Annotated in this window: 90 protein-coding genes and 2 pseudogenes (1 of these 92 running past the window's edge); 38 read left to right on the forward strand and 54 right to left on the reverse strand. The window is 58.0% G+C overall.

Annotated elements, in window-relative coordinates:
- From AC07VY_RS18245 to AC07VY_RS18265, 5 genes and pseudogenes are all read left to right on the forward strand, one after another.
- A pseudogene (locus AC07VY_RS18245) lies at window positions 1–251 on the forward strand (type II secretion system protein); the annotation flags it as partial.
- Window positions 252–716: 465 nt separating this feature from the next.
- Entirely contained in the window at window positions 717–3,341 is a 2,625-nt protein-coding gene (locus AC07VY_RS18250; RefSeq protein WP_495098688.1) for an RHS repeat domain-containing protein, read from the forward strand.
- A gap of 253 nt (window positions 3,342–3,594) precedes the next feature.
- The gene (locus AC07VY_RS18255) at window positions 3,595–8,418 is read left to right on the forward strand and encodes an Ig-like domain repeat protein (RefSeq protein ID WP_495098689.1); all 4,824 of its coding nucleotides are present in this window, start codon (window positions 3,595–3,597) and stop codon (window positions 8,416–8,418) included.
- Between the two features lie 2 nt (window positions 8,419–8,420).
- Window positions 8,421–8,690, forward strand: coding sequence for a hypothetical protein (locus AC07VY_RS18260; RefSeq protein WP_495098690.1), 270 nt, complete (start codon window positions 8,421–8,423; stop codon window positions 8,688–8,690).
- A gap of 66 nt (window positions 8,691–8,756) precedes the next feature.
- Window positions 8,757–8,882 (forward strand): hypothetical protein, encoded by a 126-nt coding sequence (locus AC07VY_RS18265; protein ID WP_495098691.1) that lies wholly within the window; start codon window positions 8,757–8,759, stop codon window positions 8,880–8,882.
- Between the two features lie 74 nt (window positions 8,883–8,956).
- Here the strand turns inward: AC07VY_RS18265 and AC07VY_RS18270 are convergent, their stop codons facing one another.
- From AC07VY_RS18270 to AC07VY_RS18285, 4 genes are all read right to left on the reverse strand, one after another.
- Window positions 8,957–9,133, reverse strand: coding sequence for a hypothetical protein (locus tag AC07VY_RS18270; protein ID WP_495098692.1), 177 nt, complete (start codon window positions 9,131–9,133; stop codon window positions 8,957–8,959).
- Between the two features lie 398 nt (window positions 9,134–9,531).
- A complete protein-coding gene (locus AC07VY_RS18275) occupies window positions 9,532–10,035 on the reverse strand; it encodes a 3-hydroxyacyl-ACP dehydratase FabZ family protein (protein ID WP_495098693.1) in 504 nt (167 codons plus the stop codon).
- The gene (locus AC07VY_RS18280) at window positions 10,032–11,294 is read right to left on the reverse strand and encodes a beta-ketoacyl-[acyl-carrier-protein] synthase family protein (protein ID WP_495098694.1); all 1,263 of its coding nucleotides are present in this window, start codon (window positions 11,292–11,294) and stop codon (window positions 10,032–10,034) included. The genes AC07VY_RS18275 and AC07VY_RS18280 overlap by 4 nt, the downstream gene beginning before the upstream one ends.
- Window positions 11,295–11,304: 10 nt before the next feature.
- Window positions 11,305–11,565 (reverse strand): acyl carrier protein, encoded by a 261-nt coding sequence (locus tag AC07VY_RS18285; protein ID WP_495098695.1) that lies wholly within the window; start codon window positions 11,563–11,565, stop codon window positions 11,305–11,307.
- A 263-nt stretch (window positions 11,566–11,828) separates the two neighbouring features.
- Between AC07VY_RS18285 and AC07VY_RS18290 the strand changes: the two genes are divergently transcribed.
- From AC07VY_RS18290 to AC07VY_RS18305, 4 genes are all read left to right on the forward strand, one after another.
- The gene (locus AC07VY_RS18290; RefSeq protein WP_495098696.1) at window positions 11,829–13,082 is read left to right on the forward strand and encodes a beta-ketoacyl-[acyl-carrier-protein] synthase family protein; all 1,254 of its coding nucleotides are present in this window, start codon (window positions 11,829–11,831) and stop codon (window positions 13,080–13,082) included.
- 13 nt (window positions 13,083–13,095) lie between these two features.
- Window positions 13,096–13,863, forward strand: coding sequence for a lysophospholipid acyltransferase family protein (locus tag AC07VY_RS18295; RefSeq protein WP_495119499.1), 768 nt, complete (start codon window positions 13,096–13,098; stop codon window positions 13,861–13,863).
- Window positions 13,864–13,866: 3 nt separating this feature from the next.
- On the forward strand, window positions 13,867–14,637 hold the full coding sequence (locus AC07VY_RS18300; protein ID WP_495098698.1) for a glycosyltransferase family 2 protein: 771 nt from the start codon (window positions 13,867–13,869) through the stop codon (window positions 14,635–14,637).
- 87 nt (window positions 14,638–14,724) lie between these two features.
- On the forward strand, window positions 14,725–15,531 hold the full coding sequence (locus tag AC07VY_RS18305; RefSeq protein ID WP_495098699.1) for a class I SAM-dependent methyltransferase: 807 nt from the start codon (window positions 14,725–14,727) through the stop codon (window positions 15,529–15,531).
- Here AC07VY_RS18305 and AC07VY_RS18310 read toward each other — a convergent pair.
- From AC07VY_RS18310 to AC07VY_RS18375, 14 genes are all read right to left on the reverse strand, one after another.
- Window positions 15,504–16,694, reverse strand: coding sequence for a 1-acyl-sn-glycerol-3-phosphate acyltransferase (locus AC07VY_RS18310; protein WP_495098700.1), 1,191 nt, complete (start codon window positions 16,692–16,694; stop codon window positions 15,504–15,506). The two genes, AC07VY_RS18305 and AC07VY_RS18310, sit on opposite strands and share 28 nt — an antisense overlap.
- Window positions 16,695–16,707: 13 nt before the next feature.
- Window positions 16,708–17,427 carry a 3-oxoacyl-ACP reductase FabG gene (fabG, locus tag AC07VY_RS18315; protein ID WP_495098701.1) on the reverse strand — a complete coding sequence of 240 codons (720 nt, stop codon included), beginning with the start codon at window positions 17,425–17,427 and terminating at the stop codon, window positions 16,708–16,710.
- A complete protein-coding gene (locus AC07VY_RS18320; protein WP_495098702.1) occupies window positions 17,424–18,248 on the reverse strand; it encodes a beta-ketoacyl synthase chain length factor in 825 nt (274 codons plus the stop codon). The genes fabG and AC07VY_RS18320 overlap by 4 nt, the downstream gene beginning before the upstream one ends.
- A 109-nt stretch (window positions 18,249–18,357) precedes the next feature.
- Entirely contained in the window at window positions 18,358–20,715 is a 2,358-nt protein-coding gene (locus tag AC07VY_RS18325; RefSeq protein ID WP_495098703.1) for an MMPL family transporter, read from the reverse strand.
- The gene (locus tag AC07VY_RS18330) at window positions 20,712–21,644 is read right to left on the reverse strand and encodes a lysophospholipid acyltransferase family protein (RefSeq protein WP_495098704.1); all 933 of its coding nucleotides are present in this window, start codon (window positions 21,642–21,644) and stop codon (window positions 20,712–20,714) included. Before AC07VY_RS18330 ends, AC07VY_RS18325 begins: the two co-directional genes overlap by 4 nt.
- Window positions 21,641–21,940 (reverse strand): 3-hydroxyacyl-ACP dehydratase FabZ family protein, encoded by a 300-nt coding sequence (locus tag AC07VY_RS18335; RefSeq protein ID WP_495098705.1) that lies wholly within the window; start codon window positions 21,938–21,940, stop codon window positions 21,641–21,643. The genes AC07VY_RS18330 and AC07VY_RS18335 overlap by 4 nt, the downstream gene beginning before the upstream one ends.
- A gap of 1 nt (window position 21,941) precedes the next feature.
- On the reverse strand, window positions 21,942–23,300 hold the full coding sequence (locus tag AC07VY_RS18340) for an AMP-binding protein (protein WP_495098706.1): 1,359 nt from the start codon (window positions 23,298–23,300) through the stop codon (window positions 21,942–21,944).
- Complete coding sequence (locus AC07VY_RS18345) at window positions 23,297–23,761, reverse strand: hotdog family protein (protein ID WP_495098707.1); 465 nt, start codon at window positions 23,759–23,761, stop codon at window positions 23,297–23,299. The genes AC07VY_RS18340 and AC07VY_RS18345 overlap by 4 nt, the downstream gene beginning before the upstream one ends.
- Complete coding sequence (locus tag AC07VY_RS18350; protein WP_495098708.1) at window positions 23,758–24,558, reverse strand: beta-ketoacyl synthase chain length factor; 801 nt, start codon at window positions 24,556–24,558, stop codon at window positions 23,758–23,760. The genes AC07VY_RS18345 and AC07VY_RS18350 overlap by 4 nt, the downstream gene beginning before the upstream one ends.
- Window positions 24,555–25,748, reverse strand: a complete 1,194-nt coding sequence (locus tag AC07VY_RS18355; RefSeq protein ID WP_495098709.1) for a beta-ketoacyl-[acyl-carrier-protein] synthase family protein — start codon at window positions 25,746–25,748, stop codon at window positions 24,555–24,557. The genes AC07VY_RS18350 and AC07VY_RS18355 overlap by 4 nt, the downstream gene beginning before the upstream one ends.
- Window positions 25,749–25,868: 120 nt before the next feature.
- Window positions 25,869–26,543, reverse strand: a complete 675-nt coding sequence (locus tag AC07VY_RS18360) for a polysaccharide deacetylase family protein (protein WP_495098710.1) — start codon at window positions 26,541–26,543, stop codon at window positions 25,869–25,871.
- A 175-nt stretch (window positions 26,544–26,718) separates the two neighbouring features.
- Window positions 26,719–27,306, reverse strand: a complete 588-nt coding sequence (locus tag AC07VY_RS18365) for a LolA-related protein (RefSeq protein WP_495098711.1) — start codon at window positions 27,304–27,306, stop codon at window positions 26,719–26,721.
- A 1-nt stretch (window position 27,307) separates the two neighbouring features.
- Complete coding sequence (locus AC07VY_RS18370) at window positions 27,308–27,952, reverse strand: COG4648 family protein (protein ID WP_495098712.1); 645 nt, start codon at window positions 27,950–27,952, stop codon at window positions 27,308–27,310.
- Window positions 27,949–28,236, reverse strand: a complete 288-nt coding sequence (locus AC07VY_RS18375; protein WP_495098713.1) for a phosphopantetheine-binding protein — start codon at window positions 28,234–28,236, stop codon at window positions 27,949–27,951. The genes AC07VY_RS18370 and AC07VY_RS18375 overlap by 4 nt, the downstream gene beginning before the upstream one ends.
- Window positions 28,237–28,554: 318 nt before the next feature.
- Here AC07VY_RS18375 and AC07VY_RS18380 point away from each other — a divergent pair, with 318 nt between their 5' ends.
- The 10 genes from AC07VY_RS18380 to AC07VY_RS18425 all read left to right on the forward strand — a co-directional run bounded on the left by AC07VY_RS18380 (window position 28,555) and on the right by AC07VY_RS18425 (window position 36,866).
- Window positions 28,555–29,094: a phosphatase PAP2 family protein gene (locus AC07VY_RS18380; protein ID WP_495119500.1), complete on the forward strand. Its 540-nt coding sequence runs from the start codon at window positions 28,555–28,557 to the stop codon at window positions 29,092–29,094.
- A gap of 104 nt (window positions 29,095–29,198) precedes the next feature.
- Complete coding sequence (locus tag AC07VY_RS18385; RefSeq protein WP_495098715.1) at window positions 29,199–29,471, forward strand: acyl carrier protein; 273 nt, start codon at window positions 29,199–29,201, stop codon at window positions 29,469–29,471.
- A complete protein-coding gene (locus tag AC07VY_RS18390; RefSeq protein WP_495098716.1) occupies window positions 29,468–30,535 on the forward strand; it encodes a beta-ketoacyl synthase N-terminal-like domain-containing protein in 1,068 nt (355 codons plus the stop codon). Before AC07VY_RS18385 ends, AC07VY_RS18390 begins: the two co-directional genes overlap by 4 nt.
- Window positions 30,532–31,101 (forward strand): hypothetical protein, encoded by a 570-nt coding sequence (locus AC07VY_RS18395; RefSeq protein ID WP_495098717.1) that lies wholly within the window; start codon window positions 30,532–30,534, stop codon window positions 31,099–31,101. Before AC07VY_RS18390 ends, AC07VY_RS18395 begins: the two co-directional genes overlap by 4 nt.
- A gap of 95 nt (window positions 31,102–31,196) precedes the next feature.
- Complete coding sequence (locus AC07VY_RS18400; protein ID WP_495098718.1) at window positions 31,197–32,186, forward strand: dialkylresorcinol condensing enzyme; 990 nt, start codon at window positions 31,197–31,199, stop codon at window positions 32,184–32,186.
- The gene (locus AC07VY_RS18405; protein WP_495098719.1) at window positions 32,176–33,309 is read left to right on the forward strand and encodes a beta-ketoacyl-ACP synthase III; all 1,134 of its coding nucleotides are present in this window, start codon (window positions 32,176–32,178) and stop codon (window positions 33,307–33,309) included. Before AC07VY_RS18400 ends, AC07VY_RS18405 begins: the two co-directional genes overlap by 11 nt.
- Window positions 33,309–33,704: a DarG family dialkylresorcinol biosynthesis protein gene (locus tag AC07VY_RS18410; RefSeq protein WP_495098720.1), complete on the forward strand. Its 396-nt coding sequence runs from the start codon at window positions 33,309–33,311 to the stop codon at window positions 33,702–33,704. The genes AC07VY_RS18405 and AC07VY_RS18410 overlap by 1 nt, the downstream gene beginning before the upstream one ends.
- Window positions 33,701–34,702 carry a BtrH-related acyltransferase DarH gene (gene darH / locus AC07VY_RS18415; RefSeq protein ID WP_495098721.1) on the forward strand — a complete coding sequence of 334 codons (1,002 nt, stop codon included), beginning with the start codon at window positions 33,701–33,703 and terminating at the stop codon, window positions 34,700–34,702. Before AC07VY_RS18410 ends, darH begins: the two co-directional genes overlap by 4 nt.
- The gene (locus tag AC07VY_RS18420; protein ID WP_495098722.1) at window positions 34,702–35,622 is read left to right on the forward strand and encodes an ABC transporter ATP-binding protein; all 921 of its coding nucleotides are present in this window, start codon (window positions 34,702–34,704) and stop codon (window positions 35,620–35,622) included. The genes darH and AC07VY_RS18420 overlap by 1 nt, the downstream gene beginning before the upstream one ends.
- Window positions 35,623–35,708: 86 nt before the next feature.
- A complete protein-coding gene (locus AC07VY_RS18425; RefSeq protein WP_495098723.1) occupies window positions 35,709–36,866 on the forward strand; it encodes an ABC transporter permease in 1,158 nt (385 codons plus the stop codon).
- Between the two features lie 136 nt (window positions 36,867–37,002).
- Here AC07VY_RS18425 and AC07VY_RS18430 read toward each other — a convergent pair whose 3' ends face one another.
- From AC07VY_RS18430 to AC07VY_RS18445, 4 genes are read right to left on the reverse strand one after another with little or no spacing between them, the layout of a single operon-like run.
- Window positions 37,003–37,932, reverse strand: coding sequence for an ABC transporter permease (locus AC07VY_RS18430; protein WP_495098724.1), 930 nt, complete (start codon window positions 37,930–37,932; stop codon window positions 37,003–37,005).
- Window positions 37,933–37,988: 56 nt separating this feature from the next.
- The gene (locus AC07VY_RS18435) at window positions 37,989–39,500 is read right to left on the reverse strand and encodes a sugar ABC transporter ATP-binding protein (protein ID WP_495098725.1); all 1,512 of its coding nucleotides are present in this window, start codon (window positions 39,498–39,500) and stop codon (window positions 37,989–37,991) included.
- On the reverse strand, window positions 39,497–40,480 hold the full coding sequence (locus AC07VY_RS18440; protein WP_495098726.1) for an ABC transporter permease: 984 nt from the start codon (window positions 40,478–40,480) through the stop codon (window positions 39,497–39,499). Before AC07VY_RS18440 ends, AC07VY_RS18435 begins: the two co-directional genes overlap by 4 nt.
- Window positions 40,450–41,526, reverse strand: a complete 1,077-nt coding sequence (locus tag AC07VY_RS18445) for a sugar ABC transporter substrate-binding protein (RefSeq protein ID WP_495098727.1) — start codon at window positions 41,524–41,526, stop codon at window positions 40,450–40,452. Before AC07VY_RS18445 ends, AC07VY_RS18440 begins: the two co-directional genes overlap by 31 nt.
- 250 nt (window positions 41,527–41,776) lie before the next feature.
- On the opposite strand from AC07VY_RS18445, the gene AC07VY_RS18450 reads away from it, so the two are divergent.
- The 7 genes from AC07VY_RS18450 to tlpB all read left to right on the forward strand — a co-directional run bounded on the left by AC07VY_RS18450 (window position 41,777) and on the right by tlpB (window position 57,004).
- Window positions 41,777–48,001, forward strand: a complete 6,225-nt coding sequence (locus AC07VY_RS18450) for an AAA family ATPase (RefSeq protein ID WP_495098728.1) — start codon at window positions 41,777–41,779, stop codon at window positions 47,999–48,001.
- Window positions 47,998–48,747 carry a substrate-binding periplasmic protein gene (locus AC07VY_RS18455; RefSeq protein WP_495098729.1) on the forward strand — a complete coding sequence of 250 codons (750 nt, stop codon included), beginning with the start codon at window positions 47,998–48,000 and terminating at the stop codon, window positions 48,745–48,747. The genes AC07VY_RS18450 and AC07VY_RS18455 overlap by 4 nt, the downstream gene beginning before the upstream one ends.
- A gap of 6 nt (window positions 48,748–48,753) precedes the next feature.
- Window positions 48,754–51,312 carry a PAS domain-containing hybrid sensor histidine kinase/response regulator gene (locus AC07VY_RS18460; RefSeq protein ID WP_495098730.1) on the forward strand — a complete coding sequence of 853 codons (2,559 nt, stop codon included), beginning with the start codon at window positions 48,754–48,756 and terminating at the stop codon, window positions 51,310–51,312.
- Window positions 51,313–51,385: 73 nt separating this feature from the next.
- Entirely contained in the window at window positions 51,386–52,585 is a 1,200-nt protein-coding gene (locus tag AC07VY_RS18465; RefSeq protein ID WP_495098731.1) for an ATP-binding protein, read from the forward strand.
- Window positions 52,582–53,028 (forward strand): response regulator, encoded by a 447-nt coding sequence (locus AC07VY_RS18470; protein ID WP_495098732.1) that lies wholly within the window; start codon window positions 52,582–52,584, stop codon window positions 53,026–53,028. The genes AC07VY_RS18465 and AC07VY_RS18470 overlap by 4 nt, the downstream gene beginning before the upstream one ends.
- Window positions 53,029–53,032: 4 nt before the next feature.
- On the forward strand, window positions 53,033–54,841 hold the full coding sequence (locus tag AC07VY_RS18475) for a two-component system response regulator (RefSeq protein ID WP_495098733.1): 1,809 nt from the start codon (window positions 53,033–53,035) through the stop codon (window positions 54,839–54,841).
- A gap of 186 nt (window positions 54,842–55,027) precedes the next feature.
- Entirely contained in the window at window positions 55,028–57,004 is a 1,977-nt protein-coding gene (tlpB, locus tag AC07VY_RS18480; protein ID WP_495098734.1) for a transporter-like protein TlpB, read from the forward strand.
- Window positions 57,005–57,053: 49 nt separating this feature from the next.
- On the opposite strand, the gene rsmI is transcribed toward tlpB, so the two are convergent.
- Entirely contained in the window at window positions 57,054–57,968 is a 915-nt protein-coding gene (gene rsmI, locus AC07VY_RS18485; RefSeq protein WP_495098735.1) for a 16S rRNA (cytidine(1402)-2'-O)-methyltransferase, read from the reverse strand.
- Between rsmI and AC07VY_RS18490 the strand changes: the two genes are divergently transcribed.
- On the forward strand, window positions 57,968–58,369 hold the full coding sequence (locus AC07VY_RS18490; protein ID WP_495098736.1) for a YraN family protein: 402 nt from the start codon (window positions 57,968–57,970) through the stop codon (window positions 58,367–58,369). The genes rsmI and AC07VY_RS18490 overlap by 1 nt on opposite strands.
- A 395-nt stretch (window positions 58,370–58,764) precedes the next feature.
- On the opposite strand, the gene AC07VY_RS18495 is transcribed toward AC07VY_RS18490, so the two are convergent.
- The 6 genes from AC07VY_RS18495 to AC07VY_RS18520 all read right to left on the reverse strand — a co-directional run bounded on the left by AC07VY_RS18495 (window position 58,765) and on the right by AC07VY_RS18520 (window position 66,348).
- Complete coding sequence (locus tag AC07VY_RS18495) at window positions 58,765–59,766, reverse strand: GSU2403 family nucleotidyltransferase fold protein (protein WP_495098737.1); 1,002 nt, start codon at window positions 59,764–59,766, stop codon at window positions 58,765–58,767.
- Window positions 59,767–60,049: 283 nt separating this feature from the next.
- Window positions 60,050–61,330, reverse strand: a complete 1,281-nt coding sequence (locus AC07VY_RS18500) for a TniQ family protein (RefSeq protein ID WP_495098738.1) — start codon at window positions 61,328–61,330, stop codon at window positions 60,050–60,052.
- Window positions 61,331–61,340: 10 nt separating this feature from the next.
- The gene (locus AC07VY_RS18505) at window positions 61,341–62,585 is read right to left on the reverse strand and encodes an ATP-binding protein (protein ID WP_495098739.1); all 1,245 of its coding nucleotides are present in this window, start codon (window positions 62,583–62,585) and stop codon (window positions 61,341–61,343) included.
- Window positions 62,582–64,783, reverse strand: a complete 2,202-nt coding sequence (locus AC07VY_RS18510; protein ID WP_495111325.1) for a TnsB C-terminal domain-containing protein — start codon at window positions 64,781–64,783, stop codon at window positions 62,582–62,584. The genes AC07VY_RS18505 and AC07VY_RS18510 overlap by 4 nt, the downstream gene beginning before the upstream one ends.
- Before the next feature lie 31 nt (window positions 64,784–64,814).
- Window positions 64,815–65,714: a PDDEXK family nuclease gene (locus AC07VY_RS18515; RefSeq protein WP_495098741.1), complete on the reverse strand. Its 900-nt coding sequence runs from the start codon at window positions 65,712–65,714 to the stop codon at window positions 64,815–64,817.
- A gap of 286 nt (window positions 65,715–66,000) precedes the next feature.
- The gene (locus AC07VY_RS18520) at window positions 66,001–66,348 is read right to left on the reverse strand and encodes a hypothetical protein (protein WP_495098742.1); all 348 of its coding nucleotides are present in this window, start codon (window positions 66,346–66,348) and stop codon (window positions 66,001–66,003) included.
- Window positions 66,349–66,972: 624 nt separating this feature from the next.
- Here AC07VY_RS18520 and AC07VY_RS18525 point away from each other — a divergent pair.
- The gene (locus AC07VY_RS18525; protein ID WP_495098743.1) at window positions 66,973–67,500 is read left to right on the forward strand and encodes a winged helix DNA-binding protein; all 528 of its coding nucleotides are present in this window, start codon (window positions 66,973–66,975) and stop codon (window positions 67,498–67,500) included.
- A gap of 168 nt (window positions 67,501–67,668) precedes the next feature.
- Here the strand turns inward: AC07VY_RS18525 and AC07VY_RS18530 are convergent, their stop codons facing one another.
- The 6 genes from AC07VY_RS18530 to AC07VY_RS18555 all read right to left on the reverse strand — a co-directional run bounded on the left by AC07VY_RS18530 (window position 67,669) and on the right by AC07VY_RS18555 (window position 73,319).
- Complete coding sequence (locus AC07VY_RS18530) at window positions 67,669–68,505, reverse strand: IS3 family transposase (protein ID WP_495098744.1); 837 nt, start codon at window positions 68,503–68,505, stop codon at window positions 67,669–67,671.
- 78 nt (window positions 68,506–68,583) lie between these two features.
- A complete protein-coding gene (locus tag AC07VY_RS18535) occupies window positions 68,584–68,949 on the reverse strand; it encodes an H-NS histone family protein (protein WP_495098745.1) in 366 nt (121 codons plus the stop codon).
- A gap of 388 nt (window positions 68,950–69,337) precedes the next feature.
- The gene (locus AC07VY_RS18540; RefSeq protein ID WP_495098746.1) at window positions 69,338–70,852 is read right to left on the reverse strand and encodes an SAVED domain-containing protein; all 1,515 of its coding nucleotides are present in this window, start codon (window positions 70,850–70,852) and stop codon (window positions 69,338–69,340) included.
- Window positions 70,853–70,901: 49 nt separating this feature from the next.
- Complete coding sequence (locus AC07VY_RS18545; RefSeq protein ID WP_495098747.1) at window positions 70,902–71,834, reverse strand: AAA family ATPase; 933 nt, start codon at window positions 71,832–71,834, stop codon at window positions 70,902–70,904.
- Window position 71,835: 1 nt separating this feature from the next.
- Entirely contained in the window at window positions 71,836–72,348 is a 513-nt protein-coding gene (locus AC07VY_RS18550; protein ID WP_495098748.1) for an HORMA-1 domain-containing protein, read from the reverse strand.
- Window positions 72,349–72,353: 5 nt separating this feature from the next.
- A complete protein-coding gene (locus AC07VY_RS18555) occupies window positions 72,354–73,319 on the reverse strand; it encodes a CBASS oligonucleotide cyclase (protein ID WP_495098749.1) in 966 nt (321 codons plus the stop codon).
- Between the two features lie 110 nt (window positions 73,320–73,429).
- Here AC07VY_RS18555 and AC07VY_RS18560 point away from each other — a divergent pair, with 110 nt between their 5' ends.
- Window positions 73,430–74,344, forward strand: a complete 915-nt coding sequence (locus AC07VY_RS18560; RefSeq protein WP_495098750.1) for a helix-turn-helix transcriptional regulator — start codon at window positions 73,430–73,432, stop codon at window positions 74,342–74,344.
- Between the two features lie 41 nt (window positions 74,345–74,385).
- On the opposite strand, the gene AC07VY_RS18565 is transcribed toward AC07VY_RS18560, so the two are convergent.
- From AC07VY_RS18565 to AC07VY_RS18605, 9 genes are all read right to left on the reverse strand, one after another.
- Window positions 74,386–75,483, reverse strand: a complete 1,098-nt coding sequence (locus AC07VY_RS18565) for a hypothetical protein (protein WP_495098751.1) — start codon at window positions 75,481–75,483, stop codon at window positions 74,386–74,388.
- Complete coding sequence (locus tag AC07VY_RS18570; RefSeq protein WP_495098752.1) at window positions 75,480–80,948, reverse strand: hypothetical protein; 5,469 nt, start codon at window positions 80,946–80,948, stop codon at window positions 75,480–75,482. The genes AC07VY_RS18565 and AC07VY_RS18570 overlap by 4 nt, the downstream gene beginning before the upstream one ends.
- Window positions 80,949–82,210: 1,262 nt before the next feature.
- Window positions 82,211–83,059, reverse strand: coding sequence for a hypothetical protein (locus tag AC07VY_RS18575; RefSeq protein ID WP_495098753.1), 849 nt, complete (start codon window positions 83,057–83,059; stop codon window positions 82,211–82,213).
- Window positions 83,060–83,115: 56 nt separating this feature from the next.
- Complete coding sequence (locus tag AC07VY_RS18580) at window positions 83,116–83,841, reverse strand: putative type VI secretion system effector (protein ID WP_495098754.1); 726 nt, start codon at window positions 83,839–83,841, stop codon at window positions 83,116–83,118.
- A complete protein-coding gene (locus tag AC07VY_RS18585; RefSeq protein ID WP_495098755.1) occupies window positions 83,838–86,660 on the reverse strand; it encodes a T6SS effector BTH_I2691 family protein in 2,823 nt (940 codons plus the stop codon). Before AC07VY_RS18585 ends, AC07VY_RS18580 begins: the two co-directional genes overlap by 4 nt.
- Window positions 86,661–86,716: 56 nt before the next feature.
- Entirely contained in the window at window positions 86,717–87,721 is a 1,005-nt protein-coding gene (locus tag AC07VY_RS18590; protein ID WP_495098756.1) for a hypothetical protein, read from the reverse strand.
- Between the two features lie 14 nt (window positions 87,722–87,735).
- A complete protein-coding gene (locus tag AC07VY_RS18595) occupies window positions 87,736–88,347 on the reverse strand; it encodes a DUF2345 domain-containing protein (protein WP_495098757.1) in 612 nt (203 codons plus the stop codon).
- A 611-nt stretch (window positions 88,348–88,958) separates the two neighbouring features.
- Window positions 88,959–90,257: a hypothetical protein gene (locus AC07VY_RS18600; protein WP_495098758.1), complete on the reverse strand. Its 1,299-nt coding sequence runs from the start codon at window positions 90,255–90,257 to the stop codon at window positions 88,959–88,961.
- A 203-nt stretch (window positions 90,258–90,460) separates the two neighbouring features.
- Window positions 90,461–90,997 (reverse strand): HEPN domain-containing protein, encoded by a 537-nt coding sequence (locus AC07VY_RS18605; protein ID WP_495098759.1) that lies wholly within the window; start codon window positions 90,995–90,997, stop codon window positions 90,461–90,463.
- Between the two features lie 88 nt (window positions 90,998–91,085).
- On the opposite strand from AC07VY_RS18605, the gene AC07VY_RS18610 reads away from it, so the two are divergent.
- The 5 genes and pseudogenes from AC07VY_RS18610 (at window position 91,086) to AC07VY_RS18630 (ending at window position 100,824) form a co-directional block, all read left to right on the forward strand.
- On the forward strand, window positions 91,086–92,618 hold the full coding sequence (locus AC07VY_RS18610) for a TIGR02677 family protein (RefSeq protein WP_495098760.1): 1,533 nt from the start codon (window positions 91,086–91,088) through the stop codon (window positions 92,616–92,618).
- The gene (locus AC07VY_RS18615; protein ID WP_495098761.1) at window positions 92,615–93,895 is read left to right on the forward strand and encodes a TIGR02678 family protein; all 1,281 of its coding nucleotides are present in this window, start codon (window positions 92,615–92,617) and stop codon (window positions 93,893–93,895) included. The genes AC07VY_RS18610 and AC07VY_RS18615 overlap by 4 nt, the downstream gene beginning before the upstream one ends.
- Entirely contained in the window at window positions 93,892–98,082 is a 4,191-nt protein-coding gene (locus AC07VY_RS18620) for a TIGR02680 family protein (protein WP_495098762.1), read from the forward strand. Before AC07VY_RS18615 ends, AC07VY_RS18620 begins: the two co-directional genes overlap by 4 nt.
- Window positions 98,079–99,446 carry a TIGR02679 family protein gene (locus AC07VY_RS18625; RefSeq protein WP_495098763.1) on the forward strand — a complete coding sequence of 456 codons (1,368 nt, stop codon included), beginning with the start codon at window positions 98,079–98,081 and terminating at the stop codon, window positions 99,444–99,446. The genes AC07VY_RS18620 and AC07VY_RS18625 overlap by 4 nt, the downstream gene beginning before the upstream one ends.
- Window positions 99,447–99,640: 194 nt before the next feature.
- A pseudogene (locus AC07VY_RS18630) lies at window positions 99,641–100,824 on the forward strand (IS3 family transposase).
- Window positions 100,825–101,145: 321 nt separating this feature from the next.
- Here AC07VY_RS18630 and AC07VY_RS18635 read toward each other — a convergent pair.
- Together AC07VY_RS18635 and AC07VY_RS18640 are read right to left on the reverse strand one after the other, a co-directional pair.
- Window positions 101,146–101,730 carry a scabin-related ADP-ribosyltransferase gene (locus tag AC07VY_RS18635; protein WP_495098764.1) on the reverse strand — a complete coding sequence of 195 codons (585 nt, stop codon included), beginning with the start codon at window positions 101,728–101,730 and terminating at the stop codon, window positions 101,146–101,148.
- A 242-nt stretch (window positions 101,731–101,972) separates the two neighbouring features.
- Window positions 101,973–102,263 (reverse strand): helix-turn-helix domain-containing protein, encoded by a 291-nt coding sequence (locus AC07VY_RS18640; protein WP_495098765.1) that lies wholly within the window; start codon window positions 102,261–102,263, stop codon window positions 101,973–101,975.
- An 87-nt stretch (window positions 102,264–102,350) separates the two neighbouring features.
- Here AC07VY_RS18640 and AC07VY_RS18645 point away from each other — a divergent pair, with 87 nt between their 5' ends.
- The 4 genes from AC07VY_RS18645 (at window position 102,351) to AC07VY_RS18660 (ending at window position 104,712) form a co-directional block, all read left to right on the forward strand.
- A complete protein-coding gene (locus tag AC07VY_RS18645) occupies window positions 102,351–102,653 on the forward strand; it encodes a hypothetical protein (RefSeq protein WP_495098766.1) in 303 nt (100 codons plus the stop codon).
- Window positions 102,654–102,707: 54 nt separating this feature from the next.
- Window positions 102,708–103,067: a hypothetical protein gene (locus AC07VY_RS18650; protein WP_495098767.1), complete on the forward strand. Its 360-nt coding sequence runs from the start codon at window positions 102,708–102,710 to the stop codon at window positions 103,065–103,067.
- A gap of 8 nt (window positions 103,068–103,075) precedes the next feature.
- Window positions 103,076–103,636, forward strand: a complete 561-nt coding sequence (locus AC07VY_RS18655; RefSeq protein WP_495098768.1) for a hypothetical protein — start codon at window positions 103,076–103,078, stop codon at window positions 103,634–103,636.
- A 197-nt stretch (window positions 103,637–103,833) separates the two neighbouring features.
- Window positions 103,834–104,712, forward strand: coding sequence for a hypothetical protein (locus tag AC07VY_RS18660; protein WP_495098769.1), 879 nt, complete (start codon window positions 103,834–103,836; stop codon window positions 104,710–104,712).
- Window positions 104,713–104,782: 70 nt separating this feature from the next.
- On the opposite strand, the gene AC07VY_RS18665 is transcribed toward AC07VY_RS18660, so the two are convergent.
- The 8 genes from AC07VY_RS18665 to AC07VY_RS18700 form a co-directional block, all read right to left on the reverse strand.
- Window positions 104,783–105,346, reverse strand: a complete 564-nt coding sequence (locus AC07VY_RS18665) for an antitoxin Xre/MbcA/ParS toxin-binding domain-containing protein (protein WP_495098770.1) — start codon at window positions 105,344–105,346, stop codon at window positions 104,783–104,785.
- A 226-nt stretch (window positions 105,347–105,572) separates the two neighbouring features.
- Window positions 105,573–105,821, reverse strand: coding sequence for a hypothetical protein (locus AC07VY_RS18670; protein ID WP_495098771.1), 249 nt, complete (start codon window positions 105,819–105,821; stop codon window positions 105,573–105,575).
- A gap of 536 nt (window positions 105,822–106,357) precedes the next feature.
- Window positions 106,358–107,197, reverse strand: a complete 840-nt coding sequence (locus AC07VY_RS18675) for an SDR family NAD(P)-dependent oxidoreductase (protein ID WP_495098772.1) — start codon at window positions 107,195–107,197, stop codon at window positions 106,358–106,360.
- Between the two features lie 88 nt (window positions 107,198–107,285).
- On the reverse strand, window positions 107,286–107,909 hold the full coding sequence (locus AC07VY_RS18680) for a hypothetical protein (RefSeq protein WP_495098773.1): 624 nt from the start codon (window positions 107,907–107,909) through the stop codon (window positions 107,286–107,288).
- Window positions 107,910–107,990: 81 nt separating this feature from the next.
- A complete protein-coding gene (locus AC07VY_RS18685) occupies window positions 107,991–109,472 on the reverse strand; it encodes a TolC family protein (protein WP_495098774.1) in 1,482 nt (493 codons plus the stop codon).
- 109 nt (window positions 109,473–109,581) lie between these two features.
- Window positions 109,582–110,949 (reverse strand): HlyD family type I secretion periplasmic adaptor subunit, encoded by a 1,368-nt coding sequence (locus tag AC07VY_RS18690; protein ID WP_495098775.1) that lies wholly within the window; start codon window positions 110,947–110,949, stop codon window positions 109,582–109,584.
- On the reverse strand, window positions 110,946–113,204 hold the full coding sequence (locus AC07VY_RS18695; protein ID WP_495098777.1) for a type I secretion system permease/ATPase: 2,259 nt from the start codon (window positions 113,202–113,204) through the stop codon (window positions 110,946–110,948). The genes AC07VY_RS18690 and AC07VY_RS18695 overlap by 4 nt, the downstream gene beginning before the upstream one ends.
- Window positions 113,205–113,339: 135 nt before the next feature.
- Window positions 113,340–115,343: the end of a calcium-binding protein gene (locus tag AC07VY_RS18700; RefSeq protein ID WP_495098776.1), read on the reverse strand. The gene runs 2,595 nt beyond the window's last position; 2,004 of the gene's 4,599 nt are visible here — the last part of the coding sequence; its start codon lies off the right edge, out of view; its stop codon occupies window positions 113,340–113,342.

Genomic DNA, 115,343 nt, shown 5'->3' on the forward strand with positions numbered 1-115,343 from the left:
CGGGCGGCGTGCGGGCGTATCCGGCGACGCTACAGGACCTCTTGGAGGATCGGCGCTTTGCGACGATACGGAGGCACCTGCGGGTGGTTTATGCAAACCCCTTTACGGGAAAAGTGGATTGGGAGTTGGTGCTGGCGGCGGATGGGCGGGTGCGTGGGGTGCGGGCCGTGGTACCGGTGGACATCCCGGCAGAGAGGGGCAGTATGACGAAGACCTTTGTGTACGTGCCTACCCAAAAATCCTCAATATGAATGAAGACCCTTCTCCTTGATAAAAATGAATGCATCAAAATGTTACATTTGTAAATAAAAGAACCATGGAAATTAAGAGGAAATTTGCAGAGCGTTCAAAGAGTTGAGCTGAGCGATGCTGTTATGGCGGTGCGCAGTGGATGGCGTGCTTTGAACGAGGAGAGACTCGAACACTACTCTGGGACTCACCAGGGCTACGCTTTTCTCAGCCGCGTGCGGCATGCACTCAAGGTTTTTGCGTATTGAGTAATGCGGGACTGATGGCGACAAACGCACGAGCGGAGGAATAAGTGTTATTCGTTATTTCCTTCAACCAAATTCCGATAATCGTATATGAAGCGGAAAAAGATCGGATGTCTTTTGTATGTGCAATGAACATTTAAAAAATTGAATCTAGCTCAAGTTTTTTAACTTATCTGAGTAATTTATTTCTAAAGTAATTTTTGATTTGTATAGGTAAATCTAATGAAAATAGACAAAAAATATTGGCGACCTGCTATCAAGAATGTGTTGCCCAGTTTTTTTGGAGCGGGGTTGTTGGTTTTGTTGACGCCATTGGTGAATGCGCGTACAGCAGGCGGGACTGTTGAGCCAATAATTCGGTGGGTTCCGGATATGAATAGTTTTATTTGTTCTGTTCCCTATGTGGAGGGGACGTTGGCATATTGTGTGCCTCCAGGAATTCTAACTAAATCATACAAATCTCCGCAGGAGGCATTAAGTGCTGTACTTGGCAATCTCCAAATTCATTCCGGTTATGGTGTAAATCCATTTGGCTTGGTCCCCTTGGCTTCGGAAGGATACTTGAATGGGACTGCAAGATATCAGGCGCTGAATATGATGGTGACAAAGGAGGGGGCAGATTTCCTTTCATATGAGGCAGGAGTTCCTACTTTCGTAAATGGTTCTAGCTCCGGACTCACATTCAGTGGAATAGGTATTGATGCCACTGCTATTTGTCCGATCGGTTCATCCATGGCAACAACTTGGAACGGAACCACTGAGACGAGTCGTTGTACTATTAATATTGGATTTCAAGATCCTGCACCAAACTCTTGTCCAGATACACCGAAGCCTGTTTATGCAACGTCTGGATTGAAGCGTCAGGACGAGGTTGATTATCGTGGTCCAAATCTATTAAACCATACGAGAACTTACCGCAGCGACTACGGCGATTTCAATCAATCCGTTCAGCGTGGTGTTCTTGAAGATATATCCGTGGGTAACGTAAAAACATCTTGCTATTGGGGCGCCTATCAACCATATGGCAGTGTTTATGACTACGCTTGCTTTTCCTATATTTCGGGCGGTACTGGGGAGGTGCATTTAATACAGAGCAATGGCGATGTAAAAACGTTTACGGTTCAGAATGGAGGGTATGTGCCAAGTGATGGGAATATTAATGAAAAGCTCAGTTTCAGTACTGTAAATGGTGTGGCGACTTGGTATCTGCGTACTGCAGAAAACATGCTAGAAACCTATGGCAATAATGGTCAATTGTTGAGTCGAGAAGGCGCGGATGGAGGCAAATTAACCTATGGCTATGTTGATATTTCTCCGCCTGCAGATGGTCTGACGCCTTTGAATCGGATTCTTAGTATTAAGGATGCATTTGGTCATGGGTTGACTTATTCGTATGATTCGAATGGGGCCCTAAAATCATTGATTGACCCAGCTGGCGGGGAAATTAAATACAACTATGATGAACCCAGTGCAAACTGTGTATCCGACACTTCTGGTTCATGCAAGCGATTAACTTCGGTTCAATATCAGGATGGAGTTTTACGTCGTTATTACTACAATGAATTGGATCACGTGGCAGTTGATCCTGAGACAGAAAATAACGCGACGATAAAGCACAAAGGTTTCTTGACGGGTATCGTCGATGAACGTGGTGTGCGGCTGTCAGATTACTACTATGACAGTAATGGGGGCGTATGGCGTAGTGGATGGGGTGGATTTAATTACACACTTAAGTATGACTCCCTCTTTCAAACCACGGTAACGGATCCGGTGGGAAATTCTCGCGTCATTAAATTCGTGAGTCTGCTGCATTCCAAATATAAAACCGGGCAGAGTCAACCCGCTGGGTCCGGTTGCAGCGCGTCAACCAGTGCCGCAAGCTACGATACCCAAGGTAATACGGTCTCCGAAGATGATTTCAACGGCACCAGAACATGCCGCGCCTTCGACTTGAGCCGCAATCTGGAAACATCGCGGGTGGAAGGTTTGTCTACCGCAGCAACCTGTACGTCGGTCACCAAAGCCAATGTGCAACTTCAAACTGGTGCTCGAAAAATCAGCAGCACATGGCATCCAGATTGGCGGTTACAGATTGTGATTGCCGAGCCTGGCAAGTTGACAACCCGCATCTACAACGGTCAGCCGGATCCCTTCAACGGCAACGCAGTAGCCAGTTGTGCGCCAAACGCTGCTGTATTGGCAGATGGCACGCCGATCGCCGTCCTGTGTAAACAGGTCGAACAGGCCACCACCGACACCGATGGCCACCTGGGTACCAGTGCGGTGCTGCAATCCAGTGTCGCCAACCGAGTTCACAACTGGACCTACAACGCCACCGGCCAAGTCCTCACCGCCACCGACCCGCTGAACCATACTAGTACATACGCTTACTACAGCGACACCACCGCAGACCACACCCTGGGTGACCTGCAGACCGTCACCAACGCACTGGGCCAGGTGACCACCTTTAACCAATACAACCCGCACGGCCAACTGCTGCAAAGCACGGATCCCAATGGCGTCGTGACCCTCAACAGCTACGACCTGCGCCAGCGCCTGCTCACTACCAGCGTGGACGGGAAGAGCACCAGCTACAGCTACGACGCGGCGGGCCAGCTTACGCGCATCACCCAGCCTGATGCTAGTTGGATCGGATATGAATACGACGCAGCGCACCGTCAGACCGCGGTACTGGACAACCTGGGTAACCGCATCGAGTACACCCTGGACAATGTCGGCAATCGTACGAATGAAGTCGTCAAGGACCCCTCTGGCACCCTGAGCCGCCAGCTCACCCGCAGCTTCGACGCCCTGAAGCGTGTGCAACAAGTCACCGGTAGGGAGTAAGCGCGTGCACAACAATTACAACTTTGATAGCTACCACCGCCTACACACTCGATGCGATGGGTCATCGGATTGTCAAACCGGGCAAGGATTTAAGCGGGATTTTTTTGCGCGATGCGAGCAGCGTATACAACGTCCTCAATTGACGGTAAAGGGTGACCAGAATACGGCCATCAACCCCCATGAGAATGTTGCGGGGGGCGCCGCAACTCAGCCGGTACGTGGTGTGCTTCGGCGCCTCGTTCCCAGCACGAGCATGTCTGACTTTTGGTTGAGGTTGATTCGGATCTGGGCCATTCTGGTTCTGTCGTGCTTTGGTGTGCAGGCGGCAATGGCGTTAACCACCACAACGACTAAGCTGAGTTCCAGCGTGCAGCCTAGCGCCCTCGGGCAGAAGACCACGCTCACGGCCACTGTGACGGGGACCTCGCCCACGGGCCGCGTCGGTTTCTACGACGGTACGACGGCGCTGGGCGTAGGGACCGTCAGCAACGGCGTGGCTACGTTGACTCGGAGTTTTGCGACTGCAGGCTCGCACAATTTGAAGGCCACCTATGTAGGCGACGCCGCCAACTCCTCCAGCAGCGGAGTTTTGACCCAGACGGTCAACACAAGTGCCACGACCACGGTCGTGACCTCGTCGGTCAACCCGGCTACCGTCGGCCAGAGCACGACGCTCACGGCCACCGTTACCGGCTCAAGCCCAAGTGGCACCGTCACCTTCAAGGACGGCACCACCAACCTAGGCACCGCCATACTTGCATCTGGTGTGGCCACGCTGAACATCAGCTTCGCCGCTACCGGTGCGCACAGCATCACCGCGGTGTACGTGGGTGATGCCAATAACCTCACCAGCACCTCGGTCGTATTGAGCGAGACGGTCAATGCGACATCGACGTCGACCACAACAACCCTGTCTGCGAACCCGACCACTGTTGTGATTGGTCAGAACGTCACGTTGACGGCCGCGATCAGCCCTGCAGCTGGCACCGGAACGGTAACTTTTAAGGATGGCACGACCACTCTGGGCACGGGAACGCTCAGTTCGGGCGTGGCCACGCTGATAACCACCTTCAGCACCACTGGCACGCACAGCCTGACGGCGATCTATGCGGGCGACGCGACGCATGCTGGTAGTACGTCGACTGCATTGAGCGAGACGGTTAGCGCGCGTACCACCACGGCTACGATCCTAACTTCCTCTCTCAACCCCGCTGACGTCGGGAAGAACACCACGCTCACGGCCACTGTGAGCGGGACCGCGCCCACGGGTCGCGTCGGTTTTTACGACGGTACGACGGCGCTGGGCGTAGGGACTGTCAGCAACGGCGTGGCCACGCTGACCCGGAGTTTTGCGACTGCAGGCTCGCACAGTTTGAAGGCCACCTATGTCGGAGACACCTCCAATACCTCCAGTAGTGGTGTCTTGGCCCAGACAGTCAACGCAGGTGCCACGAGCACGGTCGTGACCTCGTCGGTCAACCCGGCCACCATCGGCCAAGCCACAATTCTCAAGGCTGTGGTGACTGGTGCGAGCCCCACTGGAACGGTCGCCTTCCACGATGGCACTACGACGCTGGGTGTCGGCACGGTTTCGGCCGGCGTTGCCACTTTGTCCACCAGCTTCTCCAGCAGGGGCGCGCACGCCCTCACAGCCGTTTACGGCGGGGACACCAACAACGTCACCAGTACATCGGCCGTATTGAGCGAGACGGTCAACGCAGGGGCCACCGCGACCACTTTGGCGTTGGCGGCCAGCCCCATGACTGCGGCCCTGAACCAGGGGGTTGCCCTGACCGCAACAATCAGTCCGGCTGCGGCGTCTGGAACGATCACCTTCATGGATGGCGCGACCGCGCTGGGAACTGGCGTCCTCAATTCGGGCGTGGCCACCTTCAATGTCGGCTTCAAGGTCGCCGGCGCGCATACTCTCACCGCAGTGTATGAGGGCAATGCCACTTATTCCATTAGCACGTCCGGTGCCGTGACCGAAACGGTCAATGCCGGAGCTTCCACTACCGCATTGACCTCGTCAATCAGCTCGGTCAACGTCGGCCAGAGCACTACGCTCAGGGCGACCGTCACTGGTTTGAATCCGACCGGCACGGTGACTTTCAAGGACGGAGCGGCGACCCTGGGTACAGTCACGCTCAGCGCGGGCGTGGCTACCTTGCCGATCAGCTTCTCCGCCGCTGGGACACACAGTCTCACCGCCGTCTACTCAGGTGATGTAAGCAACCTCACCAGCACATCGGTCGCATTGAGCGAGACGGTCATTTCGACGTTGACGGCAACCACCTCGACATTGACGCTCAGCGCATCGAGCGTCAATGTGGGCAACAGCGTCACTCTAACCGCCTTAGTACGTCCGGCCGCTGCAACTGGAACGGTCACTTTCATGGATGGTGCGGCCACGTTGGGCACTGGCACACTGACCTCGGGTGTGGCCACATTGTCAAAGAGCTTCACGACAGCAGCCTCTCATAGTCTGACGGCTGTCTACGCCGGTGACACTACGTATGCTATTAGCACCTCGGCGGTCTTGAACCAGACGGTCAACAAAGGCAGCAGCACCGCGGCGTTGACCTCCGGGGTCAATCCGAGCACCGTGGGTCAAAGCAGCATTTTGACAGCTACGGTCACGCCATCGGCAGTAACCGGCATGGTGACCTTCAAGGACGGCGCCACCACCTTGGGCACGGGCACGATCGCATCTGGTGTGGCCGTGTATATGGCCAGTTTTAGCGTAACCGGAGCGCACAGTCTGACGGCGGTGTACGCAGGTGACACCAACTACCTGGCCAGTACCTCGGCGGTGCTGAGCCAAACCGTGAGCGGCACAGCCACCGCAGCAGCACTCCCGGCCCCTCCGAGTTCTCCGGTGCCGGTACTGGGCTACGAGTACGATGCCCAAGGCAACCCCACCAAGACCATCCAGGCACCAGGTGTCAGCGGCTTTGGCTTCACAACCCAGAGCGGCTATGACCCTCTGAGTCGCCCTGTGAGCACCACTGATGCGAAAAACGGCGTCACCCAGTTCGCCTACAACGGCCGAGATGGTCGGACCCAAGTCACCGATCCGCGTAACCTGGTCACCCAGACTCCACGTAATGGTCTGGGCGACGTCACCGCATTGGTTAGCCCAGATACAGGCACGGCCACGCAGACCTATGATGCTGTTGGTAACCTCCAAACCCGAACCGATAGCCGGGGCGTGTTGTCCACTTATAGCTACGACGCGCTGAACCGACCAACGTCCATTGTCTATTCGCTGTCAGGTCAGACCAGCCGAACCGAAACCTGGACTTACGACCAAACCGGCGCGGGCTTCAGCAACGGGATAGGACGGCTTACTTCGACAATCCATCCTGCAGGTGCAACTCAGTACACCTACGATGCTCAGGGCCGGGTGCTCAGCGATACCCAGAAAGTCAATGCTGCGACCGGTGCCAATACCGCCCAGATCAGTGCCGCCGCCACCTATGGCTACGACGTGGCAGGTAACCTCGTTAGCATCATTTACCCTTCGGGGCGAGTGCTCAGTATCACCTACAGTGGAGGTAAACCCAGTGCGCTGGGCCTGGCCAAGGACAGCGCGACCACCGCCACTCCGCTAGTCGGCCAGATCCAGTTCAGCCCCTTCGGTGGGCCACTGAGCTGGCAATGGCAGTTGGCTAGCGGCGTGCAAACCTTCAACCGTGTCTACGACACGGCCGGTCGGTTGGTGCGTTACCAGCTCGGCGGCTTTATGCGTGACCTCAGCTATGACGCGGCGGGACGTATTACCGCCTATACCCACTACGAGATCGCTACCGGCACTGCCACAGCCGCAGCCAGTGCGCTGGACCAAAGCTTTGCCTACGACGAACTCGGCCGCGTGACCAGCGTAACCGCAGCTACATCTAGTTGGAGCATGGGCTATGACGCCAACGGCAATCGCACCAGCGTCGCGCTGAACAGTACGGCTAGTGTCTATACCACGAGTGCCACCAGCAACCGGCTAGCCAGCATCACCAACCCAGCGCGCAACTTTGGCTACGACCCTGTAGGCAACACTACCAGCGATACCACCGGCTACACGAGCACCTACGACCTGGCAGGACGGATAGCCACCCTGACCAAGGGTGGTGCTACGACAACCTACAGCTACGACGGCTTGGGCCGTCGGGTGCGCAAGTTCATCAGCGCGGGCGCGGGAGCAGGAGCGGCCAGCACAGTGCTCTTTGTGTACGACCAGGCAGGGCAACTGCTGGGCGAGTACAACAGCGCGGGTGCGGCGCTACGTGAATATGTGTGGCTGGGCAGCACGCCGGTGGCGATGTTCACACCGGACGCGGTGATGACCAATCCCCCGCTGGTGTACTTCATCCACACAGACCACCTGAATACGCCTCGGGTGGTGGTGGACAAGAACAACGCTCTGCGCTGGAGGTGGTTGGCCGAGCCGTTCGGGACGACGGTACCGGAGGCGAATCCGCAGAACCTAGGTACATTCACGCAGAATCTGCGCTTCCCCGGCCAATACTTCGATCAAGAGAGTGGCCTTTTCTACAATATGGCGCGCTCATACGATCCGAGCACGGGCCGATACACGCAGAGCGATCCTATTGGGCTCAATGGGGGCATAAATACGTACCAGTATGTAGGGGGTAATCCGTTGTCATACGTCGATCCGATGGGGTTGACGCAAGCGGATATCAACAACGCATTCAACGCTGCAAGAAACATAATGCCTCCGGGGTCCAAATTTCCCTCAGCTGTTAAAACTTGGAGTCAGCAGGGCAAAGGTGGAAAGCACAGCTTTTGGGACAAAGACATATATGTCGACTCAAAGTATCTCGATTGCCTTGATGATGGCGAGGCAGGCGCGCTTTTGAGCACAATCCTTCATGAGCTTACGCACTTCAATCAGACGTGGTATGAGTTTGGAATCGACAATGTGCGTGAACGCGTCACGGGCGGTAACTCATCGAGAGCGCAAGACAACGCAGACACCCTGCTTTGGAACAATAGTGCTCTTTTGGCTCAGTATTTGAAAAATCGTCATGTCGGGCAAAGCACTTGCGAATGCAGGAAGTGACCATGCCAAACATCCGAGTGGCCAAAGCCATCTTTTATGTGTTCGCAATTACCTTTCATCTGGTCTTGTTGTTCACCAATGTGGGTAACTACGTGCATGGTGGGACATTGGCCGAACTGTTGGTGTTGCAGGCCGCAGCGGTACTGATCGTGGCGGCAGCCATCAAGCTATTGCCAAAGATTCAACTCATAGAAAAAATCTTTGTAGCGCTGTGCGCTGTGGTGCCGACCATTTCCATAGTCTGGGCCTTGATCTCGGCACTTGGAAGGTAAAAGCCACCCGCCACCCCATAGCCGCTAAAGCTGTGGGGTTCCGGGTGGCTTCTTCTTTTAGCCGCTGTGCTGCTGGGTTACGTCGCCTTCTTGCCGCGCCCTGCGGTGGAGCCCTTGGGCTTGTCCTTCGTGTCGTCTGGCGTGATGAATCCGATAGGCCGTTTCGGCGGTGCAGGTGGCTCAGGCCGTTGATTGGTTCACTGCCGGCTGACTTCAGCATGGTCGATCCAGATGCATCTGAGTTTGATTTGTGGTGTTCAGCTGCGCTAGCCGATCTGGTTGAAAAATTGCCCGCTCTGCACGGTAGTGGAAGTGTGGGCCATTTTTGCGCCAATCTTGGTGCGATCGTTGATCGATTTGCGCAAGGAAATCGCAAGCGCTTGTGTGAATCGATTGGGCTGCAGTGTTGCTGCTGATGCCAGTTTGACCAGCTGGGGGCACATGTGCCAATGTCAAACTGACAGTCCTTGCCCGCCTGGAAAGGTGCCCCAGCTTAGTTTCGGAAGAACTCGGGGTGGTCATCGAATTACTGGCGGTGTGGTCATTCTGAAATTGGCGCAAACACACTAGCGGCACAGTTATGCTTCTCAGTGCGGCACAGATATGCTTCCAGCGACACTGTGTAGCGTGGGCTATCGCCGCGTTGCGTCGTCCTATTTTTGACTACGCAGCGCGCGATCAGAATTCAGGGTGCCTTCAAGCGATGGAGGCCTATTCATGGGACATTGAATTCTTGGAATTAACGCTGCTACCAGCGGGGCAATCACCACACCACCGATGCTAATGTCCGTATGGTGTCGGTCAGTCTCTAGTACAGCATCTCAACAGCACGCTCTAACACTCAGGTGGACCAGCCTATGGAGGCCGAGAGCTGCATCTTGTCGGCGTAGACCATCAGGGTTTCCAGTTGAGCCACTTCGATACCCTGGACCAAGGCCTGAGCCACGATCTGCACTGCATCAGCACCGATCTGTCGGCAGGAGATCTCGAAGGTGACGTCCTGTTCTGGTAGCACCGGACGTTTGAAGGCACAGCGCCGCACCGATGCCAATACGCCGATGCGTTCGCTGGGCAATGACTGCACGTAAGGATCTGCGCTCAGTAATCCAGCACCCGCAAGTTGGGTTACGGATTCAATCAGCATGACTCCGGGTACCAGAGGATAGCCGGGAAAATGTCCCTGGATCATCGCGTTGTCCAGTGACCAGTTGGCGATTGCCGTGTAGACGCGTGGGCCCCGTGCGATCAACTGCTTGCATGCGAATATGGGGCCGCGATGGGGAAGCAGTTTTTCAATCGCCCTATGGTCCAGGGTGAATGGAAACTCGGGAATGGGTTGCGTCATGGTGCGGTAAACCGACGTGCCACCAGGGATACATTGCTGCCGCCGAAGGCAAAGGAATTAGACATCACCGCTTCGACGTGGCAGTCGTGGCGGGCCCGAAGCGGGATGTAGTCCAGATCACATTGCGGATCGGGGTTGTCGAGGTACGCAGTGGGTGGCAGGGAGCCACTGTTCAGTGCCTCGATGCTCAGTGCCAGCTCCAGGGCACCGGCCGCGCCGATAAGATGCCCGTGCATGGATTTGGTCGAACTTACTGCCACCTGCCGAGCGGCACTGCCAAAGGCTTTGTGGATGGATTGGGTTTCAATGACGTCACCGGCGACGGTTGCGGTGCCATGGGCATTGACATACTGAATTTGTTCCGGGGCCAGGCCGGCTTCCTGCAGTGCTTGCTGCATGGCGTGGACTTGGCCATCGATGCTGGGCGCTGTCAGGTGCTGTGCGTCGCTGCTGCAGCCGTAGCCGGCCAACTCTGCGAGTACTTGGGCTCCGCGCTCGGTACTGCGGGAGGCGCTTTCGAGGACCAGGGCTGCAGCGCCTTCGCCAATGGCAAAGCCGTTTCGATCCTTGGCAAACGGGCGGCAGCTGCGAGAGGGGTCGTTGGCGTCAGGCTTGGCCATGACGCGCAACGCGTTCCAGCCCACCATGGCGCCAGGATTGAGCATGGCTTCGGTGCCGACCACCACCGCTGCGTCCAGATAGCCATGGCGAATGGCCCGATAGGCCTCGCCGATGGCGATAGCCGAGGATGCGCAGGCTACCGAATAGGTGTTGCTGGGGCCGTGCAGTCCGTAACGCATGGAAATGGCTGCAGCGGCGGCATTGGCCATGATCCGTGGCACCGTGAGCGGATGCATGACGGTGGGGTCTTTGTGTTTCAGGCTGGGGTCGGACAGCGTCTTATAAAAACGTGCATACAGGCTGTCACTGGTTTGCGAACCGCCAAAGCCGATGCCGACGAAGACGCCAATGCGTCGCGAATCGGTCGGCGGATAGGCAAACCCGGCCTCTCTGATGGCCTGTGCGGTGGCTACGAGCGCAAATTGGGTGGCACGGTCGAGTCCCTGATCGGCTTGTTCCAGCAGGGTTTCCGGGGAGACGCTGGCCTGCGCCACAACGATGTGGGGGAGCCTGGCGGCGATATCTACGGGGCAGGCTCCAATGCCGCTACGTGCATCCAATGCGGCGGCAAATGCACTGGCCTTGTCGGCACCTAGAGGGCAAATGATGCCGGAGCCAGTGACAACTACTTTATTCACTGCGCGTTGATTAGTTTTTGGTAGCCTGGAGCTTGCTGTGTTCCTGGACCATGGTGTTGATGGCCGCAACCATTTCGGCAAAGGTCATGGGCAGAAAGACCATGGGGTCCGGAATCTGGAAACCGTATTTGTCTTCGACTTCAAACAGCATTTCGACCAAACCCAGGGAGTCCAGTTCGAGATCGGCAACTTTCAATATCGGATCTTCAAATTTCTTGGGATCAACACCCGCCGTCTCCACTAAATAATTCTTGATTTGATCAAATAACATGCTGGCTACTAGTGTGACATTGTGGTGATGAATTGTATCGGAGCCGGGCTCAGCGAAGGGAGGCCTGAAAACCGGGCCGCTGCATCGATCCGCTCGCGCGCCCAGCCGTCGTCGGATGATTTTCCTGGATTATTCCGACGGTTTCAGGAATTTCACGTGCTTTAGAATCAAACGCTTCTGCACACCGCTGTGTGCGGCCCAGGTGATTTGTTGAGGAGGATCACACTGGAAACAATAACCAACTGATTTCACTCGCAGCATTCATGAGCAAGGGGCCTGGTCGTAGAGTTGCTGTCACAGGCGTCGGAATGGTGAGTCCCTTTGGTGGAGACACCGATGACTTCTTCGCCAGTATGTTGCGCGGCGATTCCTCTATCCGTCTTTACGAGCATCCCACCTCGCCATCCCGGTTGGTGCAGCCTGCGGTGACCTGCGCCCAGTTTGACGCTAAAGCGTCGATTGGCCATTTGATTGCCCATGTGGCTGATCGCTATAGCCAGTTGGGTGTGGCGGCGGCGTTTTCTGCCTGGGATGACGCCGGTTTGGCGCGCGAAGGGGCAGGCTCTGACGAATACGGTGTGTCTTGGGGCACAGGCACAGGTGGCATGCTGACGTACGAGAAGGGCTACGGAGACATGTACCTGCGTGGCAAGCAGCGGGTCTCCCCCTTGTCGGTGCCCATGGCGATGAACAATGCGGCCGCCTCTCATATCGCCATGGCTTTGGGCTTGGGCGGTGCCTGCCTCACCTATTCAGTGGCCTGCGCTTCTTCAACCGTTTCCATTGGCGAGGCGTTTCGGCGCATTCAACGCGGTGAATCATCCCTGATCGTCGCCGGTGGCTCCGAGTCGCCGCTGGCCTTTACTATCATGCGCGCCTGGGAGGCCATGCGCGTGGTGGCAACAGGTGATGAACAAACCGCGTACCGTGCCTGCCGCCCCTTTCAAAAAGGGCGCAAGGGCCTGGTGCTGGGCGAGGGGGCTGCCGCGCTGGTGCTCGAAGACTGGGAGCATGCGCAGCAGCGTGGCGCCCGCATCTACTGCGAGCTGGCAGGGTTTGGGCAAAGTTGTGACCATACACACCTGGTGCGCCCCGATGCCCAGGGGCAAGCCAGGGCCATCGGGGCGGCGCTGCGTGAAGCTGAACTCATACCGTCACAAGTCGGCTATGTGAATGCCCATGGCACGGCCACCGTGGAAGGCGATCCGGTTGAAATCAATGCACTCCGGCAGGTCTTCGGTGCCCATGCAGAGCAGTTGGCGGTGAGTGCCACCAAGTCGATGCATGGACACTCGCTGGGTGCGGTCGGTGCGATCGAAGCCCTGATCACCGTGCTGGCACTGGCCCGGCAGGCGATTCCGCCCACCGCGCATCTGGAGCAGGTTGCCGAGGACTGCCTGGGGGTTCGCCATGTGATGGGCGGCGCCCTGCTGGATGTACCGCTGCAGGCGGCCATCAGCAACGCCTTTGCATTTGGGGGCAGCAACGCCGTTCTGGCATTTCGTGCGGTCGGTTGATGATGTTTAACGCTTGTTGGATACTGCTTTTTTGATGCTGTTTTTTCGCCATCTGTATGCTGCTGCTCGCCTGCGTTTCGCACTTGCGATACTGGGTGTGGGGTGTTTGACCTGGACCGCTCTGGCTTTGCCCTTGAGCCTGGTCTTGCCAAGCCGTTGGGGCATGTGGGCGGGGCGCCGCATGGCCACACTTGGGTTTCGGGCCTACCTTTGGCTGTTGGAAGTCATTGATCTGGCGCATTTCGACATTGTTGCGCTGGACGCCTTACGCGGCGCCGGTCCTTTGATCCTGGCTGTCAATCACCCGGGCCTGCTGGATGCGCTGATGGTGTTGTCCCGGCTGCCGAATGTGACCTGTATTCTCAAGGCCTCGCTGATGCGCAATCCCTTGTGGGGGGCTGGTGCCCGTCTGGCGGGATACATTCGCAACGACCTGTTTCTCGGCTCGGTCAATCTGGCGGTGGACGAATTGCACCACGGCAGTCAATTGCTGTTGTTTCCCGAAGGGACGCGCAGTGATCCAATGCCGCTGGGAGAGTTTCATATCGGTGCGGCCTATGTGTCCTATCGCTCCGGTATTCCGATTCAGACCATCATCATCGAGCAGGACAGCCGGTTTTTGGGCAAGGGCTGGCCATGGTTGAAGCGACCCGACATGCCGATGCACTTTCGCATCCGTTTGGGCCGGCGCTTTGATCCACCAAGCAATCCCAAGGCATTTACGGTGACCCTGCATGACTATTTTCGCAGTGAAATCACGCCTCTCTCCGGAGGAGCCTGATCGATGCACACCGAGCGCATATTGCCGTCCACCAGCCACCTGGTGCTGATCCCCAGCTACAACTCCGGCGCCCGGGTCTACGAGACTGTGGCGCAGGCCCGCGCGCACTGGAATCCGGTGTGGGTGGTGGTCGACGGCAGTACCGATGGCACCGCCGTCGTCCTGCTGGAAATGGCCGACCTGGACGACGGCCTGCGGGTCTTTGTGCTGCCGCAAAACCAGGGCAAAGGGGCGGCTGTGTTGCATGGGCTGGAACAGGCTGCGCAACAGGGTTTCACCCATGCCTTATGCATGGACTCCGACGGGCAGCACCCGGCGAATCTCATCGAAGCCTTCATGCATTGCTCCCAGGCGACACCCGCGGCCATGGTGTTAGGTGTGCCGGTATTCGATGCTAGTGCGCCGGCGTTGCGCGTCCAGGGGCGCAAGATATCCAACTGGTGGGCAAATTTGGAAACCTTGTGGGCGGGCATTGGCGACTCGTTGTACGGCTTTCGTGTTTATCCGGTGGATCCGTTGCGCGCCGTGATGCGGGGCCAGCGTTGGATGCGCCGTTTTGATTTTGATCCCGAGGCCGCCGTGCGCTTGTGCTGGCGCGGTGTGGTGCCGGTCAATCTGCCCGCGCCGGTGAAGTATTTGCAGGCGCATGAGGGAGGGGTTTCCCATTTCAACTACCGTCGCGACAACCTGCTGCTGACCTGGATGCATATCCGTTTGATGGTCGGGTTCGTGCTGCGCCTGCCGGCGCTGATCATCAGAAAACTGAGTGCTTGAATCGGCCAGAATCTGCAGAGGCATATGTCCATAACAGTCTTGGCCCATCTTCTTCGCGAACGAATTTCCTGGCGTAAGCCGCCCAGGGTGCCGGAACCTGACTTGGTCATGGAAAGCGTGGCGCAGACTTCGTCTTTTGCCCAGGCCGGCGAACAAGACGGGGCATTGGCGTTTCTCTATTTGTACAACGCCTTGCAGATTAGCGCGGTCCTGCAGCCGGGCGATCGGGTGCTGGATCTGGCGTGCGGCCCGGCCCAGCAACTGATGCAGATTGCACGCCTGAATCCTGACGCGCGCTTTGTCGGCCTGGACGCGTCGCCCACCATGCTGCAGTGTGCGCAGAGCGCACTGGCGAGCGCAGGTGTCAGCAATGTCGAACTGGTGCACGGCGACATGGTCCGCCTGACCAAGCTGGAAGATGCCAGCATGGACTGCGTGATTTGCACCATGTCCCTGCACCATTTGCCAGACCAGGCGGCGCTGCACGCCACGGTGCTTGAGATTCGCCGCGTGTTGAAGCCGCAAGGGCGCTTCTACTTGACGGACTTTGGGCGACTCAAGCTGATCCGCACCCAGCGCTTCTTTGCCGATGACCTGCGGCAGTCGGTGCAATTCACCGAGGACTACTTCAACTCCCTACGGGCCGCATTCAGTGTGGAAGAGTTGTCGGCTGCCGTGGCACCGTTGGGTTCGGACGTGAAACGCCATGTGACGGTGCTGGCGCCGTTCATGGTGGTGTTCAAAAGCGCATTCCAACGCCCGATAGATGCGCAGACGCTGCAACGTGCCAAGGAGACGTTTGCCAAGCTGTCGGCTGTGCAGCAGGACAATTTTCGTAGCCTGGTCACATGGTTCCAGCGCAGCGGCTACGCCTTACCCTGCGACCTTGAATAGGAGTGGGAGGCAGCGGCGCCTAGCGCGTTGAACACCGGTTGTGCATACAGCTGCAAGAGCGCTTCGCGTGCTGCAGTGCTCGGCAATCCCATGTTGGTCAACTCCGTCACCTGGCTGGCAATCAGGTCCATGAATGTTTGCGCGTAGGGGGTGTCCAGGTCCCAGTTGCCCCGGGTCAGCAGGGAATGGGCGATCTGGTTGCTGCCCCAGACGCGATAAATGTTCCAGATTTGTGCATCGATCCGGTCCGTGACTTCCTGTACTATATCGGCGCCAGGGGCGTCGTCCAGGCGGATTTCTTCGCCAAACGCCAGGTGGACGTGGCCCTTGTCTGCGACCAGGCTGTCACGGATTTGCGCCACATCTTCGCCTGCGGACTTGTTGTACTCACCGCATGTGCGTCGCAGCAGTGTTTCGCGCACCTTCTGGATGGCACACGGCTCGAATTCGTAGGAGGCGGCAACCGGCACGATGTGTAGTTTTTCGAAATCCGTGTAGGTCCGTGCGCCGGCCAGGCCCAGCATCTTGATGATGGCAGGGTCGGTGTGGTCGTTGCCGTCCTTGGTGCGTCCGGGGCTTTGCGACAACCAGATCGAATAACGCTGTTCATCGATTTGCCGAGCCAGGTAGGTCGCCACCTGCCGGGCGTTGGCATAAACATCACGGCGTGCGCCATTGCGCTTGATGACCACACCATTGAGCAGCAGCATCAGCTCGGAAACACCGGGTGTGGTCATCAGATTGTCGCCAACGCAGACCTTGCAGGTGCCACGTCCGCTGGCCAATAGGTTCAGCGAGACCAGCGCGGCATCCATGACGATACAGCGGTGGTTGGAGATGAACAGAAACTTGCGATCGATCGGGAGCCGGTCCAACCCAGAAATACTCAGGCCTTGCGAGGTTTCGCGCAGGATGCGCTGCAGCATCGGATTGACATAGGCGAACTGGAAGTCCTCTGTGCCGCGGAAGGCATTGGTCTGCTCGATGACGGCCTGTCGGGAAAGACCAGGAAAACACCAGCGCAAGATGGTGTTGGCAAGCGGGCTTGCAAAAAAACGTTCTCGGCTGTCCGCAAATTCGACGGGACTGTCCACTGTGCGCTGGGTTGTTGCGTTCAGGTTCATGGCGCTCAGGTTTGCAGCGTTCAGGTGACGGGCGTGCATCCTGTGGGGTAGGTTAAACCATACCGCCGTTGACCGAGATGATCTGGCCGGTGATGTAGGCCGCACTGTCCGAGGCAAGAAACCGCACCAGTGCCGCAACTTCTTCCGGTTTGCCCGCACGCTTCATCGGCACCAGGTTGGCAATGGCGGTGCTGTCAAAGACGTCTTTGGTCATGTCCGAGCTGATGATGCCGGGGGCGATGGCATTGACCGTGATGCCGCGTGTGGCCAACTCCAGCGCGAGTGACTTGCTCGCTGCGTGCAGCGCGCCTTTGGCGGCGGCGTAGTTGGTCTGGCCACGGTTGCCGGTGATGCCGGCAATCGAAGAAACACTGATGATGCGGCCCCAGCGGCTGCGGATCATGGGCATCGACAGCGGCTGCGTGACATTGAAAAATCCGTGCAGCGAAACGTCGATCACGCTGTGCCACTGCTGGCGCTGCATGCCGGGAAATACAGCGTCATCGTGGATGCCCGCGTTGTTCACCAGCACCTGGATCGGTCCGTCCTCCAGCAGGGCTTCCAGTGAGGCCTGGGTGGCGCTGCCATCGGTCACGTCAAACTGAATGGCCTGCGCCGAGCTGCCATCGCTTCGCAGTTCGTCGCACAGGCTTTGGGCGCTGGCGAGGTTGCGGTTGGCATGGACGATCACATGCAGGCCATCGGCCGCGAGGCTGCGGCAGATCGCCGCTCCGATGGCGCCACTGCCACCGGTGACCAGGGCGCGCTTCATGGATGTTGACTCCGCGTAGCGGGGTTGATGTCGCAGACCTCGACGCCGAGTCGCAGCGTGTCCAGGTATTCCAGCACCACCGATCCGTTGCGAGCCTGCGCCAGCAGGGCCAGCAAGGGCAGGCTGCGTGCAGCCGGAATGCTCAGACGCAGCTGCTCCAGGTCGTCTTCGGGCATGCGCGTCGCGGTGGTATCGCCAAGTGTCAGCTTCAGTAGTGCGCGGGCGGCCGGCGTCTGGCGGGGGTTGAGAACCAGGGCCACACCCATGGCAGCGGGGATCGGCCGCAGACGCTGCAGGGGTTCGGGATACGCCGTGTCGTAGGCCAGCAGCAGGCAAGGTTTGCCACTGCTGATGGCCTGGGTGGCGGCTTCCAGCAGGCCGGCGGCGAAGGTGGCATCAAAGGCGCTCAGGCTGGTGCTGGGCTCCATGCTGCCGGTGGCGATGCCCCAGTAGCCGGACGCTGCGTTGTGCACCGAATTGTGGAAGCGGGTCGGGGACAGGGCGCGGTCGGGGGAGGCTAGGGTTTCCAGGATGGCATGGGCGTTGTCGCAGTCGGCTTCCGTCGAGGAAAACACCGTGGCCAGTTGGGCAAGATCAGCTCCGGCATGGTTTGCCGCCGCCAATCCGATCGCCATGGACAGCTTGATGGGCGTGCCGACCCGCCGGCGTTCGGCGGGAGGCAGCTTTTCTACCGCGGGTAATGCCGTAGGCGCCGCGACATAGGCTTGTCGTCCGGTCAACACGTCGCAGGCTTGTTCCCAGCTCGTCAGGCCAGGCCCGAGAAGTCCGACACCGTCGAGGTGGATGTTGTGCGTGGTCATGCTGGATCAATCGCGCTTTGCATCTGTGGTCTTCTCTCCGTCTACCGTGGTTAGCCAATGATTGTAGGTGTTGGCACCTGCAATCAATCCGAGAAGGAGGCGTGTGGTCTCAGGGTGTGTGCTGCGCATCCACGCGTTCCCGCGTCAGAATGGCGGCAAAGACCAGGGCCAGAAAAGCGCCCGGCGCCACGGTGCTGCCGATGGCTGCGAGTACCGGTACCTTGGACAGGCCCAGCAAACCAAAACTACCCACCGACGTCAGGTTGGCGACGAGCAGGGCGACTTGTGTTTGCTGCCGATAGGAGGCGCTGCCGGTCTGTGCGCCGCGGTCGAAGAACAGGGCGTAATTGGAGCCGACGGCAACCACCAGCAGCAAGCCAACCAGATGCAGGATGGTGAGTTGGGTGCCTTGTAGCAGCAGGACCGCGGTGACGCACACCACGGCACAAGCCAGCGGAGCGGCCACCCGCAGTGTGCGAACCCAGGAGCGCAGCGAAGCCATCAGCAGCGCGAGGATGAAGAGGCAGCCCAGGCCCGCCAGCCACAGGGCCTCGTGGCGATAGCCATCAAACAGGCTGCTGGACTCTTCCAGCATGTCGATTACGACGGCGTCGTTCAACCCCTTGGCGCGTAGCGCAGCATGCACCTGGTCCAGCGGGATGTTGTCCGTCAATGGGCCTTCGTCCATGGGTCGCACGGGCATCAACACCAGGTAGTCCGACGCGCGCGGCACCAGCATCGAGTCCACCATCAGTGCCGCCGAGGTGCCATCCAGATCCACGCGCTGCAAGGGCGGGTGTTGCTTTGCGGTTTGCAGGTCGGCCAGGAACGCGCCCAGACGCTCGGCCCGTACCGGCAAGCCTTGCAGCGCTTGCTGCAACCGGGTCTGTGCCTGTGCCTCGTCGGGTAGTGCGGCTTGCCTGGCACGCTGCATGGCCAGGCTGGGCAGTACCGTGGCGGGGGAGTTGAAGCCGGCGATCACCTGCTCTTTCGCCAGGCCTTGCAGCACGGCGCCAGCCGTTTCGGCCTGTTGCAGCGCGGTTTCCTGGTTCTTGGCTACAAGCGCCATGATGTAGCGTGTATTGGTTCCGCCCAGGTCGCCTCGCAGTTGTTCGTCCGCCCGCTGTTCGGACTTTGGCAGCGGATTGAGGCCGGAGAGTTGGCGATTCCAGATGCTGCCGTGGTGCAGCAGCACGGCGCTGGTGGCTGCCAGTGCCAACACGGCCACCGGCCAGCGCAGCGCGGCGGCGCGCCCGATGGCGTGATCGAGCCTGGCGGCAAGCTGGCTGAGGTCGCGCAAGGCCAATTGCTGTGGTGTCAGCACCGGCAGCACATAACGCGTGACCAGCACGGCGGCCACCAGGCCGCTGATGGAATACAGGCCCAGCTGGGCCAGGCCGGGGAAGCTGGAGCTCAGCAGGGCGGCAAAACCGGCGATCGAGGTCAGCACGCCAAGCCAGATGGTGCGCCAGAAACTGCCCGAGATCTGGCTGCTGCCGCGTTGCAGGAAGAAGTAGATCGCGTAGTCCACTGCTTCGCCGATCAGGGTGGTGCCGAAGCCCAGCGTCAGGCCGTGCACCTGGCCAAAGCCCAGGCTCACCGCGGCAATGCCGACCGCCACCCCGGACAGCACGGGCAGCAGGCTCAATACCAGCAGCATTGGTGAGCGGTACACCGCCAGCAGCAGGCAAACCACCAGCACAAAACTGGCGGTGGCCAGGCGCCCGACTTCTTCTTCAATGGTGTTGCGCGAGGCCGCCGATGACACACCGGCACCGCTCATCACCAGGCGGGCGTCCGCACTGCGTCCAGGCAGCGTGCCGAACAGGCTGCGGGCCGTGCTCACCGCCTGGGATTGCGCTTCGGTGTCGGACCCGGCGGCCTGGGTAAAGGCCAGCAGCAAGGCGCGTTTTCCGTCGCGCGAGGCCCAGGCGCCGTCGATGTTCTGTGGTTGGCTGAGGCCGGAAAACTGCTCCAGCAGTTGCAGGGTTTCACCCGTGGGGTCGCGTGCGAACAGGCGCTTGATGGTCATCCCCGCATCGCCGGACAACGCGTCGATGGAGCTGCTGATCGCTGCGTGCAGGCCGTCGGCTTCGAAGCGTGCGGGCGTGACGGCCGGGCTGAGCAGATAGCGGTTGTCGAAGAAGTAGGCGCGGTCATTCTCCTGGGTTTCTTCTTGCCCGTTTTGCACAGCGACAAACAGGCCGGTCTGTTGCAGCTCCTTGGCAAGGGCGCGTGACAGGCGGGCGCGTTCAGCGGCATTCCCACCCTCGATGCCCATCATGATCAGCCGCGCCACCGCGCCATGGCGCAATTGGTCGATCAAGAGTTGCTGGCGCGCGTTGGGCGTGCGGGGCATGAATGCCGATAGATCCGCCACGAAGTGGGTTTGCACGATCACTAGCAGGCAGGCCAGCATTCCGGCCAGCCAGAGAAAGAGCGGCAGCACATGCTGCTTGTTTTTCATGGTGCTGGCTCCCAGAATTCGAAGAAATTGAACCAGTTGTAGGGCGTTGCTTTGCAGTGCCGCTCCAGCGCCGCGGCGTATTTTTGCAAACTGTCGCGGACCGCCTCATCGCGCTGCTTGCGTGTGACGTTGGCAAAGTCGGCCAGTGGCTCGAAGTGCACCTCATAACGATTTCTGCCGCAGTACAGTCCGGTCATGAAGTAGACCGGGCGTCCCAGCATGGCCGCCATGCGAAAGGGGCCGGTCGGGAAGCGTGCCGGTGCTCCCAAGAATGGCAGTGTGAGGTATTGGTCCGGGCCGGTCGCACGGTCGGCCAGGACGCCGACCAGGGCACCGGTTTCCAGCTTGTGGTGGATGGTCAGCATGGAGTCGATTTGGCCCAGCGCGATGATGCCGGTGATCGCATCTGGATTGATAGCCGCCAGCGCGCGATTGAGCTGCCGGGCATTTTCTGGGTACATCGCAACGCAGGAGTCGAGATGGTTGCTGCGGCTATGGGTCAGCAAGACTTCGAAGCTGCCCATATGCGCGCCGAACAGCAGCATGCCGTGGTCCTTGCCCCTGCCCTGGTGGTCGATGATCGGCTCTGCACCAAACACCTGGATGTCAAACAGATTGACTTGGCCGTTGAGCAGGTAGAACCGGTCATGGATGGTGCTTGCAAACGCCAGGATGTGTCGGTACAGATCGACCCATGTAGCGGGGCGCTGCAGGGCTCGAGCGAGGTAGCTGCGTGAAGCCTTACGGGCGGTTGGTGCGGCCAGCAGAAAGTACAGGGCAATGCCATAGATTACGACGCGCGAGAGACGGCGTCCAAAAATCAAGGAAATGCGACTCATCAGCTGGAGCAGGAAAAAGCTGCCGCGTTCCTTGCGCTGCATCCATGCCGGCTTGTCGTCAAGCTGTTTGGAAGTGCTTGGTTCGCTCATGCGGCGGCACTTTGGGGTAAGGGAAAGCGGCCGCTGGCAATCTTGCGAGCTGCGCTGCGGATTTCGAAGCGCACTGCGGAGACGCCGACTTCAAAGTCGAGTTCGAGTACATCCGCGGGGGTGGCAGGGCTATGGAATTTGGCTTCGGCCAGTGCCTGGACGTAATAACCAAGTTGGGCTTCAATTGCTGTTTGCGCCCAATCCAGCAGCAGCACGCCGGGCACGATCGGGCGTCCCGGAAAATGGCCCGGGAACGCCGGGTGGTCCGCGGCAAATGGCAGGGGTACGACGGGCATCTCAGGTTTTCGTGGCAAGGTGTTTGGCACGCAGTTCGGTCAGGGTCGATGCGGTAAGTTTTCCATTGGCGTCGCGCGACAGGGTCGCAAGAAAGACCAGGGGCCGAGGTAGAAATACCGGGTCCACATGCTGGCGCAAGCTGGCCATGATGGTTGTGCTTGTCAGCGAGGGGGCCACGACAAAGGCGATCAGCCGCGGTGTTTCGTCGGCCGATGCGCTTTCGTGCATGCAGAAAACGCCGTCCTCCACGCCGGGCAGACTGAGCAGGAGCTGGTTGAGAAACGCCAGAGAATTGCGTTTGCCGACGATGTTGATCATGTCCGAGTTGCGACCCAGCAGGCGGAAGCGGTGTGGACTCAGCAGCTCCACCACATCGTTGAGTGTTTGTGGTGCGTCGAAGTGTTCGGCATGGGCGCAGGTCTGGTCTTGCCCCTGATCCTGTCGCAGCGTAATGCCGGAATAGGTTTCCCATTCGGTTCCCTGGGTCGGACGCCGGGTCGCCAGCGCACCGGTTTCGGTGGAGCCGTAGATTTCCACCATGGGCGCGTTCAATTGGGCTTCGACCTCCTTGGCCAGTTCCAGTGACAGCGGTGCCGTGGCCGACAGCACGGCGCTGACGCGTGGCAATGGGATCTGCGCGTCCATCAGCTTGCGCAAGTGAAAGGGAGTGGAAACCAGCAGGCGTGGCTCGGGCAGTTCGGCCAGAGCGCTGGCTACGTCGGCTGGAAAGAATGGTTGCCGCGCGCTGAACTGACCACCTCCAAAGATGGGCAGCAGCACCGTCGCTTCTAGTCCAAACATGTGCTGGGGCGACACGGTGCCTAGCACCGAGCAGGGGCCGCCGGCGGTCTCCCACATGCGCTCGGCCTCGGCAATGGCGCACTTGTGCATGCGCCAGAAGGTCAAGGTATGGGCCTGCGGCTTGCCGGTCGAACCCGAGGTGAAGATGCGGGCGATCTGCTGGGTACGCGGTATCAGTGGCATTTCCAGGGGGGCGTCGTATGCCGACGTGGCCGCCTGCGGAACCACCACATTGGGCATCTGCGCCAACACCGGTGTGACCTGCTCGTCTAGGCAGATGGCGTCGGGGAAGTCGGAGTACAGCGTAGCCATGTTTTCGGGGGCCGTGGAGTTCTGCAGCAGGCTCACCACGCCGCGGCTGATGGCTGCAAACAGGGCGACCGAGAACCAGTAGCGGTCCTTGCACAGGTTGAACGCATGTCCGGTCTGCGGCAGTTGCGCAGCCAGGGCCAGGACGTCACGCAGGAACTCGGCCTGGCTGACCGGGCGCTGGTTGCGGTAGGCGATGGTGCGGGTGGCCAGTGATTCGGGTAGGGGTAGTAGGGGCAGCGTATTCATGGCAGGGGAGCAAGGGGATTCTGGTGGGCTGCCGGGGGCTTGAGCATCACGCCAGCACGGCCACGCAGCAGCAGGCGGTCACCGCAGAGGATGCTGAAGTCGTACAGCAGGCTCACCTCGTTTCCCGATATGCGGCTGGCCTGGACCGTGAGCTCAGGGCCCGCATCGTCCAGCCTGGGTGCCCACCATTCCACGTTGCGCACACTGGTGAGGTAGCCGACTTCCGGGAGTTGGTCCACCGGAGCCAACAGGGCGCCATGCACCGCCATGGCCTGCGCCGCATATTCGATGCCGGCGCTGATGGGCAGTCCGTGCGCATTGCGCAGCGGGTTGCCGGGTGCCACGTGGCTGTGAGCGCAACACTGGATCTCGGAGTCGTTCCAGTGTCTGACCGCTTCCAGCAGGCACATGCTGCCCTGGTGTGGAATGTGATGCTGAATCCAGGTCCGGTCGATCTTCATGGTTGCAGCGTGACGGCAAGGTTGAGCCCCTGCAGGTATTCGATCATCAGATTTTGCGGTTGCTGCATGGCCAGGGCCGACAACAGCGGCAGTGCCCGCGCGGCGGGCACGTTGCGGCGCATGGCTTCGAGGTCCGGGGTGGGCATGGGCATGGTGTGGGCGGCTTCCTGGGTCAGCGACAGCGTCAGGCTGCACTGGGTGGTGGCGCTACGTTTCGGTGTCAGTAGCAGGGCCATGCCGAAAGGGTGTGCGACACCGCTCAGAGCATGCAGGGGTTGCGGATAGGGCGTGTCGAACGCCACCAGCAGACAGGGCTGGGCGTTGCTTCGGATCTGGCTGGCGGTTTCCAGCAGCGCGGCACCAAAGCCGGCATCATGCGCGCTCAGGCTGGTGGAGGGCTGCCGGCTGCCGGTGGCAATGCTCCAGTACCCGGCTGCCGCGTTGTGCACCGAATTGTGAAAGCGGGTGGGCGAAATGGCCCGGTCACTTGATGCCAGGGCTTCGAGGATCTGGTGGCAGTTGTCGCAATCGCCGGCACTCGATACGAACACCGAGCTCAAATGCTGCAGATCGATCGGCGACTGCAGGGCCGCGTCATAAGCAACCGCCATGGCCAGCTTGACTGTGATGCCCAGGCGACGGCGTTCCGCCGCCGGCAGGGAGTCGATGCTGGGCAGCTGCAAGGGCCTCGCCTGGTAGGTTTGCGGTGCGGCGAGCACGGCACGGGCGTGTGTCCATCCATCAAGCCCAGGTGCATATAAACCAACGCCGTCAACAAAAACCTGCAGGGCTGTCATGCCCTTTTCCTGGAGAACAGCAGACTGCAATTACTGCCGCCAAAGCCAAAGGAGTTGCTCAGCGCGTGGGTAATTGCCAGTTCCTGGTTCGCCAAAAGGTAATTGCAATGCAGGCGTGGATCGAGGGTACTGGTGCCGGTGCCACCAGGCAAAAAGTTATGGCGCAGTGCCATCGTACAGATCACGGCCTCCACGCCGCCGGCGGCTCCCAGGGTATGACCGGTATGGCCCTTGGTGGAGCTGCATGGGGTGGTCGTGCCGAACACCGCGGTCACGCCCAAATCTTCGGCGGCGTCGTTGCTGGGTGTAGCGGTGCCATGTAGGTTGATATAACCAATCTCCTGCGGCTGCAGGCCAGCCATGTCTAAGGCGGCCTGCATGGCCAGGCGCGCACCGAGTCCCTCGGGGTGGGGTGACGACATGTGGTGCGCGTCGCTGGATTCGCCGACTCCACTGAGCAGGATGTCGTCCGCCTGGGCCTGGTCGGCACGCTCGAGCAAGATGAAGGCGGCGCCTTCGCCAATCGAGATGCCGTTGCGCTCGGCGTCAAAGGGCATGCAGGGGCGGCTGGATATCAGCTGCAACGAATTGAAGCCATAGAGGGTTGTCAGGCACAGGGAATCGACGCCACCTACCACCGCTGCATCGATCAGGCCGCAGCCGATCATGCGTTGGGCAATGCCAAATACCTTGGCACTCGACGAGCAGGCGGTAGAGACCACGTAGGCAGGGCCCTGAATATCGGTGTAGTGGCGCACGAAATCCGCCACGGAAAACATGTTGTGGGTATGCCGGTAACTGTGGCTGACGGGCAGGGCGCCGCTGACAGGGTCGCGCTGGCGATAGGCCTGCTCCGAACTCAGAATGCCCGAAGTGCTGCTGCCCAGGAACACACCGATGCGTTTTCGGCCGTAGCGTTCGGCAGCGGCTTGCACACTCTGCATGAAATCGTCCTGCTCCAGGGCGAGCTGGGCCAGGCGGTTGTTGCGGCAGTCGAAGTCCTGCATGTCGGCGCGCATGGCCACCGCATCCAGGCCGTCGACCTCGCCCACACAGGTGGGCAGGTTCACCGTTTCCCAGGAGCGCGCCTGCAGGCCACTGCGCTGTGCGCGCAACGCACTCAGGGTGTCGGCAATGCCGCGCCCCAATGCGGTGGTGGTCGTGAATGTTTTTACTAATAATGGCTGCACGGCAAATTCACATGATGGAACGCTGAAATTTTACTTGACCAGGGCAGGTGTTCGGTCCGCAAGGCGCTGCCAAACGGGGCGCCTGCGCTCAGTGGCAGCCCACATCCAGAAGTTTCAGTTTCAGGGCTGCTTACAGGCTTGGGCCAGCGTGACAGGCGATAGTCCGCGCGCCCGGATGGCCTCCAGCAACCTGGGTAGCACGCTCACGATCAGGGGCTCGCCCGCAGGCGTGCGTGCGGCATTGCCGTCGTGCAGCAGCAAGATATCGCCGGCGGCGAGTTGGTGGGTCAGTCGCTGCAATACTTTGTCAGGATCTCGCTCCCGTGTATCGAAACCACGGCGCGTCCAACTGGCTAGCTGTAGGCCCAAGCCATGCAGTACCGGGTCCAGAAAGGGGTTGCGCAGGCCGGCGACTGCGCGATAGAAGCGCGGAGTTTGGCCGGTGATGCGCTGCAGGATGTGTTGACCGTCCAGAATTTCGCGGCGCCAGCCTGTGGGGCCTGAAAGCGACAGGAGTGTCGGGTGGCGTGCCCCGTGGTTTTCAATGCGGTGCCCGGCAGCCAGCATGGTTCGGCACAGTTCTGGATGCGCAGCGGCGCGCTCGCCAATGCAGAAAAACGTAGCGTGGACGCCGTGCCGCGCCAGGATGGATAGGACCTGCGGGGTCACCTGGGGATCGGGGCCGTCATCGATGGTGATGGCCACTTCGGCCCGCTGCACCGCGGCGTTGGGGAGACGCACCAGGTTGGCACCCAGGCAGGTGCTGCGTGGCCACAGGCCGGCAGCGGTCAACATCAGTTGACTCAGTAAGATGGTGGCTGCAGCCCAACGCCATTCCTGTGGGTGGATTACCAGTAGCAACAATGCTGCGCCATGCAGCGCTAGCTGGATCAGTAGAAACGGCCCGGGGCGCCAGGTGCGTGGCCTCGTGGGGTCGGTCTGCGCTGGCCTTGTGCTGTTCAAGGTGCGATCACTTATTGGAGATCGTCATTTCGAGGCGGTCACCATCGACCTGGTCAAAGGCGATGGCCTTGATGTTCGCGTCGGCACCGCCAATACGGACTTGGCGCACGACCTTGCCTACTGATTTTTGCACCGGCGTCAGTGTCAGCTGCCATTTGTCTTGCGTGCCGGTGAAGTCGACGGTGTAGTTCTTTTCAAGGGCGGTCTGGTCGCCGCTGAGCGTGCCCCGGATGCTCTCGACCAAAGCGGCAACTTCCGGGTGCTCTTGCAGACGCAGGTTGAGGGGGCGCTTTTCATACATGGTGACGGTCAGCTTGTCGCCGTCCAGCAGCATGGTTTCCGGGCGTGGCTTGAGGGTGTGTTTCTCCAGGCGGTCGGGCGCATCGAAGGACAGTTCACCGGAAGATTCCAATGGTTTGTCGAGAATGCCAATGTACTTTTTCTCGACGAAATTGGCTTTGCTGGAATTCTTTTGGGCCAGCAAATGCATCAGATCGGATAGTGCCCAGTCTCCGGCATGGCTGCTGGCGCACAAGGCCATGCCGGCGAAGGCGGCGAACAGTTGCAGTCGGAGAAGGAATGTCGGCAATGGCATGTCAGCGCTGCTCATAGGATCGATAGGCTTTGATAGTCTGTGCGATGCTGAAGTGGGGGCGGTCAGGCAGCACCCGCACACGAACCAGGTATTCGATGACAAATATCAGCCCGACGATCACAGGGGTGAGCAGGTTGGCGAAGTAGGACCAGGCGGTAATAGGCCCGTAGAAGAACAGGCCCACCGACACGACTCCGCTGGCAACAAAGTACACGGTCCAGATCAGCGTGACTTTCCATGTGTAGCGCATGTAGACCGGATCGGCCGGTCCCTGCAGCATCAGGCGTGTGACGCGTGAGCACAGTGCGTCGGCGTCACCACCTCCCAGGGTACTGCCAAATGTGGTGGCCAGCAGAACCATGGTGCCGGCATGCTGCACGAAATACAGCCAGTTGATGTGGTTGCGCAACTCATCGAGATGCAGCAGCACGGTAAGCGCCAGTGCGGCAAGCAGGGCCAATGCCAACCAGCGAATGCGGGAATGCCATGCAGCCAGCAAGGCCATGACCGTCAGCGGTGTGACGCCCAGCGCAAGCATCAGCAAGCTGGGGCGTTCGTCGATGGTCAGCAGGTGGCTGAAAACCAGATATGCAGCGCCTGCGATGGCGATCGTCGCGATCACCAACAACCGCGTGAGCCGGTTCACTTGGTGCGCTTGTCCGCGATATAGGCACTCAGGCTACGCAGCGATTTGAAGATCTTGAAGTTGTCGTCACCTTCGGTCTTCATCTGAATGCCATATTGTTTGGACACCACCAGCGCAATTTCCAGGATATCGATGGAGTCCAGGCCTAAACCATCGCCGTACAAATCGGAGTCAGCTTCGATACTCTCTGGTGCGACCTCAAGATTCAGCGCCGAGACTATGAGTTGTGCAACCTCGTGCTCAAGTTCTGCAATGGTCTTGGCGGCACTGGATGGGTTAGTCATTGTGCAAAAAGGTTTCGTGGAATAATCGGTTCGCGGCGCGACATGGCCTGATACCGGTGGCAGCGCTTCTAGTTAAAGATTCTTGCTGCCGAGTTTGTTGCAATTTGTAGCAATGCGCGATTTGGTCGCTATCACAAATAGCTTTAATTCTAACCCACCAGCATGCCGACCAATTCCCATGCCCAACCTGCTGTTGATTGGCGCAAAAAATTTTTGAATGACTTCTGGTTCAAATTCATTGGCACCAGTGCATTCATGTCGCTTTTCTTTTGGGCTTACTTCTTTTTGCTGAAGAACCCAGCGTTCCCGGTAACCATCATGCCGCTGACGGTGGTGGACCACTGGATCGGTTTTGCACCACTGGCCCTGATTCCTTATTTGTCACTTTGGATTTATTGTTCGCTGCCGGTGACCTTGATGCCAACGCGTACCCGACTGCTTAACTTCGGGTTCTGGATTGGCGCCATGTGCTTGCTCGCCTTGTCTTTTTTTTATTGGTTTCCGACTGCAGTGCCACCGGCCGATATCGATTGGGCGCAGTATCCCCAAGTAGCTTTTCTCAAAGGGGTGGATGCGGCCGGTAACGCCTGTCCATCGCTGCATGTGGCGGCGGCGGCGTATGCGAGTTTCTGGTTGTACTGGTTGGCGTGCGAGGCGCGCCTGGGGTGGCGTACGCAGTCGATTCAGATATTGTGGGGCATTGCCATTTTGTATTCCACCATGGCCACCAAGCAGCATGTGTCGCTGGATGTGCTGGCCGGTGCTGTGCTGGGTATGGTGTTTGCCTTGGCCTCGCGTTGGTTCGATCGCAAGCTGCAGTCAGTACGGCAGACTAGGGGTATGGGTGGCCAGGTTTAAAAATGAAATGTGGCGTTCATGGCGTGCGATGATTGATATTTATCCCATATGGCCTGGCAAGGTGATGAACCCCATGCATATGAGTGGCGGGCTTTCTTTAAACCATGAATGATCACGACATCGCATTTCGCGCTGAACTTAAAGCGCACATTCTTGCCGCTGTCGACAAGGCAGAACCTGTCGGCGGATTGCACGACGACGAGCCGTGGTTCGGCCCTGAGTCAAGACTGGATCTGGATTCGCTCGATGCCTTGCAAATCTCCATGGCGATTCAAAAAAAATACCGTGTACGCATGCCTGACAGCAAAGACACGCGCCGCGCTTTGGTCTCGCTGAAGACCTTGGCCGAATATCTACGTAGCCACCAACCTGCATGAAGCCGGTGTATCTCCCGGGTCGCGGACTGGCCTGTGCGCTGGGGCTGGAGCTGGGGGAGGCGCTGGTGGCGCTGCGCCAAGGCGGCTTCGCTACGGCAAATTATTCATTGAACGGGGAGGGCGCTGCCAGCTACCCTTATTGCGCCATTTCTTGCGTTGGCAATGATTGGAACGAGCGCGCGCGCGCGCTCGTGCAGCGCGTGGGGGCCGAGGCGGGCGCGCAACAGGTTCGCGGTGGTGCTTTGTTCATCGCCACTTCCTCGTTCGACATCGGGGCCGTGGAACATGGCGCCGCACAACTGGACTACAGCGCGTTCTCCGACAGGATCGCGGCCTGGTTGGACTGGACGGGGCCGGTGTACCTGGTCAACACGGCCTGCACCTCTAGCCTGAATGCTCTGCTCGCGGCCCATGCCCTGCTGAGCGTAGGCGAGGAAGATGAGGCGCTGGTTCTAGGCCTGGAGCTGGATAACCAGCTGACCTTGGGCGGCTTTGCTGCCCTGCAATTGCTTTCCTCCAGCCGCAGTCAACCCTTTGGTGCGCATCGCGATGGCCTGGTATTGGGTGAGGCGGTCGCAGCATTGAGGCTGTCCACGCGTGAGCCTTCGCGCTGGCAAATGTTGGGCGGTGCGAATGTGGTGGATGGCAAGCAACCGACCGGGGCTTCGGCCGCGGTCGTGGCGAGCATGACCCAACGCGCACTGGCGCAATGCGGCTTAACCACGGACGCAATTGACCTCATCAAGGTGCAGGCCGCGGGCAGCCCGGCCAACGATGCGGCCGAGGCGCAAGGGCTGCATGAAGCGTTTCAAGTCATGCCCGCCTTGGTCTCGCTTAAGGCCGCGATCGGACACGCCATGGGCGCGTCCGGCGCGGCGGAGATCGCGCTGCTCACCGCCTGCCTGGATCACGGTCACGGTGCATGGCCCACCTATCCAGATACGGTGGATACGACCTTAGGCGTCGATCTGGTCGCGCATCAGCCGGATTCTGTGCGCCGTGTTATGGCGACCATACTCGGATTCGGTGGCAGCCATGCCGCAGTCGTGCTGGAGCGCGCATGAAAGGCCTCTTCATCAGTGGCCGCTGCATCGCCGCGCCGCCTCCCGCAGACTGGCGCGAACAACTGGCACAAAAGCTGGGCGCGAAGCCCCGTCGCATCGGTGCTTGGGCGGAGTTGGGGCTGTATGGCGCCTTGTGCTGCATGGCGGATGCGGGTGAAACGACCCTGCCACAGGATGCACTTCTGCTGCTCACCAGCCGGAGCGGCACCCATGCCGCGACCGGCATCGCCCTGGAGCAGATGCGTGAAGGTCTGCCGATGCCGCTGACGTTCTTGCAGACACAGCCGAGCCAGTTGCTGGCCATGGTGTCGGCGCAGTTGAACTGGGAAGGCCATGCCTGCTTTTTCGCGGGAGCGCGGGCACAGGCCTTGCTGCGCCTGGCGGAAGCCCAGGCCGGTGATGGCGGCGCGCTGATCGGCTGGGTGGATGATGTGGGCGACGTCAGTAATGGGGACGATGCGAATCGTGGCTCGACGAACTGGGTGCGTCTTCGCCGTGGCGGGCCGCAAACACAGGGTCTTGTTCCTGCATTTTCAGATGCAATGTTCTTGCCTGGTGGGGCGTGATGGGGGGTAAGAATGCCCAAGGGAGCAAAGGGGGCAAATGATAAAATTTGTGCCATTTTTCAATCTCCATCAACCAGAGATGACATAACCGTTGCATGGCGCCATTGAACACAATCGAATCCCTCTTCCATGCCCCGGTCAAGCGCATCCTGGTGCTGTCCTACTCGCAGACCGGGCAGCTCGCCGAGATTACACAGCGTATCGTCGAACCACTGCAACAGGACAGCAGCATCGCCGTCCATATCGAGACCCTGCATCCGATTGCGCCTTATCCTTTTCCGTGGAGTTTTTTCAGCTTCTTCGATGCCTTTCCCGAAACCGCCCACATGGTCGCGCCAGCCTTGCTGCCGATGTCCCTGAGTGGAGATGAGGATTTCGATCTGGTGATTCTGCCGTACCAAGTCTGGTTTCTCGCGCCATCATTGCCGGTCACCGCTTTCCTTAAACACCCGCTGGCCAAGAAACTGCTGGCAGGCAAGCCGGTGGTCACCGTCATTGCCTGCCGCAATATGTGGCTGCTGGCGCAGAGCAAGATGAAGGGGCTGCTGGAAGCCTGTGGTGCGCGTTTGCTTGACAACGTCGCGCTAGTCGATCCCAGCCCCACCATGACCACCTTGTTCACCACACCATTGTGGCTTTTCAGTGGCAAGCGCGACTTCCTGCCGGGGCTGCCGGCAGCAGGTGTGGATGCCGACAGCATCAAGGCGACAAGCCGCTTTGGTTTCGCGCTGCGCGACGCTTTGAAAAACGATCACGAGCGCGGCACTGCGCCCCTTCTCACCGGCTTGAAAGCGGTGGATGCCGATCCGCATCTGCTGTTCAGCGAGAAGGCTGGAACGCGTAGCTTCTACCTATGGGGCAAGTTGCTGCGCGCCGTGGGTGAACCCGGGCAGTTGCGTCGTCGTCCCTTCCTTGTTTTGTATGTCGTTTTTTTGGTCTCCTTGATTTTGACCGTTGTGCCTCTGAGCTTGCTGATACAGACTCTCCTGCGGCCTTTCTTGCTACGGCGCTTCGCCGTGCTCAAGCAAACGTTTGACGCGCCGTCGGGTTCCGGTAATGAGAGGATGTCTGTGTATGAGCAATGAGGTTTTTCTGACGCGTACGTCGGCTTACCTGCCACTGGAGCCCGTGGCCAACGACGACATGGAAGCGGTGCTTGGCATGATCGGTGGACGTGCCTCACGGGCTCGGCGCATCGTGTTGCGCAACAACGGTATCCAGAGTCGCCACTATGCGCTTGACCGTGTTACGGGCGAGCCGGTGATGTCAAACGCTGAGTTAGCCGCCAGAGCGGTGCGGGCCCTGGGCGATGTGGGCGCCGTAGACTGCCTGGCGGCCTCCACCTCGCGTCCCGATCAATTGATGCCGGCGCATGGTGTGATGGTGCACGGTGCCTTGGGCTGGCCACGGCTGGAAGTGGTGTCGTTGGCCGGTATCTGCCTGGCCGGTGGGGCGGCTTTTAAGTACGCCTGGCTGGCGGTGCGTGCGGGTGATGCGCAGCGTGCCGTGGCGGTGGCCTCCGAGATGGCGTCACTTGCTTTGCGTGCCCGCAACTTCGATGCCGAAGCTGAGCACAAAGTCCATGCGTTGGAAGAGCGACCCGAGATCGCCTTCGAGAAAGACTTCTTGCGCTGGATGTTGTCCGACGGCGCGGGCGCCGTGCTGCTGGAGAACAAGCCAAGCGGGCCGCTCAGCTTGAAAGTGTTGTGGGTGGAGTTGTCCTCCGCCGCGCATGAACTTCCCGCCTGCATGTATTCCGGCGCAGAGAAGAACGACGATGACTCCCTGACCGGATGGCAGCTGTTTTCGAACCAGGAATTGGCGACACGTTCCGTGTTCACGGTGAAGCAGGATGTGAAGCTGCTCAACGAACATGTGGTGCGCGCCACGCTCACCGAACCGCTGCGCGAGCTGGTGAAGAAGCACGGGCTGGCCGACCGGCCCATCGACTGGTTCCTGCCGCACTACTCTTCTCTATATTTCGCCGAGCCGCTGGCCGCGGGGGTGGCCGAAGCCGGCTTGAACATTCCCGCCGAGAATTGGTTCACCAACCTGGCCGAAAAGGGCAACACCGGCTCTGCGTCAGCCTTCATCATGCTCGATGAGCTGTTCCGTTCCGGACGTATCCAGAAGGGCCAGACCATCTTGATGTTTATCCCGGAAAGCGGCCGATTCTCTAGTGGCTTCATCTTTATGGAGGCTGTCTGATGGACGTGAATGACGTGCCGCAAGAAGGCAACCGTACGCTGGGCAGCCATCGCAAGGCGCTGTATGCCAAAGATGCCTCGGGAAAAATGGTGATTGTTCCCTCGCGCGGCTCGGAGGTGGACGAAACCGTGACCCTGCAGGCTGTCCACAGAATGACCGCACTGGCCGACGACGCCAAACAGCGTGTGCTGGCGGGTCATAGTTCACCGCTGGAGTACTGGATGTGCGCGCGACGCATGGATGTGCCGCTGCTGTCGCAAATCAGCGGCCTCTGGCAATGGCGTATTCGCCGACACTTCAACCCACAACGTTTCAAGCGGCTATCGCCCAGCGTGTTGGCCCGTTACGCCGAAGCGCTTGGTCTGAGCGTCGCACAGTTACAGGTATTGCCATGAGCACCATCAGTACCATCGCCAAGAATTTCCAGCATCGGCATGCTGCGCATTGCGAGAGCGGCGCCGCCGCGAACCTGATGACGCACCACGGCGTGAAGCTCTCTGAAGCCATGGCTTTCGGCTTGTCTTCGGCCTTGTCATTCGCCTACCTGCCCTTTGTCAAGCTCACCGGTTTTCCGCTCATTGCGTACCGCATGCCGCCCAAGTTCATCCTCAAGGGCATGCGCAAACCGTTTCAGGCGCATTTCAATTTCGAAACCTTCAGTACCCCCGACGCGGGTATGCGCAGACTCGATGCCTTGCTGGCGCAGGGCAAGGTGGTCGGCTTGCAAACCTCGGTGTTCTGGCTGCCGTATTTTCCTGAAGACATGCGCTTTCACTTCAACGCGCACAACTTGCTGGTGTATGGCAAAGAGGGCGACGACTATTTGATCAGCGATCCGGTAGCGGATCTGCCGCAACGCTGTGCCAGCGCTGACCTGCAGCGCGCCCGTTTTGCCAAAGGTGCGCTTGCGCCCAAGGGCATGCTGTATTGCCTGGAGCGTATCGGCCGCACCGAAGTCAGCGCGCAAGCGGTCAAGAGCGCGATCAAGAAAACGGTGCGCATCATGTTAGGCCCGATTCCCATCATCGGCGTGCGCGGCATGCGTATGCTGGCGAACAAGGTCGCCCGGCTTGACACCTCGGAGCACAGCCTCAACTACGTCGGCAACATCGTGCGCATGCAGGAAGAAATCGGCACCGGTGGTGCGGGTTTCCGTTTTATCTATGCCGCCTTTTTGCAGGAAGCGGCCCAGATCACCGGCCTTGCCGAGCTTGCAGGCTTGTCGGAACGCCTGAACGAAATCGGCGATGGCTGGCGTGAATTCGCCCTGAAGGCGGCGCGCATGATCAAAGGCCGCGAGATCTTCGAGCCGAAGCGGCTGGCCGAGATGTTGCGTACCCAGGCCGAGCACGAGACCGAATTCTTCCGGACCTTGAAGCGCGCAGTGGCTTGATGCTCGCCATCCGCAAGCTGAGCTTTCGTTATCCCACCGCGGACGTGGCTGCGCTGGAGGATGTGTCGTTCGAGGCCCGGCGCGGTGAAGTGCTGGGCTTGCTGGGCCCCAATGGCGCCGGCAAGACCACGCTGATTGCGCATCTCACCGGGCTGCTACCAATCCAGCAAGGCGACATCACCCTCGATCAACAACCCTTGGGCGCGGAGCGCGCCCGCCAGCCGACACGCATCGCCGTGGCGCCGCAGGAATACGCTTTTTATCCCAGCTTGAGCGTGGCTGAGAATCTGGCTTGTTTCGCCAGCGCCGGCAGTTTGTCGGGGGGCGCAAAAAAATTGCGCATCGCTGAGTGCTTGGCGTTCGCCCAGTTGGAGCGCTACGCCACCGTGCGCGCGGATCGCTTGTCTGGCGGTCTCAAGCGGCGGCTCAATCTGGCCATTGCCTTGCTGCACCGTCCCGAATTGCTGCTGTTCGACGAGCCCACCGTCGGTGTCGATCCGCAATCGCGGGCCTTTCTGCTCGAAGCGATCAAGCAGCTGGCGCAGGATGGCTGCGCGGTGATTTATACCTCGCACTACATGGAAGAGGTGGAGGCCATTGCTGATCGCGTCGTCATCCTCGACCAGGGGCGGGTGCTGAGGCAAGGTGTCTTGAGCGAACTGCTCGCCACCGGTGCCACGCAATTGCAGCTGGCGGTGGAAGGTGATGCACTTGAACACTTGCAAACCCTGTTGTCTGCATTTGGTGACGTCAGCCCCCAGGGTGCGGGCATGCAGCTCACGCTGGCTTCGCGACGCGATTTCGCCGCGGTGATTGCGGCTCTGGATGCCGCTGGCCTGGTGGTAAGCCATGCACGTTTTGGGCATGCCGATCTGGAGCAACTGTTCATGTCGCTGACCCACCATTCTTTGCGGGACTAGGATGAAACCCTCATGCTCATCGCTTCGCGTATCGCTGCCCCCCAAGGGGGCGGGTCAGCACCTACGGGCGGCCGGGCGGTACTGACATGCTGCTGGCCTTGATGAAAAAGGAATTGCTGGCCTTGTCGCGCGACATCCACGGTATGGGGGCGCTGTTCATCATGCCGATGGTGTTCATCATCGTCATGTCGATGGCGCTGAAGGACGTCTACACCCCGTCCACCAAGAGCCTGACCTATGCCGTCGTGAACCAGGACCAGGGTAAAACCGCCACCCAACTGGTTGAACGCTGGGCCAAGGACGCCGGTGCCGCGCAGCCTTTACCCGAGAAATGGCAAGACGAAGTGCACTCCGGCCGCCTGAAATATGTGCTGCTGATCGAAGCGGGTTTCTCCAAGGTGATGGACGACCTCGGTAGCCAAGGCGAAGCCAAGGTGCGCCTGCTTGCTGAGCCGGGTCTGGACAACAGCGTGTTTGAAACCAGGCGCATGAACCTGCTCGCCATCGCCGCGCAACTGCGAGTGGAAGGTCTGGTAGCTAGACTGCCCCGCAAACTGAATGTGAATGCCTCTGCTCTGACCGGCGATGCACCGGTGGCGGCCGAGCGCATGGCGCAGGGGCCACGTCCGACCGCGGTGCAGCAGAACGTGCCGGCCTGGCTGGTGTTCGGCATGTTTTTTGTGGTCGCCTCCATCGCCGGCTTGTTCGTGGAAGAGCGTGCCTGCGGCGCACTGGCGCGCTTGCGTAGCCTGGGGGCCCGGCCGTGGCAGTTGATCGTGAGCAAGATTTGCCCCTATTTGGCGGTCAACGGTGTGCAGGCGGCGCTGATGCTGGCGGTCGGCGTCTGGCTCATGCCCTGGATCGGCGGCGAAGGCCTGTCGCTGCAGGGCGTTCATTGGGGGGCGTTGCTGCTGATGCTGCTGGCCATCAGTCTGGCGGCTGTCAGCCTAGCGCTGGCCGTGGCCTGCCTGGTCAGTACCCATGCGCAAGCGGCCACCCTGGGCCCTATTCTCAATGTGCTGATGGCGGCTTTGGGCGGCGTGATGGTGCCGCTGTTTGTCATGCCGCCTGTCATGCAAAAAATTGCGGCCTACTCTCCCATGAACTGGGGTCTGGAAGGCCTGCTCAATGTGCTGTTGCGCAGCGGCGATGTTGCCAGCGTGCTGCCCCAGGCCGGGCGGCTGGCTGGTTTTGCCGTGCTGATGTTGATGATCGCCTTTGGCCTGTTCAGACGTCGAGTCTGACGCAGAAATCCTGTCCACTCCAAAAAATGGATAAACCCGTTTATTTTTAACGGCTTTTTCCTTTTGTGTCACGCAACAGGTGCCCCATTTCTTGGGAAAACAGCCTTGAAACGTGCTTCACATCTTGTGATCTCAGCTACTTCACTACAAAAATGGTCGAGCGATCGGCGCTGAGTGCCACGGCCGCGACGGCCAACACGCCGTAGACGATCGGCTCATATGCGGGATCGATGCCGATGGCAGCGATACCGATCCGCAAGACTGTGACTGTCAGCACGCCGACCAAGGTGCGAGCGAAGCCACCCACTCCGCCGGTCATGGCCGTACCGCCGATCAGCACCGCGGTGATACTGGGCAACAGCAGGCTGTCAACGATCGACGGGTTGCCGCTATAGGTGCGTGCCGCCATCGCCATGCCCGCCAGCCCAGAAAACAGTCCACTTACCGCGAAGGCCAGGATCTTCACCCGTCCGACACGAAGGCCGGAGAGTACGGCGACCTTCGGGTTCAAGCCGATCGCATAGACCATACGCCCAAGTGGCATCCAGTGCATTAATGCGGCCAGTACGCCAAGCGCCGCTGCCGCGAACGCGAATGCATGGGGGACACCAAAGCTGCTGCCTTCAAGCCAGCCGATGGCGAAGTAACCGGCGCTGATCGGAATGGTGCTATGGGCGATCGCCAGTGCAATACCTGACCACAGGCCGAGTCCGGCAAGCGTAACGATGACCGAGGGCAGTTGCGCGCGCGCGTGGAGAACGCCTTGTACGGCTCCGACCAGGGTACTGAGGGTCAGTGCGCCCACCACTGCGCCGGCGCCCATTGTCGGCAGCGCGAGTGCGATCAACACCGACACTAACGCAGCCAGTGCGGCCATCGACAGATCGATCCCGCCAAGCAGGAGCACCAGGGTCTGGCCAGTGGCCAGCAGCAGGATCACGCTGGACTCACCCGCCAGCAGGCTGAAGTTGTCAAGGGAGAGAAAAGAAGGCTCCACAGCCCCCATGGTGGCCAAAAGCGCGAGCAGAACACTCAGCGGCAGGAACGGCCCGATGGCGCGTCGCATACCGCCTTTGGCTCGTTGAACAGCAATCCATCTTGCATCCATAGTGTGAACAGGCCCTAGACCATGCACTCCAGTATCTGAAGTTCGGATGGCTTCGTTTCGCCTTCCGGGAAATGACCAGAAACAACACCGTCCTTCATCACGATGATGCGGTCGCTGAGCGCCGTCAACTCGTCGTAGGTGTCGGCAATCAGCAAGATGCCGATCCCGCTTTGTGCCAGTTCGCGGATCAGGCGCGTGATGTCCATCTTGGCGCCCACATCAAGACCGCGCAATGGATGGTCAAGGATCAGAATTTTGGGGCTGCCTGCAACCAGCCATTTGGCGAGCACGATTTTTTGCTGGTTGCCGCCACTGAGATGCTGTGCCTGGGTTTGAGCCGCACCGGGGACGATGCGCAATTGCGCGATCCAGCCCTCCACCAGGGCTTTTTCGCGGGCACGGTCGAGGAACAGACCACGGCACAGCCCGTCGAGATGGGCCAGCGTCATGTTCTCTTGGATGCTCAGACCGGCGACGATGCCCTCGGCGTCGCGGTCGGCCGGTACATAACCGATGCCGAGCCGTACCGCATCGGCAGGCTCGCCAAGTTGAACCGGCTGTCCATCGAGCAAGATCTCGCCGCTATCGGGTTGTTCGATGCCGAATAGTGCACGGCATAGGCTCTCGCGCCCGGATCCCGCCACGCCGGCAATGCCGAGTATTTCTCCGCCCGAAAGATCGAAACTGATGCCGCGGTAACTGTTGCCGCAGCAGAGCGCACGTACGCTCAGGCGGGACTCCGTTTGACGTGCGGGCCGGGCCTGCGCGGGGCAGGATACACCGAGCTCGCGGCCAAGCATCTGCTGCTGCAGGTCGGCGATGCTGAAGTCCTTTCGATCTCGTTGCGCCACGCAGCGACCATCACTCAGTACGTAGATGCGGTCACAGACGCGCAAGGCTTCATCGAGCCGGTGGGTGACAAACAACACTGAGGAACGTTCACGCAGGTTTTCGATCTGCGCCAGGACGGCCTCGATGTGCAAGGCGTCCAGCATCGACGTCGGTTCATCGAGCAAGATAACCGGCTCGTTCTGCACGCGTTCCTCGATCGCCAGAACTTTCGCCAACTCGACTATTTGCCGTTCGGCGAAAGACAAGCTGCCGGTTCGTGCCGACGGCGATATGTTGGAGCCGAGTTTGCGGAGTTGCATGGCAGCCAGCGCGCGCAGCGCCTTCCAATCATAGAAGCCGCAGCGTAGCGCAGCGCCTTCATGGCCCAGCAGGATGTTTTCCGCGACGCTCAGGTTGGGCAACAGAGACAGTTCCTGGAATACCATGCCGATGCCCACATTGGCTGCGTCGGCAATCCCTTTCAGCCCAAGCACCTTGTCGCGCAACACGATGCGCCCGGAGTCGGGTTGGCATAGGCCGCACAGTGTTTTGAGCAGCGTCGACTTGCCGGCTCCGTTAGCGCCGACAAGGCCAACCACTTCGCGTGCGCGGATTTCGATGGAGACGTCATCAAGCGCACGGGTGCCACCGAAGCTCTTGCTCATCCGCTCGACGCGCAGCACCGTTTGCCTCATCGGACGATCCGCAGCCGGCTACGCAGGCTCCATGTCGCGGTAAGGGACGCTGACAGAATAATCGTTCCTTCGACAGCCTTTTGAAGGTCGGGGGTGACGCCGATGAAGATCATTCCGTTCGCAAGTACGGCCAGTATCAGTGTGCCTAACGCCGACTGCAGCACGCCGCCGCGACCGCCGCTCAGCGAAGTTCCGCCGATCACCACGGCGGTGATCGTGGCCAACATCTGCCCAAGGCCGATATCGACATGCCCGAGGCCGATCCGTGTCGACCCCAGCACGCCTGCCAGCCCAGCCAGCAGCCCGGAAACGGCAAATGCCGCCACCTTGTAGCGATCGACCGGGAGACCAGAAAGGCGTGCCTGATCTTCACCACCGCCGATCGCCAGGCTATAGCGGCCAAAGCGCGTGTAATTTTGCAGCACATAACCCAATGCAAGCACTAGGCAGGCGACCAGCGCCAGGTTCGATACCGCCCAAGTCCTGCCGAGGCCGAATGCGCGCAGCGACTGGTCCTGGATCAGCGGCGGCTGGCCGCCGGACACCAGCATCGCCAAGCCCAGGGCGACCGACCAGGCCCCGAGCGTGGCAATGAAGGAAGGCACGCGCAGTCGCGTGACCAGCAGTCCATTCAAAAAGCCGATCGCCAGGCCCGGAAGCAACGCCAGCACGACGCCAAGCCAGCCAAGATCGAGACCGCTGCGGCTGTTGAGGATCAGCATTGCGACCGTCAATGAGCAAGCCGCCATGACACCTTCGATCGACAAGTCGATGGATCCCTGCAATACCACGAATGTCATTCCGACGGCCAGGATCAATGGAATGGCCGAGCGGTCTGCAATCACCTGGAGATTTTCCACCGAAGCGAAGCGCGGTTCGACCAAGCCAAAGCCGAGGCACAGGGCGATCAGCGCAAGGCCGGGGCCCCAGAGCTGCCAATTGGCGAACCTCAAAATGCCTTGCCGGTATTGCGGCTCCATAGATTGGCGCAGTCCCATTCCGGTACATAGGCCGACGCTTGCGGGTCGCCACGAAACTGCCCTGCATTGTCCTTGGTGATGACCTGCAGCTTCAGATAGAACTCACGCCGCTCATTCGGCCAGGCGTTCGGCAGCGGCACTTGTCCGGTGAGCACGCACACCCCCATCGCCAAGCCGATGCTGCCTTGGTAGTAGGCGTCGCTGGATACCGTGGCGTTCATCTCGCCTTTGATGATGGCGTCGATCGCCTCCGGAATGCCATCGACACCGACCACCGGAATCTTGCCGGCCAGGCCTGCCGCGCGTAAGGCTTCCAGTGCGCCCAAGGCCATGTCATCATTGGCCGCCCACACAGCCTTGATCTGGGAGCCGTATTTCGCCAGCCAGGTCTGCATGACCGGAAAGGCAGCGGTACGGTCCCAATTGGCGGTCTGCTGGTCCAGAAGCTGGATACCCGGTTGGTCTTTCAGCACCTGCTGCAAGCCGGCAAAGCGCTTGCGCGCGGGATCGGTATCAAGCCGCCCTTGCAGGGCCACGATGCCGCCCTTGCCTCCAATTGCATCGACCAGGATTTTCGAAATCGCCACACCGGCATCGAGACTGTTGACCGCCACATGCGCTATCCATTGCGGATTGCCATCAAACGGATGTAGGCCCTCGCCATGTGCCCAGTGGGTGACGACCCAGGCGCCGGACCGATTGGCTGTGTCGACCATCGGCTTGATGACCGGGTCGGAATTCGGCTCGACATTGAAGATCGTGCATTTGGGATTGGTGCTCAGCAAGCCCCGCATCAACGATACCTGTTTGTCAGAATCGCCCTGGTTGAGTTGCAGCACGTAGCGCTGTTCGAGCCCCGCCCAGCGGGCAAACAGGCGGCCGCCTTTGTCCAGGTTGGCATGATAGGGTTGAGCGATCTCTCGCATCGAATTGACCAGCCGGATCTGCGATTTTTCGCAAAGTGGCGCCGCCACGGCAATTTGTGCGTTAAGCGCAGGCAGCACGCATATCGCCAACGTTGAAATTATCCTTATGCCGTGCTTCATATTATTTGTTCTCGTCTATGTGTCGATTCGAAGGCAAGATCGTCGTTGCTTACGTTCGATGTTGCGGATTGCCCGCCGATGCGTTAATCCAGACGTCCAATTCTTGGGAGACATCCATGATTGCGACACCGAGCTGAAACTGACATACTAGCTTCGTCAAATACGCTCTTGAAGGCGCATTTTCGCTGCGCCCGTCATTCCGGACAAGATGCCGGTTGATTGGGATGACGCTTTTGTATTTCGGACCAATATGGCAATGGCTCTCCCTAGCACACCGTCAGACTGGAAAACCGAGATCGTACGATGCGATGCAGAGTTCGTGCTTTATAGAGTGCAACAGCCGGATATCGACGTAGCTAGGCTAGCGTTGACGCCGGCCGGTGATTCTCCGGCATTGGTGAGCCTTGGCCGTCTTGCCAATGAGTATGCGTTGAGAGAAGCGCTCGATCCGCAGTGGGCGGTTTGTCCTCTGGAGTTGATTCGCCGAGATGGGCATTCCTTTCTCATGTTGGAGGACCCTGGCGGGGAGCCGCTTGACGGCCTGCTCGGACAAGCGATGCAGCCGGGCCTGTTCCTGCGTGTTGCGAGCGGGCTGGCAACGGCGTTGGCGCGCTTGCATGCACGGGGAATTATTCATAAGGACATTAAGCCAGCCAATGTTCTAGTCGATGTGCGCGGTGGCGCGGTCCATCTGATGGGGTTTGGCATTGCTAGCCGTTTGCCTCGTGAGCGCCAGGTGTTGGCGTCCCCCGAGGATTTCGCCGGTACGCTGGCCTATATGGCGCCCGAACAGACTGGTCGTATGAACCGCTCTATCGACTCTCGCAGCGACCTTTATGCGCTGGGGGTCTCGTTCTACCAAATGCTGACCGGGGTGCTGCCGTTTAACGCCTCGGACCCGATGGCATGGTTTCATTGCCATCTCGCGCAGCAGGCAACGCCACCCGCCGAACGTGTGCACGGCATTCCCGAATTGTTGTCGGCCATAGTCATGAAACTGCTGGCCAAAACGGCCGAGGAGCGTTACCAGACCGCCGCCGGCCTGGAGGCCGACTTGCGTCGCTGCCTGGCGCAATGGGAGTTCTCGGCAGGGCTGGCCATCTTTCCGCTCGGGGCGCATGACGCCTCGGCCCAATTGCTGATCCCCGAGCAGTTGTACGGGCGAGAGGCCGAGATCGCGTTCCTGGCGGCAAGCTTCGAGCGGGTCGCTGCCAAAGGCATGCCTGAATTGGTGCTGGTGTCCGGCTATGCCGGCAGCGGCAAGTCAGCACTGGTTGGCGAGTTGCACCAGGTGCTGGTGCCTCGGCACGCCCTGTTCGCCACGGGCAAGTTTGAGCAATACCAGCGAGACGTCCCTTATGCGACGCTGGGCCAGGCTTGCAGCGCGCTGGTGCGACAGATTCTCGGCCAGAACGAAGCACAGGTGAGCCGGTGGCGTGACGCGCTGCAAATTGCACTTGGAGCGAATGGGCAATTGCTCACGATGCTGATTCCCGAGCTTGAATTTCTGGTCGGAAAACAGCCCGTAGCGAAAGAGCTTCCTCCGCAGGAGGCACTCAATCGTTTTCAAACCCTGCTGCGGCGCTTCCTCGGCGTGTTCGCGCAAACCGAACATCCGCTGGTGTTGTTCCTGGACGATTTGCAGTGGATAGATGCGTCGACGCTGGAGTTGCTGGAACACCTGCTCGCCGAGCCCGACATGCGCCACCTGCTGCTGATCGGAGCCTATCGGGACAGCGAAGTCGACGCCCTGCATCCGCTGATGCGCATGCGGGATGCGATGCGCCGCTCCAGATCGGTGGTCTTGCAGGAGATCGTGCTCGCGCCGCTGACCTTGGGCGACGTGGCGCAGCTGCTGGCCGACACCCTGCGCTGCGCGTCGGAGCATGTCTTGGGTCTGGCGGACCTGCTGCAAGAGAAGACCGGCGGCAATCCATTCTTCACGATCCAGTTCATTTCCGCGCTGGCCGAAGAGGGTTTGCTGGCATTTGAGCCGGACGCGGCCGCCTGGACCTGGAGCGTGGCGAGCATTCGAGCCAAGGACTTCACCGACAACGTCGTTGAGCTGATGGTCGGCAAGCTGTGCCGTCTGCCCGCCGTTGCCCAGGAAGCACTGAAACCCTTCGGCTGCCTCGGCAGCAGCGCCACGACCACCCACCTGAGCCTGATTAGCGGGATGTCGGAGGCGGAACTCCATGCCGCGCTGTGGGAAGCGGTTTGCGCCGGACTCGTGTTCCGCTCGGAAGGCGGCTATACCTTCCTCCATGACCGTATCCAGGAGGCTGCCTATTCACTAATTCCAGCGGGTGAGCGCGCGGCGCAACACCTGCGGATCGGCAGGCTGCTCGTGTCACACATGGCGCCGAGGGAGATTGAAGAGAAAATCTTCGAGATCGTGAACCAGTTCAACCGTGGCAGTGAGCTGATGACATTGCCAGGTGAGCGCGAGCAGGTCGCCGAACTCAACCTCGTCGCCGGCCAACGCGCCCAGGAAGCCACCGCGTATGCCGCCGCGCTGAAATACTTTGCGATGGGCCGCGCGCTATTGGCATCGGACAGCTGGGAGCAGCGCTACGTACTGAGCTTCGGGCTCGAATTCCATCGGGCCGTATGCGAATACCTGACCGGTGATCTGGCCGCTGCGGAAGTACGCCTGTCGATGCTGATAGGGTATGCCGCAAACCATGCCGACCTGGCTGCAGTCACCTGCGCCCTCGTGAACCTCTTCACCACCGTCGATCGCAGCGACCGCGCCGTCGAGGCTGGTCTCGACTACCTGCAGCGCGTCGGCGTGCAATGGCCGCCCCACCCCACCCGCGACGAAGTGCAACGGGAGTTCGAGCGCATCCAGCAGCGGCTTGGTCGGCGCGAGATCGAGGACTTGATCGCCTTGCCCCTGATGGGCGCCCCCGATTCGCGAGCAACCATGGACGTGCTTACGACTCTGTTGCCGCCTGCCTTGTTCACTGACGAGAACCTGCCTGGCATGGTCGTGGGTCGTATGGCCAACCTCAGCCTGGAGCACGGTCATAGCGATGGTTCGTGCCTGGGATATGCCTGGCTTGGCATGTTCCTTGGACCACGCTTCGGCGATTACGAAGGTGGATTCCGCTTTGGAAAATTGGGGCTGGATCTGGTGGACAAGGGCGGGCTGGACCGTTTCAAGGCTCGCGTGTATGTGCATTTCGGAAATATCGTCAATCCGTGGACACGACCGTTTCAGACCGGCGGCGCGTGGGTACGGCGCGCCTTCGATGTCGCCAACGAAAATGGTGACCTGACCTTTGCGTTGTATAGCTGCAACCACTTGGTGACCAACCTGCTTGCCACTGGTGAGCCCTTGGGCAACATACAGCGCGAGGCCGAGAATGGGCTGGATTTTGCACGCAAGGCGCGCTTCGGACTGGTGGCCGATATCCTGACCGGGCAGCTGCAGTTGATTCGAACTTTGCGCGGTGTGACGTCCGGCTTCACCTCCTGGGAGGATGCTGGACTCGACGAGCAAGCATTTGAACGACGTCTGGAGCAGGACCCGCACCTGGCTATCGCCGCATGCTGGTATTGGATCCGCAAATTGCAGGCGCGGTTTTTTGCCGGCGACCATGCCAGTGCCATGACCGCGGCAGCGAAGGCGCAGCGCCTGCTATGGACCTCGCCCTCGCACATCGAGATGGCCGAATACCATTTTTACGGCGCACTCGCGCATGCGGCGCAGTACGACCAAGCAAGCGCCGAGCAGCGCAGCCAGCACTGCTCGGCATTGGCCAGTCATCTCCGGCAGCTGGAGGAATGGGCGCAAAACTGCCCAGAGAATTTTAGCAACCGTGCGGCACTGGTCGCTGCCGAGATCGCCCGTATCGAAGGCCGCGAACTCGATGCGATGCGCCTGTACGAGAAGGCCATCCAATCGGCCCGCGAGAACGGCTTCACACACAACGAAGGGCTGGCTTTCGAGCTCGCGTCCGAGTTTTACCGAACGCACGGGTTTGCGCCCTTTGCCACGACCTATCTACGGCAGGCACGTGACTGCTATAGCCGCTGGGGTGCCGATGGCAAGGTGCGGCAGCTCGACGAACGCTATCCACAACTGCGCGCCCAGGCGGAGAGCGTGTCCGGCATGCCGCTCGATGGCCTTACACAACTGGATCTGCTGTCGGTCACCAAGGCATCGCAAGCCATCTCCGGCCAGATCGTGCTCGACGAATTGGTCGAGACCCTCATGCGCATCCTGCTCGAAAATGCCGGTGCCCAGACTGGTTGCCTGCTGCTCTTACGCGATGACGAGCTGACCCTTGCCGCCAACGCCAGCGTCGACCGACAGACGGTGGTGGTGCATCTGCATGACGCGGGGGGGCAAATGCATCCCCCTCTGCCCTCAAGCGTCCTGAACTACGTCCGCCGCAGTCGGGAACAGGTGCTTCTCATGGATGCGGCCGAACCGCATCCTTATGCGACGGACCCCTATTTTTTGCAGGGGTGCCACAAGTCCGTGCTGTGCCTGCCCATCCTGCGCCAGTTCGCGCTGGTCGGCCTGCTGTACCTGGAGAACAACCTTGCCACCCACGCCTTCCCCCCTGGCCGGGTTAAGGTACTGGAACTGTTGGCGAGCCAGGCCGCCATTTCACTCGAAAACGCCCTTCTCTTCACCGCCTTGCAAAAGGAGAACAGCGAGCGCAAGCGAGCGGAGGCAGCGCTGCGCGAGAGAAATTCGCGCATCCGGCGCCTGGTCGAATCCAACATCATTGGTGTCTTCTTTTTTGATATGCAGGGCGGTATCGCCGAGGCGAACGACGCTTTCCTGCATATCGTGGGATACGACCGCGACGAGCTGCTGTCCGGGTCAATGCAGTGGACTACCCTCACGCCACCGGCATACCGCGCACTCGATGCGCAGAAGGCGGCGGAGCTGCGCAGAACCGGCGCTTGCTCACCGTATGAAAAGGAATATCTGCATAAGGACGGGCGCCTCATCCCTGTGCTGATCGGCGCCACTCTCTTCGAAGACTCACAAGAACACGGTGTCGCCTTCGTGCTCAACCTGACCGAGCGCAAGCAAGCCGAGGTGGAACGCACCGCCCGCAAGAACGCCGAGGCCGCCAACGCCGCCAAGGGCATTTTCCTGGCCAACATGAGCCATGAACTGCGCACACCGCTCAATGGCATTCTGGGCTATGCACAGATACTGCAGCGGGACAAGACGCTGGACGCATCACATATCTCGGCACTGAACGTGATTCAGCAAAGCGGCGACCACCTGTTGACTCTCATTAACGACATCCTGGATTTCTCCAAGGTCGAAGCCGGTAAGCTGGACCTCAATCTGACCGAGATGTCTCTCATCCGGTTTTTGCGCGTGATCGCGGAGATGATCTCGGTAAGGGCGGCGCAGAAGAACCTGAACTTCCGTTGCGATCTGGCCCCTGGCTTGCCTGCGTGGGTCAGGGCCGACGAAAAGCGGCTGCGCCAGATCCTGCTCAATCTTCTATCGAATGCGGTCAAGTTCACCGATAGCGGGGTAGTCAGCTTGTACGTAAGCCTGACGACAGCGGGCCAGATCCGTTTCGAGACACGCGACAGCGGTATCGGCATCGATAGCGCGCAACTGGACACGATCTTCGTGCCGTTCGAGCAAACCGGCGACATGGGGCGCCGGACCAGCGGCACCGGCCTCGGTCTGGCCATCAGTCGTCAACTGGTGCGCTTGATGGGGGGCGAGATCCAGGTCGAGAGCCGGGTCGGCGCAGGCAGTGTATTTTGGTTCGAACTGGACTTGCCGGCGGTCGAGTCAAAAGCAGAAGTCGCCGATCAGCCGGAGATCGCCGGCTACCTGGGGCAGCGCAAAAAAATACTGGTGGTGGATGATATTGCCGAGAATCGGACTTTGGTGGTCGACATGCTGGGCCAGTTTGACTTCGAGACCGCAGAGGCCGCGAACGGTGCGGACGGACTGGAAAAAGCGCACGCGCTAAAGCCCGACCTGATCCTGATGGACCTCGTCATGCCTGGCATGGACGGACTGGAGGCAATGCGCCGGCTGCGTGAACAACCAGAATTCAAGGATGTGCCGATCATCGCGCTTTCAGCCAGCGCTTCCCCCAGTGATCAGCAGGAAAGTTTGGCGGCTGGTGCGAACGCATTTTTATCGAAGCCGATTGACTATCGACGCCTGCTGGCGGAAATCGCCGCTCTGTTGGACCTGAGCCTGGTCTACGAGGTGAAACAGCCTGCTCCGGCATCGAACAATACAAACCTCGATCTGCTGATCGCACCGCCAGCGGACAAGATCGAAGACCTGTATCGCCTGGCTCGGCAGGGAAACATGCAAGATATTCTGCAATGGGCAAGCCGTTTGGACGCTCTCGACGAGCGGTATAGGCCGTTCACCAGTCAATTGCGGATATTGGCCAATGGATACCAGTCCAAGGCGATCCTGAGTTTTGTAAAGAAGCATCGGAAAGGCATGGTGGGCATATGAACCTGAAGACCATACCCGTGGCAGGGATCATTTTTTTTCTATTTGGAATATGTTCGACTGCATTCGCGCAGTTGCCTCTTCGAATTGCCCGGATTGAAAACATCCCGGATCAATTCGTGGGCGGAGAAATACTAAAAGTCGTGTACAGCCGCCTGAATATGCCAATCGAGCTGGTTGACCTGCCGGCGAAAAGAGCGTTGATGGAGTCCAGCGCAGGGCGACTGGATGGTGAAGTTCAAAGAAACATCATGGTTCAAACGCAATACCCGACCCTGGTAATGGTACGGCCGGCACTCAACTATATTGAGCCGTCCGTATTCTCTAAGAATGAGCGGTTTGAGGTGAAAGGATGGGACTCTATAAAACCCTTCAATATCGGAATCGTGCGTGGCGTCGGCACCTCTGAAGACGGCACCCAAGGGATGAAGTCCGTGCAAGCTGTCAACACCCTTGATCAACTGATGTTGATGCTGGCACAGGATAGGGTGGACGTTGCGGTTTCCGATTCATTCAGCGGGCTGGCGGCCGTGAAAAGGTTGGGGCTAAAGGATCGGATCAGGCTACTGACACCGCCCTTGCAGAAGAACGAGATCTATCATTTTTTGCACGAAAAGCATCGCGACCTGATTCCCAAGGTTGAACAGGTTCTCAGCGAGATGCAGTCCAGCGGCGAGCTGGAACGGCTGCGCAAGCAAATTGTCGAAAACTATCTTGCGAAACTGGATGGTTCCATCCCGGGAAAGTGACCAGCCATGGAGCACTTGCCGGACAAGGCAATTGAAAACCGTTCCATAACACGGCGCTTGGCGGCGACCCTAGTCGCCACCGTTCTCATCGTGTCGGCCGTCGCCGTCGCCGCCATGCACTATGTCGTATCGCAGGCAGCGACAAAAGCCCTGGAGCAACGGGCGGACGAAACACTTGCCTATCTTGTGGGCACTCTTTCCGTACCGCTGTGGACGGTTGATGACGATGGAATAAAGACCATCGGCTTGGCAATCTCGCGTGATGAGTCGATTGTTCGGCTGATCATCCGGAATCGATCGGGCGCAGAAATTTACAGTATCGACAAACAAGAAGGCGGCGGCCGAATAAACAGGTCTGCCCCAATATTTCACAAGCAAGGAAACCAGGAAATCCAGGCCGGTGAAGTCGCTGTTTCTCTGACACAAACAATCAACAAGGAAAGCAATCGGCAACTGCTTTTTTTCTCGACAGGCATCATTTTCCTGATTCTGATTTCGGTTGTGCTCGTGGCGGTTATTTTTATCCGCATATCGTTGCGTAAGCCCTTGAATAGCCTCAATGAGATTGCGAACCGTTTTGCCGCTGGTGCATACGACCCGTCAGGCCATGTCGTTCCATATGTGGAATTTCAACCCTTTGGTACGGCATTGGATCAAATGGCAAGCAAGATAAAGGGGCAAATCGGGACGATTCGGGAGGCTGAGGCCCGGTATCGGAATATCTTTGAAAACGCCCTGGAAGGTATCTATCAAACTTCGCTTGAAGGGCGTTTCCTGCATGCCAATCCGGCAATGGCAAAAATCCTGGGATATGACTCGCTCGGTGAATTGGAGGCGAGCACGCTAAACATTCCCCATCAGATTTACCTGCATTCCGAGGATCGCGACAAGGTACTTGCGCTGCTTCTTGAGCAAGGTGCTGTCACCAGATATGAAATTCAATTTCACCGCCGCGACGGACAGATTATTTGGGTTTCTACCAACGCCCGCATGGTGCGTGACGAAGCGAATCTTCCGCTTTTCATTGAGGGATTTCTCACTGATATCAGCGAACACAAAAGGGCCGAGGAAGAAATTCACAAACTCAATCAGGAACTCGAACAACGCGTTTCGGACCGCACCGCACAACTGGAACTGGCGAACAAGGAATTGGAGGCTTTTGCTTATGCAGCGGAAGCCGCCAATCAGGCCAAGAGCACCTTCCTGGCCAACATGAGCCACGAATTGCGTACGCCCCTGAATGGCATTTTGGGCTATGCGCAGATACTGCTGCGGGACAAGACCCTGAGCGAGCGCGAGTCCTCCGGACTGAACTTGATCCAGAAGAGCGGCGAACATTTGTTGACGCTGATCAACGACATCCTGGATTTTGCCAAGATTGAAGCCGGCAAGCTCGAACTCTACGTGACGGACATTCAGTTCCACACCTTCTTGCGTGTCATCACCGGGATGATCGAAGTCAAGGCCGCGCAAAAGAACCTGGACTTCGGTTGCGACCTGGCACCGGACTTGCCCGCCTGGGTGCGGGCCGACGAAAAGCGTTTGCGTCAGGTTTTGCTGAATTTGTTGTCCAATGCCGTCAAGTTCACCGACCGTGGCTCCGTGCGCCTGGCTGTGAGCAGCCCGGCCCCCGGGCGCTTCCGGTTCGACGTGCAGGACAGCGGGGTGGGCATCGGCGCCGATCAATTGGAGGCGATCTTCAAACCGTTCGAGCAGGCGGGCGACCTGCAGCACCGCATCGGCGGCACCGGCCTGGGCTTGGCGATCAGCCGCCAGTTCCTCAAGTTGATGGGTAGCGACGTGCAGGTCCAGAGCCGGGTCGGCGAGGGCAGTACGTTCTGGTTCGAGGTGGACTTGCAGGTCATCGCGTCGAAAGGCGGTGTGGCTCACGAGCCGGGGCCTATGGGTTACGCGGGCACGCGCAAAAGAATACTGGTGGTGGACGATGTGGCCGACAACCGGGCAGTGGCGATCGACATGTTGAGCCAGCTCGGCTTCGAGACTGGCGCGGCGGTCAGCGGCATGGACGCACTGGAGAAAGCACAGGCCTTACGGCCGGACCTGATTCTGATGGACCTGGTCATGCCCGGCATGGACGGGTTGGAGACGACGCGCCGCCTGCGCCAGCTACCGGACTTCGAGGTTGCGCCCATCATCATGCTCTCGGCCAGCGCTTCGGTCAGCGACCAGGAGCAAAGCCGCCAGGCCGGCGCCAATGCATTTTTGGTGAAGCCGATCGAGTACGAACGCCTGATGGCACAGATCGGCCGTCTCCTGCGCCTGGATCTGACCTACGAGCCAACACAGGGGCTACCAGTTTCGGGCGATGGGGGGACTGGTGTGTTCATCCTGCCGCCGCAGCAGGAGATCGATAACCTGTATCAGCTGGCGCGCCTGGGGAACATGCAGGACATCTTGCACTGGGCAGACCATCTGGACGACCTGGACGAGCGCTATCGCCCCTTTACCAATCAACTGCGCCTGCTCGCCAAGGGCTACCAGTCCAAGGCTATCCTGAACCTGGCAAAGTACTGCCTTAACAGCAGTGAATCCATTTTCAAGTAACTGCGCTTATTGCAAATGAAGAGCATAAGCCTATACTTTTTCCGTCGATATTTATTTTTATAACGGATCCGTTATGAACACCAGCACGGGTTCCAGGGGGTCAAGCCCCAACATCCTCATCGTGGATGACACACCGGTTAACGTGGCCGTGCTGGCGGAACACCTCGTCAGCCATGGTTTTTCGGTAATGGTCGCCCAGGATGGTGAAGAAGGGATCGAGCGCGCGCAGTTCGCACCGCCGGACTTGATTTTGCTGGATGTGATGATGCCGGGCATCGGCGGTTTCGAAACCTGCCGCAAGTTGAAATCGCTTGCCGTCACGAAAGATATCCCTGTCATTTTCATGACTGCCCTGTCCGACATCGGTGACAAGATCGGTGCCTACAAGCTCGGGGGCGTCGACTACGTGACCAAGCCGTTTCATGCGGAGGAGGTGCTGGCGCGCATCAACACGCACCTGAGCTTGCAGGCCATGCAGCGGCAACTGCTGGCGCAGAACCAGCAATTGCAGCAGGAAATAGCGGTACGCCAAAAAGCCGAAATGGTGTTGGCACAGCGCTCGCAGGAGTTGGCGCGCTCGAACGCGGAACTCGAACAGTTGGCCTACGTGGCGTCGCATGATCTGCAGGAGCCGTTGCGCATGGTGACGAGCTATGTGCAACTGCTGGAACAGCGCTATGGAGGCAAGCTGGATGCCGAAGCGCATGAATTCATCGGGTTTTCTGTTGACGGGGTCAAGCGCATGCAGGCCTTGATTGACGATTTGCTGACCTATTCGCGGGTTGGCACTAAGGCTAAACCCTTGCAGGCGACCGATTGCGATGCGGTGCTGAAAACAGTCCTGCAGTCCCTCCGCATAGCCATCGAGGAGAGCGGTGCGCAGATCCAGTGTGCCGTAATGCCGGTGGTACAGGGGGACCCCGCGCAACTGACGCAGTTGTTTCAGAATCTGCTTGCCAACGCGATTAAGTTTCGCGGCTCGCAAGCGCCGCAGATAGAGATCCGGGTTGAACCGGAGAATGACTTCTGGCGCTTCGAGGTGAAGGACAATGGCATCGGCATTGCGCCGGAATATTTTGCTCGGATCTTCGTGATGTTCCAGCGTCTGCACAATCGCAGCCGTTACCCGGGCACCGGGATTGGGCTGGCGATCTGCAAGAAGATTGTAGAGAGGCACGGTGGACGCATCTGGGTCGATTCGGAGCCCGGACAGGGTGCGACATTCAAATTCACTTTGTCACAGGTGCCACAGACAACAGGAGAGGCATCATGAATGGAATACTACAGGTGCGCCCGATCGAAATCCTGATGGTGGAGGACAACCCGGGCGATGTCCGCCTGACCCAGGAAGCACTGAAAGATGCGAAGGTATCGAACACGCTGCGAGTGGTGGAGGACGGAGCGGCCGCGCTCGACTACCTGCATCAACGTGGTGAGCATATCAACGCCCCTCGTCCCGACCTGATTTTGTTGGACTTGAACCTGCCAAAGAAAAATGGCCGGGAAGTGCTGGAAGAAATCAAGGAGGATGAAAGTCTAAAGACGATACCGGTAGTCATCCTGACCACCTCGCAGGCTGAAGAGGACGTGGTGCGTGCGTACAGCCTGCATGCGAACTGCTATATCACCAAGCCGGTCGACTTCACGCAGTTCGCCAAGATCGTGCGAACTATTGAGGATTTCTGGCTTAGCATCGTGACACTACCGCCAAGGTAACGCGATGAGCACTAGTCCCACCAAAATTTTATTGATTGAGGACAACCCCGGCGATGCGCGGTTGATCGAGTGCATGCTCGAGCAGCTGCAAGAGCCAGCGTATATATTGACCTGGGTTGGCAATCTGACCGATGGAATAACGCATCTGCAGACCCAGCCGACGGATGTTCTGCTGTTGGACCTGGGCTTACCAGAAAGCAGTGGATTGGCCACGTTGCGAGCAGTGTTGGAGCGCTTCCCGGCCGTTCCCGCCTTGATCGTACTGAGCGGCTTGAGCGATGAGGATATTGCCGTTCAGGCAGTGCAGTCCGGTGCGCAGGACTATCTGGTAAAGGGGCATGTCGACGCCGCTTTGTTGGTGCGCGCCATACGTTATTCCATGGAGCGCAGCCAGGCCAAGCAGGCACTGCGCCAGGCCAATGATGATCTGGAGCGCCGGGTGCTGGAACGCACCGCCGAATTGGCCGCCACGATTGACGCCCTTCATACCGAGATCTCGGAGCGTCAGCAAGCCGAAGAGCGCATCCGATATATGGCGCACCACGATGCATTAACTGGGTTGCCCAACCGCGAGCTGTTGGAGGATCGCCTCACGCAGGCGATCGCCTATGCGCATCGAAATCGCTCGCAGGTGGCGGTTCTCTTTGTTGGGCTGAACTATTTCAAATACATCAATGATTCACTAGGGCATAAGAGCGGTGACTATTTCCTGCAGTTGGTCGCAGCTCGCTTGAAAGAATGCTTGCGCGAAGGCGACAGTTTGGCGCGCGCTGGCGGCGCTGAGTATGCGTTATGTCTTCCTTTGTTAACGGGGGCAGGCGATGCCGCATCCGCGGCACAAAGGGTGCTGGATGTCTTGGGTCAAACTGTCTTTGTGGATGGCAATGAATTGCATGCGAGTGCCAGTATCGGCATCAGTTTGTATCCGGGTGATGGCATGGATGTTCATAATTTGATGCGTGCCGCCGACACGGCCATGAACCATGCCAAGGTGCGAGGTCGAGGGAATTACGAGTTTTTCACACCCGCGCTCAACCAAGCCGCACAGCAGCGCTTGGCGCTGGAACACCAATTGCGGCAGGCCTTGACGAAAGGCGAGTTTGTGATGCACTACCAGCCTCAGGTAGACATGGTCAGCGGTGCCATCCTTTCGTGTGAGGCTTTGTTGCGCTGGCACCGCCCGGGAACTGAGCCGGTTTCGTGTCCAGATTTCATTTGGATTGCCGAAGAAACAGACTTGATCCTGCCTCTTGGCGAATGGATATTGCGCGAGGCCTGCCGTCAGCTCAAGCAATGGCAGGATGCGGGTCATCCGCAACTGCGCGTGGCGGTCAATTTGTCCGCACGCCAGTTTTACCAGCCACGCTTCTGCGAACGGATTGCGGCGATTCTTGAGGAAACCGGCCTGAGCGCTTCCAGCCTTGAATTGGAGATTACCGAGAGTCTTTTGCTGCAGCGCAGCGATGACGTTCTCGATATTCTCAATCGGCTCTGTCAAATGGACATACAACTGACGTTGGACGACTTCGGAACCGGCTATTCCAGCCTGGCGTATCTGCAGCGCTTTCCAATTCAGGTGTTGAAAATTGACCAATCCTTTGTGCGCGGGATCGGCCAGGACCGCAACGCCACTGCGCTGGTTTCCGCGATTATTGCCATGGCCGATGGCCTGGATCTGAAGGTCGTGGCGGAGGGCGTCGAAATGATGCAGCAGATCGATTTCCTGCTATCCCGAGGCTGTACCGACGCGCAAGGTTTTTATTTCAGCAAAGCGGTAGCGGCAGATGCGTTTATCGGGCTGTTGAACCGATAACATGGTTGACATCCGCGTCAGGATGGGGGCGGGGCCAATCGAGACCGGCAGCAACACCAGGTGGTACAGTTATGCTTCATCTAACGGCACGCTTATGATTCAAGCGACAGTTGTTGGCATTGCCCTGTTTGCGCGTCCCCTCTCGGCAGGTTTATGCCTGCAGCGACACCTCTTCCGAACGCACTATTGACACAATCTGACCTTCCCTTTTTGCTCGACACGCTGGACGCCAACGCTCCCTTGGCGCAGCGCCATCTGTGGCTGATTGGCTTGCTGGATTGGATACGCGGCGACGGCAGTTCTGCCGACGCATCGGTGCGCCGGATGCAGTTTTTCCTGGAGGCGCTGCAGACACGGCCGCAGCTGCAGGAGGGCCTGCGTGCCTGGTGGCTGGTATTGCTGCAGACCGTGGACAGCACCACCGTGTTGGCCGACTATGGCTTTTCGCATAGCTCGGCATTTTTGAGCGAACTGGCTGGCCGCCTGGGCCGCAAGATTCTGCCCGCTACCCCTGAAACTACCGATGCCGCGGAGTTGTTCAGCCTGGTGCTGAGCGACAAGGCCGATGCGGAGTGGTTGGCGGCGCTGGACAGTGGCAGCTTGCAGTGCCTGGCTGGGCTGCTGACGGCGCCCTCCCGCACGCCGTGCGTCACCCTGTGGCAAGACGCTTTGCTGCAGGCGATTGTTTTTTGCACCAGCCAGATCCGCGCCACGGGCTTTGCCTCTGAGCTGCGCCTGCGCATGAGTGACGGTGCGCGCCAGGCCCAGCCGTTTAGCGATCTGTCGGCTGATGTGGATGCATTCCGTCTGGCCTTTATCGCCACGCCACGTGAACCTCAGGAGCTGGAGGCTGCGGCGCAGCGCCTGCGTGAGCGCCTGGAACTGTGTCGCCAGGCCGCAGCCAGCGTGTATCCGCATTTGAACGAGCACGGCATTTCGATCAACTTGGTGTTCATGTTGCGCCAGCTGCGCGAGCGAGTCTTGCGGGTGCGCGACCTGATGGATGGCCTAGTGTCGCCCACACCCGAGGCCAGTGCTGCGCGCCTGGTATCCAAGCTGACTGAAGCCGGGCAGGAGCGGCGCAGCGTGCGCGCTCTGGTCCGTGTGAATGCCTCCATGCTGGCGGCCAAGGTGACCGAGCGCAGTGCCGAAACCGGTGCGCACTACATCACCCGCGACCATGCCGAATACCGTGGCATGCTGGCCAAGGCCGCCGGCGGCGGGGCCGCCACCTCATTGACCACCTTACTCAAGTTCGCAATCGGCGCCCTGGGCCTGACGGCGTTCTGGTCCGGCATGGCGTCCGGCCTGATGTATGCCGCCAGCTTTGTGCTGATCCAGCTGCTGCATTGGACGCTGGCTACCAAGCAGCCGGCCATGACGGCGCCGGCCATGGCGGCCAAGCTCAAGGATCTGAGCGGCGGCAGCGCCGTGGATGAGTTTGTGGACGAGGTAACCCACCTGGTGCGTTCGCAGGTGGCTGCCGTACTGGGCAATGTGGGCATGGTCGTACCCTGTGTCTGCCTGATCAGCTTTGGCATGCTGTGGCTGGGCGGCAAGCCCATGATCAGCAAGGCCGAGGCCGCGCATGTGTTCCAGACCCTGCACCTGCTCACGCCCAGCACCTTGCTGTTCGCGGCCTTTACCGGGGTACTGCTGTTCCTGGCCAGCCTGATTGCCGGCGCAACGGAAAACTGGTTTGTGCTGCACCGCCTGGATTCGGCCCTGCGCTACAACCCGCGCATCACCGCCGTGCTGGGCGTGGCGCGCGCCGACCGCTGGGCGCATTTCATGCGCGAGCATATTTCGGGCTTTGCGTCGAACATTTCGCTGGGCTTCATGCTGGGCCTGTTGCCGCCGGTGTTGGCTTTTGTGGGCCTGGGGCTGGAGGCGCGCCACGTCACTTTGTCGTCCGGGCAACTGGCGGCAGCGGCTTCGGCGTTTGGCGCCCATGTGTGGACTATGTCGGCGTTTTGGTGGTGCGTCGCGGCGATCCCGCTGATTGGCGCGCTGAACCTGACGGTGAGCTTCTTCTTGGCCCTGCAGCTGGCGCTGGGCGCCCATAGCGTCAGCGGCCTGGACCGCCTGCGCCTGCGTTCGGCTGTGTGGCAGCGGGTGCGCCAGCAGCCGCTGAGCTTTCTCTGGCCGCGCCGCAAGTCTTAAAGAAAATATGCCTCCAGCGCAGGTGCTACCTGCGCTGGAAGCTATTATTTTAGGAGTCTTCCTCGGGCTCAGGCTTCAACGCCAGGGCGGCGCTGTACAAGAGTTTGCGCGGCTGGCCGGTGATGTCGGTACACAGCTGCACCGCGGTTTTCAGCGGTAGCTCGGCCAGCAGCAGCTTGAGTATGCGCAAGTCTTGTTCTGGCGTCTCGGCGGGTGGGGCAGGGTGTACCACCACCACAAATTCTCCGCGTGTGCGCGATGCCTGGGCTGCCAGCCAGCCGGGCAGTTCCTGCGCCGGCACGGTGGCAATTTCCTCAAACTGCTTGGTGAGCTCGCGCGCCATGGTGATCGAGCGTGCGCCCAGGCATGCCAGGCTGCGGGCCAGCGCCTCGATGCGGTGGGGGGCTTCCAGCAGCACCACGGCGCGTGGTTCGGCCAGCAGGCCTTGGGCTGCGGTATCGCGTTCGGCCGCCTTGCTGGACAGAAAACCAATGAACACAAAACCCGTGTCCTGCACGATGCCAGCTGCGCTGAGCGCGGTGGTGATGCTGCTGGCGCCAGGCAGCGGTACCACCGGCAGGCCCACTGCCCGTGCCGCAGCGGCCACGCGGGCGCCGGGGTCGCTGATGGCGGGCGTGCCCGCGTCGCTCACATAGGCGATGCGCTCGCCCTGCTGCAGGCGCCGCACCACGTTCTGGGCGGCCTCGGATTCGTTGTGCTGATGCACTGCCAGCAGCTGCGACGATGGCTTGTCAATACCGTAGGCGCGCAGCAGAGACTGGGTGTGGCGTGTGTCCTCGCAGGCAATCGCATCCACCAGACCCAGCACATGCAGGGCGCGCAGGCTGATGTCACACAGATTGCCAATCGGCGTGGCCACGATATAGAGCGTGCCCGCCGGATAATGCTGCGAAGACGCGGCCTCGCGGGCGGCGTTCAAGGCGGAAGCAAAAGAAGCGCTCAATGGGTTTCCTCAAAAAATTAGCTCTGACACGCATGGGCACGGCGCCGACCACCAAGCAAGCCGGTGATGCGGCCGAAGACCAGGCGCTGGCGCATTTGCAGGCCCAGGGCCTGCGTCTGCTGGAGCGCAATTATCGGACGCCCGGCCGGGGCGGCGGTGAAATCGATCTGGTGATGCGCGCCCCGGACGGCACGCTGGTGTTTGTCGAGGTGCGCAAGCGCGCCAATGCGGCCTTTGGCGGTGCCGCAGCCAGTGTCAGCACTACCAAGCAAAAGCGCATTGTGCTGGCGGCGCGTCACTACCTGCTGGGCCTGGCCACGCCACCTCCGTGCCGCTTTGACGTGGTGGTGCTGGAGGCGCAGGGCCTGCAATGGCTGCGCGCCGCATTCGACGCTGCTTGAAACGCCGCTTACCCCGTGGCTACACCCTGGCTACATATGGTGTCCCTGACAATTGAACGTGAGTTAGTCGTCGTTAAGAATCAAAGAGTTACGGTGATGAATATTGTTCAATTGCAATGATTGAGGTGCAATTTGACAAATCAAATTCAATTATTTCTGCTGATTTGGAGAAGTACGTACGCTGAAAATCACCCACCTCTACGAAAATCCGCATACGCAGTCGCTAGTGACTATTACGGCGGCGCTGCTTAACGCCCGATTTCTCATAGTAGATCTCAATTGGTGGGTACTTCGTGCGCTGCCGGAATTGGCGCTAGATGCGCCTGGTAGAAGTCCTAGCGCTGTTTGTATGTCCTCAACGCACCCCAGCAGGCTTTCAACTCACCAGCTGTATTTCATCCAGGCGCAGGATGTTCATGCGATTGCTCGTCTTCGGTAAGCTTTCTGGAGTCCTTCGAGCTCAATGAAGGCATATAGGTAGCCACCAGTTCTTCGACTAACTGTGCTTGCAGCAAGTCCTTGCCGGCTTTGCGAGGGTCTCTATCGGGAAAAGCGGCAAGCTGTCGTTTGATATGTGCAAAACTGACGGGGTCAACAGCGGTCATCATCGCCATTTCGCCGCTCGTGGCCACCACCATCTGGCTGAACCGGGCCGCGCCAAGAAGCCGATCACCGGTCGGAGCTTGAACTGCCCAAACATCGTCTTCGTCATCACTCAAGCGAAACGGATGCGGGTCACCATCCTTGGCTACGCGTCGGATGACATCGATCTCAAAACCGGTCGAGTTGATGACTGTTTCCTTTCTATCCTCAACTCTCTCGAATGTCCTATCCGCCTTCTTGAGAATTCCCAGGAACGACGCCTGCGCTTCCTTCATCTTTGACACGAAAGCCAAATGCTTACGTGTGTCCAGGAGGAGATCAATATCTCGGGTAGCCATGGCCTGTGGCATGAACCGAACGCCGCAAGCACTTTCATAGGCATAAAGAGAATGCGTGCCGACCACCGTGAAATGTTCGCTTAGCCCTGCAGCTTCGATGGCGTTGAGAACATCGACGACCAGCGTCGGAACGCGTCCGACTCGCAATGCCCTGTTGAGCCTTTTTTGCTCGTCGTAGGTCTGCCTGAGGGATGCCAGCCGTTCTGCGACATCAGCTTTGCGAGACGAAAAGCTGTCAAAAATCTTAACGGTCTCTTCGGTTTCAGGACCGAGGGATTTTTGGGCGCCCTTGGTCGACGTGCGGATGAGGTATTTCTTGCCGCCCATCTCACGCCAGATCATCCCGCCTCGGGTCTGCTGCGCTGCTTTCTGCACTCGCAGCAACTCCCGGTAGACGGTCTCGGCATCTATGTACTGCCGGTTCTGGCTTTCACTGTTTTCAAGAAAATTGGTCATTTTTCAATGTGAATCTGGATTTCTCCAACTTACATTGAAATATCATAAAAATCAATAGCTTAGTCTTCTAGATTGTCCGATCACGTCGATCTTGTACCCAAGATGCGATCATGACTCGACACATTTAGCATCAAGCCGTCTTTGGACTTTTACAGGTACAGTTTTCTCAGTTAGTGAAAATTTTTAGCTTTACTCTCAATCCGTAGAAGTTCTACCACTTGGCCCAGTGCCATGACGAAAGCTGGGGAGAAGAGGTTGCCTGAGGAACCGTACCTTAGTGACCTTAAACAAATAGCGGTCGTTGTACCCAGCGGCCAGAATCGACGTGTGGAAGCTGGGCCGTTAGCCACTCAAAATCGTGAAGTTCAAGCCAGCGAACATATTTCGAACCATGGCGAAACAGCTCTTTTCTTCCCCAGGAAGGATTGGCCGCCAACTTGGAACGAACCCAAGATCGTCTCTCGTGCAAATTGGATGCGTCTATCAAGGTTTTACGTGCATTTTTCACTTCTGGATTTGATCTTAACGCGTGGTTTAGCGAGGTTACGCTAAATCCGGTAGTTAAACTAATTCTGCTTAAACTAATTCCCTCGTTGAGAGCGGCCCATACCTGAACTGGAAGTAGTTCCTCTGCCGCATATTCCCGGCACAAATACGGCAGTTCAAATTTGGCTTGAAAGGGTGGTTGATTTTTAAGTTGTAACTTAATTTCATCCCAGCACGCAGTAGCCGCAATATAGGTTGCCCAGCGCAGCATTAGTTGGCTATTTTCAGATGGAAGAGGAAATTTCTGGATTGCGCGGAACTGGCTTCCTATAAAAGGAAGTCCTTTGGATCGGTACCAACGATTAATATAATGCGCAGTAAAGTGACTTGGGCTTGGAATTTCACCGGTATTAGCCAGATGATTGGCCAGTGCAATCCTCAGACTTGATGGTGTGGCATTTTCATATTGATTAAAACCCCATAGCACCTGAGCCAGGTGTTGAAGCCAGTGAATTTTTTTATCATTTTTACCCTCTTCTATTGTTGGGTGGTCATTAATCAACTCATCTACCCTAATCCAGCGCTTATCCTTTGATTTTGGTGAAAAGGATGTTGATTTGAGTTCAATCCCATGACGCGGACACACAACTACCCCAGAAAACTGATGCTCTAGTCTCCAAGCGCCTCGGCCTATTTTTTCCCGATCTTCGACTACGCAATGTACGCAATACCTTAGAGATAGATCCGTTTCTTTCGGTAAACGAGGGCGTTTGTCTGAATTGGGTGATTTGTAGAGATCGTTAATTGTCTTCGTTGGGTTGAATCGCCTGTACAACCCGATAACGGTTCTATTGTTTAAAATATCTTCGGAGTTGCCCGCGCGATTTTCCGTAAAGTTGCAAAAGTGATTTAAATTGGCTGGGCTAAGATGACGCCCGACGGCTGAATGATCGCCAAAAAATAAATGTGAACTTTCACGATGGCTTAGGTGACCCAGTAAGTGATGCAACGAGCTGCAAATGGAGTAAATTGTCTCAGATGCTCCGATTGGTGGAAAAAAATTGGTTTTACTGATCATTTAAAATGACCTATGCGTCATCGTCTAGCGACTTCTTTTTGACACTGCGGCTTAATTTTTTATCTGTATCTGGATCCCAGTAATCTGGATTTTTTGCCCGACCTTTACGCAGATTTTCTATAGGGTCCGTAAGCATGGAAAAGCTTTCCTGCATTACTACTTTGAATAAATTGACTGAAAGCGGCTGCCTTGATAAGAGTGCTTCCTCAATAACTGCCACATAAAGACTGGTTATTACGCCAGGAATGCCTGCGGTCAATTGGAATATGGTTTTTCTAAAATCCTCATTGACAGCCACCCAAGGAGTAGAAAGTTGAAAGGAGAATAAATAATTAATCAAACTTTCAAAAAAAGGATCTTCGTAGTTGGTCGGAGTCTTTATAACGATATGCGGTCGCCTATTTGCTCTTCTGCTACTTTCAAAGCTCGTTTTAAGGACCTCGACTGCAGCAGGTGTTCCACTAAGAAGTAGCGAGCAACCAATCGTATTCGCCAATCCTATTAACATTGACATGGACAAAAGTCTGGCCTTTCTATCACCCTCTCCCCAGCGCTGAATATCGTCGACGTGGAGTAGACCGACGCAATGAGTGCGCAGAGCTCTTGCTAAATGAACTTTCATAGTTTCTGCGGAACTACTTTCCATTTGGTTGAAGTAAGACTGCTTTCCTCTGAGTTGCAAAACTTTGTCGAGCGCACGAGCAATATTATTCAAAAATCCTTTTGGACTGCCGTTCAGTGGAGCATCAACACTTAGCCAAACTACTTGAAGTAACGTAAGCGGCCTATTTTTGTATTCTGAGTGCTTGGTTAGTTGCGGGAAAAATTTGAGTATTGATCTTATGAGTGTGGATTTTCCAACTCCACTCCAACCGAGAATTGTCATTGCATCGCTTTGCAAATCTAGCGTTTCTTTTTCTGAAAATAAATCTGAATCTATGGAATTGATGTCACCAATAAATTGGCTCGTCATCGGATTCGATTTGGAGTATGCATTGTGGATCATGCTATAAATCCTCCTCATCAAAATAGGGGTCTCCAGTCGTGGTAGATTTATTTCCAGAAGAGTTGATGCCTCGTAAAAACTATTTGGATCATTCGTCCGTGCAATAGAGAAATCACCCTTGGGTGCAATAAGAAGTTCCTCAAATAAGGCTTTGTCATTGGGTAGTTCTGGGAGTGCTTCACTCAGAGGATTCCCCTTGCAAAAGCTAGGTACAGTCGATGCAGAGTATTGGGCCGGTCGTGCAATCATGATTTATTTTTATTGGATATTTTTCTTAGTGCTGCCATGAAATCATTGCTGGCGAAAGATGAAGCCGACCAATTTGCTAAGACATCTTCTTCATGCGTTTTGCTGTCGTCAGCAGGTTTAGCTGTGAATTTTTGACCATTTATCTCGTTGTTTCGATTTTGGCGAATACTTTTTGTCTTTTCTGATTTTGATATTGGTAATTCTTTGTTGGCGATAGCCGTCTTGGACCTTGCACTTGCGATGAGACTATTCATTTCATGCGTTATTGAAGTCTGAAGCCCCTCGTTCTGCATTTTGTGAATTGAATGTTTTGTTTGTTCGACGACGAAGTATTCCTCCAGATCAAAAATACTACCCGCACAAGGCATCTCAAGCAGAGTTGACTCGCGGAGTTGGCTTTCTCCTTTAAGATGAATATAAGATTGTTTGGAGTGGACGGGGTTTCTATAGAGATGAACCGGGCTACTCAAAAGTCCGGCAACTCTTAACTGAGGGTCATTCATCCACGGTGCGCCCCATCTGTTGTTATCAATATGGATGCCTTCAGAACCTATTTCACAAATACTTCCAGGTAATAGTTTTGTTACGAGTTCGTCGTTAGTGAAGTATGCCGGCGAGCCGTGTAGATTTTCTAACCCCCAATTAAAGTAACCACTGGGCCCTGGCTCCGTAGCAGTTTCGTCTTTTAACATTGATGGTAAAAGTTTCTGTGTTGAACGTCCTAACGCATTCCATTGAAGAACGGAAAGAAGAATAATTCGGGTGAATTCCTCCATCGTCAAAATTGCATCCAACCGCACATCCGGTTGTCCTCGTTCTCGAACTCGTCCCCGCGTGCTGCCTGGAATCCAATGGATGGAAAAGTTATTAATAGTCTTAAAAATTCGTTCTACTGCAGCTTTCCACTGAGGTGTATAAGCTGAAGGCATTCCCATCGCACAGTTTAATGCGCTTGCTGCTTCTCTTCCTATTGAAGACAGTAATTCCGCCCTGTCAGGCAAGAATTCATATGGTATTGGTGCACGTGGGAAAAAATGAGAGTAAGCATTCAGACTATATTTGGTGAGCAACTCCGTTTTATTACTCAAAGCAGAGAAAAGAGCCATTTTTGCTTCAACTCCGCTAGGGGCTCGGAGTGAGATGTGAATTCCCAAAACAACCGATGTGAGAGCATCGACCACAAAATATAATAATGGTCGGCCAATAATTCGTGTTCTATCCCAAGAGCAGACTAGGTAAACATCGGCCAACGTACTGTCAATCAGTATCGAATGGCCAGGGCAAGGGATATGAGATCTTGAACTTCCCGTGTAGACACGGAAGCCTCTTCTTGTTATCTCGATCAGTTTTTTTGTAGAAAATGTGTAAGCGAGAGCTTTGTGGATCTTCTCGGAGTTGTAAACAAACTGACTTCTAGTTATGAATTGATCTTCGGGCAACGTCTCCGGCACAACCTTTCCGTTGGCTAGTTTATGCACTTGCTTTACATTGAATATTGCCTTGAAGTTTTCATAGTTCCACTGAAGACTATTGTCATGTTTATAGCCGCCACTATTTATATATGCAGTTAAATTTTTGTGGTCATCTTCGTTAAAATTTCTTCCATTGCGTTCGGGGTTGCTGCCATTGCGCACATGCTTATATTGTCTTCCTAGCTTTTTCTCTACTTTGCGTGGTGTTTTCCTTTCAGCGGTTTTCCGGCGATCTATTACCGCAGTATCGATGTCATAGGCAGCATCCAAGAGACGAAAAAATAATCGCTTTGCATGTTGATTTGCGAATTCTTTCGCTGCTGCCAGTTGAAATATTGGTTTATAAGAACGCTCTACAATAACCTCATGCAAAAGGTCAGGATTGCACAGTGCTGTAAGGAAATCGCGTGTTTTATCTAACTTCGCAATTGCCTTTTCCCTTTCTTTTTCTTTTCTCTTTTTCGGTAGTTGCGGCACTACGAGGTTTTGCTGGCGCTCAATTTTCACCGCAAACTTCTGGTTAAGAAGATTTTCTAGATCCTTGCAGGCTATTGAATTTATTGCGCGATGTCTTGGAGCGGTCGCTGTTGGAGAGTTACCGTCCTTGGTTTGTTTTTGCCTTTTTAAAAAAACCACCTTTCGAACGGGATCCAAGTAGATATAAATATAAATTCCGCGGGGTAGTCGATCGCTTAGATTGATCAGATAAATATCCCCAATTGTCATGGGTAATTGGGGAGGGTCTTGATTATGAATATTAGGCACGATATGGCTCAATTTTTGAGAAAAATCTAGATAGCCGTGTATTTATATTCTTCTCATTTAAAACCGCAAATTTCCATGGTTCATTCAATGGGTGGAGATTGCCGGACTCTTCGTTCAGTGTCACAGTCACTTGACCGCTGAATATGGCAGCTTTAAATTGATTAACTGCATCCCCAACAAAATCTGAACCTCGCCATTCTTTTAGTTGATCTTTTAGGGGCCGGTATGTGTTGCAGTCACTTAGGAAGACTAGGAATTCCTTATCCGCTCCTGTTGGGTAGCTTCGTCTGCTCGTATATGACCATATGAGTAGATCGATTAGTTGATAGTCCAAATGGCGCTCTGTTAGAACATATAAATGTCTGTTGCGTTCTTTCCAATATGCCGCTTGTAGCCGGAGTAGTTCAAGGCCTCGGCCATCTTTGGGTACCAAATCGTGAGGACGGACATAGATTGCGCATTGCTCGTTCCTAGGGGACTCAATGATCAAATCCGTGGTGAGAATTCGTGGAACTTCGTCGTTCACTTTTGGATGCTTAATTTCGAGCAATTCGGCAATCGACAGCGTTCCTCTTCCTTTCATTTGTTGCACTAGAAAACTCATATCATCATCTGCTGCCGAGAGTGGGAATTGCTCACATGTTACTTTTGCACCCAAATGCAGAAGTAACAGCCAAATAAATGTCTCTAGCCAAGATAAAAAGTGATGCTCTCTTTCCGATACTGGATCGTTCATTATTTGAGAGCGCCCATGTGAAGAGAATTCGTTTCGACCGATTTTTATGTAGGCGGAGTAGTCCTTGCCCGGCAGTCGGCCCCTCACTTGTTTTTTCGCACGTTTTTGAAAGGCTTCTTCCTTGCTTATTTTCTTTCGAGGTTTTATTGAAAACACTTATTAACTCCACAGATTGCGCCCCAAGATTGGGCTTGATTGCGTGGTCGTATGAGAAATAGCTCCGCCTAGCCGCCATCCACGTGTCGCATCGTGGCAACGTGTTTATGGCAACTTGGAGAGCGGTTTGGGCAACTAAATACAGCGGCAGCGCTGATTCAACTCACGCGGCTTGACGCGTAAGAGACGGCTGCCTAAGATGATGCTGTCCCCCCTAGGGATACAGCACTCCAAGGCTCTGACGTGGGCTGTCACCCGCGTCAGAGCCTGCTGTTTTAACTGCCACTCATCGTGACCACTCCTTTTTTCTTGGGCTGACGCGTTCTTCGTCCGCCTGTAATAATCCTGATCGTTCATCGGCTTGCACCAGATATTGCGCAACCCGCTGTGCAAGTGCAAAGCGGCCCTTGCGATTCGACATTTTTAAGAACTCCATCTTTAGTTGTCCCCGCTCCACGGCCCGGTCAAATGCGTCCCCACTCGGGAAACGAAGGGTCTCTACGATCGCCTTTCTATCTAGGACAGGTCCGTATCGCTGCATCAGAAACGTGCAAATGCGCTCTTCCAACAAAACGGTGGGCTGGTGTGGGTTCGCCACAGAAATTGGGGCGTGCGGATGAGAGCCTTCATGCATTCTGAAATGATGGCTCCAGCGGGCGTTCGCTGCAACGCCCTTCTTACGGGCCTTCTTGCGTGCAACGCCCTCTTTGTTAGGGAAATTCCGATGCCGTAGTCTTGCGCGCAGACAGTTCTAATCCCTTTGTTATTTTGTTTCGCATAGTTGGGTATCGGCGGAAGTCTTTATTCCGAGGGTGATTCCCATGGTTTGAAATATCTAGGGACACAATTGCGCTTTCCGCCATTCGATGGCCAATTAATTGGAGCTAGAAATATCCTTTGAGCAGCGCGATTACTCAAAGAATAGATGTGCCGTTGCAAAAGGACTGAGGCTGATGTGGGAGAGCATCGATGACCGTGAAATAGGCTGTTCCGAAAGCGCTTGGACGAGGTGTTTTTCCGTGTGTGTGGGTGCTCTCGAATGCCGATGGATCGTTCTGATGTTCTCCACTTGTAGTTCATAAAGTGAAGTACTTCTATTGGATTGGCGCAAGCGCGAGAATTTTCTATTCCATCGAAATGCGTGATACAGACTACAAAGAAGCTCCTGTTTGAGTCCCGGCTAGCGTCTAGAATTTTTATTTTTGATGTGGCGGCGTTGCCACACATTAGGCAACCTGGCCCAACCAAACGGATTCCTATGGCAACGGTACATCAGCCTCGTCTTGAGGATTTGAAGCTCCTTGGTCGCATAGCTGACACTCTGCTCGCCCATGCTTATGCGATGTCAAACTTGAGCTCGATCGAGGCGAGCATATGCTTGTTTATTTGTAATGCAGGCGTGAACGCGCGCGTATCTCCAGCGCTTATCGGAGACAGTCTTGGTATTCGTAAAACTGTTCTCGCCAATCACTTAAAGGGGCTTTGTTCCAAGAGGCTGATTTCACTTACGGAATGTAAGCCGGAGGAGGACAAGCGTCGACGCTTCTATGCGCTGACGGCGGCTGGTAAAAAATCGATTGAATGCTTTACAGAGCAGGCGCAGGCGGCCGATGAAGTTGTTTGCCACATGTACTCAAGAAAGGATGAGATACATCTGCTTGGTTTATCCCGCCGGTTTAAGCTTGCTGCAGCGAGCGGAAATTTATATAGCTTGGAGCATTTACGAGATGCGTTTAATCGAGGAGATGTTCCGATTACACGAAACGCAAGCGGGTGGAGAGCATAACTTGGACCGGGGGATGGAGTTCTTGGACTACCAGGAGATCTAATAGTCACCTTCCTGCCTACGGGCAGTACAAACGCCGCAAGATTACAGAGATGAACAGCGTGACCGTTGTAGGAGTGTGGCTTGTCCACTAGACAAGCGGGGGTGCGGCGTAAAACTTGGACTGGTTTATGCCGTTATTCCGAGGCTCGCCCGGTATTCGATGGGACTGAGTGAGCCGAGGGAGATCTTGATGCGCTTTTCGTTATACCAGCGGATGTAAGAGTCAACGATCTGGATGAATTGGTCAATCGTGATGTCCTGCAAGTTTCGAGGATAGAACATCTCTGTTTTCAACCGCCCGAAGAAGTCCTCACAGGCTGCGTTATCCGGTGAACATCCTTTACGCGACATCGAACGAATCAGCTTTGCGTTGCGCACCCGTGAGAGCCACCCAGGCCAACGATAGTGAGCTTCACGATCAGAGTGAATGACAGGTCTGCTTTTGCTGCTGGCTACCGTCTCAATGGCAGCATCCAACATCGTATGCCCTCGGACATAACCTGATCCCTTGTAATCACTGAGTTCAGCGTGTTCGGCCTGGGGCAGGCGCGCATCCGCAAAGAATCGGTTGGTACGCTCTTGCTCGCGGGCCTGCAGCGGAAGTTGACGGTTCAAGCGCTCTGCAACAAAGGCGGGCGTTCGCGCGCTGCCGTTGTGCAGCACCGTGAACCCCTCGTAGCACAGCTCGCGCTGCTGGGGAATGCCTGGGGCCATGGGCGCGATCCCATTTGCGAAGAACTGCGGGCAGGCGGTAAACCGAGAAGATGTTGTTGCGCCACGGCTCTGCTCGGTACGTGGTCCGGACGCTGTCGGCTGCAAACCGCAGCTGGTGGTCTGAAACGCAACGATCGCTGCAGTGACCAGCGCGACACCAAAGCGACGTACCGTCGCAGAGGGGAGATTCTGGTTGTGGCGAGAACTGGAATGGGCGCTACGACGCTTACGAGACTTCTTCTGGATCATGCGGCGCCGAGTTTACCGGGCAGTGGCCACATCTAGGTGTGGCCAGTTCAGTCTCACAGCGTGGGTAATTCAGAACGGTTATGGTTTGACCGACAGGTCTTCCGCCGTCTTGCCAGCTTCCAGGGCGGCCTTGAACCAGCCAGGTCGCTTGCCGTGGCCGGTCCAGCTGTTGCCTGCTTCATCTTTGTATTTGATGACGGACTCGGTCTTCTGCTTGGTCTTGTTGGCGGCCACCTTTGCGACCGAACCCGCAGCACCCGCGCGCTTGCCTTTTGCTTGCGCCCGTGTTTTGGTTTCAAACAGATCGGCCGGTGTCAGTCCATAGAAGTCAATCGCACCGCGGATACGTTCGATAACACCACCGACTTCTTTCACCTTGATGGCTGCTGCTTCTTTTTGTAGTTTGTCAATTTGACGCTGGATGCTGCTGAAGGTTTTGGCCATGGAGGTTTCTGAAGTAGTGAGAGAAGGAATGCAGAATTGGTTTTTGCCCAATTTGGAGGATATCCGCATTTGATTTTAGTGACATACGATCCGTGATGGTTTAAGCACTGCGGCAGTCGAGCACGAGAGAGGATCGCATTGCGACGCCAATATTGACAGCGTGCCTAATCAGGCAGACATTGTTCATCCCGAATTCAGACAACGGATGCGCCACGCCCAATATTGTGGCCAAGATCGTTGCTTCCGGCCTTCAAACTGGCCCTGTCTCTAAACCCTAAAGTCGGGGTCCAGAAACGGGCTACGGCACTTTGTAAGAAACTTGGGACTGGTTGACCAGCTTATTGTGCAATAAGGTGACCGAAACAGATGCATTCGGCCGCTCATACCATCAGACAGGCAGCGTCAAAGATGGCCGATAGCCGCCACCATTTGCGCCTTCGAAGTCGTACTCGTACAGCGTGGTCTTGCCGAGGCCGGGCTGCCGTTGCCCCAGGAAGAACGTGAAGGCATTGGGTGCCGCAACGAAGAGATGCAGCGGTGGCCTGTTGACCTGCCGCTGTTGGTTGATCTGCAGTGCCAATGCCTCTGCCAGATCGAATGCGTGTTGACCGCAAACGACGGACTTGGCGCCAGCGCCGCACGTTGGGCGGGCTATCAATAACGAACTCACCTGGGACATTGAAGCAGCGATGTGCGCCTTCACAGCAGGGACCACGTCGTGGGTCAGGCACACGGCGACAGCCATGTCTCCGTCGAGTTTGGTCAGCGGTTCCAGATCGAACCGCCACCCCGGCCAGGATGGATCGCGCGGCATGTCGCTTGAGTGCCAGACATTTCGATGAATGGTTCTTTGCTCTATCTCGACGTTGCGTCCGGACTTGATGTTCAGCACAGATCCGGCGGCGAATGCCAACGTGATATGTGTATCAAGAATCAGTCGCAGATGTTGATTTCCGGTGGCGGCGGTTTGCAGAAAGCTCTTGAGCTTGGGGTAAAGCGTGGTTGCCCAGTCAGCCTGATCGCGGATGGCGCGTTCGTCGAAGTGCGGGATCAGATCAAGCACCACGGTGCAACGGTCTTCAAGTCGATCAAACGGATGCTCGAACGATTTCACGCCGAACACCACATGTGCTCGACCATCGCCGTCCAGCAGGCCCTCACGTTTGCAGGCCTCCCGAAACGTTTGCCGGTTGAAGTCCAGCCGGCCCTGAGCAAGCCACTGAAACGCAACGTCGTCGTATACGAAGCTGCTCTCACTGACGGGCACGCGGCGTAGGCCGCGGTTCTCGAACAACAGGTCCAGGTTGTCCCGATGGTCCTCCAGTGAGGTGGAGTCCGTGTCCAGCGACAACGTCCGCGCCAGCAGCATGAGTTCCTGATCGTCGATGTCCAGATGCTCGCGCCAGAGCTTTCTGACCTTGCCGGCTGCGGACCTGTCGGTCGATCCGTCAAACAAGTCCTTCAAGCGCAGCGTCTTCGACTTCTGGTTGATGTAGCCGCGCAGGGGGTCGGCCTGCGCGATTCGCCAGTTGGTTAGCAGCTTGAACCGAGCACCGATCCCGTCGCGCGCATGCGCCACTTGTGCAGCACGGGCGCGCTGCAGCAGCGAGAACTTGTTGGCGTTGATCCACTCCGGCTCGACCAAGTCAGCGTGACCGAAGTCGTTCACCGAGACGTGCCACTTGCACTGAATGTGCTCCCGCATGATCGGCCGGCCCTCATGATCGTGAGGTGCGCGGTCGGAAGCGTAGGCCACCCAGACATCGTCAAAGCCTTTCGGCCCTGACTCGAATCCCACCTGCATCACTGGACTCTTTGGGTCCAGCAGGCATGCGGCTTTGCGCCAGAAGATTCTGGCCTGGAACGAATCCCCGTCTCTGCGGACGGCAACGGCTTGGGTCATGGTAATCCTTCGTCAGTTCAGCTGGTCAGCCCGTGCCTTAGCCATGAGTTCACGTGTCGCGAAACGGCGGCGTTGGCAGAATCGATCGTGCCAATTCAATGGCGCGTGATGGCTTGATCGGGCCATCCGGGTAGGCGTCCAGCACGATGGCCGGTAGCAGCCGTTGAGTGATGTCCGAATACGTGAACCCGTAAGGGCGCTTGGGTTGCTCACCCGTTGCCGTCACGAGCGCCTGCAGATCGGCCTTGCCGAATCCGGCACTTCCCAGTCGGTGCAAGAGCACTTCGTGTCGTTGCTCGGAGCTGGGGCGCTCGAACACCAAAATGTCCGCGGCCCGGCGACGTACCGCTGGATCCAGGGCGTTCAATCGATTGGTGCACATCAGCACCACTGCAGGAAGGCCTCCATTCGCAAATCGATCGATGCCTCGGATGAAGGCGTTGACGCCCGCTCTGTCCTCATGGTGCATCTGGTCCGACTCGCGGGACTGCGCCAGCGCATCGGCTTCGTCGACCAGCAGGATTACACCGCCGCGCGCGACGCCCTTGGCCGACTTGAACTTGCTGGCTTCATTGAACGCATGTTCGAACGCGGCAGAGACTAGCTGTGTCATCTCGCCCACGCGACCCTGCCCGCGCGAAGACAGGCTCAACGGCAACAGCGTGATGTCGATGTTCTCCTGCCGCGCGACCTTGTCGCCGATTGTCTCCGCCAGTTCCGTTTTGCCCGAGCCCACATCGCCGGAGAGAACCACCAGCGGCGGGCGTCGAATCACGGCATCGAGCAATCCTCCGGCATCCGCATGGTGTCTGTCTTTCCATTTCCGAAGCCCAGCCGGGTTGATCAGGACACCCAGAACGTTCGCCAGCCGCTTGATCTTGTCGTCCATACCCACCAGCCGCGCGAGGCGGCCTTGGGCATCGGGGTCAGGCAACGTCGTCGGGCGCTCGAACAGGCCTTGGAGATTGGATTGTTGACTCATATCAATAGCTCCTCACGCTGGAGCGGCCCAGCGAGCGGCCGCCAGAAGAATAGGTTTTGTCGTCGGCAAAGTAGCCGTTAACTTGCGGTTCCGCCTGGCCCGTTCGCTGCAAAGGCAGTTGTCCTTCAACGGCGGCGCGCTGATTGGACGTCAACGCCCACCAGGCACTGCTGTAGGTCAAGTAGCTGTGAAAAGTCGCACCGCTGATATCGATGCCTGGGCGGACGCGCCCCGGGTCGTCGTCCGTGTCGCCATTCGCCAGTTCGTTCGCCGTGTAACGCAGCGTGGGTTCGATCCAACTGCCATCACGTTTGAAGCCATACGTGACGGTCCCGAGATAGCCCTGACGGAGTAGTTCGGTGGCCTCGCCCTCAAACTGAACGATGCGTTCGTCGGAGACATTCCCGTACAAGCGCTGCAAACGCTTGAGGTCTGCGGCCACTTTGGCTGCGAGGTGCCGTGCGTGCGTCAACGTGAAGGTCTTGGTTTCGGTCGCGGTGAAGCTGTAGCTCATGATGTTCAACCTTGGAAAGAGGGGCCGAAGACTTTTTTCCAGTAGTACACCGTCAACTCCTTGTTCGGTGCTGCCAAGGCGGAATCGATGGCATCGCCTGCATCTAAGGCCGCTTCCACGATGTCATCGGCGTTTTCGGCTGTGTACAGTCGCGCCACGTTGTTGCTCGCATTGATCGGGTCTATGATCTGGACAGGGTCGTCGAGCTTGGCAACGCTCGATGCCTTGTAGTGGTCCTCGAAAACGATGCGCTCGCGGAGGTTGGATTTCGCCACGTAGGTGAAGAACGATTGCAGTGCTTCGGGGTAGTCCGAGAAGTCCACGCCGTCGTCGCACAACTTGGCCAGGATCATCTCGATCATGAAGGACTTGAAACGGAAGCCGTCGCGCTCTTGCTTCATGCGCCGAGCCCAGAACTTCACAAGGCGTATGACTTGTGCGAAGTGATTCGGCTGGACCTGTTTGCGCTTCTTGGCGAATTCAAGATGCAGCGGGATGCTCGTCTCCAGGAAGGAGCCGTCATCCTGGCTGATCAGGTCGCCGCGCCAGTCAGGCAAGCCGGCGTACAGGATGGGCACCACGTCGACATCAAGTCCCGAGCCACGAAAGGAGACCGTCACCGAGTAGGTCTGGGGTTTCACTTGGTCAGGCGAGAAGTTTGGGAAGGCCTTGCGCAGTCGCTCCGTCAGGTACTGCAATAGCGCCTGGAGGTCTTGAGGCGCATCGGAGCCGCTGATGTATACGGCCATATCGATGTCGTTGAGGCTGCGCAGGGCGGTACCCTTTGCCAGGCTGCCGGAGAGCTGTATCCGTTTGAGAGAGAAGTCGGGGCTCTCCTTCAGGTAGACCTCGAGCTTCTCCCGAAGGCGTCTGGCTTGCGCCCGGTATTCGTCGGCGTCGGTTTTGGGAAGATTAACCTTTTCGTCGGCGAAGAGCGCGAGCTCGCGGTGGCCAACATGCATACGGGACATTGGTACTCCTTTACTTTGGGGCTCAGCACTGAACTGGTGATATTTAATTCAGATGAGTAAACAAAGTATACGCATATAAACTATACGCGTCAAGTTACTATACTGATGCCATGAAAATTTCACTTCCCAGTCAGATGCCCACGTTATTGCCCGAGTTGGCAGAGTCTGAAAAGACGCCGCGATGGAGCCAGGAACGGCGGCTTCGGTTTATTGACTTCAGACTGCAGTGGCAGGGGCGGATAAACCGTACAGACATCAAGACGTTTTTTGGCATATCGGTTCCGCAAGCGTCTGCTGACATCGCGCTGTATAGCGAACAGGCGCCTGACAACCTTGAATATGACCGCAGCTCAAAGACGTACCTAGCTAGCAAGTCGTTTCAGGCTGTGTTCAAAAGCTCAGGGGCCGAGCAGTACCTCGCACAGCTCCTAGCGGTGAACAGGGGCATCCTGGATTCGGACCAGGCATTGATGGGAACGCGTCCTCCCATAGAGTCCGTGCAAGTACCCGGCCGCACTATTGACCGCAAGATCTTGGCGGGACTGTTGCATGCAATCGAACAATCCCAGATGGTTCGGGTGCGCTTTCAGTCAATCTCTCGCGATGAACCTCAGTGGCGCGATATCAGTCCGCACGCGCTGGGGACTGATGGACTGCGATGGCATGTCAGAGCCTATTGCCACCTACGAAACGGCTTTCGTGACCTGGTCTTGGGGCGGATTCTGGAGCTTGGCGACCCCAGGCCGTCGAAGGTGCAAGTGGATGAGGACAAGGAATGGCACCACATGGTCGACATCGTGCTGGTGCCCAACCAAGACCTGACGCCAGAACAACGTCGGGGTGTCGAGGCAGATTATGGAATGACAGGGGGGAGGGTTATCTTAACGTGCCGTAGAGCGATGTTGTTCTACACTCTTCGGACGCTCAACTTTGATTACGACGGGAGCCCGCGAAAAGGGGCACGCCAGCTGGTCATCGAGAACCTTGAGCAGCTCAAGCCGCTGCCTAAGCCAGGACAGGTCTGAACAGGCCGCAAGCTGATGGCGGCGACTAATGTGACGAGCAACTAGCTGTTCGATCCGAACAAGTCGGTGTCGAGTAGCCAAGCCGGGTCTACTACCTCGACATGAGCAAGCTTGTTCCTCACCCGTCTCAGGTGGTTCACCCTACGCATCAGATCACCGTCTCTGCATCTGGCTTGAAGCAGTTGATGCGTGAGCTGACCGATTTCAAGGCCCTCGACTTTATCGACCCGCTCACCATCAACTGTAATGGGGAAGTGCAAATGCCTTGCCGCTCGAGCTGCCAACTCGCGGCGGCGTTGCTCGACCAGCGGCAGGCCAACGGATGCCTGTGCGTTCCAAATCCTGAGGTCGACCTCACGGCTGCCCTCGTTCATCGAAAGCCAGAGCGAGTGGGGCATCCGTTGCCCCTCAAAGGTGTCTTCTGTACCGTGACACCAGGAACACTCGCCACCCTTGGCCCAATTGCGCCCACTGGCAATGTCCATCAGAAGGTCATAGGGCCTGCAGAGCGTTTTGATGGGTAGGGAGATGAGCATTACAGCGAGCTCAACATCCCAAAGGCTCAGCCTTGCGACTATGCGCCTTGAAATGTCGCGTTCGGCGTCAGGGCGATCAATATTTGCCAGTTGAGCGCGAATGAATATCTGCGTGTCAAGCTCGCTCACTATTCCAGACCAAGCGTACAGAGTTATAGCCGGTGCGTGCAACCTGGCCTTTTCTTTGTCTACACCCATAAGTACGCAAAGTAGCAGGGGGGGCTGCTCGTTCGTTCCGGCGCGTAGTTCTCGTTCGTATTCTTGCAAGAAGCGCTGCCACTGCGGCCAGTCAGAGGCGCAGATGTTCTCGACCACTACCACGGTCGATTTCAACTGCTTTACGAAGTTGGCGGCTGACTGCCGCTCACTTACCTCTAGCTTGATGCCTAGCTCTCGGAACAAAAAGTCAAGTGGGTGCTCGCCCTCGTTCCAAGCCAGAGGAACTCGGTACCAAGCTTGACTGGCTAATCGAGCGCAAATCGTTTCGCCAAAGCCCTTTGGATGGTGAGATGGAAACATCACCACCCCAGCTCGGTATGCGCGTAGTCCCTCCTCTATCTCCGAGAGGAAGCTCGAAGGTCCATAAAGGTCCCAAAAGTTCATTTGGGCGCAGCGATTTGACGTTCGACTTGCTTGGCTACGAATGCATCGAGTTTGCAGAGCCCTTCAGCATCGCACGTCACGAGACCAAGCAACTTGGCCCACGCTAAGGATTGACGCACAAGTTCGGGGTCAAGAGAGGTGAGGATGCTCAGATCTTCTGCGCTCTCAGGAGCCTCCAGAGCGACCATCTCTCTGAGCAGCGCCATCGGCTCTTCGATGTCAAGACCAAAGTCTCGAGCAATAGCCTGAATTTTCCCCGACGACTGACGGTCTTTGAGCGCGTCTAGCCGAGTTTTTAGGGTTGCGCCCCTTACCGCTCCTAGCTCCTGCAGCAACATGGGCCAGTAGCCGATTTGCTGTTCGATCAATTTTCGGTCTTCGGGCTTGGAGGAGAGTTCTAGATCGGTTAGCCACTGTCGAACAAAACCGTCACGCCATTGACGCAGTTCAGTGCGGTCGAGTTGTTCAAACAACTCGCCTGACTTCACCAGTTGCCAACTCTTGCTAGGGTCGGCAATGAACAATACGTGCAGGGTTCTGTCCTTAGACACCAGCCTGGCCGTTGACTTCTGGGCGAGGAGAACCATCTCGGTGTCCCATTGGCTGTCATGTGGAACAATCAACAACGTTCTGCCCGATTGCCGATTCCCACTGACTTCCTCGAACTTAAGCTGAAACTCCTTGCGAGAGTCGAAATGGGTGGCTATGTAGACTTGCTCACAGTCCTTGTCATCTTTGAGAAATGTAACGATGTGGTCGATCCCCAGCGCGCGACTACCAAAGATGACACTCACGCCGCTGTGTTGCTGTGCATACGAGCGCCGTTGTCGGAACGTCAGCGGATGGCGTGAGGGGCCAGCGTCATCGGCCAAACGAGCCCTGAATGTGTCATGCTCGAACTCAACGGGCATTTCCCGTTCTCGAATCAGAACGTCAGACACGTCCTCAGAGTTTCCTAGAAGAAGCAGGATGTTGGGGTTGCGAAGTGAGTAGTTTCCAGCGTCACTTCTCCGAAGCACACCTAGTCCGACCATCTCTTCAAGAAGGACGCGGAACGCCACATCGCTGGTGTCGTTGAATCCCACATGCCACCATTCGCGGGCCTTGTGAGAAATGCTCCAAACTGGCAGGCCTTCCGCAACAGAAGTCTGACCGGCCAAGGCTTCATACGCTAACGTGTAGGTGATGACCTCATAACGTGTGTCCAGTTGAAGCGTCAGCTGAAACTTCGCCCGAATCTCTTCACGAAGGCTCGGTTTGCGATAGACCGTATCCACGTCGCTTGCTCGGATCTCGTAGCGTGGCCCCAGCATCTGGAACTCTACCCGTACGGCTTCGAGCATGTGCCTGAGCAGATGGTGGCAGTAGAGCTGAATTAGGCTGGGGTAGTAGTTCGTCTGAGCAAGGATTCTTGTGATTAGGCTGCGATTGGTAAAGTGGAAGCCAGCTGCCTCAAACGGTCCGCGAATCAAGTCTTCAGCATCACGCCACTCCTGCGCGGCGAGCAGCGGTCCAACTTTGATTGGCTGACCAAGGTGGGCCAGTGGGTGGTTTGCTTGCTCGGTTGTACGCAGCACGTTATGCAACCCGGCGAAGACGACCTTGAATCTCCACTGCGATGCAGTCATCAACTCCTTGAGTCGACGCGTCTCCATGAAGTCGTGCTTTCCGTCATCTTCAAAGAAGCTGTCGGCTTCGTCCAGTAGCAAAAGGATTCGCGTATCCGGATTCGTTTCGAGCATGCCTTTCATGGTCTCCTGGAAGCGCTCAACTCGCCCTTTTAGGCCGTTTGGCTCTGGGACGTCTGAAGGCAAGAGCTTCAGCTTGATAAAGGTGCGCCAAAGCACTGGCCAGATTTCTGCACTCTTTCGGTTGCTGCCGATGCCCTCAGCACGCAAGTCGATCCACTTGGCATGGCGTCCTCGCGCTGGAGCGTGAAAGTCCCTCTCCGCTTTTCTGAGTAGCGCAGTCTTGCCAAGCTGTCGGCCGCCGTAAATGAAGCACCTGCCATTCTGATCTTGAACCGCTTGCAACTCCTCCAATCGGCCGAAGAACATTTCAGTCGGGACAACACCCGAAGTCGGTTCGTAAGGTTGTGAAAACGCGAACGGGAGTGATGCGGAGAAAAGCGTAGCGGCAGGGGGCGTGGTCATGCTCAGAAGGAACAGGAACATCGTTTCATCGACAATGATGAAGGAGCGTTGCTGTGCTTTGGCCTGCCGGCTGGCTTCCTGCCGCTTCTTGTTCGTCAGTCGACCGAAGTAGAGCATGATGGTCGCTTCCGAGAGGCTGGTATCACCTACGAGCTTCACGACATCCTCTTCAACAGCTCGCTGCCACACGCACAGAATTCGATAAGTACCTTTGGCCTTCGACCCGAAATGAGGGATGGGGCAGATGGAACGGTCTTCTACTGCGACGGTCTTGACTTTGTGCTCATGACGACCGTTGACTATCCTATTCTCAATCTCCGTCACAGAGAAGCCGAGTGCGGCAATAACCATTCGCAGTCGATCACGATCAACCTTTTGATGTCTGCGGGTCAAATACCAAGCACCAAGCGCCGCAGATACCTCCTTCAGTCGCTCAGGATGAAGGCGCGAGAAGTCCAAGGACGCGATAGCCCCTCCTTTCTCGACTGCATTGAGAACATTTGGGGCTTCCACTCCTTCAAGTGCCAGGTCGACTTGAGCAGCCACACTCGGGAAGAATTGAGTGAAGATGTCCTGAGTGGATTGCGGTGAGGCGTAGATGGTCTCGCCGGCTTCAAGTCGTTGCAGATACTCGTTTGCGGTCAGCATGTCTCCAGACGCGATGGCCGCTCGAATCTCCGCGACGACTTGCTCACTCATTCCAACTTCACGCAACTTCTCAAACCGTAGCGTCGCCTCTTGGACCTTGCCTGCTCTTCTGACCCGCATGTCATCAAAGATGCAGTGCAGTCGGCCAAACGCCGGTCGAAAGTCTCGGATGGCGTCAGCTTCCAGTTGGGCCTGAACCTCCACAATAACACCCTCATGGACCGCTCGATCGGCTTCCGAGATCAGGCCCAAAGCCAAACCGGTGTCGATTTGTTCGCCCGCCGATTCCAGGTTTCGTTGAAGCTGCTCTCGATGAGTTCGAATCTCCTCGTTGAGCATCTGCCGAAGATCATCTCCTCCGATGAAACTCTCACCAGAATCCTCCATGGTGTCCAGGATTCTCTGAGCGCTCAAGAGGTCATTCATCTCCACGCGCCGGTGGAATGCTGTGCTCGCATCTACGGATTCAGTAATCGCATCGCTAAGCGATTGTTCAAGGTGCGCAAGGTCTGTAGCAAGATTCCATTGATCATCGATGTCAACCTGCGGTGTCATTGCCAACGGTTGACCTAGCACTTTGGAGGGATTGGGCTCCTCGTTTGGAAGTGGGACTTCCGCATCAAGCAATTCGTTGACAGACTTGAGAGTTCTGATGATCTGTTGGCGGGCCGCTGCCACCAATCCAAAGCTGTCTTCAATTGCCTCAATCGTAAGGGAGTCGAGCGATGCGGCAATCAAGGGAGCCGTCTTCGAACGAAGGTCGTCTATCAGCTGATGCAGAACACCTGACTTGCGGGGACGCTGCTCTTCGAGTGTTACCCAGCGGCGTGCAAGTTGAAGCGCTTCACCGACTCTACCTGCGATTTTCGAGAGCGCTCGCGAGTGGATCTCCTCACCGCGCCTACCGATAGTTCTTCGGTCCGTTTCATGAATTAGGCGCTCCAGCTCGTTGGTCGTGGAGACTGATGCAATCACATGAGAGACGTCAGTCAGTCGGTCAGATAGACCTTGCGAAACAGGCGTCAAGAGGTTGGAGATGAGCCCTCCCGACTTCATCCAATGCAGCCAAACGTTCGAAGCGGCTTGAAACGCCATCTTCATGGAGGGCGCGCGCTCCAGCCAAACACGGGTCTCCTCGCGTACGGCATCCATCTGACGCTGCCATTCAGCGTCCTCACGCGGTGTCTTGAAGGTGGCCGCGTCAACATGGAAACCCTGTGCGCGTTGAGCGAACTCGTCGCACTCCTGACGTATGCAGTGTAGGTTGGGGTCGTTCTGGTGCAAAAGACCCGCGACACCGGAGGCACCTGTATTGGGGCATAACAAAATTGGGCGGAGCACGCTTGCAAACAGCAGCAAGTTCATCGCTTTTGTCCAAGCAACTGGCGTGTCAGGCCTCTCGTTAAACCAAGATTCTTCGAATCCCTGGAACAGGGTCTCAAGCCGCTGCGCAATGTCTCCGTCGGGCAACATGACGTGCTCGGAGAGCGCCAGAGCCGCCAAGAGAGCAGGTGGGACCACCGGGACGGCATTTTCTGACTTTTCGATGGCGTAAGCCATCCAGTAGGCCAGCCCTGGCTGCTCGCGGCGCAGCGCAATCCATACGGGTCGGCACCGCTCTCCCGCGTGGACCGAATAGTCGGGCTCGCTCGGGGTCACAAAGTCAGATGGCTGACCAGGTGTGGGCCTGTCTTTGGGAGGAGCCTCCACAGAAATCGAGAGTGAAATCTCCTTGCTGTTGACTTCAGCGGTCTGTCGAGGTGATTCGTGGCCCGGTACCTGAGTGAGTTCGGTAGAAACTACAGCCGCCTTTTCAGTCTTGGTCGGTATAGCTATAGCAGTTGCTACGTGAGGGGATTCCTGGCCTTGTTGCGTTGCCGAGGGGGAGGGCTGTGTCTGCACCATCTTGGCCACGACATCATCGGTCTCTGGGTCTCGGGTTGGCGACTCGGTGGCACATGCGGTTGTACCTTCTTGCGTACTGTCCTCCAGAGTGTCGGCATCACGGCGTGGGCAGAGTGACTGGATCAGTTCATTCTCTGCGGAGAATGAAGCGCTTCGCGCCTCAGTAAGCGCGCCCGCACACTGACTCCTCTTCGCACCCAGAGAGAGTCTTGCGGTGGTTCCTGTCGCCTTTCGAAGTTCCTCTGTGGCGTGCTCAAGGGAATGTTCCAGTCGAGCCACCTCGGAGAAGCTTCGTCCGCACTGCGTAAGTGCCACCTGGCTTTGCACCGAAGCTCTCTCTATGTCTGATTGAACCGCGTCTCTATCAGACTTAGTCGAACAAGCTTCAAGTGTTGTTCGCCACGCTCTTTGCACGGCGTCAAAGACGCCATGGTTGAGTATTTCAAACTTCGACTTCCCGTCCGACTCGGGTCCTTGCTCCACCGCCTTTCGAGCAATTTCCAAGAGATCTTTCAACAAAGACTCAAGGTGCGAGCTTGACGCAATCTGCGGGGCCAACTCATTTAGCTGAGCCGCAATCTTGACGAGTTGTGCAGAGCCCTCCGTGTTCGGCTCTGCTTCCAAGGCCCGAACCACCGCCGATGCCTCCAGAAGCAACTGCTCCCATTGCTGCGACTCACTCACATCATCCTCAAGTTGCCGACCAACATTGCTTACCACCACTGCCGGATCCGCTTCTATCGTTTGGACTTCTTTCATCTTTCTAGAAGACGCGAGGCCAGGTGAGTGGGGGACTGATTTTTCGGATTTGGTTTCAGGCATGACTTCTGTGAGACTAAGTGGTACCAAATATTGACCAAGGGCAGGACAAAGCTCAAGCGCGTGCCTCATCAGGTGGTCCCCACCGCAAGCAGAACTGATCGCGAAAACCACCTCGGACAAATGTTCTTGGTCTGAGGGGGAAAGGCTGTCCCAGTTACTAAGTTGCTCTTTTATCTTGAACCAGAGTCCAAGTATCGATGTGTTTGGATTGGGAATGGAAGCCTTGAGCTTGGTCCGTATACCGCTCTCTAGTTGGTCCCAATTCGGAATGGCTGCAAGTTGTTCAGCACTGAACCCCTGAGTGAACGATGATTTTCCGTACAACATTAATACGGCAAGATCTGGAGCCATTAGCAGATAGTTGTAGCCTGGCTTGCGAGTAGCCTCGCTGAGACATCTCAGTGCCCGCCAAAATCCCCAGAACCGCTGATTGGGATCTGCCCACACTGCAAATACCCCTGCGTCACTCTCTGAGAATGAGCCCTCTGTTGGAAGCGATTTGGGTTTGTGTGTGGAAACGATTCGCTTCTTTTCCACTCTATTCAGACCTATTGGCTTCATTAAGGAAAAGATTCGGTGAGCACCTTTTTCCTTTTTCAGGAGCGAGGCAGGAAGTCCCCACACTGGCCTATTTACAAACTGCTTCGGTGCACCGTCCTGTGCTCTCGTCATCGGCCGCCTCTACATTTATTGCTGTTAGTCCGTCGCACATTGTGACATGTGGACTATGGCCTTTGGCTCACATGGAGGCCCACCGAAAGTACTAGCCGGCCCATCTGCGATGGTTGCGCACTTGGCCAAGAGTTTGTTGGGCGGCAGAGTGCTGGGGACGTGCCTTGCGAGGAGGAAACATAAACTCTCATTTGCCTTATCTTCGTCCAAAAAATGTTCTGAGATCTCAAGGCGCCTCCTCAATATGGGGGATAACGATAGAGGTCGATGCAGAGAGCTCTGGGCCGTTTTACTTTGAGTGGGGGAAATATGCGATTAATCGGTTCTCTATCATGACGGCACTCGGGGTGCCGTCTGGTTGTACTAGCCGGTTGTCTTTAAAGTATTGATGGGACGCGGCGCGCAAATTCCCCAAGGGTACCTGCCTACTCAAGTTGATGGCTTCAATCCGCATGGTTCCTCCCGTCTATTGTTCTTACCCCGCGTGGTGGCTATCCACGCCCCCGCTTTGCAATATTTTTAAGTCGCTACTGTTGTCGATACCGGCAGGCGTGGATAACGAGCTGCACCGCTGTTTGCAAACGCATGACCCCTTGCGCATGTACCCAGCATTCGCCTGTTTGCGAAAGCTGCGCGGTAACTCTCTCCGCCTCCAGCCAGGCGGTTGATAAGCGACGATCCTGCAGTCTCTGCCCGAGGTCGGGGCGTACATCTTGCAGGCTGCAGCCTAGGCCTGCCAGGCTGCCCAAGGCGTAGGCAAACCTCACTACCGTCTCCTCCATGGCGACAGGGAAATCCAGCTGTGGAAAGTTTTCCAGCAGTCGCTCCAGGCCTCTCCAATCGTCGTAGAGATTTGCGCCATCAAAGTAGCTGTAGCGGTTGGCGAAATATTCGGTCCACAGCGAGAAGCACGACTTATAAATATGATTTGGGACGCCATCCATACGGCAGTGCTGTCTGACCCATGATCGCTGCAAGCCGACGTCATGCAAATGGCAGAGCTCGTGCATGAAGATGCGAAAACCTTGGTTTTTTGCCTCTGGCGCCTGGCTCAACATCTGTTGCAAAACCCAGGGGTGGATGATCAAGGCAACCCCGACCTGTGTGGGCACGACGACCCCCACCGTCGTTTCGGCAAGCTCCATGTAGCGATCATCGTAGACGCACCCATCGTCTTCATAAAGGCCCATGGCTTGCCTATAGTCATGGGCGATGACCAAGCAGTCCAAGGCGTCGAAAGACAGGAAGGGGTGGCGATCCAGCAGCATCGCCGCACACTGCTGCACCACCGCAGCCTTGAGGTCCGCCTCTTCTTTCGAAGCAGCAAAAATCTTGATTGCGCTCAGTGGCGAGTCTAATGCGTCAGGCAAGGCCAAACCTTCTCTCCCTGCGTCGGGTTCCAGTGCCAAAGGCTTGCGCGGAAACCTGCTTTTTAGTAATAGAAGTAGAACCGCCCATATTCCACTGCATCCTCCGTAGAGCGCCGGGTTTTGGTCCGCATTTTCAGGTCGATGCTGGATGGGTTTGGCCAATCCAAGGTGCGGAAGACTTTCTCTGCGACCCGCACGAATGGAAGCCATTTACGGGAAAGGCTGAAGACCATTGCGCCGAAAAATGCATAAAAGCCAAAAGCACCCCATTGCAAAATACCTTCGGCGATGACCTTTTGAATTACGTCACGCATCATGAACGCTACAAAGACCGTACCGGAACTTCCCAGAATCAACCACCACTTAATGGCTTTGAGGTAATGCTTTAGCCGACCTCTTGCGCAATGGGGATACAGCGCAACCGTTCTGTCCTCTGGACGAGCAATGCCGAAGGCTTCGTAATGGTTGCCGACCCATTCAGCCGCTACTTCAACCTCATCCCCCTCCTTAAATGGGCTGCGCCACACCCAACCCTCAACCTGCCGGCCGTTCAGCGTGAACTCTACAAAATCAGCTTCCTCCTCCAAGTTGCTGGCGTTCCCAGCCGTCGCTATGGCCTGGCCACCCAGACCCGCCATACCGGCGGCAATGGCCGCCACGCCCATCTTGGTTCTGTCCGTTTCTGTGAACACAAAGCTGGCCCTGGCGCGCGTGCACTTGTAATTTTCAATTCGTCCGCTGAGCTTTATCAGCCCGTGTGCGTTTGGTTGTTCGACAAAGTTAGTCATGCTGCAAGTCCCACATCAATCAACGCTTCTTGTAGCTTTTCTTGCTGCTGTTTAACCGTCTTAAACGCAGCTGGTGCCTTGTGATTGCTGCCCAAAGCGCTCAGCGAGCACCATTCCTGCAGCTTGTCGTCAGAGATGATCCAGATAAAGACCTGGATACCAAATACGCCCACAGTGATCCAGGTACCAGCTGCCATGAACAAAATGCGGGTTGCAATGACTTCGGCAGCAGCGCCGCTGATGGCACGGACGGCGACACCAGCGGCAACACGGCCTGTAAGGCGTTCTATGAGCGGTGCGGCATACGTGAATGTGGTTGCAACGGTTAAAGCAACACCGGCCCCGCCAATAAAAGCCTTCCCATAGAACATAAAGGCCAATCCATATTGCCCCTTATCTACAGACTTTCCTCCATCCACCACGTCCAATCCCACGCCAATCGCGGAAGCACCGGCCGATAACACCCCACCCCATAGCTTCAGCCGCTGGTAGCTCCAACTTTCCGCGCCCAACAGGTTCTTGGCGGGTACGCTGGCCACGTCAAACAGGGCCGCGCTGATGGTAATACTGGATGCCGCCAGGCTCCACCAGGTCTTGAGGTCGTTCTTGGTGCGGCATTCAATCAGCAGTTTTTGAAAGTTAAGACCTTCAATCAACATGACCACCACGGCCAGCCGTGCGTCTCGGATGGCGTTGCCCCCATCCTTGTGGGTGGTTTTGAAGTTCTCCCATGCATGGCCCAGCTCTGCCGTTTGCGCTGTCTTCATGGCAGGACTGTCGCTGGCAAGAAATGTGCGGGCAGTGCGCAAACGCTCCAGCAACGTACGCCGCTCAATGGCCTGCGTTTTGGCCTGCTGCACGATGAGGTTGATGGAGTCCGCCGGGGCCACGAAAGCGCGAAGGGCAAACATGTGCTGGATGATCTTTTCGCTCAAGAAGTCGCCCAGGCCATCGACCCGGAAACGCCGAAACACCCGGTCGCCCACCGTAACGGCAATTTTGTCGGCGCCGCGCATGTTTACCGGGGCAATCGTCACTCCAAACGCTTTGCTGCCTTTCTCACTGCTGGCGTTGACGTTGGCGTTGTAGGCGCTTACAGCCTTCTTGTAGGTATCGGCAAAGGCTTTGAGGGTTTTGGCCAGGTAGCCTTCTATCGTCAAGGCACTGGCTACCGTACGCTTGGCCTGGTGTTGTTCGGCCTCCTGCAGTGCCGCATCCACCTCCGCGATACCCTCCTGCTGGTTCAGCGCAATCGCCCGCCACAGCAAATTTCCTTTCACGCTGGCTTTGGCTTCCTTCACCCAGGCGTCGATCTTGGCGGCTCCGGCCTTGCTGGAGCCCATACCGAATACCGCATCGCCAATGGCGTCTTCAAACAGCACACCGTCACCCACGCTGGTACCGTGGAAATCCTCCAGCGTGTCGATCAACAGCGATGCTTCCAGCCAGTGGATAAGTGTTTCTGTGCGTTTGTCGACGATGGCGTCGGCTTGGGTCAACAGTTTGTCCCACTGCCCTTTGAATTTGTCGAATGCGGCCTTGTCCAGCTTGCCTTCGTACTTGCTCCAACTGCGGGCGATGTCGTCTTTCTTGTTGTTGGCCAGGTTGGTGGAGCGGGTTTTGGCTTTGTTCTCACGGTAGGCGTCGATCTTGGCGTACTCGGCCTCCATGGCTGCTGGGTTGTTGCTGTTTTGGGCGATAGTCTGGCTACGTTGGGCCTTGTAGGTGGCCGCATCTATCTGGCCTGCTTTGTACTTTTCGTCCAACTGGTACAAGGGGCGGCCGAGTTGGGCCGGGTCGTCCTTGGCGTAGCGCTGCACGGCTTGCATGCGCATGCCGCTTTCTTGCGGGTCTGGCATGTGCGAGGTATTTGTGGCAATACTGTCCCAGCCGTCGTTGATCCTGTGCTCCAGGGCCTTTTTGACACCATCGAGCGCGTTCAGCGCGGTGATCTGCAGCTCGCGTTCGTCGCCGTACAGTTTGAGCCAACCCGCCGCGTCGTTCCGGTAGCCGTTGAGTTCGTGGGTGATGCCGATGGCATCCCACAGGGCCAGCACATGTGGGGTGTTGTAGGTGCCGTCGGTCTTTTTGCCGCGCTCTTTCATGTAGCGCACCGTTTCGTCGGCGCCATGTTGCCGCAGACACCAAGGGGTGCGTGTACTCACCTTCGCCAAGCGGTCGGCTTTGAAGCTGCCGTCCTCGGTGCTGAAGGCCCCTGCGTCGATGTTGTAAGGCAACTGTGTGGTTTGGAATCCCGGAGCGTACTCCAGTACTTGCTCCAAGGTCTCCTTGGTCGCCACCGCGCCATGGCTGTGTTTGGCACCCTCGGCCATTTGTGCCGGGTGGATGGTTTGCATGCGGGCGTTGCGCAGCTTGGTATTGCTGGTGTATTCCTTGACGGTCTGTTCGCTCCAGCAGTGCTCGCTGAAGGCGATCCAGGTGGGGCCACACTTTTCTGGTTTATCGATGATTAGGTGGTGCAGCCGGGCATTGCTGTGCCCTTGGGTTGCGCAGGCCAGCGTAGCAACCGGTTTGGCCATGGCGGGGTTGGGCTGCTTCACCAGGACGCCATCCTGGGTGACGGCATAGCACTCCCACAGATTCGCCCCCCGCGCATGGCTGGCATAGAACAAGTAGACAAAGCCGGCGCGCAGGGTGCGCAAAGCGTAAGCAAAGTCTGCGGCGAGCGGCACCGTTTTGACCCGGTCACCACTGGTCCAGCCGGGCAGCGTGGGCTGGACGGCGGCTGGCACCACGGCATAGCGGACCGGCATGATGGGCAGACCACTGGCCTTGCAGTCACCACAAAGATTCGGCATGGGCATCTACATTATTCTTTCGTCAATCTAAGGGCGGACTGCCATTTTCTTGGGGGTCAACGGCCCACCGAGGCCAGCGGAGCGCTACGGACACGTTGCCAATCCTCCTCGGTCAACGTCGATACCAATCCGCTGAAGTAGTCATCACTATGGCGTTCAGCCAGCACGGCATGTACCAAGGGGTGCGCATCAAAGTGCGGGTGGACGCACAAAGCATATTCTGCAAAGCTCGCCAAATCCCCCGCGTCCTCGAAACCCCAGACCTTGGCACGCCGCAAGGCGGCCATACCGACCTTGCGCAGTACCTCCAAGTCCTGTGGTGGATGCCCATGGTCGGAGAGGCGCTTGCGCAAACCATGGTTAAAAGCGGCAATGTGGTCGATGTCGCTCCATTGTTGCGCGCTGAAGAACGGCGGCCGTGGCGCCAACCCGCAGTGCGCCGTCGCTGGCGTAGCTTGCGGTTGCTCCTCAACGGCCTGCAACACAACCAGCTTGCCTAGCGGGTCGAGCAGCCACCAACGCTGTATGGAGCCCAACCACGCGCGCTGCTGTTCGGCAGTCAATAAAGGCCACAGCGCCCACAGGACAGCCGGGTCATGCCACCTTAACAGGCTCATATGACCACGTGCGTGGGGCAACACCATCGCCTGGCCCAGGGAGGCAGCGGCTAGACGGGCATGCCCATCCACCGTCGGGTCGATCTCCAGCCAACCGGCAATGCGCCGTCCTCCGCCGGAATTGAGTGCGTCCGTTTGCAGCTCCGCTAGGGCCAACATGACGCTGTCCCGCAAAAATCCACTATCTCCAGCGTGTTCGAGATTCAACGCACACCAACGTGGTTGCCATTGCGGCGCAATATTCGGATGGCGTAGAGGGACGGGTAGCGCCTCGTCATCCAATTTGATTTGTAGCGGCGCAAATGCCTCTGGCAGGTCTTGTTCTGCGCCGTCTACCGCCAGCCATAAAGCGGCCCCAGATTGCTTGGCCATCTGAGCATGCAAGGCTTCGCAAATAGCGTCGACTTCTTGTGCATTGGCTATGTCGTTTGGCGACTCCGCCATCAGGGTTCCACCCATCACAGCGCGACTGTCCCAGCTTGTTCCGCTGCAGCTGCCGACATAGCCTTGGCGCAGCCTTTGACGTCCAGGGCTTTGGGCATATCTGGCGCAGTCGCTGACGCACTCCCGGGGCCGGTCAGCTCCACCGCACTGGCTTTGAACGCCATGGTGCCGGAGCCCTGGATGGTGATGTTGCCGCCTTCCAAGCGCAGGCCGGCTCCACCCGCCGTGAGCAAGATGTGCTTGGATGCGGTCACCGAGACATCTGCGGCCACGCTGGCGACCGTGACATCCTGGTCGGCAGTCAGGCGGGTCTGGCCGCTCTGGCTTTGGCTGCTGACTTTGCCGCTGGCGGCATGGAGGGAGATACCGGTTTCCTGGTTGGGTTGGCTGGTGTTGCTGACCTTGCCGTAGGTGAACAGGCTGACGCCGGCCTTGACGATGTTGTAGAAGCCACCCTGGACGGCGAAGTTGATGGCGTTTCCAGCAGTGATGTTGCTGGTATAGCCTGCGCTGAAGATGGCGCTTTCAGCCGTCACCGCGTAAATGCCCCCACGGCCACTGAGCTGAAGCAGGGGTTCGCTATAGGCAGTAACGCCTTCGCCTTCGGCGGGATTATCTTGGCTCATAAGGGGTTTGCACTCGAATGAATGTTGACCGTAGGGAAAGTTTTAAGGTGCGGTGGACCTCATCACTGGGAACTTACCAATCCTAGTCGCGGTATTTGCACGATCCATCCACAAAATGGATGAGGCTTTGGCTCAGACAAAGATCGAGCTGGACAGCGGAGCCATCACCGATGGCTGGAGAAATGACCTCTAAACTTGTCGATGGACAGAAACTGCCTCGGCAGAATCGTCGTCGGGATATGTAGTAAAACATCGGTGTGCTGAGGTGCTATAGACAAGGGATATGGTGCATGCTGTATGAGCAACACGATCGGCCCATCGAATTCGAGGACCAATGGCTCCTGCAACCAGCGTCGGTCCAGTAGGTGCTCTTGTAGCAGATCCAGAGGCGTCACCAGACGCGAGCCCTTGGCATCCTGGACCGAGATGCAGAAATGGACGGCAATGCTCTTGGTACAGTCCATCATGCCCTGCCCCCAGGGGCCACCACAAGAGTCCTAATGACTGCCATGCGACGAGCATCGGATGAAGCATCGCTAGCAGCTGAACTGAGCGAGCCAATACCCGGAGCGCCGCGCCGCATGACGCGGTTTGGTTCGCTGGTCACTGGACTATTGCTGCTTAGATATGGCCTTTTTTCGTTGCTCAAGGCAGGCCGCCTTGGTTTCTTGGTAGCGGACAAGTAACACGCCAACGTGTTGGGTGAAGTCGCGGTACGCGTGGGTGCTCAACGTTGTCAAACGTTTGAGCGAGGCCATTGTTTTTCTGCTGGCATACTTAATGGCGTTGAGTATCCAAGAGGGTGGACGGACCACGTCGTCTTTGACCATCGCCCTTGAAGCGTTGGCCAATTTCCCTCCAGCCAGAATCGCTACGAGGAGGAAACCGAAATAACGTAAATTGTGTCCCCGTTCAATATCGTGGATACGTCGGTCGGATTTTCCCATGGAGGCGTGGAACTGTTGAATTGCCCTCGCATAGTCGGGTGGTGGAAAAGCCAGCGGCGTGTCAGCGTCCTGGATTGACAAGGCCGCGTCCATGGGAACTTTTTGGCATTGTTCCGGCTGTTGGCCTTGAGCGCAGGCCCAGTTGTTCAGCGCCCCAATCTGCAGCTCCAACACGGGATCGCTTGCGAGCGTAGTAGTCCAGCCGGGCGGCTCGATCTTGGCGCGCACATTGCTTTTCATGTCGAGGTAGCTGAGCACGCCCCACTTCAACTCCGGGGCCAGTGCGCACAAGGCAGGAGAAAGCTCCGCGGTCTCTGGCAGAGCGCACAAGACCTCGAGACGTTTTTCCGCCGTGCGAAACAGTTGCAGTGTATGGACCATGCGGTCGTCGGCGTTCGCCAAGTCAGTCTTATAGGAAGAAAGGCCAGAGTCCACCACGAAGTACAGGGCGGTGATCAGTCCAAGGGTGTACCAGATGTGGTCATAGGCGTTCTTAAAGGTTGTTTTTCCCCAGAGCGAACTAAGCAGCAGGATGGCGGACCAGCCGCCGACCAGGCATATGAGCAGATTGGCCGCCGCCGATTCCATGCTGCCGGGGAAACCTTCGTCGAAACGAAATACGTCCGGCCCCATTCCGAGAATATCCGGCATACAGCCGAGCATGCTCAGCAGGCCGGGGAGCGACCACAAGATCAAACCAGCATAGCCGACCCATTTGTTCAGGTAGAAGCAGGCGCGTATGTTCAGCAGGAACACGACGACGAGGACACCGGTGAGGATGAGGGCCAAGTTGGCAACACCCATCCGCGGATTAAGGTTCATAGGATAGAAGATGGTGTCACCGACCTGCATCGGCGGAGTGTTCAGGTATTTGAACAGGCTCAGGCCCTCGAGGTTTTGCGCCACCCCCCATGAGGCCAGATGACAAAGCGTTAGATATGGTTGGAAGAACTGGAGAAGCATCAGCGGTCGGTGGTGTTCATCAAGCGAAATACTCTTACGAGCAACTAGCCGTGCCTAAAATGTAAGTAAGAAAAATGGTGGTTGCTGCCATTAGGTGTTAGGCGAATAGGTACTCTCGCCGCCAAGAGCAGACATTCCCGCGCCTTGTCCACACGTTTCCTTCATCGCTGTGACTGCAAGCCAGGACCCCTGCATCCAACCGGTCAAGCCTTCGTTGCCTTCTCCGTAGCTTCCACCAAGCTTTTCAAGAACCTGATGGCCTTCTCCAGTTCGTCCTTGCGTATGAGGTGGGCCGCAGGTACACCGGCGTTCGGAGCTTTTGAGCGATGCACCGCCTCGCCACGCTTCTTGATCAGCGCATCGAGCTCCAGGCGGGCGCGGGTGCTGTCGTAGTTGTTCCACTGCCAGCCGGCCACAACATCGATGCCCAGAAAGTCGTAGAACAACCTGCAGGTCTTCTCGGCGTTAGGATTGTTGAACTGCTTGAGCGTCATCTGTAGATGCCGCAGCACGAATTTATTTTGGAAGCTGTCGTTACCCTCGCCAAGCCGTTGCTGCACGGCTTCCTGCACACGGTCTTCAACATAGGTCTCCCATGCAGTGCAAGCCATGATGAGCCCTGCCCGCTTCAACACTTCTGCATTCGCAGGAGGGGGAAGAACGTTGATGGCGTTGAAGTGATCAAGCAGTTCCACCGCATCCTTGATGGAACTGTCAAATGTCTCTCTGGCTGTTGGCATGTGGAACTCTCTTAGATGGCCCGCTTTAAATCGCGGTTACTATTTATAACAATAGTCCCAAGACGTATTTATAGGGAGGAGCAGTTCCATGCAGAAGACGACTACGGCAGCGGAGCTTTTCCAGCACCTAAATGTAGAAAAGGCTGCGTTCTACCGCTCCATCATGGACGTCTTCGCGGCAGCTAAACGGCAGTACCGGCTCCAATTGCGTCCTGATGAGGTGCTGGCGGAGGCTGATTGGCCCACCCCTTCTCCTCGCATCGAGGAAGTCAACGGTGCGTTGGCTCAGTTGGCCGCCTGGGGCAATCTGGAATCGCAACCCGACACCGCGCGCGTGTCGTCGCTAAGTGACTTCTATCGTGCGCGGTTTCTCTATCGCCTGTCCCATGGCGGTGAAGCCGCGGAAGCCGGTTTGTCCGTCTTTTTTCAAACCTTGCGGCGCCGAGCCCAACTGCAAACCGTCGCATTGGAGGATATCGCTAGCGGTCTTCTGTCACTGCGGCACCTCGTCGACGAATCGGCCTCGGCTGACGGAGCGGATGTCGCCAAGATGCACGAGATCTTGCGAGACCTGGTTCGCGTGTTTGAGGACTTGGCCGAAAACGCCCAAGCATTTATGGCAGGTGTGGCGCGCAGCCTAGAGCTCCAGCAGGCCGAGGCCAATATGGTCATCGCCTACAAACGGCGACTGATCGACTACCTGGAGCGCTTCATGAGCGACCTGGTGCGCCGCTCGGACGGCATCGCCCAACTCATTGAATACCTTTCGCCGCGTATGGACGCCGTCTTTCTTCAGATCGCCGCGCGCGAGGCGCGAGACACGGCGCCTGGCGATGCGCAAAACCGAACAGACGAAGAGATGCGTCGCTGGCGCGCATGGCGAGAACGGTGGAAAGGACTTCGAGGTTGGTTCCTGGCGACAGGCGCCGAACCGCCCCAGGCTGAACTGCTGCGTGCGCGAGCCCGTGCTGCCATTCCACAGTTGCTGGGCGCGATCGCCGCCATGAATGAACGGCGCAGCGGGCGCAGCGATCGCTCGGCGGATTTCCGAACATTGGCCCAATGGTTTGCCGCCTGCGAGACCGAAGGACAGGCGCACCGTCTGGCGCGTGCTGCCTTTGCGCTCCAGCCAGCACGGCATTTCTCGCTCAACCCGCAAGCGGAAGAGGATCTACCACCCAGCACCTCCTGGGCGGAGGCGCCACCGTTGCAGATCAGCCCGCGCCTGCGCGAGTATGGCGAAGCGGCACCGCGCGGTGCGCTGTCACGCGTGCGTGATCGTAGCGTCGAACGTGCACTGATGGCGCAGCAGCTAGCCGAGGAATCACGCCAGGTCGATGCGGCGCGCCAACGGCTGGCCATCGGTCGCGCCACTCGGCTGTCTGAACTGGGCGATTTGGATACGCACGCATTCGGACTGTTCCTGAGCTTGCTCGGCGAGGCTTTGGCGGAACAGTCAAGTCCTGAGCAGAGTGTCGAGCGTCAAACCGGGGATGGACTGCTGCAGATCCGCATGGAACCGTTGGAGGGCGATAGCCAAGCCCAGATTCGCACGCCAGCGGGCATCTTCTCGGGCAGAGACCACCTACTCACGATCGCCTTTACGCAGGCGCCGATATGAGTACGCGCCCCCTACCCCGCCAAGACAACCAGCGCCTGGGAGAACTCCAAAAGGCGCAGCAGCAAGACGAGTTCAGTCGCAGCGTTCGAGCGCTTCTGATGCGCCCATTGATGGCGCCTGGTAACGAGGACTTCCCAGCCGTCCGGCGCCAAGCTGAACGACTACGCGACTGGTTTGCGCGGGAAGCCGGCTGGCCCCTGCATGTCGAGCGCGAGGGTGCCCGACTGTTCAAACGTCCGGCGAACCTGGCCGACGACACCCGAGGTCTGCCGGCCTACGACAAGCGCCGTTATGTCCTGCTCTGCCTGGCCTGCGCTGTGCTCGAACGGGCCGATCCGCAGATCACGTTGCAGTTGCTGGGCGAGCGCGTGGTGCAGTGGGCAGCGGAGGCCACCTTAACTTCACGCGGGTTCGAGTTCGCATTGCGCAGTTCTGCGGATCGCCGGGATCTCGTCGCCGTCTGCAGGACTCTGCTGGAACACGGTGTGCTGCAACGCGTGGCGGGGGATGAGGAAAGCTTCATTCACGACCACCGCGCGGCCCAGCACGATGCGCTCTACGACGTGCAACGCCGCATGTTGGCCGGCATGCTCGCGGCCGTGCGTGGACCGTCCACGTGGCGGCAGGAAGACATGCCCGTCGATTTCGAAGACAGGCTGCGGTCATTGGCGGTTGAGCATGCGGTCGATGGCGAACAAGGACGCCGAGATACCCTGCGCCACCACCTCGCACGCCGGCTGTTGGATGACCCGGTGATCTACACGGCCTCCCTGGGCGCTGACACACAGGCCTATTTCGTCAACCAGCGTGGTGCCATGGCGGGACGGCTTTGCGACGCTACTGGCTTGGTCGCCGAGCAACGCGCCGAAGGGCTGGCACTGACCGACGAATCCGGGCAACTGACCGACATCTCGATGCCTGCGGAAGGTACCGAGGCCCATGCCACGTTGCTGGTCGCGGAACACCTCGCTCAGCGTTTACGCGATGCGCAAGCTTCTCCAGTCACCACGGACGATGCGATCGCCGCGTTCTTGCGGGGCGCGATGGACCGGTATGGCCGCTATTGGCGCAAATCGGCGCGCGAGCCCGGCGCCGAGAAGGAACTGGCCAGCATCGCGCTGGGCAGGCTGAACAAACTTCAACTCATCGCACATCAGAACGGCCAGATCCGCCCACTGGCGGCGATAGCTCGATTCGCCATCGGTGAAACTCAGATCCACCCGCCTGCCACACAGTCCGTGCGCAAGGGCTCAGCAGATACGCTCTTCGACGCATGACAGACGCACTCTTTGATTCGCCCTCATCGTTGCGCCCAGCGCTGCCAGAACCGTTGCGTGAGCGCTGGCAACCTCTTAGGCTCGGCCTGGTTGAGCTATTCCACTACGACAGCGAAGAGTTCTGGTTCAGAGATGGCCATTTGCTTCTGCGTGGCAACAACGGCACAGGCAAATCAAAGGTGCTCTCGCTGACCTTGCCGTTTCTTTTCGATGCGAATCTGAGGCCCTCGCGGATCGAACCAGATGGCGATAACGGCAAGAAGATGGCTTGGAACCTGCTGATGAGCGGCTATCAACGCCGCATCGGCTATACCTGGATCGAGTTCGGTCGCCGAATGGCGGACGGCACGCACCGCTACCTCACGCTGGGGGCAGGTCTGTCCGCAGCCACGGGCAAGACGCAGGTGGAGAGCTGGTTCTTCATCCTCGAAGGGGCTGCGGCAGGCGAAGACCCCCGCATCGGCCAAGACATCTGGTTGACCAGCGAACAGCGCGTGGTTCTCACCCGAGAACGTCTGCGCGATACGGTTGAAGCACAGGGGCGGGGCAAGATCTTCGAAAACGCCCACAGCTATCGGCGAGGGGTCGACGAACGCTTGTTCCAACTGGGTACAAAGCGCTATGAAGCGCTAATGGATACCTTGATTCAGTTGCGCCAGCCCCAGTTGTCGAAGAAGCCCGACGAAGCGGGCTTGTCCCATGCGCTCACCGAGGCGCTCCCGCCGTTGCCGACGGAGTTGCTCGGCGACGTCGCCGAAGCACTGAACCAGTTGGAAGAAGATCGCATCCAGCTGGACGAAACACGCCAACTGGAACGCGCCGTTCAGCATTTCGAGCAGCGGTACCGGACATACGCGGGCACGCTGACGCGCCGACAAGCGAGAGAGCTGCGACAGGCTCAGACCGGTTTTGACAACGCCAGTGAGGACCGCAGCAAGGCGAGTGCGGCACTGATGACCGCTCAAGCCGACGAGGCCCAAGCCATCACCGATCACGAGGATGCGAAGCGGCGTCTGATTGCTGCCCGGGAACGACTGGAAACGCTCCAAAGCGATCCTGCCAATCAGGACGCCAACCGCCTGAGCCAGGCCGAGAAGGATGCGTCGGAGCGGCAAGAGGAAGCGAAGACAACCCTCCGGCAACGTGACAGTGCGCGGCAAGCCCTGAGTCGTGAAGAAGAACGCAGTCGTCGCTCGAACCAGCGCTTTGAGGCGGCAAAGCAGGAACTACTGGCCGCCCGGGCACGGTGCGCTTCGGAAGCTGCGCTGGCCGGCACGGACGCTGCGCTCGTGGACAACCCGCTCGCTGCGCTGGCGCTGGAGGATCTGGCACAGTTTCCGATCGCGCAGATCGCAGTTGCGGCAGCTCTGCTGCGGGACGCTGCGAGCAAACGGCGCGAGAGCATCCGCCATCTCGAACAACGTCACGTCGCCGCAGCGAACAAGCAAACGGCGCTACAGACAGCGCAATCCACGCAACGCGATCTGCAGGCAGAACTGGAAGAACTGGCTGAATCTCGTGCCATTGCCGATCAGGAAGCAGAGAGTGCAGGCAACGAATTGGCAAACGCATGGTCCGCCCATTGCGCCCGCCTCGTGCAGCTTCGCTTCGACGTCGTGGAGCCACTGGAACAGCTCGCCACATGGGTTGCCTTGCCCGAAGGTCCCAACCCGATCTATGCGGTTTTGACGGAGGCCTATCGGCAGGCCGCCCTGCGGCACGCGGGTAAGCAGCTCACATTGGAAAACCGAGGGGGCGATCTGAAGCAGGAACGCGCGGAGCTCGCCGAGGAGAGAGATCGGCTGGCGGCCGGCCACGATGCGGCACCGCCGCCGCCGGCCACGCGCATGCCGGGTGTCCGGGATGAGCGAGCTGGCGCACCACTCTGGCAACTGGTCGACTTTCTGCCCCATGTGGAGACGGAAGAACGCGCCGGGCTGGAAGCGGCGCTCGAAGCCTCGGGCCTGCTCGATGCATGGCTCTCGCCCGATGGAGTCTTGACGCACGCTGACGGCACGCCGCTGCTGGACAACGTATGGGTGCAACGGTCTTTTGTGACTACCGACAGCCTGGCCAAAGTGCTTCAGGCGGTCGTGCCCGACGACAGCAGTGTTACATCGGATCTCGTGGCTGATATCCTCGTGACGGTCGCATGCGGCTCGAACGATTCCGGCGAGGCCGAATCGTGGATTGGAACCGACGGTCGATACCGCCTCGGCGCATTGGCGGGAGCTTGGAGAAAACCCGAGGCCGTCTACATCGGCCACACCGCCCGGGCGCGCGCGCGGCAGCGCCGCCTTGAAGAGATCGCCACGCGGCTCCTGGCAATCGACGAGGAAGATGCACGGCTGGTGCAAGAGATCGAAGACTTGGCGGCAGCCCGCCGCAGCGCGGAACGTGAATGGAGCGAAGCGCCTTCGGATAGTCCGCTTCACAAGGCAATCCAGGCGGCTGCCAGCGCAGCACGCGACGTCCTGCAGGCCGGCAAGCGCCTTGATGTCGCCGATAGCCAATGCAGAACCGCAGAGTCAGAACTACAGGCAGCACGCGACGCCGTGGAACGCGACGCCGCTGACCTTCAATTGCCGAGCGCACTCGACGACTTGTCGCCCGTGTCGGATGCACTGGACCGGTTCGCCGATGCCCATCAGCAAGTAACGCAGGCCGCGCGTGAATGGTGCAGCGCCGGACCTGATCATCTCCAACAGCAAGAACGGGAGGAAGAAGCGCGCGGCGCTGTGATGGAACGGGAAGAAGAGTTGGCCAGTGCCGACGAGCGGGCAGAGAAGGCCAAGACGCGCTACGACGTCCTCCAAAGCTCCGTCGGCGCGAAAGTCGAATCCCTCCGCCTGCAGCTCACTGCCGCGGCGAACGAAGTGAGAGGCGCTGACAGCGCTGAAGACATCAGTCAGACCAAGCTCACGAAAGCCAGCGAAACACGCGCCGTCGCCGGCACACAGGCGGAGGGCGCAGAAAGGCTGTTGGACGATCGCGCCGTCGTTCGCGCCCAAGCCATTCAGCGGCTCCAGCACTTCGCTGACAGCAGTCTGCTGGCTTCCGCGCTACCGGATTTTCCGATCCCAGATCAAGCTGCTCCCTGGACCATCGACCCCGCGCTGAATCTGGCAAGACGGGCAGAGCAAGCACTTGCCCAGGTACCGGACGATGACACCGCCTGGGGACGCATCCAGCGTCAAGTGGCTGAAGACCTGACCGAGTTGCAGCGTGCGCTGAGCGCATTGGGCCACCAGGCCACCTCCGAGCCCAACGACTGGGGCTTCTCGGTACACGTCATGTATCAGAACCGGCCTGAGCGCCCCGACTCCCTGGCCGCCCGACTGGCCGATGACATCGCCCAGCGCACCGAGTTGCTTTCCGCCAAGGAGCGAGAAGTCCTGGAGAACCACTTGCAAGCCGAGATCGCTGCTGAAATCCAGCGCCTCATGCGAACTGCGGATAAGCAGGTAAACGCTATCAATGAGGAACTTCACAAGCGCCCGACTTCCACGGGTGTGCGCTATCGGCTTCAATGGCAACCGCTGACCGCCGAAGAAGGGGCGCCGGCTGGATTGAACATTGCGCGCGAGCGTTTGCTCAACAGCAGTTCCGATATGTGGTCGACGGAAGACCGGCGAGTCGTGGGCGTCATGCTCCAGGAACAGATCGCCATGGAGCGCGCACGGTCGGATGCCGATACTGCTGGCCCCGGCGGGAGCCTTATGGACCAATTGACCCGCGCACTGGACTACCGTCGTTGGCATCGCTTCCGTGTGGAGCGTCAGCACCAACAGGGTGATCCGTGGCGCAAACTGTCCGGACCTGCCTCCAGTGGCGAACGGGCACTTGGTCTGACGGTCCCTCTTTTCGCGGCGATTTCCAGCTTCTACGGACGGGGTGGCAGTCCGTATGCGCCCCGCTTGATGTTGCTCGACGAAGCCTTCGCGGGCATCGATGACGCAGCGCGTGCTCACTGCATGGGGCTGATCCACGAGTTCGATCTCGATTTCGTCATTACCAGCGAGCGAGAATGGGCATGCTACGCGGAGCTGCCCGGCGTTTCCATCTGTCAACTGCAGCGGCGCGAAGGGATGGATGCGGTGTTCGTGTCCCGCTGGCTCTGGGACGGTCGAGCGAAACGACGCGAAGAAGACCCGGACCGGCGCTTTCCCACGCCCTTGCAGCCATGACGATGACCTCTGACATCGATCCAAAGTTGAAACGCCGGCTCGGTGGATCCGAGCTCAGTGCCTTGCGCCGTCGCTTGAGGCGGCACTTCGAGCGCCATGGTGACAATCCTGACAAAAGGGTTCTTCAGCTCACGGGCCTCAGCCCCACCGAGCATGAAGCCCTGGCGTTGATCGTCGGTCTCCCGTCTCGCTTTACCCCATCCGTTCGCATCGATATCGCTCAGTTCGATGCCGCTTTGCGCAATGCGCAGATTTCAGGGTCGCTGCGCGAGGCACTGGAGCGCATCGACGGACCTCTGATCCATCGGACCGCAGCCAAAGAAGAACTGCGCGCACGCTGGGCCGTGGCCCTCAACACCTCGACGTCGCATTTGGCACTCAGCGCCTGGCTGCAGACAACCTCCGCGCCCAGCCTGATCAAGCGCATGGCCCGACAAGATCCCGACACAGCGATCAAACTGCTGAAGCAGGTCGATGCGGTTTTGCAGCATCTGCCGGCGGCGGGTTTGACACGCGCTCAGCTGGCGGCCGACGTGCTCGGCAACGCGCATGCTCTCGACGGCGGTCAGCCGACGGCCACCTTGGTATTGGCTGTCTTGCGGCACAGCGTCAACGATGCCGCGCGGGAGCATGACCCACCAGACGCCGCCACGGACGCGGAGAACATCAACCGTCCCGCAGAGCGTGCGCGGGAGACGTGGGCACAGGCGGGTATCCTGGTCAATGAACTAGCCCGCCCTGTCCTGTTTCTGAACTTACCGGTCGATCGCGGATCCTTTCCACCTGCGGCGCTGGGGGAGCCAGGATACCTGTCGCTGCGCCAGTTGCTGCGAACGCAAATCGCGTGGTCTGTGGCTGACCAGGCCGTCTATGTCTGCGAAAACCCCAACATCGTGTCCATCGCGGCAGACAACTTGGGCTGCGCCTGCGCGCCACTTGTCTGCACGGATGGAATGCCTGCAGCCGCCCAGAGGGTGTTGCTGACGCAACTCGCCAACGCCGGTGCAAAGCTGCTTTATCACGGTGATTTCGACTGGGCTGGCATTCATATCGCCAACTACGTCATGCGGTTGTGCACAGCTACACCGTGGCGGTTTCAGTCAGACGACTACCGTCAAGCCTTCGGGTCATGCCCACAGAAAGAGCGGGATATCTCGGACATCACCGTGACGGCTTCTTGGGATCCAAGCCTGGGTGCCATCATGCAGTTGCATGGACTGGCGATCCCGGAGGAAGCTGTTGCATCCCTTCTGATTGACGATCTAAAGTCTTCGGGGAAGCCATTGCCTGAGGGCCATGCAACTAGCGAGAACGGCAGCTGTGTTGACGTCAACTGCAGAATGACCAAACCGCCAGTAATTTAATGACAACCCCGAGCACACGTAGAACGAAGCTGGGTGTGCCTTTCCCGATAGATAAGATCTATCAGTTCGGCATTGGCACAAGCGCGCTGAACTGGTCAATCCAAGGTCGGCTGTAACAGGCCAGTGTCTGGAAGGGTGTGCTGGTCTAATTCCCCCGGACACCTCGATAGGTGGAATCCACCTGGACGAGGAATATGACCAAGAAACAAAGACGGACATTCAATGCGGAGTTCAAGCTGCAAGTCGTGCAGATGATTCGCGAACAAGGCTTGAGCGTGATTGAGGTCTGCCGCGACCTGAAGCTGGGAGAGACAGCCGTAAGGCGCTGGCTGACGCAAGCCGATGAAGAGGCTGCAGGCCGCCCCGGCATCGGCAAACCGCTCACCGCCGAGCAGCAACGCATCCGCCAGTTGGAGGCCGAGAACAAGCAGCTGCGCGGCGACGTAGATATCCTAAAAAAAGCGTCGGCCTTCTTTGCCCGCGAGCTTCGATGAGCTACCAGCTCGTCGACCAGTTGCACAAGAAGGCCATCACCGTTGAGCGGCTATGCCATGTGCTGGGCGTCAGCCGTTCAGGCTACTACGGTGCCCGTCAGCGCGCCAAGCTCGCGCCCAAGGCCTGCCTGGTCAGCACGCAGCTGAAGGCCGAGTTCGCCGCCAGCGGCAAGGTCTATGGCAGCCGTCGCCTGGGTGCGGTGCTGCGTGCCCAGGGGCTGCATATCGGGCGTTACCGAGTGCGGCGTTTGATGCGTGAGCACAGACTGCGGGCCGTGTGGCGGCGCAAGTTCGTCCACACCACCGACAGCGGTCATGCGCTGCCAGTCTCAGGCAACGTGCTGGCGCGGCGCTTCAACCCGAGCGGCCCCAACCAGGCCTGGGTGAGCGACATCACCTACATCCGCACGCGCAGCGGCTGGCTGTATCTGGCGGTGGTGCTGGACCTGTATGCGCGCAAAGTCGTGGGCTGGGCGATGGCGCCGACCATGCATGCGGAGTTGGTGTGCTCGGCACTGCAGTTGGCCATCGCGCAGCGCCAACCTGCACCTGGGTTGATTGTTCATTCCGACCGGGGCAGCCAGTACGCCAGTGCGCTGCATCAGGCACTACTGGCGCGTCACGGCCTCGTCGGCAGCATGAGCCGCAAGGGCAACTGCTGGGACAACGCGGTGATGGAACGTTTCTTCCTCAGCCTCAAGACGGAGCGGGTCTAGCAGCGCGACTACGCCAACCACACCGAGGCAATGACAGACATCGCTGACTACATCGTGGGCTTCTACAACAGCGTACGGCTGCATTCCAAACTGGGTAACTTGCCACCCAATGCCTTCGAGCAGCAATCGGCAATCAAACTACCTATCGTTGTGTCCGAAAAAACTTGACCAGCACAGGGTTCCACCCTTGTCGTTAGGGCCTCAATATGGTTAAGGGCGTCGGTAAGCTCGCTGCGCGCATGCTCCCCCATCCTGACAACCCAGTCTTTGCGCTCCTTGTCGGTCAGTAGAGAGACAGGGATGTTCTTGAAGAAAGGGCCCCGCGCGCTGCCGGAGCTGGCTCGCTGGCTTGGCTTGCATCGTCTCATCTCTGTGTAAGCCACCACTGACCTAAAGCTTTTCGGAGCCATTCGCCAGTGCCAACCAGATACTCTCCCGCATCCTCATGGTGAATACAAAATTCTTGAAATGCATTCAAGATTTTAAGCTCTACAACGGCATGAAATTGGTAGGAGCCGTATCAATGGCATACGCTACTACAGCACTGCTTGGAATGTGCCTATGAAAGACCACCTCAGCCTCAGCCTCGTGAAACTCACGAAGTGGGAAGAACCATTTCACACAGTCAATTCCGCCTCGAGGCTCAATTTTGTAAACAAAGCCCTGCGGAACGTTCCTCTTTAATTTCTGACTCTGCGCAAATTCAACAGCGATGTCCAGCAGTTTGCTGCAGCTCACGTAACAGCTTGCACCTGTGGTGCGCTTGTGCTCCAAGATGGCGGTTGAACTCATCGATGCAGTAAAACCCTCAGCTTTAACGACGTTCGGGGGAAGCACACATCCTCGATACACGTACTGGACGTCTGCTGGGTAGCTATTTGGCGCAGGCACATTCTGATTTAGCGCAAGTACTGCCCCGATAATGGCGGTCTTTTCTGGAGGATTGGCCGCCACTACCGCATTGATAAGAGTACGAGCTTCGGCATCGGTGCATGGTGGAACCGTTGGAAAGACCGTCTTAAATTGGGCAAAGTCTCCAGCCTGCGCAAGTTGCGTTAGCAATTGAATGCTCATGCGATTTCACTCCCTTGTCATTGTTTGGTACGGATAGGCTCTCGTAGAGTCAGCGCAGAACTTGAATGTTCGAAGCCTTTTCAGGCGGCGCAGGACTTTATTATCGGGCACCACCTTGTCCGTCGCGGAAGGTCATAGCCTGGGTCGCCCAAATATGGTGGAGATGTTCCATCCGATGTATGCGCGTCAACGCCGCTTGAGTCTTGAAAAATCGCACCATCATGTATGGTTTCAGCGCGACTCTAGGACTTACGCACGACCTTCCCATGGAGATACGGCCGCGTTGTATGGGCATCCCAGCGCTTCAGAAGCGTGGCCATGAACTCCGTCAAATCCACATTCAATGCACGTAGCCAAGCGTGGAGCTCGACGATATCCACACGCCGGATTCCAGTTTCTGATTTGCTAACGGTGGTCTGCGGCATCCCCAGCGCAAGAGCCAATTCCTCCTGGCTTACACCGAGCTCTTTTCTGGTCTCCCGCAGCAATGCGATGAAGATCTTGTACTGCTCTGAGTGAAACGAATCGGGCATTCTGCGGGTCTCTGAAACCAGCAGAATCAATGCGAAAATCGAATATGCGAAAATCGGTTAAAACCAATTCATTCTCAGTACACGACTATGAAATCACAACTTCGTGGACGCACATTGCGCGTAGGACTTGCTAATGGATGCGAGCAAGCAGCCAAGAAACTCAAAGACCTCGGCTTTACCTCCGAGCGGGCTACGGATGTAGCCGAGGCCGCTATCAAATATGCCGGCGAGGAAACTGCTCAGCTCGTTCGTCAACTGACTCCTAAAAGTGCCTGGCCGGGAGCGGTGGTTATCCGCCGGCACTTGGACGTCCAGCGGGAAGAAACCTGGTTGATGCTGAAGCACGAAGGCGATATGGGTTGGACGCTGGACTCGGCACCGTTTGCTTAGGTAGCAAGCTTCCTCCCCGATTTTCTATTTCTCATCTCGTCTGCAAGGCTATCCATGGGCAATCCAAACGCGGTCATAGGCTCACGTCAGTTCTGGGGTGGCTACCTGGTATTGCTAGTGCCCCTGCTCAACTGGCTGGTGGGCTGTGTCTTCTTCCTTCTGGCTTGCTACCACTGCCTGTCGGGTAAACCGAGACTGGGACGTCTACTGGCATTTGCCATCGGATCCGCGGTGTGGGCGTTTTTCAGCCTGTACATAGGGCTGCTGGAGAAGGGGCAGATGGCTTTGGGCCTGGCCGGTCTTGCGGCCTTTCTGGTTTGGACCTGGATCATGCTGGCCTGGACGTACCGCTGGCCCGAGGATGCGGAAACACGCACCGCTACGGTGGAAGTCAACGGACGGATTGAGAGCTAGGAGCAGCGATGGCGCAAGGGTTTGAAACCAAGATCAAAATCTTGAAGTGGGGCATCTGGAATAACCAGGGCGGCAGGAACGTTGAATCCGTGTGGGGCGACACCGCCCTCAACAATGCAGCGATGTTCCAGCGCATGGCGGAAGCCGTGACGGAAATCAATGCCGAAGGCTGGCAGGTGGTGTCCACCATCCCCTTGGACCAAGGCGCCTACTTCGGTACCGGACTCATGAACCAGCAAGGTGCTGGTGCCGGCACCTGGGGCGGTGGCTATGGCTACGGCAGCAGTGCCACCGCCGGCACGGCCATGGTGCTGCAGCGGCAGATTGAGGATGCTGGGACGCCGGCAGCCGCGGAACGGGCCAAGGAGTACGCGGCCGAGCTGGAGAACAGTGCCAAGGCCTGGAGCATCCGCTACCAGCCTATCGAGAAGAAGATTGCCAAGAGCACTTTCTCCAGTAAGGAGGAGTTCTTCTTTGATGGGAAGGGGTACAGCAGCATGGTGCAGGCAGAGAAAGCACGCTCGGATGCGGCCACAGCGGCAGAGCTTGGAAGTCGGGCACCCGGGTAGCGTGTGTGTTGCCCTCAAACAATATTCACCATGGATTGAATCATGGCTGTTTTGCTTTGAACTATCTAAGTCGTTGATTGTTATGACATTTCAATGTGAATTGGAGAAATCACAATTTACTTTGAAAAGTAGCCAACTGTCTTGAAAACGGTGACAGTCAGAACCGGGAGGTCTTCAATCAAAAATGGAGGTCTGATATGGATACACCAACCCCGCCGACACCGCCGACCAATTTCCTGTCTTGGCTTGACTACGCCGTCGCCACCATGGACGTGCGCGGAGCACGCCTGGAGCGCATCTTTGATGAGGACGAGTCGCCATCACCGTCCCCGGACGATATCCGGGCTGCAGCCCAGGAGGAACTGGACCACCTCAGAAGCAAAGCAGCCATGCCGTGGATCGGTATGCTGGAGAACTGGCAGATGGCACTTTCCAAGCGACTGGGCCGCTCCGTCGAAGACATTCTTGAATACAACCTGCTGGCGGCAGATTTCTCAGATGACGGTGTTCACGTCCAATTCAAGGATGGCACCGATCTGACGTTCCGGCGGGCGTTTTACGTGGGTACAACACCCGCTGAGGGGGCCATTTATCGCGTCGCTGTGTTTACCGAGCATTGCGGGTCCCACGAGTTCTGGATCGGCCCAGGGGACCGGATTTCGGCAACGTCCACATCTGGCGCGCACTACACGCCCTCGGACGAAGATGTGGCATGGGACTCCATGGTGCCAGTCGGTCGTGAATTGGGAAGCCCTGATTTCGACAGACTGATGGACGAAGACGCGAAGAAGTTTGCGTCAGATTTAGCTCGCTGGATCCAGCGTAGCAGCGCCTCCCATGGGGCGCTACAACTGGATGAGGACCAGACATCAGACGCGCGCAATGTTCAGCAGGCCTTGCATGCGCTCGGACAAGACGTCACGGTCGACATCGCCGCTGCGGTGTGGAAGCAATATTCACAATCATTGGCAGCCAGCTGGATGTCAGGTGCGGATACGGTTCAGTCTGCTGCCAGAACCCTGTTTCTACATTGCCCCAGAGATCCGTCGGACCATGAACCCTTGAGTGACGGCTAACCGACCGCCAGAATCGTGAAGCACGTCGAGGGTGTTTATCTTGCGCAGATTCTTGAGAAGGAAGGTAGCGTCACACGAACACGCCCGCCTGCTTACGTTGGATGCCCTGCTCAAGGACGCGCAGTCCTTCGGGATTGCGCAGCATCTGGGCCGGCGTTCTGCCGCCCAGTTGCGGCTGGGTTTGCTGCATCCAATTCCCGAGCCACCCTCCCAGGTCGAAGCTCGGTAGAGCTTCCGGATCGCCGCTTTCGTCGAGCACACCCTGGACGGTTGCTGCTAAGCGCAAAAAACCCATCACCCTATGGCCCGCCACATCGGGCAGTGGCTCGTTCGCCTGTTCCCTGCGCCGGAACGTCCTGGGTGAGATGCCGATCATGTCCATGACAAACGATGCGGGCAGCTGGGTTGCTGCGGCAATCAGGTCAACCACATAGGTTGGAACACCCTCCTCAAGCGCTTCGAACAGGTCAGAGGCTGGCGCGTTCAGCACCTGACCGACGAGGTCGGCAAATATACGGCGCGACGCTGTGATGCTGGGGCGGCCACTGCGTCCACGGGCAATCCTCCAGAAGTTGGAAGGGCGCGCCGTAGCGCCAGTTGTGGTGCCGGCGGCAGAACGAGGGAGGCTGGGCATGGAAATCCAAATGGATGGTGGAGCCAAGTGGCAAGAATAAGCAGGTTGAAATCTCAACGCAACAACATGTATTTTTGGGAGTCCGTTGATCGGCTACAAACTGACGGATACCGAGCGGCCGGGTTCATGAAGACTGCAGGCATGTAGCCTCCGTCTATTCTCGGGCCAGCGCTGCGAACATAGGGTGTCGGCCAACCGGTGTGTCGACCATGCCAGATGATGGGGTTTATGTTTGCTGGCCCTCCAAGCCTGTTGGCACGTTGTGCCCACCGTGCCAATTGCCACTTACCCAGCTCTGCCAATCCGACGCATAGGCCGCCCTCTCGACGCCCTGTACGACCGGGCACTGGGCGCCGTACAAAGTGTCAGAAAACTGGTCCCGCCAGGGCTGCGGGATCTCGTTCAAGTCCACATAGAAGGGGCGTCCTTCTTGGTCGTGCACCGGCACGACTGCAATCAATTCATCGCGGGTCATAGAACATTTCCAGCTCCAGTGGTATCCACTGCCGAATCAGCAATTACCGTGTACGCGTCCATTCTCACTGCAGAGTCCAGCCACCATGCGCCTCCACATATTGTCAGACCTGCATCTGGATCACGCCACGTTTTCCATGCCAGAGGTTGAGAGCGATGTCCTGGTGCTTGCTGGAGACATTCTGTCCCCGGGCCACAGGGCGTCCATCTGGGTGGCCCAGCCTAGCGTATCCACATCGTTCCACAGCAGATCATCAAGGTGGCTAAACCAACAAGGGTTCTGCCGATACGTTCAAGAAGATCCGGCTTAATATCCAAATCCAGTTTCAACCTCACTCTCATTTTCATCCGAGCTCCCATTGTTAATCGAAGCCCCAGCCTAAGGGAAGCTCAGCTGAGGTTTACGTTCCAATACCTCAGAAAAGGATGTTTACATTGGTTTTGGATACGTAAAGGGGGCATATAAAAACTTGGACTACCAAGAGGCAGTTCAAGTATTTGTATGAAGCCCTCCCTCTAAACCATTCGCAGTTCTGTTCAAGACGCGGTAAAACCACCATCCGCAGCCAAGACATGGCCCACGACATACGAAGCCTCATCCGAAGCCAGCCAGACTACCGCTTCGGCGACTTCCTCTGGCTGACCCATGCGACGCAGAGGTAGAGAAGCAGCCACAACCGACATGTCCGCGATACCTGACGCTAACATCATGTCGGTCACTACGCGCCCAGGTGCCACCGCGTTGATGCGGATGCCGCGCGGAGCACACTCCATGGCAGCCGATCGCATCAAGGAAATCACGGCAGCCTTGGAGGCGGAGTACAGCGATAGACCCGGATTGGGATTGCGCAGACCACTGACAGAGGCGTTGATGACGATGCTGCCGGTTCCTTGTGCCGCCATGACTGGTACTTGGTATTTCAAGCATAAGAATACCGAACGTACATTGGCATCGAATACGTTGTCGTAGACGCTACTGTCTTGCGCCTCTATCGGAGCACGTCGCTCCTGAAAACCAGCGTTGTTAAACGCCACATCCAGCGATCCGAACTGATCCACCGTCGTTTGAACAAGCCGCGCCACCTCGTCCTCGCGTGTGACATCCGTTTGCACAAACAGCGATTGCACGCCTAGAGCTTGGCATTCGGCAACCACGGCCTGTCCCTCCTGTTCGCGTCGATTGGCGATCACGACCGCCACCGCTCCCTCGTGCGCCATCCGGATCGCTGTCGCACGTCCAATACCGCTGCCGCCCCCGGTGACCAATCCAACGCGCCCTGCCATGCGGCCACGCCATGCAGGCAAGTCGTATTGCTGCTTGAATGTTGCCATATTAAGGTACTCCATTTTCAATGGCTGCCGACCAATCGGTTGCATGATACAACCATATGGCGACACCAAATAAAATGAAGGATGCGGACGAAAACTTCAACTATGAGGAAGTACGTTCCCCGCCAATCTATAGCTACTCCACAATTTCATCGTTGACTGCATACACGTGGCAATTCGTAAATCCGCGCTTGCGACATTCCTCAACCGCTTCCGCCGCTACCGCCTCATTGGTCCGAGACTTGCGACCTGAAACACTCCCCCAATGTCCCCCGTCGGCAATCGCGAAAGCTTTGGGCGAGGGCTTCTGCTGGTATTCGGCAAATCCTGCAATGGAATTGCCGTGTAGGGGAAGCGATGTGTTGCCGGTTGCTCGCTGTAACTTGCGTGCGATCTGCTGCAAGATGTCTTGTGTCCAGTCGGTGGCCGTAACGTTCAAAAGCATAGCGCGTTTAGACACCACCTCAACCTTGGTTTGATTCTCCCCCTCGGCGGTGATGCGCAGCGCCACTTTCTCTCCCCAGCTGAATGCGGACACACCTTTGGATCCGGCAATGGTGTTCGTTGCTTTGTCTGCACTGCTGACCACGATGTTGAGTGCCGGTAGTGCTTTGAGCGCAGCATCCCATACAGCGTCATACGTGTTGGGATACGTCCGGGCAAGCCCAGAGCCCAGATCAGCCTTGGCCGTTTCCACGGACGCACAGCCTGAGACAAGTACCGCAACTACACATACTGCCCAACTCAAAAAAGACTTCATGCTGATTTACTCCACAACTGCGTAATATTTCGAACGCCCAAACATTTCATTTTTGTTGTCTGCAGCTTCGCTGCTATAGCCTCACTCCGCCACCCCCAGCCGCCCCAATCCCCCCGCACTGGCCACCAAACGCAGCCGCGCCCCGCGCCAATCCGCCAGACACCGTATCCGCTCCTGCTGCGCATCCGACAACGCCGCCTGCGTGCTCAGAATCTCCAGAATATCCGCAGCCCCCTTGTCAAACTTGCGCTGCACTGAAGCCAATGCTGCCTGCGCCGCCTCCAGCAATTGGCGCGAAGCCTCCAGCTCGTCCAGTGCCGACATCGCATCCGCATGAGCTTTGACCAGTTCCATCAGGACCTGGTGCTCCGTATCCAACAGATCGGCCTGCTTCTGCTCCGCCTGCGCCAGGGCACCGCGCACCTTGTAGGTCCGTGCAAACCCTTCGAACAAGGGAATGGTCAAGGTCACTCCCAGCATGCTTTCGCGGGTCCTGGTACTGGGCAGACCTTGGTTGGGCCGGCCGTTCTGGTAGAAGTTGCTGCTCACGTCCAGGGTGGGCCGCCCTTCGGCCCGGGTTGCCAGAACGCGTGCATCTGCCGCCGCCAACTGGGCACGGGCCGCCACAATCGACGGGTGCTGGGCCTGGGCTTGTTCCAGCCAACTGTCCAGGTCCTGGCGCAGACTGTTGTGCATGCCAGGTCCTGACTCCAGCTTTGACTCCAGTTCCTCCGCCAACTCCAGGCGGGTATTGGCTGGCATGGCCTCCACCCCCAGCACATACACCAGCACCGACTGGGCCTTGGCATAGGCGCCCTGGGCCCGGCTTCTGTCCAGAGAGGCCTTGGCCAGTGCCGTACTGGCCTGCAAAGTATCGGACTGGGCCCCGGCCCCCTTGCTCTCGCGGCGCTGGGCGGCTTCCAGTGTCTGGCGGGCCAGGGCTTCATTGGTTTGCCGGGCTATCCAAGTGGCCTGGGCGGTCTGCACATCGAAGTAAGCCTGGATGACACCCGCCAGTGTCTTCTGCAGTACGGCGTCATGGCTGGCTAGCGCCGCATCCAGCAGTGCCCGCGCTGCCAGGGTATTGGCTTGGCGGGTTCCAAAGTCGAACAAGCGCCAGCTAAGGCTGGCATACACCGAATCACCCAGGAGTTTGGCGCCCGGCAGATCCGAATGGGGAATCCAGGTCTTGTCTCGGGTGCGGCTGACACTCATGCTGGCGGTCGGCAAGTAGGCGGCCCGGGCCTCCCCGAGTGCCGCCGACTGCTGTTTGATCGCCGCCCAGGCACTCTGTACCTGCGGGTTGTGGCACAGGGCGGTATCCACCGCCTGGGCCAGACTCAGTGTGGTGGTGGTTGCGATGGTTTTGGTGCTGCTGGTGTTGGTTGCCGCGCTGTTGGCAATGTCCAGCTCTGCACAGGGTATGGGACGGCTGTCTCCGGGCAAGACCGCGCCCGCATCCAGCACGGGTGGGCGCGTGAGCAGCGGGTCGTCCCAGCGTTTACCCAACCGGTCCCATAGCTCTCCAGCCTGCAGCGGTGCGGCCAGCAAACAAAGGAGCACGCCCAGCACCATGGGAGCAGTGGTCCATGTGTCTGTTTGGCCTGTTTTTCCCCTTGTGCCAAGGAATTCATGTGGATTACCGGTTCTATGCCCCATTGGAATACCGTACTTAACGCTCATGCAAGGCCTCACGCTGGTGCTGCACCAGGGGCGACAGGATGTACTCGATCACCCGGCGCGTGCCAGTCTTGATCTCCACGTTCACCGACATACCAGCACCCAAGGCCAGGGCCTTGCCATCCACGTCCATGGACGACTGGTCCAATGCGACCTTGACGGAATAGATCAGGCCTTTTTTCTCATCCTGGATGGCGTCGCGTGAGACGTGGGTCACCCGGCCCGGGATGGTGCCGTACTTGGTGTAGTCGAAGGCATCGATCTTGACCTCGGCGGTTTGGCCTTCCTGTACGAAGCCTACATCCTTGTTTTCCATAAAGGCTTCGACCTCGACCTGGGTGGCACGCGGCACGATCAGCATCAAGGGCTGGGCCGCGGGTACCACACCACCGACGGTGTGCACATTCAGCTGTTGTACCGTGCCGTCTACAGGGGCGGTCAGTCGCAGCAGTTTGCTGTGTTCGCCGGCGCGGCGGGCATCCTGCTTGCTGGAGGCCGCCGTGCGGCTGCCTTCGGTGAGTGCGTCGTGGGCTTCCTTGCGGGTCTGGGCGATCAAGGCGGCACGCTGGTGCTGGGCATCTTGCAGCTGACCTTCCAGGTCGATGCGGGCTTGCTCTTTCTCCAGCCAGGCGTGCTCGGAAACATCGTGGTTCTGGGCCAGGGCCTTGTAGTCATTCGCACGCTGGGTCGCCAAGGGCAGGCCTTGAGCAAAGTGGCTGATATCACCGTCCAGCCGGTTGAGCTTGGCCAGGAAGTCCTGGTACTGGCCGTCGAGTTGGCGCTGGGCGGCTTGCACCTGGTCGGCGGGGAGGTTGGCTAGTGACGGTAGCTGTGGCAGCTGGGGCAGCTGTGGAGCTTGGCGCAGATGGGCGTCCACGGCCTGGACCATGGCTTGTGACCGTGCCACTTGCAGGGTAGACGCCACCGCATCGCCCGAAGCCTTGTCGTGCTCGGCATCGGTAGCAGAGGTATCCAGCTCCACCAGGACGTCACCGGCCTTCACCAACTGGCCTTCCTTGACGTGCACAGCGCGTACGGAGGCCACGTCCACGGAAGCAATGGTCTTGGTATATCCAGAAGGAATGACCTTGCCCGTGGCATTCACGACGATGTCGATGTGGCCCAGGATGGACCACAGCAAGGCCACCACCACGATGGCCATCAGGATGCGTCCTGTCAGGCGTGCCGTAGACGACACCGGCTTCTCTTGCAGGGACAGGGCTGCGGGCAGGAATTCCGCCTCCTGCTCGTTGAGCAAACCGCCGCCCAAGGACTCCCGGATCTTCCAGAAGTGCCGGAAGGTCAGGACGTAGCGTTGGATGAGCTCTTGGTAGGCTCCTATGCGGTGGCCTAGGCTCATACCGTCACCTCGGGAGGGGTGTGGGTGGTCTGGCTGGTAACAGCGTTAGCCACCGCACCCTGCATCGCTGTTGCTGGTGTGGATACTGGCGCTGGGGCAGGATGGGATTCTGGGCTCTGGTTCCCCTGCTGCAAGCGGTACAGGTGGCTGTAGATGCCTTGCGGGTTCTGCAGCAGCTGGGCATGGCTGCCCATCTCGGCGATCTGGCCGCGCTCCATCACGATGATGCGGTTCGCCTCGCGCACGGCCGACAGGCGGTGGGCGATGATGAGCACGGTGCGACCAGCGCAGATGCGGCGCATATTGTCTTGGATGATCTTCTCGGACTCGTAGTCCAGTGCGCTGGTGGCTTCGTCGAAGATCAGGATGCGCGGGTTGCTCAGCAAGGCCCGGGCGATGGCGATACGCTGCCGTTGGCCGCCCGAGAGCCCGGTGCCGTGTTCACCGACCAGGGTGTCGTAACCCTCGGGCAGTTCACAGATGAATTCGTGGGCACCGGCCAGTTTGGCGACCTCGATGATGGCCTCGATCGGCAGGGCCGGGTTGACCAGGGCGATGTTGTCGCGCACCGAGCGGGTGAACAAGGTGTTTTCTTGGAGCACTACGCCGATTTGCTGGCGCAGCGAGGTGGTATCGATGATGGCGATGTCCTGGCCATCCACCAGTACCCGGCCGCGGTCCGGGATATATAGGCGCTGCGCCAGCTTGGTCAAGGTGCTCTTGCCGGAGCCGGAGCGGCCGACAATGCCGATGACCTCACCGGGATGGATTTTGAGCTGTACGCTGCGCAGTACGTCGGGAGCATCGGGGCGGTAACGGAACGATACCTGGTCGAACTCGATGGCCCCAGCAATACGCGGGATGCGGGTCTTTTGCCCTACGACCTCGGTGCGGGCATTGAGGATGTCGCCCAGGCGGCCCATGGAGATGCCAACCTGCTGAAAGTCGTTCCACAGCTGGGCCAGGCGCAGGATGGGGGATGCCACCTGGCCGGACAACATGTTGAAGGCGATCAGCTGGCCCACCGTGAGCTGGTTGTCGATGACCAGGCTGGCACCTAGCCACATGATGGCCGCGGTAACCAGTTTGCTGACCAGGGTGACACCACCACTGGCAACGGTAGCGATGTTGGTGGTGGACAGGCCTGCAGCGACGTAAGAGGCAAGTTGTTTTTCCCACTTCTGTTGCCAGCGGGGTTCGACAGCCATGGCCTTGACGGTGTCGATGCCACTGAGGGTTTCGACCAGGAAGGACTGGTTTTCTGCACTCTTGTTGAACTTGTCGTTCAAGCGCGCCCGCAGGACCGGGGTGAAGACCATGGACAGGCCGACATACAGCGGGATGGAGGCAACGACTACCAGGGTGAGCCAGACGCTGTACCAGAGCATGACGGCCAGGAAGATGAAGGAGAACAGCAGGTCCAGCACCAGGGTGATGGCGTTGCCGGTCAGGAACGAGCGGATGTTCTCCAGCTCACGGATACGGGCTACCGAGTCGCCGACCCGGCGCGCCTGGAAGTAGCTGATGGGCAGGTTCAGCAGGTGTTTGAACAGCCGGGCACCCAGCTCCACGTCCATCTTGCTGCTGGTGTGGGAGAACACGTAGGTGCGGATACCGGTGAGCAGGGCTTCGAAGATGGTGGCGCAGACCAGGCCGATGGCGATGACGTTCAAGGTCTTCATGGCGTGGTTGACCAGGACTTTGTCCATCACCACCTGGAAGAACATGGGGGTGGCCAGGCCGATGAGCTGCAGTACCAGGGAGATCAGCAAGACCTCGCCCAGCAGACGGCGGTATTTGACGACGGCGGGGATGAACCAGGTGAAGTCGAACTTGGCGACTTCTCCGGCGTAACTGGCCTTGGAGGTGAGAAACACCATGTCGCCCGACCACAGGGCCAGGAAGTCGGCCAAGGCCAGGACTTCAGGTGGCTTGCCGGGACGCTGCAGCAGCAGCTTGGGGTTGGCTTTGTCGCTGGTATCGAGTTTGGCGGCGATAAAGTACTGGCCATCGCGGTCGATGGCAATCGCTGGGAGTGCGGCCCGGTCCAGGCGTTCGGCTGGCTGGCGCACCAACTTGGCGGCCAGGCCCAGGGACTTGGCGGCGAGCAACAGGGTTTGCGTGGTGAAGGGTTCCTGACCGAACGCATGCTTGAGCTGGTCCGCATCGGCGGCCACGCCGTGGTAGCTGGCCATCATTAGCAGCGAGAGCAGCGCCGTGTCGGGAGCCACAGGCGCAGAGGCTGCGGCGGACATGGACGCCGCCGAGGCAGGGGAAATCAGGGGATCGGACATTGGAGCTTGGGAGGGCGGGAGAACGCACAGCGCAAATCCGCTTCAGGCCACCCGTAGGTGGCCCGAAGCGGACAAGGCTGAATAAGCGCTTTTGCTTTAGTGCCAGTTCGCCGCGATCACCGGTTGCAGAGCGTTGTTCTCTGCAGTGGTGTAGGCGGTTTGGCTGGAGGGCGGGACACCGAAGCTGGCCATGGCCTGAACCAGGTTTTGCACCTGGCTGTCGAGCAACACCTTGCCATCGCTGGTCTTGATCTGCTCTACGTGGTATTGGCTGCCGCTGTACCAATTCTGGATGCTGAACTTGTCGGTGGTGCCCAGGATGCTCACGTCCAGGTTGTTACCGGACTGGGAGAACCACAGCTGGTCCACAGCAATGCCTGCGCTTAACACCACCACATCGGTATTGCCTTCGGTGGAGTCGGTATCGACGATAGTGTCTATGCCATCACCACGACCCAACACATAGGTGTCGTTGCCGCCGTCGCCATACATTATGTCGTTGCCTGCACCGCCATTGAAGGTGTCGTCGCCAGCACCGCCGGACAGGGCATCATTTCCCGCACCGCCCATCATGGTGTCGTTGCCGTTTTCTCCTCGGATGTTGTCGTCACCTAGACCGCCGTCGATCACGTCATCGCCATCCCGGCCAAAGATGTCGTCGTTGCCGTCCAATCCGTTGATCACATCTGCGCCGGAAAACCCTGTCAGATAGTCGTTGGCTGCGGTGCCAGTTAACACTTGGGATTTCACGTCCGCCACCGACCACACCGTATTAGGGGAATCGGCAAAGCGGATCTCTTCAATCTGCGAGCCGTTGGTACCGTCTCCGCTGAAATAGCCGGATACCTGGATCTGGTCACTGGTACCGTTGATCTTCAGCACCAGTGTGTCGCCGCTTCGAACGGCTTGCACGTCGGATGCCGCTACGCCGGCCTTGAAGATGATTTGGTCGACGTGACCAGCGGTGCTGTCATAGTCGAATATCGTATCCTGTCCGTCGCCCTTGCCAAACAGATAGGTGTCGTTACCAACATCTCCGTAGATGGTGTCGTTACCTGCACCACCGTCAAAAGTGTTGTTGCCGGCGCCACCGGATAGCGAATCGTCGCCTGCACCGCCGATCAGCGTGTCGTTACCGTTCTCGCCCCGGATATTGTCATTGCCAGCACCGCCGTCGATCACGTCATCGCCGTCCCGGCCGAAGATGTCGTCATTGCCATCGCCACCGTTGATCACATCCGCGCTGGCGTAACCCACCAGATAGTCATTGCCGCTTCCGCCGGTTAGCACCTTGGCTTTGACATCGTCCACAGTCCATACCGTATTGGGCGCATCGGTGAAACGAATCTCCTCGATCTGCGAGCCGTTGGCGGCGTCGCCGCTGAAGTAACCCGACACTTGGATTTGGTCGCTGGTGCCGTTGATCTTCAGCACCAGCGTGTCACCGCTACGGACTGCTTGCACATCGGATGCGGCTACGCCAGCCTTGAAGATGATCTGGTCGGTGTTGCCAGCGGTCGTGTCGTAGTCAAACACGGTATCTTGGCCATCGCCCTTGCCAAACAGGAAGGTATCGTTGCCGCTGTCACCGTACATCGTATCGTTACCCGCGCCGCCGTCGAAAGTGTCGTTGCCGGCGCCACCGGACAGGGAATCGTTACCTGCGCCACCGATCAGCGTATCGTTACCGTTTTCGCCACGGATGTTGTCGTCGCCCAGGCCGCCGTCGATCACGTCATCGCCGTCCCGGCCAAAGATGTCGTCGTTGCCATCACCACCGTTGATCACATCCGCGCTGGCGTAGCCCAACAGATAGTCATTGCCGCTTCCACCGGTTAGCACCTTGGTTTTGACATCGTCCACAGTCCATACCGTATTGGGCGCATCGGTGAAACGGATCTCCTCGATCTGCGAGCCGTTGGCGGCGTCGCCGCTGAAGTAACCCGACACTTGGATTTGGTCGCTGGTGCCGTTGATTTTCAGCACCAGCGTGTCACCGCTACGAACTGCTTGCACATCGGATGCTGCCACGCCAGCCTTGAAGATGATCTGGTCGATATGACCTGCGGTCGTGTCATAGTCGAATATCGTGTCCTGACC

Source organism: Rhodoferax sp. GW821-FHT02C08, from assembly GCF_059421805.1.

What these genes read in the sequence shown, in the direction of transcription:
- AC07VY_RS18250 (WP_495098688.1), top strand. Translation starts at nt 717, where the DNA reads ATGAAAATAGACAAAAAATATTGGCGACCTGCTATCAAGAATGTGTTG.
- AC07VY_RS18255 (WP_495098689.1), top strand. Translation starts at nt 3,595, where the DNA reads ATGTCTGACTTTTGGTTGAGGTTGATTCGGATCTGGGCCATTCTGGTT.
- AC07VY_RS18260 (WP_495098690.1), top strand. Translation starts at nt 8,421, where the DNA reads ATGCCAAACATCCGAGTGGCCAAAGCCATCTTTTATGTGTTCGCAATT.
- AC07VY_RS18270 (WP_495098692.1), bottom strand. Translation starts at nt 9,133, where the DNA reads ATGTGCCCCCAGCTGGTCAAACTGGCATCAGCAGCAACACTGCAGCCC.
- AC07VY_RS18275 (WP_495098693.1), bottom strand. Translation starts at nt 10,035, where the DNA reads ATGACGCAACCCATTCCCGAGTTTCCATTCACCCTGGACCATAGGGCG.
- AC07VY_RS18285 (WP_495098695.1), bottom strand. Translation starts at nt 11,565, where the DNA reads ATGTTATTTGATCAAATCAAGAATTATTTAGTGGAGACGGCGGGTGTT.
- AC07VY_RS18290 (WP_495098696.1), top strand. Translation starts at nt 11,829, where the DNA reads ATGAGCAAGGGGCCTGGTCGTAGAGTTGCTGTCACAGGCGTCGGAATG.
- AC07VY_RS18300 (WP_495098698.1), top strand. Translation starts at nt 13,867, where the DNA reads ATGCACACCGAGCGCATATTGCCGTCCACCAGCCACCTGGTGCTGATC.
- AC07VY_RS18310 (WP_495098700.1), bottom strand. Translation starts at nt 16,694, where the DNA reads ATGCACGCCCGTCACCTGAACGCTGCAAACCTGAGCGCCATGAACCTG.
- fabG (WP_495098701.1), bottom strand. Translation starts at nt 17,427, where the DNA reads ATGAAGCGCGCCCTGGTCACCGGTGGCAGTGGCGCCATCGGAGCGGCG.
- AC07VY_RS18320 (WP_495098702.1), bottom strand. Translation starts at nt 18,248, where the DNA reads ATGACCACGCACAACATCCACCTCGACGGTGTCGGACTTCTCGGGCCT.
- AC07VY_RS18325 (WP_495098703.1), bottom strand. Translation starts at nt 20,715, where the DNA reads ATGAAAAACAAGCAGCATGTGCTGCCGCTCTTTCTCTGGCTGGCCGGA.
- AC07VY_RS18330 (WP_495098704.1), bottom strand. Translation starts at nt 21,644, where the DNA reads ATGAGCGAACCAAGCACTTCCAAACAGCTTGACGACAAGCCGGCATGG.
- AC07VY_RS18335 (WP_495098705.1), bottom strand. Translation starts at nt 21,940, where the DNA reads ATGCCCGTCGTACCCCTGCCATTTGCCGCGGACCACCCGGCGTTCCCG.
- AC07VY_RS18340 (WP_495098706.1), bottom strand. Translation starts at nt 23,300, where the DNA reads ATGAATACGCTGCCCCTACTACCCCTACCCGAATCACTGGCCACCCGC.
- AC07VY_RS18345 (WP_495098707.1), bottom strand. Translation starts at nt 23,761, where the DNA reads ATGAAGATCGACCGGACCTGGATTCAGCATCACATTCCACACCAGGGC.
- AC07VY_RS18350 (WP_495098708.1), bottom strand. Translation starts at nt 24,558, where the DNA reads ATGACAGCCCTGCAGGTTTTTGTTGACGGCGTTGGTTTATATGCACCT.
- AC07VY_RS18360 (WP_495098710.1), bottom strand. Translation starts at nt 26,543, where the DNA reads ATGTTGACCGCTGCCGGCCTGTGGCCACGCAGCACCTGCCTGGGTGCC.
- AC07VY_RS18365 (WP_495098711.1), bottom strand. Translation starts at nt 27,306, where the DNA reads ATGCCATTGCCGACATTCCTTCTCCGACTGCAACTGTTCGCCGCCTTC.
- AC07VY_RS18375 (WP_495098713.1), bottom strand. Translation starts at nt 28,236, where the DNA reads ATGACTAACCCATCCAGTGCCGCCAAGACCATTGCAGAACTTGAGCAC.
- AC07VY_RS18380 (WP_495119500.1), top strand. Translation starts at nt 28,555, where the DNA reads ATGCCGCTGACGGTGGTGGACCACTGGATCGGTTTTGCACCACTGGCC.
- AC07VY_RS18385 (WP_495098715.1), top strand. Translation starts at nt 29,199, where the DNA reads ATGAATGATCACGACATCGCATTTCGCGCTGAACTTAAAGCGCACATT.
- AC07VY_RS18390 (WP_495098716.1), top strand. Translation starts at nt 29,468, where the DNA reads ATGAAGCCGGTGTATCTCCCGGGTCGCGGACTGGCCTGTGCGCTGGGG.
- AC07VY_RS18395 (WP_495098717.1), top strand. Translation starts at nt 30,532, where the DNA reads ATGAAAGGCCTCTTCATCAGTGGCCGCTGCATCGCCGCGCCGCCTCCC.
- AC07VY_RS18400 (WP_495098718.1), top strand. Translation starts at nt 31,197, where the DNA reads ATGGCGCCATTGAACACAATCGAATCCCTCTTCCATGCCCCGGTCAAG.
- AC07VY_RS18405 (WP_495098719.1), top strand. Translation starts at nt 32,176, where the DNA reads ATGAGCAATGAGGTTTTTCTGACGCGTACGTCGGCTTACCTGCCACTG.
- AC07VY_RS18410 (WP_495098720.1), top strand. Translation starts at nt 33,309, where the DNA reads ATGGACGTGAATGACGTGCCGCAAGAAGGCAACCGTACGCTGGGCAGC.
- darH (WP_495098721.1), top strand. Translation starts at nt 33,701, where the DNA reads ATGAGCACCATCAGTACCATCGCCAAGAATTTCCAGCATCGGCATGCT.
- AC07VY_RS18420 (WP_495098722.1), top strand. Translation starts at nt 34,702, where the DNA reads ATGCTCGCCATCCGCAAGCTGAGCTTTCGTTATCCCACCGCGGACGTG.
- AC07VY_RS18425 (WP_495098723.1), top strand. Translation starts at nt 35,709, where the DNA reads ATGCTGCTGGCCTTGATGAAAAAGGAATTGCTGGCCTTGTCGCGCGAC.
- AC07VY_RS18430 (WP_495098724.1), bottom strand. Translation starts at nt 37,932, where the DNA reads ATGCGACGCGCCATCGGGCCGTTCCTGCCGCTGAGTGTTCTGCTCGCG.
- AC07VY_RS18435 (WP_495098725.1), bottom strand. Translation starts at nt 39,500, where the DNA reads ATGAGGCAAACGGTGCTGCGCGTCGAGCGGATGAGCAAGAGCTTCGGT.
- AC07VY_RS18440 (WP_495098726.1), bottom strand. Translation starts at nt 40,480, where the DNA reads ATGGAGCCGCAATACCGGCAAGGCATTTTGAGGTTCGCCAATTGGCAG.
- AC07VY_RS18445 (WP_495098727.1), bottom strand. Translation starts at nt 41,526, where the DNA reads ATGAAGCACGGCATAAGGATAATTTCAACGTTGGCGATATGCGTGCTG.
- AC07VY_RS18450 (WP_495098728.1), top strand. Translation starts at nt 41,777, where the DNA reads ATGGCAATGGCTCTCCCTAGCACACCGTCAGACTGGAAAACCGAGATC.
- AC07VY_RS18455 (WP_495098729.1), top strand. Translation starts at nt 47,998, where the DNA reads ATGAACCTGAAGACCATACCCGTGGCAGGGATCATTTTTTTTCTATTT.
- AC07VY_RS18460 (WP_495098730.1), top strand. Translation starts at nt 48,754, where the DNA reads ATGGAGCACTTGCCGGACAAGGCAATTGAAAACCGTTCCATAACACGG.
- AC07VY_RS18465 (WP_495098731.1), top strand. Translation starts at nt 51,386, where the DNA reads ATGAACACCAGCACGGGTTCCAGGGGGTCAAGCCCCAACATCCTCATC.
- AC07VY_RS18470 (WP_495098732.1), top strand. Translation starts at nt 52,582, where the DNA reads ATGAATGGAATACTACAGGTGCGCCCGATCGAAATCCTGATGGTGGAG.
- AC07VY_RS18475 (WP_495098733.1), top strand. Translation starts at nt 53,033, where the DNA reads ATGAGCACTAGTCCCACCAAAATTTTATTGATTGAGGACAACCCCGGC.
- AC07VY_RS18490 (WP_495098736.1), top strand. Translation starts at nt 57,968, where the DNA reads ATGGGTTTCCTCAAAAAATTAGCTCTGACACGCATGGGCACGGCGCCG.
- AC07VY_RS18495 (WP_495098737.1), bottom strand. Translation starts at nt 59,766, where the DNA reads ATGACCAATTTTCTTGAAAACAGTGAAAGCCAGAACCGGCAGTACATA.
- AC07VY_RS18500 (WP_495098738.1), bottom strand. Translation starts at nt 61,330, where the DNA reads ATGATCAGTAAAACCAATTTTTTTCCACCAATCGGAGCATCTGAGACA.
- AC07VY_RS18505 (WP_495098739.1), bottom strand. Translation starts at nt 62,585, where the DNA reads ATGATTGCACGACCGGCCCAATACTCTGCATCGACTGTACCTAGCTTT.
- AC07VY_RS18510 (WP_495111325.1), bottom strand. Translation starts at nt 64,783, where the DNA reads ATGACAATTGGGGATATTTATCTGATCAATCTAAGCGATCGACTACCC.
- AC07VY_RS18520 (WP_495098742.1), bottom strand. Translation starts at nt 66,348, where the DNA reads ATGCATGAAGGCTCTCATCCGCACGCCCCAATTTCTGTGGCGAACCCA.
- AC07VY_RS18525 (WP_495098743.1), top strand. Translation starts at nt 66,973, where the DNA reads ATGGCAACGGTACATCAGCCTCGTCTTGAGGATTTGAAGCTCCTTGGT.
- AC07VY_RS18530 (WP_495098744.1), bottom strand. Translation starts at nt 68,505, where the DNA reads ATGATCCAGAAGAAGTCTCGTAAGCGTCGTAGCGCCCATTCCAGTTCT.
- AC07VY_RS18535 (WP_495098745.1), bottom strand. Translation starts at nt 68,949, where the DNA reads ATGGCCAAAACCTTCAGCAGCATCCAGCGTCAAATTGACAAACTACAA.
- AC07VY_RS18540 (WP_495098746.1), bottom strand. Translation starts at nt 70,852, where the DNA reads ATGACCCAAGCCGTTGCCGTCCGCAGAGACGGGGATTCGTTCCAGGCC.
- AC07VY_RS18545 (WP_495098747.1), bottom strand. Translation starts at nt 71,834, where the DNA reads ATGAGTCAACAATCCAATCTCCAAGGCCTGTTCGAGCGCCCGACGACG.
- AC07VY_RS18550 (WP_495098748.1), bottom strand. Translation starts at nt 72,348, where the DNA reads ATGAGCTACAGCTTCACCGCGACCGAAACCAAGACCTTCACGTTGACG.
- AC07VY_RS18555 (WP_495098749.1), bottom strand. Translation starts at nt 73,319, where the DNA reads ATGTCCCGTATGCATGTTGGCCACCGCGAGCTCGCGCTCTTCGCCGAC.
- AC07VY_RS18560 (WP_495098750.1), top strand. Translation starts at nt 73,430, where the DNA reads ATGAAAATTTCACTTCCCAGTCAGATGCCCACGTTATTGCCCGAGTTG.
- AC07VY_RS18565 (WP_495098751.1), bottom strand. Translation starts at nt 75,483, where the DNA reads ATGAACTTTTGGGACCTTTATGGACCTTCGAGCTTCCTCTCGGAGATA.
- AC07VY_RS18570 (WP_495098752.1), bottom strand. Translation starts at nt 80,948, where the DNA reads ATGAAAGAAGTCCAAACGATAGAAGCGGATCCGGCAGTGGTGGTAAGC.
- AC07VY_RS18580 (WP_495098754.1), bottom strand. Translation starts at nt 83,841, where the DNA reads ATGACTAACTTTGTCGAACAACCAAACGCACACGGGCTGATAAAGCTC.
- AC07VY_RS18585 (WP_495098755.1), bottom strand. Translation starts at nt 86,660, where the DNA reads ATGCCGAATCTTTGTGGTGACTGCAAGGCCAGTGGTCTGCCCATCATG.
- AC07VY_RS18590 (WP_495098756.1), bottom strand. Translation starts at nt 87,721, where the DNA reads ATGGCGGAGTCGCCAAACGACATAGCCAATGCACAAGAAGTCGACGCT.
- AC07VY_RS18595 (WP_495098757.1), bottom strand. Translation starts at nt 88,347, where the DNA reads ATGAGCCAAGATAATCCCGCCGAAGGCGAAGGCGTTACTGCCTATAGC.
- AC07VY_RS18600 (WP_495098758.1), bottom strand. Translation starts at nt 90,257, where the DNA reads ATGCTTCTCCAGTTCTTCCAACCATATCTAACGCTTTGTCATCTGGCC.
- AC07VY_RS18605 (WP_495098759.1), bottom strand. Translation starts at nt 90,997, where the DNA reads ATGCCAACAGCCAGAGAGACATTTGACAGTTCCATCAAGGATGCGGTG.
- AC07VY_RS18610 (WP_495098760.1), top strand. Translation starts at nt 91,086, where the DNA reads ATGCAGAAGACGACTACGGCAGCGGAGCTTTTCCAGCACCTAAATGTA.
- AC07VY_RS18615 (WP_495098761.1), top strand. Translation starts at nt 92,615, where the DNA reads ATGAGTACGCGCCCCCTACCCCGCCAAGACAACCAGCGCCTGGGAGAA.
- AC07VY_RS18620 (WP_495098762.1), top strand. Translation starts at nt 93,892, where the DNA reads ATGACAGACGCACTCTTTGATTCGCCCTCATCGTTGCGCCCAGCGCTG.
- AC07VY_RS18625 (WP_495098763.1), top strand. Translation starts at nt 98,079, where the DNA reads ATGACGATGACCTCTGACATCGATCCAAAGTTGAAACGCCGGCTCGGT.
- AC07VY_RS18635 (WP_495098764.1), bottom strand. Translation starts at nt 101,730, where the DNA reads ATGAGCATTCAATTGCTAACGCAACTTGCGCAGGCTGGAGACTTTGCC.
- AC07VY_RS18640 (WP_495098765.1), bottom strand. Translation starts at nt 102,263, where the DNA reads ATGCCCGATTCGTTTCACTCAGAGCAGTACAAGATCTTCATCGCATTG.
- AC07VY_RS18645 (WP_495098766.1), top strand. Translation starts at nt 102,351, where the DNA reads ATGAAATCACAACTTCGTGGACGCACATTGCGCGTAGGACTTGCTAAT.
- AC07VY_RS18650 (WP_495098767.1), top strand. Translation starts at nt 102,708, where the DNA reads ATGGGCAATCCAAACGCGGTCATAGGCTCACGTCAGTTCTGGGGTGGC.
- AC07VY_RS18655 (WP_495098768.1), top strand. Translation starts at nt 103,076, where the DNA reads ATGGCGCAAGGGTTTGAAACCAAGATCAAAATCTTGAAGTGGGGCATC.
- AC07VY_RS18660 (WP_495098769.1), top strand. Translation starts at nt 103,834, where the DNA reads ATGGATACACCAACCCCGCCGACACCGCCGACCAATTTCCTGTCTTGG.
- AC07VY_RS18665 (WP_495098770.1), bottom strand. Translation starts at nt 105,346, where the DNA reads ATGCCCAGCCTCCCTCGTTCTGCCGCCGGCACCACAACTGGCGCTACG.
- AC07VY_RS18670 (WP_495098771.1), bottom strand. Translation starts at nt 105,821, where the DNA reads ATGACCCGCGATGAATTGATTGCAGTCGTGCCGGTGCACGACCAAGAA.
- AC07VY_RS18675 (WP_495098772.1), bottom strand. Translation starts at nt 107,197, where the DNA reads ATGCAACCGATTGGTCGGCAGCCATTGAAAATGGAGTACCTTAATATG.
- AC07VY_RS18680 (WP_495098773.1), bottom strand. Translation starts at nt 107,909, where the DNA reads ATGAAGTCTTTTTTGAGTTGGGCAGTATGTGTAGTTGCGGTACTTGTC.
- AC07VY_RS18690 (WP_495098775.1), bottom strand. Translation starts at nt 110,949, where the DNA reads ATGAGCCTAGGCCACCGCATAGGAGCCTACCAAGAGCTCATCCAACGC.
- AC07VY_RS18695 (WP_495098777.1), bottom strand. Translation starts at nt 113,204, where the DNA reads ATGTCCGCCGCAGCCTCTGCGCCTGTGGCTCCCGACACGGCGCTGCTC.